The organism is Pseudomonas oryzihabitans (genome assembly GCF_007665395.1).
GTDB classification, from domain to species: domain Bacteria; phylum Pseudomonadota; class Gammaproteobacteria; order Pseudomonadales; family Pseudomonadaceae; genus Chryseomonas; species Chryseomonas psychrotolerans_C.
This window is the reverse complement of the sequence record NZ_VDND01000007.1, coordinates 166,595-279,658: the sequence shown is the minus strand read 5'-3', so window position 1 is coordinate 279,658 and position 113,064 is coordinate 166,595. Positions and strand designations below refer to the sequence as shown.

Here is a 113,064-nt window from a genome sequence, read left to right as displayed (position 1 = left end):
TAGGCGTTGCGATCGAACAGCAGGGTCACGTTGACGTTGATCCCCTCCTCGATCAGCGTGCGGATCGCCGCCGCCCCTTCCGGCGTGCCAGGCACCTTGACCATCAGGTTGGGCCGGTTCACCGCCTGCCAGAGCCGCCGTCCCTCTTCCAGGGTGGCGCGGGTATCCAGCGCCAGATAGGGCGAGACTTCCAGGCTCACATAGCCGTCGCGTCCTTCGAGCCGGTCATAGACCGGCCGCAGGAGGTCGGCGGCCTGCTGGATGTCTTCGATGGCCAGGTGCTCGTAGACGTCCACCGGCTCGGCATCGGCCTTTTCCAGGAAGGCCTCGAGGCTGGCATCGTAGTCGCTGCCGTGCCCCATGGCCTTTTCGAAGATCGACGGATTGGAAGTGACGCCGGTCAGGCCGTCACGCTCGATCAGCGTCTGCAGCTCGCCCTTGGCGAGAAACTCGCGGCTGACGAAATCGAGCCAGACCGCCTGGCCCTGTTCCGTCAACTGTTTGAGTGGATTGCTCATGAGGCGCTCCCCTGACGTTGCGCCTGTTCCTTGGCCAGCTTGACCACGTTCTCCACGGTGTAGCCGTATTTGGCCTGCAGCTTGCCGATCGGCGCGGAGGCACCGAAGGTGCTCATGGTCACCGAGGCGCCCTTGCGACCGATGTAGCGCTCCCAGCCCAGCGGGCCCGCCTGTTCGATGGCGACGCGGCCCAGCACCTCATCAGGCAGCACGGACTGCTTGTAGGCCTCGTCCTGCTCTTCGAACAGCTCCCAGCAGGGCATGGACACGACCCGCGCCTTCACCCCTTCGCCCTGGAGTTGCTCATAGGCCTGCATCGCCAGGCCCAGCTCACTGCCGGTGGCCATGAGGATCACCTGGGGCTGGCCGCCTTCGGCGTCGGCCACCACGTAGGCGCCCTGGGCGACGCCCTCGGCACTGGCGTACTTCGAGCGATCCAGGGTCGGCAGGGGCTGGCGCGACAGCACCATGCAGGAGGGTCGGTTGGTCTGCTGCAGGGCGATCTTCCAGGCCTGCACCGCCTCGTTGGCATCGCCGGGACGCAGGGTCAGTAGGCCGGGCGTCGCCCGCAGCTGCGCCAGGTGCTCGATGGGCTGGTGGGTGGGGCCATCTTCACCGACACCAATGGAGTCGTGGGTGAATACGAAGACCACCGGCAACTCCATGATCGACGCCAGGCGGATCGGCGGCTTCATGTAGTCGCTGAACACCAGGAAGGTCGCCGTGAAGCTGCGCAGGTAGCAGAGCGCCATGCCGTTGGCGATGGAGCCCATGGCGTGCTCGCGGATCCCGAAATGCATGTTGCGACCGGACGGCTCGCGCGCCGAAAAGCTGCCAGCGCCGGCGAACTTGAGATTGGTCTTGGTGGAGGGCGCGAGGTCGGCGGCGCCCCCGATCAGCCAGGGAATCTGCTCGGCGAAGGCATTGAGCGCCTTGCCACCCGATTCGCGGGAGGCCACGCCCTTGGCGTCGGTATCGAAATGGGGCAGCTTGGCGTCCCAACCGTCCGGCATCTCGCCGGCCCGCATGCGCTGCAATTCGTCGGCGCGGGTGGGGTCGTCCTGGCGCAGGCGGTCGAAGGCCCGATTCCAGTCTTCGTAGAGGCCGCTGGCGCGTTCCAGCAAGGCATCGCGCAGGTGATGGCGCGCTTCCTCGGGCACCAGGAAGTCGGCATCCTCGGGCCAGCCGTAGGCCTTCTTCGTCAGCTTGATCTCGTCCGCGCCCAGGGGCTCGCCGTGGGCCGCCGCAGTGTTCTGCTTGTTGGGCGCGCCATAGCCGATGAGACTGTCGACCACGATCAGGGTCGGCTTGCCGGTGTTGCCCTTGAAGCGATGCAGCGCCGCCGCGAGCGCCTCGGCGTCGTTGGCGTCCTTGATGTGCAGGGTGTGCCAGCCGTAGCCACGGAAGCGCTCGGCCACGTCTTCGCTGAAGGCCAGCTCGGTGTGGCCCTCGATGCTGATGGTGTTGTTGTCGTAGATCCAGCAGAGGTTGTCGAGCCCCAGGTGACCCGCCACCGAGGCCGCCTCGCCGGTGACCCCTTCCATCATGTCGCCGTCGCCGCAGAGCACATAGACGTCATAGTCGAAGAGGGTCGCGCCCGGCTGGTTGAAGCGCGCCGCCAGCCACTTCTGCGCCAGCGCCATGCCGACGCTGTTGCCACAGCCCTGCCCCAGCGGACCGGTGGTGGTCTCCACGCCGGTGGTCATGCGGTACTCCGGATGCCCCGGGGTCTTGGAATCCATCTGGCGAAATTGCTTGATGTCGTCGAGGCTGACCGCTTCCTTGCCGGTGGCGGTGCCATGCTCGTCGATCTCCTTGACCCCGGCCAGGTGCAGCAGGGAATAGAGCAGCATGGAGGCATGGCCGACGGAGAGGACGAAACGGTCGCGGTTGGGCCAGTCCGGGTGCTCGGGGTGGTAGCGGAGGAAGCGGCTCCACAGCGTGTGCCCGACCGGAGCCAGGGCCATCGGCGTACCGGGGTGCCCGGAATTGGCCTTCTGTACCGCGTCCATGGACAGGGTACGGATGGTATTGATGGTCAGCTGGTCGGCGTTGGAGCTGGAAGGTGCGGTGGAACCCATGGCAAGCGTCCTCGTGCTGGCAGGGCACTACCCACGACGAAAACGGTGAGCACCGTCCGTGAAACCGTTTTCAGCCCAGGCAGTGCCTAAGAGAAGAAAGCAAAGCGGCCGGACCAGGTCCGGGACGGCGGGGGCGAGCGTCCTCTGCGACCCCACGCCGCAGTCGCGATCTTTCTCTAGAACAGCACGCCAGACGGTTGGTTCCGCAGAAGTAGATAGCCGGCTATCTACTTTTGCACTCAGCAACCGGCAGCCAGGGACAGCTCTACCTCCAGCCCGGCGTCGCGCATCTGGGCCAGCTTGTATCTGAGGGTCCGGGCGCTGATGCCCAGGCGCTCGGCCGTCTCCTTGCGCCGACCACGCTCGGCCTTGAGGGTGTCGAGGATGACCTGGAACTCCCGATCACGCAGGTCGGCATCCAGCGGCCGTGCCGCATCGCTGCCGCTCGGCTCCGCCACAGGTGCAGCGGCGGTGGCCTGGGGAATGCCAGTCGCCAGCCAGTGCAGACCGAAATCCTCGGCCTGGACCTGCATTCCCGGTTGCAGGATTAGCGCGCGCTGCACGGCGTTGTCCAGTTCGCGCACATTACCCGGCCAGCCGTGCCCGGTCAGCGCCTGGCGCGCGGCCGCGGTGAGCACCGGTACCGCCCGCTGCATCCGCGCGGCCTGCACCGCCAGCAAGCGCTCGGCGAGGGGCACGATGTCGGCCGGCCGCTCACGCAGGGGCAACCACGCCAGGGGGAACACCGACAGTCGATAGAAGAGATCTTCCCGGAAGCGGCCGGCGGCCACCTCCTCCGCCAACTTGCGATTGCTGGTGGCCACCACCCGGATGTCCAGCGCCAGTGGCTTGCGCGCCCCGACCCGTTCCACCTCGCGTTCCTGCAACACCCGCAGCAGCTTGGCCTGCAGCCCCAGGGGCAATTCGGAAATCTCGTCGAGCAACAGGGTGCCGCCTTGAGCCAGCTCGAACTTGCCGGGCTGGGCGGCGATGGCGCCGGTAAAGGCGCCCTTCTCGTGACCGAACAGAATGGCCTCGAGCAGATGATCGGGAATGGCCGCGCAATTGACCGCCACGAAGGGTCCTTCCGCGCGGGTCGACTGGTCATGGATGAAACGCGCCAGCACCTCCTTGCCGGTACCCGATTCGCCGGTGATCAGCACCGTGGCGTCGCTCTGGGCGACCCGGCGGGCCAGGTCGAGCAAGTGGCGACTCTGGGGGTCGACCGCCACCGGCTGGCGATCCCCAGGCGTCCGGCGCCCTTGCGGGCAACAGCGGGCCAGCGTCTCCAGCAACAGCCGCGGTTCGAAGGGTTTGACCAAATAGTCGATTGCCCCGCCACGCATGGCCTCGACCGCGCGCTCGATGCTGCCGAAGGCGGTCATCAGCAACACCGGCAGCGCGGGATCGCGCAGGCGGATACTGGCCAACAACTGGTGGCCATCGATGCCCGGCATGTTGACGTCGCTCACCACCAGGCCAAAGGGTTCCTCCGCCAAGGCCAGCAGTGCCGCCTCGCCGCTGGCGACCGCGCGATAACGATAGCCGCCGAGTTCCAGGGTATCGGCCAGGGCTTCGCGCAGGGCCCGGTCGTCTTCCACCAGCAGGATGGGCAGGCTCATGCCGAGGTCTCCAGGGTCGCCAGCAACGGCAGGATGAAGGTCACCAGGGTCCCGCGGCCCAGCCGCGATCGCACCGTCAGTTGGCCGCCATGGGCCTTGGCCATCGCCAGGGCGACCGGCAGCCCGAGACCGGTGCCGGTGGTCTTGGTACTGAGGAAGGGTTCGCCCAGGCGCTGCTGCACTGCCAGCGGGATGCCCGGCCCGCGGTCGCTGATGGCCAGGCGCAACTCGGCTCCACGGCCGTAGAGGTGCACCTTGAGCCGGCCGGACAGGCCGGCACCCGCCATCGCCTGCAGGGCGTTGTGGATCAGGTTCAACGCGGCCCCGACCAGCATGTCGCGATTGCAGACCAGCAGGCCGCTGCCGGCGTCGAGCTGCCAACGCACCTGGCAACTGCCCAGGTGGGGCGCAGCCGCCTCTCGCAGGGCCGTGAACAGCGCCGCCGGTGATAGACGATCCGCCAGCGGCAATTCGCCCCGGGCGAACACCAGCATGTCGCGTACCTGGTTTTCCAGTTCGTACAGCCGCTCCTTCAGGCGGCCAGCGAAACGCTGCTGCTGGGCCTCGGCCAGGCCGCCCTCCTCCAGGTGACTGGCATAGAGCAAGGCGGCGGTGAGCGGCGTACGGATTTGATGGGCCAGCGAGGCCATGGTCCGCCCCAGCGCGGACAGCCGCTCGTGGCGCGCCAGCTCGCCCTGCAGGTGGCGGGTTTGGGTCAGGTCGTTGAGCAGTACCAGCTGTCCCGGCTCGCCGTCGAGCGAGCGGGTGGCGATGGAGACCCGGCGCCCATCGCGCAGGGATACCTCGTGGCCATCGTCATGGCGGGGAGCGAAGGCCCGGGCGATCACGCTGCGCCAGGACTCGCCCGCCAGCGGTTCACCGAGCAGGGCGGCGGCGACCGGATTGGCGTCGCGCACGCGACCGCCGCCGTCCACCACCACGATACCGGCCGGCATCACGTCCAGGAGATTCTGCAGCCGGCTGGCCAGGCGCTCCTTTTCGGCCAGCTCCTGCAGACGCTGGGCCGACACCCATTCCAGCTCCCCTTGCAGGGAATTCATCCGCGCTTCGAGCAACTGGAAGGATTCGCTCAGCTGGCGCGACATCTGCCCCAGGGCCTCGCGGGCCTGCGCCGAAGCGGAGGCCTCCACGACGGCGTCGGCGGGAACAGCGGCGGAAGAAAGGGCTTGCGCAGGCATCGGCGTCGGCTCGCGTCGGACAATTGACATTGTCCGGGCTGGAGCAAGACCCATGCCGCCCTGGCGCCAAAGTGCCGTAGTGTGGAAAACGGCGCAGCCTTTTCCACGTGCCACGCTACAAAGAAGAAGGTGGATGAGACTGCGCCGCCATCCACCCTACCTCTTGATCAGGGGAGCCCTGGTATCGCTGCGTAGGTTGGGTTGAGACGGCGTTATCGTCGAAGCCCAACAGGGCTGGCCGAGCTGGGCACCGTTGGGCTTCGCTGCGCTCAGCCCAACCTACAAAGAGTCGGCTAGATCTCTTCGTCGAACTCGTCGTCGCGGCGGCCCATGCCGTACTTGCGCATCTTCTCCACCAGGGTGGTGCGGCGGATGCGCAGGCGCTCGGCGGCGCGGGCCACCACGCCACCGGCATCGTCCAGCGCCTGCTGGATGAAGCTCTTTTCCAGGTTGGCCAGGTAGTCCTTGAGGTCCAGCCCCTCGCTCGGCAACAGCGCCGAGGACGACACCTCGACGGTGCCGATGCCGGCCATGGCTTCGCGCTCCTGCAGCTCTTCACGCAGGGACTCCACCATGGGATCGGCTTCGTCTTCCACATAGCGGAACTTGAGCGGCAACTCGGCCACGCCAATGACGCCATAGGGATGCATGATCGCCATGCGCTCCACCAGGTTGGCCAGCTCCCGCACGTTGCCCGGCCATTCGTGCCGACACAGCGACATGATGGCCGCCGAGTTGAAACGGATGGAGCCACGCTTCTCGTGTTCCATCCGCGCGATCAATTCGTTGATCAGCAGGGGGATGTCTTCGCCCCGTTCACGCAGCGGCGCCATGTCGATGGGGAAGACGTTGAGGCGGTAGTAGAGATCCTCGCGGAAGGTGCCCGCGGCGATCATCTGCTCGAGGTTCTTGTGGGTCGCGGCGATGATGCGCACGTCCACGCTCTGGGTCTTGTTACTGCCCACCCGCTCGTAGGTCCGCTCCTGCAGCACCCGCAGCAGCTTGACCTGCATGGGCAGCGGCATGTCGCCGATCTCGTCGAGGAACAGGGTACCGGTGTTGGCCAGTTCGAAGCGTCCGGCTCGGCTGGTGATGGCGCCGGTGAAAGCGCCCTTCTCGTGGCCGAACAGCTCGCTCTCCAGCAGCTCGGCCGGGATGGCACCGCAATTGACCGGTACGAAGGGCGCTTCGCGCCGCTTGGAGTGGAAGTGCAGGTTACGCGCCACCACTTCCTTGCCGGTCCCGGACTCGCCGAGGATGAGCACGGTGGCCTCGGTATCGGCCACCTGCTGCATCATCTTGCGTACGCCCTGGATGGCCCTGCTGGTGCCGACCAGGCTGCGGAACAGCTCGGGTTCGCGCTGGCGACCCCGATCTCGAGCCTGGTCGTACATCTCGCGATAGACCTGGGCCCGATGCAGGGAATCCAGCAGCTTGTTATAGGCCAGCGGGTATTCGAGGGAGACCAGCACGCGACGACGTACGTCGTCCGGCCACTCCGGCTGGGCCATTTCGCCCAGCAACAACAGGGGCACCATCTCGTCCCAGGCCACGACCTGCTTGAGCAACTCGACGGTGCTGCCACGGCTATCGACGCGCCCGACCAGCACGCAGCTCACTTGCCGACTGCTGTCGAGGGTTTCGAGGGAGGCTTGCCAGGTGGAACTGTTACAGGCGAGATGATCCTCGCCGAGAAAATCGAGAATGATGGAGACGGCCTTGCACCGCTCGGCTTCATCGTCGATCAGAAGGATCTTGGTTTCACGCCACATGTCCCTGCCCCATCCGGCTAGTCGGTTCGCTACGCGCAGGTGTCGCCTGCATCCAAGTGCCAACTGGTCGGCATCTTGCGCAAGTTAAGACAAATTGCGACGCGGGGTCAATTTTATGGCGGTGGATTGTCGAAACTTTGAACGACCGTCTGGCGGACGACGATCAACCGAACAGTTGGTAGACCTTGGCGGCCTTGTCGGCACGTTGCGCCTGGGTCAGCTCGACCGCGATGGCAGAGCGCTCGGCCGTGGTGGCGGCGATCAGGGTCTTGTAGGTCTTGAGCAGATTCTGCAAGGCGAACGTCAGTTCGGTCTCACCACCCGGCGCTTCCTGCATGGCGGCATCGACAGCCAGGCGGCAATCCAGATCGAGACGGCCGATGGCCTCCCAGTCCTGCTCGACGAGGGCCTGCTCCAGCTGACCGCGCAGCTGATTGATACGAACAACGATGGTAGCCATGGCTCTCGTCCTCCAGGTCAGGCAGCCGTTATGCCATCCCAGCCTTCTTTGATATTACGCAGCAGCTGAGCGACCTCGTCGAGAATGCCCGTATCGTTGGTCCGGTTGGCCTCGGCCAAACGGGTAGCCATATAACCGTACAGGGCATCGAGTCGATAGGCCAGTTCGCCCGCTTCGAAGTTCAGGGCGTCGCGCAGTCCGGCGATGATACCCAGTGCCTTGCCGATCAGCTGGCCTTTCAACAGGTATTTCTGATTCTGCATCGCACCCTTGGCCTGGGCGATGCGACTCAAGCCACCCTCCAGCAACATCTGGATCAGGCGATGCGGCGACGCTTCGAAGACCCCGGATTGAACACCAATATTCTGATATTGGCGCAGCGCTGCAGATTGTGCGTACATGATTTTCGCTACCTTGAATTCAACAGGTGATGCTGTGTTGGATATCCAAGCTATCGGCGCGCGCCCTGCAATCTTTAGCCGTAATCAACAGCCAGGATCAACTCGACGACGAGTTCTTGTTCAGTACGTTCAAGGTGGTCAGCACACTGCTGCTGGTGCTGTTCAACTTGGCTACCAGGCTATCCATGGCGTTGTATTTGGCGGTGAGAATATCGGTGAGCTTGGCCTGGCGCGCGGTGAGCGTCGTCTGCTGGGTCTTCAGATCGGTCAGGCTGGTCTGGATCGTCGACTTTTCCTGGGCTATCAGACCCGTACCACTCTGGGTATAGGTATTGACCAGCTTGTTCATGTTGTTCAGCAGGCCGGACTTGGCGGAGAAGAAGTTCTGCACATCGCCGGCATTGGTCGCGAGGGCCGTGGACAAGGCCGAGGTATTCAGCGTCAGGGTTCCCGAGTTGGTCATGGAAATACCAAGCTGGGTCAGGTTCTTCAGGTTGCCGCTGCCGGTGGACGTACCGAACACCGCGCTCTGCAGGCTTCTCGTCAGGGTGCGGGTCATGGCATCACTGGTCAAGGCGCCGGAGGAGGTACTGGACGATCCATCCTCGCCAGTCGTGGTACTGACCTTGGTCAGGGTGCCAATGGTGGTGACCAGGGTATTGTAGGCGTCGACGAAGGTCTGGATGTTGGTCTGCAGTCCGGTGGTATTGGCACCCACGGTGACGTTGGTCTGCCCGGTCGCGGCTAGCGAGAAGGTCACGCCGGTGACCGCGGTATCCAGGGTGTTGCTGGAGCTGGTCATGCTCAAGCCGTCGAGGGTGTACTGGGCGTCAGCCCCTTGCACCAGATAACCCCCGCCGGACGTGGAATAGGCTTTGGTGCCATCGATAGCCAGCGACGACAGGGAGCTGCTGCCGGTGGAGGAAACACTGATCGTCGAGTTGGCACCCGTGGTGGTGGAGCTCAACACCAGACGCGAGCCCGTGGAGTCGGTGACGACGTTGGCCGAGATGCCCGAGGTGGAGCTCTGCTTGTTGATGCTGTCGCGGATGTTGGACAGGCTGGCGCCATCGCTGACGCTGATGTTGTAGCTCTTGCCATTCTGGCTCAGCGTCAAGCTACCGGAGCCGAAGGTGGTGCCAGACGAAATGTACTGCGACCCGACCTTCGATGCCGTCGCCAATTGCTTGACGTCCAAGGCATAGGTCCCTGCCACCGCGTTAGAATCCACCGTCGCCGTCGCCGTCGCTGCCGTACTGGAGGTGGCGGTCAGCCCCGCGAAGGAGGTGGTGGTGTTCAGATTGGCCACGGCCAACTGGAAGTCGTTCAACGCCGAGGTCAGGGTGCCTACCGCCGTCAGGCGATTTTGCGCCGCATTCTGCAGGGTGGTGATCTGCTGCTGCTTGCCAGCGGTTTGCGCGTTGACCAGCACCTCGACGATCGAACCGATGTTGATCCCGGAACCGAGACCGGTGGACGACTTGATCGCCCCGGAGGTGGCGGAGGCGCTGGACGCCGAAGTGCTCGTCGTCGAGGTAGTCGAACTGCTCGTGGCAGTCGAACTGGTCGAACCAGTCGAAGAGGTTGACGAGATAGTGGTCATGATCTGTCCTCAAAACATTGACGGTCCAGCAGCTTTGCATCACTGAAGCAAAAGACGCACCAACTAGGCTTTTTCGCTGAGCAGGTGACGGGATTCCTTGAAGTCCGCAGCCAGCTTGACCACGACCTCCGACGGGATCTGCCTGATCAGCTCGCCATTGGCGCTGTTCACCACCTTGACCACAGTGACGCCGGAATCCTGATCCACCGAAAACTCGAGGTTGCGGTGCAAGTCCTGGGCGCTGGAACTCAAATCCTTGACGGCCTTGTCGAGTTCTTCCCGACTGGGCGATACCGGCGCGGCCTTGGCCTGGTCGGTCGACGCCGCTCCGGTATTGCTGGCGTTGGTCGTAGCGGAAGGGACGCCAGCGACAGTGCCTGATGGCGTCCCTGCCACTGGAGTCGTCATGCCACTTCCCGGGACGACCGAGTTCAAGTTGATGCTCATTTTTCCACCCTCCCAAAAAACCTAACAACGCGGAAAGGGCGCCGCAGCGCCCTCCCCTTTCCCTGATCAGAATTACTGGAGCAGTTTCAGTACGGAGGCGGGCTGCTGGTTGGCCTGGGCCAGTACCGAGGTCGCTGCCGACTGCAGGGTCTGCTGCTTGGTCATTTCGGCGGTTTCCGCCGCGAAGTCCGCATCCTGGATGGTACTGCGGGCTGCGGTGGCGTTTTCCGAGATGTTCTGCAGGTTGGAGATGGTGGAGTCCAGACGGTTCTGCACGGCACCGAGCGTGGAACGTTGGGTATCGATCTGCTTCAGGGCACCGTCGATGACCTGCATGGCGCTCTGGGCGTTGGCGGCCGTGGTGATGTCCAGCGACTGGACACTGCCGGTGGTGGTAACCGAAGCGTAGGAACCGCTGGATACGCCGGTAGCGCCACCGGTACCCGCGCCGATGTCGATGGTCTTGGCGGAGCTGAGGTTGATGGTCGAACTACCCGAGCTGGCCGCGGTGGCCGAGACACCACTGATGTTGTTGTTGATGGAGCTGACGATGTCGTTGAAGCTGGCGCCGGAGGCGTAGGTCACGGTCTGGCCGGCGATGCTCAGGGTACCGCTGGAGCTGGTGGTACCGCCCGAAGCCGAGACGCCCAGGCTGCTCAGGTCCAGGCCGCCGGTGGCTACCGACGAGGAGCCCGACAGGCTGCTGGCGCTCATGTTGCTCAGGGTGAAGCTGACGGTCTGGTTGGCGTTGGCGCCGACCTGGAAGGTCAGGGTGCCGTTGGTGCCGGCGGTACCGTCCAGCAGGTTGATGCCGCTGCTGCCGCCACCGTAGGTGGTGGTGCTGGAGATACGGGTCAGTTCCGAGGTCAGGGACTCGAATTCCTGGTTCAGCGAGGTACGGTCTTCGGTGCTGTTGCTGCCACTGGAGGACTGGACGGCGAGGACACGCATACGCTGCAGGATGTTGGTGGATTCCTGCAGGGCGCCTTCGGCGGTCTGGGCGATGGCGTTGGCATCGTTGGCGTTGGACACGGCTTGATCCAGACCCTTGACCTGGCTGGTCAGGCGGTTGGAGATCTGCAGGCCGGCGGCATCGTCCTTGGCGCTGTTGATCTTCAGGCCGGTGGACAGGCGGGTCATGGCGGTGGTCAGGTTGCCCGAAGCGTTGTTCAGGTTCTTCTGAACAGTCAAGGAAGCGATGTTGGTATTGACGGTCATCATGATGGAGAACCTCGTGGATTAGGATACTGCTTAAGCTCCCGGCCAAGGGGACCGCCCGATGTGACCTGGAGAACCTTCGATATGGTTATCGTCTTGCCTGGAGACTTCTTTAGGTTTTTTTGGAAAAACCTTGACTCTGGACGAGACAGCGAAGGCATGTGTCTTCACTCCCTCTTGTTATCGGACAGGGGACGAGAAACTTGATGGCTCCGCAAACGCGAACGGCCAGATTTCTCTGGCCGTTCGGTGCGGTAACGGTAGCTGGCTCAGTCAGGTAGCCATACCGACCCCCATCGCTCCAAGCGCGCGCCGCTCAACATCCAGTCTTGCAGCACGGCCTCGCGCAGCACCTCACCGGCTCGGTGAGTCGCGTCCCGGTCGGCCAAGTGCATACGAATGGCATCCACCCAATCGCGATAGCGGTTTTTCACCCGTGTCACCGGCAAGTTACCTCGATAGCAGACCAGGTCCGAGCAGACCACGGCGAAGCCACAGGCTCCATATTCGAGTAGCCGCAGGTTGCTCTTGCAGTCGTTGAACAGGTTTTCTTCCAGCGGTGCCAGCGCCAGATCCAGATCCAGGCTCGCCAGCTTAGCCGCGTAGCGGTTAATGGGGACGCCAGCGTGGAACTCCTTGATATAGGGCCGGAGCTCGTCGGGACACATGCCGAAGAAGACCCAGTCCACCTCGCCCGCGAGATCCTTCACCACGTCCCTGATCAGCTCCAGGTCACCATCGTGACTGACACCGCCGCCCCAACCCACGCGCGGCTTGCGGGTATCGCGGCGCTGTCCCTTGACGCCTTGCCACCAATCCAGCGGCAGCAGGTTTTCGGCGATGCGGATTTCCGGGTGCAGGTCCTTGAACGCCTCGGCCAGCGGAGCCGTCGAGACGACGAAGCGGTCGCACAGGGCGACGCCGCGCCGAAGCTGCTTGGCGACATCCTTGGGCATGTGGGCCCGGTGGCGATTCTTGATCGGCAGATCGACGATATAGTCGTCGAGCTCATAGATCCTGAATGCTTGGGAGTAGCGCTTGGCCTCACGAATCGACTCGATCTGCAGACCCATGATCTGACGCTGGAAAACGATGGTGGTCGGTGCCAGCCGCTCCTTTTCCACGGCTGTCAGGAGGCGTTCGCTCACTCCACCTTCCAGCAATCCGCCGCGCTGCATGGCTTCGAACGGCTTGCGTATCCGATAGTGTCCGCAGCCATAGGGATCGGCAGGATGGCACAGCGCATAGGGTAGTTGGCGTACTGAGAAAGGATGCCACCCGGTCTCGCTGCGGTGATCCAGGGCAAAGCCGCTGCCGTCCAGGCTCAGGTTGGGGTTGTAGGCCGGATCGCGGGCGATCCGCGGCAGCCAACGCTGATACATGATCGCCTGCTCGCCGTGGAAACGCTTGATCTTGGCTTCCATGGCCGTGGTATCGACCAGGTTCTGGCTCACGTTCGCTTCGTGCATTACTACGGCGTAGGGCGTCCAGACGTTGAGGTAGCCGGCCGCGGTCAGCTTCAGGCAGAAATCTACGTCGTTGAACGAGACCTTCAGGTCTTGTTCGTCCATCCCCCCTACCTCGAGATAGGTCGCCTTGCGCACCATCAGGCAGGCGGCCGTCACCACGCTGTAATTCTGGTCGACCTGCAGGCGGTGCATGTAGCCAGGGGCCTGGCCGGGCTCGCCGATGAAGGGATGGTCAGCCACACCACGCAGGCCCAGCACCACGCCACCGTGCTGGATGCGTCCATCGGGGTAATAGAGTTTGGCGCCTACGGCGCCCACCTCGGGTCGCTGCGCGTGATTCAGCAAGGCGCTCAGCCAGCCCCCATCGAAAATCGCGGTATCGTTGTTCAGCAGAACGACATATTCGCCTGATGCTTGGGTGATCGCGAAGTTATTGATTGCTGAGTAGTTGAACGGATGGGGATAGCGCAGGATGCGGACCTTCGAGCTAGCCATTTCTTCCATGCCAGCCAACCATTGGCGGGCATCCGCCTCCTGGCTATCGTTATCTACCACGAGGATTTCGTAATTCTGATATTGAGTACGTTCAAGCAGCGACTCCACACAACGCCGTAGCATGGGGAGTTGGTTCTTCGTCGGAATGACTATGGAAACGAGCGGTGAGGTTTCCCGCAAATAGGCTATCCGGTTGATCAACGGCATGGCACCCGCCATGAATTGGTAAGACACGCCTAGCCGATCCAGATGGGCGCCCACTACCTGACGGGATAGTTCTGGGATCCGATCGTTTGACAACCAACGGCCCAGGTGGAGACGAGCGTGCAGCAAAACCTCGGCGATATGCCCGACGCTGTCCAGACCACGTTGCTCGACCAGGCGGAACATGACGTCCACTCCTGCCAGTGCGCCGTGTGCCTCGGTAAATCCCCCTATCCCGATCAACGACTGACGCTGCATGAAGAACACGGGCCCGACGTAGGGGTAGCTACGCAGAAGGTCGAGATTGAATCCCGGCTTGAATACGGGTTCACGATAGAGATCGCCGCTGATCTCGTCCTCATCGGTGTAATAGCAGAGCGCCTGATGATGACTGTCGATCCGATCGCCCACGGCTAACAAGGCGTGGCGATCAAGATGATCACCACTACGTACCACAAAGAACCAGTCCACCTCGATTTGCGGCAACAGGCTATTGAGTTGCCCCGCCCATCCCGCACCGAGGGATTGCCAGAGCAAGTTGTCTGCCGCAGCTATACCAACAGGTTCAGCGTCCGATAGCACCAGGATCGCCGCGCAGTCATAGAGCTGCGCGGCAAGACTATCCAGCGTCTGCTGAACATAGGCCGGGTCGCCGACCTCGTCGACTATCACCGCCAGCAAGCTCGGCTGGAACGCCCAGCTCTGAATGCGCGCTGAAACACGTTCGTACTCGACGTCTGCAAGCACGCGTGTCTTCAACCAATTGCGATAGTCCTGGCCTTGACGGTCACCCCCGCTCGCACAGGCCAGGGGATAAAAAAAGCGCTCCAAGGCATGCGCCAGGGTGCCCTCTGTCTGGCCGGCCTCCGCCTCGAAATCTGTCGCCACCAGGCCTAGATCAAGCACGGGTTGTAAGACATCAAAGTGAGCAAAGAACATGGTGCCGGCGAAGAACTCGCCATTGAGGACCTGGGCGTCGGCCAATCCCGCCCGTTGGGCAAGCCGCTGGAGATTAGGTAGATTGTTACCCTTGAGGAACTGTGAAACCGGCAGAAGGCCGTTTTCCGGCCCTACCATCAGCACGCCCTGGCCATTCTCCAGCTGGGTGACAGTCTTCTCGAAGCGGGCCGGCGCCAGCAAATCGTCAAACAGGGCGTCCGCCCATTCGGAACCCAATTCCAGGTGCAACGACTTTTTGGTGTGCAGCTTTAGCACGATCGGCAGCCCATCCTTGCGTACCAATTGCAGGATGCGCAGGAAAGGCAAGACGTCGCGACCACGATTCTCGGTGCGTAGCAGGCTGTGCCGATAACCGCTCTGGGCCAACAGCAGCTGCACTGCCTCAGCCGCCTCTGGCGGACAGGTCACATAGAGATGCAAGGGCTGCTGGAGTCGGACAAGCCGGTCGAGAATGCCCGCCAATACGTCCGGATAGAACGCGTGGATCACTACCGCGACAGGGTCACGCTCGCCGTCCTTGATGGGTCTATTGAGTACCAGTACATCGTCCAGGTCGATGGATAAGCGCCCAGTCGTCGCATCGGCTGGCAAGCCGCTACCCTTTTCGATGTCCTGCGGTGCTTGCCCCTGCAATCCTGCGATAGCCTGCTGCCATTCCAGCCATCGTTGACGTTCCTCGGCAGAACCCAGAAGGGTCATGCATTGCACCAGGGTCGCATGGAAAGGCAAGGCGGCTACGGCTTTACGGATATCGCCCTGATGCTGTTCCACGGTGGCTTGAGCGAATTCGTCGCGCTGCAGGACATCTAGCAAAGGGGTCAACAATGCGTGCATTTCAGCGCGCTGCTGGAGTTGCAGCTTGCCTGCAGGCAGACCCTGCACCATGAAATCCAGGCGTGCCAGAAACGCGAAGAATTCAGGTCGGTAAAAAGGCATCTCCAGCACTTGGCGGGGCTCAAACAGCCACTGCGGCTCGTCTACGGGCGCTACCCATTGGGATCGAAACAGCCGTTCGGCGGTGAGCGAACGCTCCTGCTGCAGGCAATCAGCAAGTCGCTGGAAGGCGCCCAGCAGGACGTCGCGCGCCTGAGCTGGCGACGTATCACCACCTTCAAGTGCCACCAGCAATTGGCCGAAGAGGTCGGCGAACTGCAGCCTGCGTTGAAGGCCCGCCGGGGTACTGTCCTGCAGTGCCAGCCGGACATCGGTGTTGTGGTCCGAAACCGGGTAGTTGAGTTCGCGAATCACATAAGGCTGCGGCAGGATCCTTACTTTGCCTCGCGCCAGCAGGTAGAACGCGTGGCCGATCTCCTGGTACTCGAGTGTGGTGTCTTGCGGAACCAACCGGTACCAGTCTTGAACGACCTGAGTGCGGACCACCGAATAGAACGGTGGAATGTACTCACCGAAGCCTGTGTGCAATCGCTGTGCAATCCGCGACGCAGAGTGGTCTTCGCAAACCTTCTTATCGCGTCGCAGATAGACGGTGCAAGCCGCTTCGGCAAGATACATCAGGCAATAGCCGTGGCACGTTGAATAGTCAGGATGAGCGGTCAGAAACTCCACGCTCGCCTGCAGTGCATCACCCAGGATGAAGTCATCGTCCGGCACGAAAGCCATGAGCGGCGTCTGGATATGCGGAACGCCGGCCTTTAGCTTGTCCAGGAAGGTGAACGTATCACCTGGAAAATGCCGGTATTCAGCCTGGGAGCAACTCTCTACCAAGGCTTGCTGAGGAACGGCGGAAGAGTCCAGTACTAACAAGCGACAGGGAAATCGCGCGTAGTACCGCAAAGCACGTTCCAGAAAGGCGGGACGGTTGTGGGTCAGCAAGACCAGTGTCAGGAGATCGTTCATGGTGGACACTCTGGCAAATAGGGGAAAAACGCGTGAAACCTGACGCACAATCAGAAGCGAAAGAAATCACCAAGGATGTCGTGCTTCGGCTCACGACAGAGGAGGTCGCCAGCCTCGGCCTGGAAGACGCAGCTGTGCCCGGGTAAATCCCGGTTGATCACGCTCACCCCCTGACCTATATAACTACGCGGCCCAACGTTGCAACGACCGATCACAGCGCTGTTGGGATAGAGCACGACACCTTCTCCCAGCTCAGGATAGATGCCGTGGTTTCGGCCTACGGTGGTGTTTTGATAGAGCACGAGGAAGTTTCCATAGCGAGCCTTGGAAAGCACGACCCCGACCGAATGACCAATGAAGAATACGGGTGGCAGCTCGATCTCATAGAAGAGATCGATACCGTTGAGTGCCTTGTTGAGCAGGAACAGCTTGGTACAGACGCGCGCATCCGGGTCGACTTGCCAAAGGCTGTTGGCGAGGAAGTACAGAAACGTCGCGTATTGGCTGGAGTGCAGGTAATCAAAGCGATCCGGTTGCCAGGCTTTGACGTGAGCTATGCAATGCTGCAGCCGCTGCAGGGCCTTATCCAGGGCAATGTCCAGGCTCGGTCCCGGCGCCTGGCCGTCAGGAAAGAAGAGCTCCAGCTGGCGCGTCACGTAATCACGTAGCCCTACTCGATCCATACCTTGCAGCTGCATAGCTTTCCTTCGCACGGCGGACGTGCAAGATTCAGTGGGTCAGGAGCCTTGAGCGCCACCACGACATCGCGTCGTCCAAGCCACCTTCCAGAGAAAATGACGGTTGCCAGCCCAACGCGCGCAGACGTCGCGAGTCGGAGACCAGAAAGGCCGGATCGTTTTCCGACGCTTTTCTGGCGCCCAATCGTACGAGACCTTCCGCCTGCAGGGACCGGGCCAAATATCCAATCACGGTCTTGAGCTGTACTGGCTCCCCACTTCCGACGTTGAATACGCCAGTTGCCTGCTGCTTACTCAGATGGACGAATGCCGCGGCAACGTCTTCCACGTGTAGGAAATCACGCCACTGCTCACCCGAAGAACACAGGGCGGCTTCCCCCCTGAGCAGGGCCCGGATGACCGACGGCACCAGACGCGTCTCCGCTTCCCAAGGCCCGAACAAGTGAAAGATGCGCGCCCAGACAACGCTCAGCCCATGCATTTCACCGAACAGCACCGCCCATTCCTGAGCCAGTCTTTTACTGCGCCCATAGGGCGTAGCCGGCGTTAGCGGCGTGACATCCTCGCGACAAAAACCCTGGCGCCAGTCGTACTCGGCACACGTTCCTGCCAGTACGGCATGGTGTCCGCCATGGGCATGAAAGGCGCTCATCAGTTGTTGAGTGGCGACTATCCACTTGAGATTGTCCGGTGTCGTCCAGTAGTTGCTCGGCGCAACGCACCAGGCCAGGTGGATCAGGTGATCGGCGCCCACTCGACGGCAGAGCGACTGAATACCAGCCTCCCCTGCAAGCAGATCGATCTGATGCCAGCGCAATCCTGCTTGCGTTGTGTAAGACTCCGGCGTTCGCGTCGTGGTGGCATGGACCTGGTGTCCTTGCGCAAGGAGCTGCCTGACCAAGGGACTACCAATGAAACCACTGGCTCCTGTCAGCAGCACAACGCTCATCGGATGTTCAGCTCTGGAACAACCGTCACGAAGCGTCCGCCCCATGTCTGGATGGACGCCCATTCGGCTGAAATTTCATCGACCAGATTCCAGGGCAACACCACCACATAATCCGGACGCTCCTCAAGTAGCCGAGCGGGCGACACCACGGGAATACGACTACCTGGCAGGTAGCGCCCCTGCTTGTGCGGACTGGCATCAGCCACCCAGGCCAAGAGGTCCTGACGGACACCTGCATAGTTCAGCAGGGTATTGCCCTTGGCCGCGGCGCCGTAGCCAACGACTCGCTTGCCAGCGGCCTTGGCCTCGAGCAAAAAGCGCAGAAAGTCGTGTTTGATCCGCTCCGCAGCAGGTGCCAGGGTGGCATACCGAGCGGCGCTATCGAGCCCTGCGAGTTGCTCTTCCTGCCGCAGTCGCGCCACCGCTGCGGTCACCTGCTGGCGACCGTCGTTCCGGTGCTGGAGGTAGAGACGCAAAGAACCACCATGAGTGGCCAGCTGTTCGACGTCAAACACCTCCAGGCCTTGCGTCCAGGCCAGGCGCTCGACCACGCTCAGGGAAAGATAGGAGTAGTGCTCGTGGTACAGCGTGTCGAACTGGTGGGCCTCGAGCAGCCGGAGGAGATGCGGAAACTCGAAAGTGGTCACACCCGTAGGGGCCAGCAGCAGGGAGAACCCCGCGAGAAAGTCGTTGATGTCTGGAACGTGCGCCAAGACATTGTTGGCGATGATCAAGTCGGCACGACCCAACTCGGCGCTCAGTTCTTTGGCGCTACCAGCGCCAAAGAACACTTCGCGTATCTCCAGGCCCTTGGCGCGAGCAGCTCGGGCGGTACTCGCCGTGGGTTCCACGCCCCAGCAGGGAATACCCGCGGCGGCGAAATACTGCAGCAGATAACCATCGTTGGCGGCTATCTCGACCACCCGATGACGCTCATCCAGACCAAAGCGCGCGATGACGCGCTCCACGTAGCGTCGCGCATGAGCCAACCAGGACGACGAGTAGGAGCTGAAATAGACGTAATCCGCGTCGAAGAGCGTCTCGGCGCTGCGATAATCCACGGTCTGCACGAGCCAGCACTGCTCGCAGACCATCACTTTCAACGGTACCCAGTTCTCGACCTGGTTCAGGGCTGATTCGGTGAGGAAAGCGTTGGACGGCGGAGCCGTTCCCAAGTCGATCAGCGGTAGGCTCAGGGCTGACTGGCAGGCACGGCACTTCATACAACTATTCCTCGAAAAGCGTCCGTTAGCGGCGGATGTGCCGCATCCCGAGATGAAAGGTTGACGACTGGCAACGGCCACGAGATCCCCAGCCGCGAATCGCTGGGTGCAAGCCCGGACTCCTGATCGGGTACGTAGTCAGCGCTGTGCAGGTAGAGCAACTCGACGTCGTCGCTGAGCGCCTGAAAGCCATGCGCGAAGCCTGGTGGTAGCCACAGGCTGCGACCATCTCCCGCCTCCAGGCGCTCGGCGTGCCATTTCAGAAAGGTAGGCGAATTCTGGCGGACATCCACCGCAACATCCCAAACGCTGCCACGTAGACAGGTGATCAGCTTATCTTCGCTGAAAGGCGGGAGTTGATAATGCAACCCGCGAACGCTGCCACAACGCGACGTCTGCGACAGATTGATTTGCCGTACGGTGAAGGGAGCTGTCGCCTGATTCAGCCAGGTGAGGCAGTAGAGACGTGAGAAGCGCCCCCGCGCGTCCTCATGCGTCCGGTGCGTCAACAGCCGCAGGCCAGGGAGAGGAAGGTCGCGCAGGGTCATGTCCGTCATGGCGCACCCAGGTAGCTATCGATCTGGGCCTGGGTGGTCTGTCGCGGATCGAGTCCCGCGTGCCACGCGCGATGCCAAGCAAGGGTCTGAGAAAGGCACGTCTCCAGCGACCAACGAGGCCGCCACCCCAGATACTCACGCGCCCGACTGCTATCGAGCTTGAGCAACCCGGCTTCGTGCAATCCGGCCGGATCAACTCGCACGCCGGGCGCTTGCGGCCAGTCGCGGGCGAGCAACTGGACCAGTCGCTCGACGGTACAGGTGGCATCTTCGGCAGGGCCGAAATTCCAGGCGCCACGGGCAAGCTCAGCGCTGGTGGTCAAACGTTCGGCCAGTAGGAGATAACCCGACAGTGGTTCCAGGACATGTTGCCAGGGACGGACGGCCGACGGGTAACGCAGGATGACCGAACTCCCTTCGCTCCAGGCGGCGAGCACATCGGGGATCAGTCGATTGGCCGCGAAGTCACCGCCACCCAGTACGTTACCGGCACGCGCGGTGGCGATCGCCACACCATGTTCAGCGTAACGCTCCGGAGCGAAGAACGACGCCGCGTAGGACTCCGCCAAGAGTTCACAACAGGCCTTGCTGGCGCTATAGGGGTCATGTCCACCCAGCGCCTCGTTCTCACGGTAAGGCCACTGCCACTCGCGATTCGCATAGATCTTGTCAGTAGTCACCACCACGCAGGCACTGACACCGCCAACGGATCTGATCGCTTCCAGCACATGGAGCGTACCCATGACGTTACTGCCATAGGTAGTTACCGGGTCATGGTAGCTCTCGCGGACCAACGCCTGGGCAGCGAGATGGAGAACGATCTCCGGACGCACCTCTCCCATGACCCGGCGCACTGTGGAGAGATCACGGATATCGCCTTCATGATGATCAGCGATGGAGCGCGCGCCGGTCAGTTCGAACAGGCTGGGCGAAGTGGCTGGCAACGCCAACCCGGCCACCTTCGCGCCGAGCCGATGCAACAGCCAGAGCAACCAGGTTCCCTTGAACCCCGTATGCCCGGTGACCAGCACGCGTTTACCCTCCCAGAAGGCTGGATTCATTGCCAGACCCGCCAAGGCGCTGCACCCTCCTGCCAGAGCTGCTCGAGATAATTCTTGTCCCTCAACGTATCCATTGGATGCCAGAACCCCTGGTGTTGGAAGGCGTGGAGTTGCTGCTCGGCTGCCAGGCGAGACAAGGGAGTGTCCTCCCAAATAGTGTCGTCACCCTCGATGAAGTCGAGCACCGCTGGGGAAAGAACGAAGAAGCCGCCATTGACCCAGCCGCCGTCTCCGCGAGGCTTCTCGATAAAACCCCGCACCGTATCACCGACACAGTCCAGCGATCCGTAGCGCCCCAGAGGCTGCACGGCCGTCACGGTAGCTAGGCGACCATGACTGCGGTGGAAATCAATTAGCTGAGTGATATTCAGATCCGACACGCCATCGCCATAAGTAAGGCAAAAAGCTGAATCGTCCTGCAGATAACGGCGGACTCGCTTTAGACGACCACCGGTCATGGAGGCCTCCCCGGTATCGACCAGCGTTACCCGCCAAGGCTCGCTGTAGTTCTGATGCACCTCCATGCGGTTTTCGCGCATGTCGAAGGTAACGTCCGAAGTATGCAGAAAATAGTTGGCGAAGAAGTCCTTGATGACGTAGCCCCGGTAGCCCAGGCAGATAATGAAGTCGTTCACACCATGGAAGGCGTACTGCTTCATGATATGCCAGAGGATCGGCTTACCGCCGATCTCGATCATCGGCTTGGGCCGCAGATGGGACTCTTCACTGATTCGCGTACCAAGGCCTCCGGCCAAGATCACAGCTTTCATATGTCATCCTCCATTGCCAGCGTTACGCCGCCGGGCGATCCTAAATGCCGAAGTTGAACGCCACCGAAATCCGCGGCCTTTGCCCCTTGAATCGGCGTACCGCATGCATCAGCCAGGACGGGAACATCACGAAGGTGCCGCTGGATGGGCTGACGGTGGTCGAGTAACCAGCGGTCAGGCAGCCCTCGATGCGCATGCGCAGCTCGGGATTGTAGACCGAGGGCATCAGGCCGCGGGGATCGACGAATTCGAGTTCGCCGGCACAGTCGGCGTCCTGGGCGCCGCCATCGTCCACCCAATAGACGCCCGACCAGAAGGCCCCGGGGTGACCGTGCAGGGCGTTGCCCTGCCCCGCTTCGTTGACGTTGGCCCAGGCGTTGTAGCGCCACTCGAAGGCCGGCTCGATCAGGCCATGTTCCGCGGAGTGGACGGCGGTGAGCTGGGTCGCGAAGGCGCGGGCGAAGGCGGCGAGCTCGGCGCCCGGAGAACCTGCCCAGCTGTCGAAGTCATGGCTCGATTGCCAGCCGCCCTCGTTGCTGTGGCGGGTCCCGGCGTCCTGATCGCGGCGTGCCAGGATCACCGCGCGGAGTTCGGCATTGAGCCGCTCGGCGTCGGGATGCACCAGCTGCGCCAGGGGCGTGACGAAGAGCTTCTTGATCTCGATGTTGGCCGTATCGAATGGCTGGCTCATGACGGCTGGCTTCCCCTTCAGATCTTGTCGAACAAGCTTAGCTGGGCAACCTTGGCGAAGGCGGCCTGGGCGGCCTGCAACATGGTCTGCTGCAAGGTGAGCTTCGACGTGGCCTCGGACATGTCGGTGTCGCGGATGGACGACTGGGTGGTGTCGTTGGACAGCGACAGGCTCTGACTCTCGGTGGTGAGGGTGTCGATGGTCTGCTGCCGAGCCCCCAGCGACGAGGTGACCTTGTAGACCTGGTTCATGCCGTTGTCGAGGTTGGTGATGGCCGACGCCACGGCGTTGCGGATATTCAGTTCCGCCTGGGGATCGTTGGTCGTCGGCGTATCCAGGGCGGTCCGCAGGTTCTTGATGGTGTCGAGGATGTTCTGCGTCTGGTTGCTGCTGCCGGCCACGGTGAACTGGTCGCCGCTGGCCGCCGCCGAATTGATGCTGAACTGGGCGCCGTTGATGGTGATGCTGGCCGGATAGGTGCCGCCCAGGGTACCCGTGGACAGCGGGGTGCTGCTGGAAGTGGTCGGCAGCGCATAGACCGAATAGTCGGTCGCCGAGCTGAATTTCAGCAGGACGCCGTTGTTGGGAAAGGTGGTGCTGTAGGTGGTGGCGTTGGTGACGGTGCCACCGCTGAGCTGGGCGGTCGAGGTATTGGACGCGGTCCGGGTGATGTCGAAGGTCTCCGGCTTGACCCCGAAACTGAAGCTGTAGCCGGACACCAGGGCATCGGTGGCCGTGCTGTCGTCGCTGGACTTCAAGGAGACGTCGAGGGCCAGCTGCGCGCCGCGGAAGTTGACGGTTACCGCGTCACCCGTGGTGGTCTGGTAGGAGCCATTGCCGCTGACCTCGCTGGTCACGTCGTTGTTGTTGGCGTCGAAGATCTTGAACTGGGTGCTGCTGAGCACCTGCAGCTTGTAGGGCGCACCGCTGCGGAAACTGCTGTTGAAGCTGTTGTCGTCGGTCACGGTGCCCTGCGACAGGAACACCCGCTGGGTCCCGTCGCTATTGGGATTGTTGGTCAGGCTCGAGGTGGTGAGGTCGGCGTTCTGGGCGCTCTGGAAGGTGCTCCAGCCGTTGTCGCTGATGGCCAGGTTGAGGGTGTCGGAGACCTGGACCGACAGCGAGCTCTGGTCACCCTTGTAGCTGTAGCTGCCATCGGGATTCTTGACGAAAGGCTGCACCGTGCCATTGCTGCCGGCGAAGATGTAGTTGCCGTTGGCATCCTTGCTGTTCATCAGCGAGAACAGCTGATCCTGGATATCGCCCAGCTGGTCACTGATGGCGCTTCGGTTGGCATCGGTATAGGAGCCATTGCCCGCCTGCACGGCGAGTGCCCGCGCGTTCTGCAGCACGTTGGTGATGGTGGTCAGCACCGACTCCTCGTTGGTCAGCGCATTGTTGGCGGTGGTCATGTTGCCGCTGTACTGGGTCAGCAGCGTCTTCTGCTGATCGAGCTGCAGCAAGCGCGCCGACCCCACCGGATCGTCCGCCGGCGTCTGGATGCGGACCCCGCTGGAGATCTGCTCCAGCGTCTTGGTCATGTTGGAGTAGCCGTCGGAGTAGCCCTGGGTGCTGGACGAGAACATCTGGGGGGTGGAGATACGCATGGCCGACGTCCCTTAGAAGGCTTGAATCAATGTATTGAAGACGGTCTGCGAGATTTCGATGATCTTCGCCGAGGCACTGTAGTACTGCTGGTACTTGATCAGGTTGGCCGCCTCCTCGTCCAGGTTGACGCCCGACAGCGAGGATTGGCTCGCCTGCGCCTGCTTGAGGATAGCCGACGTCGCACTGGCATCCAGGCTGGCCTGGTTGGTCTTGGCGCCAACCGTTTCCACCAGGCTGCTGTAGGTGCTGTTCATGCTCGCGTTGCCCACGGTGGCCGACGTCTGCAGGTTCAGCAAGCCCAGGGCGTTGGTGTTGTCGGTACTGCCGGCGGCGCCGAAGGAGACGCTGAAGGTATCCCCGCTGGAGGGCTTGCCCGCCAGCGTCAGCTGGAAGGTGAAGGCACTCGGTACCGTGGAGCCGTTGGCGGCGATGTTGACGTTCACCGTGTTGCTCTGGCCGGCGACGATGGAGCCGGTGCCGAGGCTGTTACCGCTCGCGTCGTAGATCGTGTAGGCCTGGCTGCCATCGCTGGCGGCGGCCCCGAACTGGAGTTTCACCGGCATGGCATTCTGGATGCTGGTCGCCAGGCTGCTGGCCGAGGCGCTGTCGTAGATGCTGCGCTGGGTGACCAGGGTCGGCGCGCTCACGGTACCGGTGCCGATGTTGGCGGCACTGCTCGCCGCCTTCAGCGGCGAGGCGAAGGCCAGGTCCTGGGCATCGGTCATGGTGACCGCCGCCTGGCTGGCAGCCAGGCGCGTGGGCTGCACGGTGAAGGTGTCACCCGCCGTCACGCTGCCCGTCCGCAGCCCCAGCTGCAGGCCGTCGATCTCGTCCGCCGGCGAGGCGGTGAGACTGTGGCTCCCCAGGTCCTGGCCATCGGACAGGCGGGTCACGCTGTACTGGGTGGCACTGGTGAAGACCACGCGGTAGTCGCTGACGGTCAGGTCGCTGCTGTCGGCGATGGTGACGTTGAGGTTGGCGTTGACATCGCTGTTGGTGGTGCGCCCGATACTGCGCGAGGCGATGGCCGTGGCGCTGTTGATGTCGTTGAACACCTTGCTGCCGAAATTGCCCTTCAGGTCCAGCCCCTGGGCCTGCTGCTTGTTGATCGAATCCGAGGCCACCAGGGCCAGCCGGCCCAGGCTGTTCAGCGAGGGATTCACCACCTCGTCGCGATAACGCACCAGGCCGGTCATGGAGCCGCCGGATATCGACTGGGTGACATCCACCGCGATCCCGCTGGGCATGGTCAGCGTCAGGGCGTATTGCGAGGGATCCAGGGTACTGGCCTGGGCGCTGAGCGAACTCACCGAGCCGCCCACCACCAGCGGCTGGCCGGAGCCGATGTAGACGTTGTAGTTGCCATCCTGGTTGACCACGCTCACCCCGACCAGCTTGGACATGTCGTTGATGGCCTGGTCGCGCGCATCCAGCAGCGAGTTGGGGGTAGTGCCGCCGGCAGAGGCCACGGTGATGGCCTGGTTGTACTGGGCGATCTTGTTCGCCAGGGTATTGACCTGGGTCGCCGAGGCGCTCAGTTGGGTATTGATGTAGCTGCTCTGGTCGGAGAGCTGACTGGCGAGCGAATTGAATCTCTGGCTCAGCGTCGAGCTGCTGGTCAGTACCAGCGAGCGCGAGGCGCTGTCGGTGGGCGTCGCCGAGGCCGTCTGCAACGCCGAGAAGAACTTGCTCAGGGCGGTGCTGACGCCGGTGGTGCTGTCGGCCAACAGCGAGTCCACCGAGCTGGCGGCGGTGGAAAAGGTCTGGGCCTCGTTGTCCAGCGCGGTGCTGGTCTGCAGCTGGGTCGTCAGGTACTGGCTGTAGGAGCGCCGCACGTCCGCCAGGGTCGTGCCGTTGCCGATGTAGGCGACGCCGACGTTCTGCGCCGCTGCCGCATGCTGCTCCGTCGCCTGACGGGAATAGCCGGCGGTATCGACGTTGGTGATGTTGTTGCCGGTCGTGCTGAGCGCCGACTGGCTGGCCTGGATACCCGAGAGACCGATGGAAATGAGACTGGCCATGGATTGTCCTTAGGTACGCTTTACCGAGGTATCGACCGCAGCGATGTTTTCGTAGGTGCTCTTCATTTGCCGGGCGATCTGACTGACCTTGCGGGCGTACTGCGGATCGCTGGCGTAGCCGGCACGCTGCAGCTCGTGCATGAACTGGCTGGAGTCGCCGCCCTTGGCCAGCGCCTTGCCGTAGCGATCGTTGCTCTGCAGGAAACTCACGTAGTCGTCGAAACTCTGCTTGAAGGAGTCGTAGGAGCGAAAATCCGCGGCTTCCTTGCTCGCCTTGCCGTTGCGGTACTCGGTGGTCAGGGTGGTGGCGACGTCGCCGTCCCAGCTCGAATGGGCCTTGATGCCGAACAGGTTGTTGCTGGTGCTGCCATCCCGCTCGCGGATGATGGACTTGCCCCAGCCGGTTTCCAGAGCGGCTTGAGCCACCAGGTAATGGGCATCCACGCCGATCTTCTTCGCCGCTTCCTGCGCCATGGGCAGCATGGTGTCGACGAATTCCTGGCGCGTGCGGAACACCGACTTGCCCGCGGTCTGCCCCAGGGGCGCGACACTGCCGCCATTCAGTCGGGCGCTGCCGCTCACGCTGGCCACGGCGGGCGTGCCCAGCTGCTGCACGGCCTTCCAGTTAGTGGCATTGGCGGCCGTCGCGCTGTTGCCATTGGCGGTGTTGGCCGCCGCGGCCAGCACGGCCTCCTGGCTCTGCGCCGCGCTGGCCTTGCTGGGCATGGCCAGCCGACGGGAATTCAGCAGCGCGGACACGTCCTTGCGCTCGCTGGCACTGCCGCTTGCGCTGGCAACCGCCGCGGCTTGCGAGGCCTTGCCATCCCAGAGGGCGCGCCGCATGTCCATCGCCACGCTGGTTCCGGCCTGGGCGGAGCCAGCGGTCGCCGGGGCGGCGGTCTTGGTGGCCGCGACCTCGGTCGCCGGCGTCTTGCCGGCATCCTTGAGCATGCTCCGGGTCATCATGTCCGCCAGGCCAATGCCACCGCCGTTCTTGGCGAGGTTGACCGACAGCTGCTGGTCGTACATGTCCTGGAACTGCTTGGTGGTCTGGCTGTTGAACGGACTGTCCTGGGCGAGCACCTCGTTGGCCGAGCGCATCGACTTGAGCATCTGGTTCAGGAACACCGACTCGAATTCCTGGGCAACCTTGCGGACGTTGCCTTCGCTGTCGCGATCGGCCCCGTTCTTGAGGTTGTTCAAGCGGTTCAGGTCGGTATAGGCACCGGAATCCACCGAATCGAAAGTCCCGCCCAGGCGTGCAGTCATCGCCATTACTCCATCAGATTACGATCAGGTCGGCCTGCAGCGCGCCGGCCTGTTTCAACGCTTCGAGAATGGCGACCAGGTCGCTGGGCGCAGCGCCCACCTGATTCACCGCTCTCACGATCTCGTCCAGGGTGGTTCCCGGACCGAACTTGAACATCGGCTTGGCCTCCTGCTTGGCCTTGACGGTCGACTGGGGCGTCACCACCGTCTGCCCACCCGACAGGGGATTGGGCTGGCTGACCTGGGGGTCTTCGCTGATGGTCACCGTCAGGCTGCCCTGGGTCACCGCGGCCGGCGACACCTTGACGTTCTGCCCGATGACGATGGTCCCGGTGCGGGAGTTGACGATGACCTTCGCCACCTCCTGCCCCGGATCCACCTCCATGTTCTCCAGGATCGACAGGTAGTCCACGCGCTGGCCAGGATCGACCGGCGCCGTGACACGAATCGAGCCGGCATCAACAGCGGATGCAACACCCGCGCCAAGTGTCTCGTTGATCTTGTCGACCACGCGCTTGGCCGTGGTGAAGTCACTGCGCTTGAGGTCCAGCGTGATGCTGTTGCCCTGGTCGAAGCCGCTCGGCACCGGCCGCTCGACGGTGGCGCCATTGGGAATACGGCCGGCCGACGGAACGTTGACGGTAATCTTCGAGCCATCGCGGCCTTCGGCGTCAAAACCCCCGACCACCAGGTTGCCCTGGGCGATGGCATAGATCTGGCCATCGATCCCCTTGAGCGGTGACAGCAGCAGGCTGCCGCCTCTCAGGCTCTTGGAGTTGCCGATGGAGGACACGGTGATATCGATGGTCTGGCCAGGCTTGGCGAAGGCCGGCAGGTCGGCGTGGATCGACACCGCCGCGACGTTCTTCAGCTGGGCCGAGCTCGTGCCAGCCGGCACCTTGATGCCGAACTGCGCCAGCATGTTGTTGAAGGTCTGGATGGTGAAGGGGGTCTGGGTGGTCTGGTCGCCCGTCCCGGGCAGGCCCACCACCAGGCCGTAGCCGATCAGCTGGTTGGTCCGTACGCCCTGGATATTGGCGATGTCCTTGAGACGTTCGGCCTGGGCGAAGGGCACGGCCAGCAGCAGGGCGAACAGGCCGAACAGGGTCTTGCGCATGGGGGTCATCCTCAGAACGGCATCAGGGCGCTGCCGAAGAACTGGCTCAACCAGCCAGGCTGGCTCGCATCGGCGAAGGAGCCCGTGCCCGAATAGGTGATCCGCGCATCGGCCACGCGGGTGGAGAGCACGGTGTTGTCGGTGGCGATGTCGTCGGCGCGGACCATGCCCTGGATGCGCATCAGCTCGTTGCCGGTATTGAGGGTCAGCCACTTCTCGCCACGGACCACCAGGATGCCGTTGGGCAGTACCTCGGCGATGGTCACGGTCAGGGAGCCAGTCAGGCTGTTGCCCTGGGCGGCGGTGGACTTGCCGGTGTTGGAGCGGTTGCCGGAGAAACCGGCGTCCAGGCTCAGGTCGCCGTCGGCCAACGGATTGGGGATCGACGGCTTGGCGCCGAACAGGGAAGTCAGGCCGAGGGTCGACTTGCTGTTCTTGGCGATGTCGGAACTGGCGTTCTTGCTGGCCTGGGTCTTCTCCTGCAGGGTGATGGTGATGATGTCGCCGATGCGGAAGGCCTTGCGATCGGTGTAGAGATTCTGCTCGAAGCCCGACTGGAAGATGGCACCGTTGTTCTGCGCCGCGGGCACCGGGGTGCGCGGCAACACGGGGGAATAGTAGGGATCGTCCGGCTTGGCGGCCGGGGCTACGCATCCTGCGAGAACGAGCGCTCCGAACAGCGGAGCGACGGCAAAGAGACGATTCATGGAGCGCTACCTCGCAGGGGTGGCTATTACAGGTTCTGGGTGACGAAGCCGAGCATCTGGTCGGCGGTGGAGATGACCTTGGAATTCATCTCGTAGGCGCGCTGGGTGGTGATCATGTTCACCATCTCTTCCACGGTGCTCACGTTGGAGGTTTCCAGGGTGTTCTGCTGGATGGTGCCCAGGCCGTTGTTGCCCGGCGTACCGACCTGGGGCGCGCCGCTGCTGGTGGTCTCGGCGAACAGGTTGTTGCCCATCGCCTGCAGGCCGCCCGGGTTGACGAACTGGGCAGTCTGGATGGTGCCGATGGTGGTAACGGTCGAGGAGCCGGCCTGGGTCACGGAGACGGTGCCGTCCTGGCCGACGGTGAAGGTCTGGGTATCGGCCGGCACGGTGATGGCGGGCTCCACCGGAAAGCCATTGGCCGTGACGATCTGGCCGTCGGCATTGAGGTGGAAGGTACCGTCGCGGGTGTAGTTGACGGTGCCATCGGGCATCTGGACCTGGAAGAAACCATGGCCGTTGATGGCCATGTCCAGCGGCTGCTCGGTCGTTTGCAGGGTGCCCTGGGTAAAGGTTTTCTGGGTGCCGACGATACGCACACCGGTACCCAGCTGCAGACCCGAAGGCAGCTCGCTGTCCTGGGTGGACTGCGCACCGGGCTGGCGACGGATCTGATAGAGCAGGTCCTGGAATTCGGCGCGGTCGCGCTTGAAGCCGGTCGTCGAGACGTTGGCCAGGTTGTTGGAGATGGTCGTCAGGTTGGTGTCCTGAGCGGCCAGGCCAGTCTTGGCGACATAGAGGGCGGAAATCATCGTTTTTCTCCTTCGGCGCCGGGAATCAGGCGTCAACAGCGTTCAATCAGCTGAATTGCAAAACCTTTGCCATGGACGCGTCGTTGTCCTCGGCGGATTTCATCATCTTGATCTGCAGTTCGAATTGCTTCGAAAGCGAGAGGATCGAGGTCATCTCCTCCACCGCACTGACGTTGCTCGACTCGGTGAAGCCGGACACCACCTGGACACCGGCATCCGCCGCCGCGGGCTTGCCGTCCTTGGTACGGATGGTCCCGTCCAGGCCCTTCTCGATAGTCTTGGGGTCCGGATTGACCAGCTTGATGCGATCGATGACCGCCAGGGCATTGGTGTTTTCCCCGGCGCCGCGAACGGTGATGGAGCCGTCCTGGCCGATCTCGATCTGCTGATTGGGCGGCACGGCGATCGGCCCGCCATTGCCGAGGACCGGCAAATCGTTGCCGGTGCGCAGCATGCCCAGGGCGTCCACCTTGAGGCTGCCGGTCCGGACGTAGGCTTCCTTGCCGTCGGCGCCCTGCACCGCGATCCAGCCGTTGCCCTGGATGGCCACGTCGAGATCCCGACCGGTCTCCTGCAGGGTGCCCGGGGTGAAGTCGGTCCCCGGACGCTCGCTCATGGAATAGACGCGCGAGGGGTAGCTCTCACCGAAGGTCTGCATGGAGCGCGCCTGCTCGAAATCCCGGCGAAAGCCACTGGTGGAGATGTTGGCGAGGTTGTTGGAGTGCGCCTGGATGGCCATGGTGTTCTGGCTGGCGCCGGTCATGGCGAGATATAGCAATCGGTCCATAGGGTCCTCGCAGGGCGATCGTTATCGCCACGGGTCTGAAACGGTCCAGACCTCCTGAGCAAGGCACGTGCCATTCTTGGCATTCCATTGATTTAAAAGAAAAAAAGCCCTCGCAAGGAGGGCTTTTTCACAACGACCGTCAAAGAACCGTTAGCGGATCTGGATGATGGTCTGCGACAGCGTGTTTTCCGTCTCGATGGTCTTGGCGTTGGCCTGGTAGTTACGCTGGGCCACGATCAGATTGACCAGCTGGGTACTGAGATCGACGTTGGAAGCCTCCAGCGAGCCCGAGGTCAGAGTTCCCAGCGTGCCGGAAGACGGTGTTCCCACCACCGCCTGGCCGGAGGTGGAGGACTGGGCGAAGGTGTTGCTGCCCAGCGGGGTCAGGCCCTGGTTGTTGGCGAAACTGGCCAGGATCACCTGGCCGATCACCTTGGACTGGCTGTTGGTGAAGCTCGCGTAGAGCTTGCCTTCGGTATCGATGGACAGGCCCGACAGCTGGCCGGTGGTGTAGCCATCCTGGGATTTGCTGGTCACCGCGAAGGAGGTCGCGGTCTGCGTGGTGCTGCTCAGGTCGATGGCGATGCCGGTGGTGGAGGCGGACGCGCCGTTGGCCCCATAGGTCTTGGGCGTGGTGGAGGCGTTGGTCACAGTGGCCGGCACCCAGTTGTTCAGCGCGAACTTGCCGGTGCTGGTGACGGTGAGGCCGGTGCCGCCCGTGGCGCTGAGCTTGCCGGTGCTGTCGAAGGTCAGGGTGTTGCTCAACGGTGTGGTGGACGTCGGGTCGGCCGGGTTGCGCCCGTCGACCAGGCTGTACATGTTCCAGGTGTTGGTGCCGGTCTTGGCGAAGTAGTACGTCAAGGTATGGGCGTTGCCCTGGGAGTCGTAGATGCTGGTGGACGTCGAGTTGTTGAAGCTGGTGGCATCGCTGGGGTCGAAGGTGGCCGTGGTGGGAACGGTCGCCGACGAGTTGAGACTCAACACCTCGGTGTCCTTGGTCGTGGCCTTGGGCGCCTGGTTGGTGGTGTCGATCTTCAGGTTGGTGGCGATGCCGCTGATCACGTTGCCATCGCTGTCCGCCGCGTAGCCGCGCAGGTTGTAGCCGGAGTTGTTGACCACGAAGCCATTGGCGTCGGTCTTGAAGGTGCCGTCTCGCGAATAGAGGTTGGAGCCGTTGTTGTTCATGACGAAGAAGCCGCCGCCATTGATCGCCATGTCCAGGGCGTTGCCGGTGCTGGTCACGTTGCCCTGGGTAAATTGCTGGGCCACGGCCGCGGTCCGCACGCCGGCGCCGGGCTGGTTGGAACTCGACCCCAGGTACATGGAGCTGGAATAGACATCGGCGAATTCGGCGCGCGAGGACTTGAAGCCCGTGGTGCCCACGTTGGCGATGTTGTTGCCGGTCACGCTGAGATCGGTGGCGGCGGCATTGAGGCCACTGAGGCCGACGTTGAAGCTCATGGTTGTACTCCTGTCCGGCGGGGCCGGCTCACTGGCCTATGGTCTTGACGTTCGCCAAGGCGACGTTGGTGCCGTCGGCGAGGTTGAGGGTCATGTCACTGCCGCTGGTACCCAGGGTCACGCTGCTCACGGTATTCGGCAGGTAGGTCGTCAGCGCCGTGGAGGTGCCACCGATGGCGGCCGTGGCTTTGAAGGTGTAGGTGCCGGACGCCAGCGTCTGGCCGGAGCTGTCCTTGCCATCCCAGCTGAAGGAGTGGGTGCCGGCGCTGCTGGCCTCCAGGGGAATGGTGTCGACCAGGGAGCCGGCGCTGTTGTAGACGCCCACCGAGAGATCACTGCCGGACGACGGCAGCACCACGCTGCCGGTCATGCCGGAGGTGGTATCGACCACCGCCGTGCTGCCGGCGGCGATCACCGAGCGACCGACCAGCGAAGAGGCCTGCAGTGCCTGGGAAGAGTTGTAGTTGCTGACGATGGAATCCACCGAGGTATTGAGGTTCTGCAAGGACTCGACGCTGCTGAACTGGGCCAGCTGCGCGACGAACTCGGTGTTGTCCTGCGGATTCAGCGGATTCTGGTTGTTGAGCTGGGTGACCAGCAGCTTCAGGAAGTCGTTCTTCCCGAGACTGCTGGTGGTGCTGCCCGAGGTCGTCGCGCCGCTGGACGTCGCCGAGCTGCTCGATACCTTGCTGTTGGACAGCACCGACGACAGCAGCGAGCTGCTACTGGTGGTGGAAGAAGTGGTGGTCATGGCGACTCCCTAGCGATCACTGACCCAGGGTCAGTACCTTCTGCATCATCTGTTTGGCGGTATTCATCATTTCCGCGTTGGTCTGGAAGGCCCGACTGGCGGAGATCATGTCGGCCATTTCCTCCACCACGTTCACGTTCGGGTAATAGACGTAGCCGTCCTTGTCCGCCATGGGATGATGGGGTTCGTAGCGCTTCTGCACCTCGCTCTGATCCTCGACGATGCCCTTCACCTCCACCCCGACCCCGGCCTGGCCCTGGTCATCGAACAGCGAGGAACCACCCTGGGCCTCGCTGAGCTGGGCAGCGAACACCGGATGGCGGGCCTTGTAGGTCTGGTCGACGCTGGAAGCCACCGACTCGGCGTTGGCCATGTTGCTGGCCACGGTATTGAGCCGGACGTTCTGGGCGCTCATCGCGCTACCGGCGATGTTGAACAACGAACTCAAGGACATGGTTATTCTCCCTTGATGGCCGACATCAGCCCCTTGAACTTGCTATTGAGCAGCGTGAAGCTGGCCTGGAAGTTCATGGCGTTCTCGGCGTAGTTGGCCTGCTCCACCTGGGCGTCCACGGTGTTCTGGTCGACCGAGGGCTGGCTAGGGATGCGGTACTTCAGGGCTGCATCGCCCATGCCCATGTCGAAGCCCTCGGCGGCGATGTGCCGGCTGTTGGTGGTTTCCAGCTGATAGTGCCCGCTAGCCCCGGATGAGCCCTTGGCCGCCTGCTCGGCGAGCACCGCGCTGAAATCCAGGTCCCGTGCCTTGTAGCCAGGGGTATCGGCGTTGGCCAGGTTGTTGCCCAGCACCTCGGCGCGCTGCGAACGGAAGTTCAGCGCCTGCTCGTGCAGGCCGAGTGCCTTTTCGAAACTGATGCTCATGTCGAGAGACCTTTGACGTGGCTTGCAAACGATTTAGCAAGGCCCGTGCCAGTCTCCGACATTCATCAAAATCAAGAGGTTAGCGCTAGGTTGCGGCCAGAACGGCGGCAAGCGGCAAGGTTTTTCCGCCGCCCTTGCCGCCGGCGGGGGAAAGCCGCGGCAAAAGTTTGGCGCAAAAGAAAGGGCAGACCTGGGTCTGCCCTGGGTGTCCGGTGACCGGCCTACTTGGCCTTGTAGATGATGCCCGGATTGCACTGCACCATCTGATAGAGATCCGGCAGGCCGTTGAGGGCTTCGGAGGCACCGAGGAACAGGTAGCCGCCCGGCTTCAGGGTGGCGTGGATCCGCGTCAGGATGTCCTTCTTCACCTCGGCGGAGAAGTAGATCAGCACGTTGCGGCAGAACACCATGTCGAACTTGCCGAGACTGGCGTAGCTGTCGAGCAGATTCAGCGCGCGGAATTCGATGCGGCTGCGAATCGCCGGCTTGACCGCCCAGCGACCTGGCTGGAGGACGTCGAAATAGCGCTGCAGGCGTTCCTGCGACAATCCCCGGCCGATCGCCAGGGAATCGTATTCGCCGGATTTCGCCGCGGTGAGGATGGCGCCCGACAGGTCGGTGGCCACAATCTGCAGGCCGCCACGCCCCTGCCCTGCCGCGCTGCGCTCGAACTCGTCCATGGTCATGGACAGCGAGTAGGGCTCCTGGCCCGATGAGCACGCCGCCGACCAGACCCGCAGGCGCTGGCCGAAGGTGTTCTTGGTCAACTCCGGCAACAGGCGGTTCTTCAGCACCTCGAAGGGATAGGTGTCGCGAAACCAGAGGGTTTCGTTGGTAGTCATCGCGTCGATGACCTTCTCCCGCAAACCGCCACGGGGCTGCGACTGGATACGCTGCACCAACTCCGACAACGTCTTGATCCCCTCGGTCTCCATCAGCTTGTTCAGCCGACTGGAGACGAGGTACTGCTTGTTGTCACCGAGCAGGATCCCGCTGGATTTCTCAAGGAAATCACGAAAAAGCACAAAATCCGCGTTGACTGCTGACACTGCCGCTCCGCCTTCTGGATACCGGGATAGAGACGCCATCACCTAGTGACTGTCGACCGCATTGATGCGCTCGACGACCCGGGAGGCAAGATCATCGGGGCGGAACTTGGCCAGGAAGTCGTCCGCACCGACCTTCTTGACCATGGCCTGGTTGAAGACACCGGACAAGGAGGTATGCAGCAGTATATGCACTTTCTGCATCCGCGAATCATGACGGATTTCCGCCGTGAGGGTGTAGCCGTCCATTTCCGGCATCTCGATGTCGGAAATGATCATCAGCAATTCGTCTTCCGGACGCTTGCCCTCGCCCACCATCGCCTGCAGGTAGTTCAGCGCCTGGCGGCCGTCGTTGAGCGCGATGACTTCCACGCCGACGGTTTCCAGGCAGCGGCTCACCTGCTTGCGCGCCACCGAGGAGTCGTCGACGATCAGCACCCGCTTGGTCACGGCCTTGGCCTGGACCACTTCGCTGACCACACCGACCGACACGGTCTCCACCGACGGGGCCACCTCGGAAAGGATCTTCTCCACGTCGATGATCTCGACGAGCTGGTTGTCGACGCGGGTCACCGCGGTCAGGTAGTGGTCACGACCGGTACCCTTGGGCGGCGGGTTGATGCCTTCCCAGTTCATGTTGACGATCCGCTCGACCGAGCGCACCAGGAAGCCCTGCACCTTGGTGTTGTACTCGGTGATGATGACGAAGCAGTTGTTGATGTCTTCCAGGCCACGGCGCCCGGTGGCCATCGCCAGGTCGATGATGGGGAAGGTGCCGCCGCGGATACTGGCCACGCCCCGCACCACCCGGTTCGATTTCGGCATCACGGTGAGCTTGGGGCACTGCAGTACCTCCTTCACCTTGAAGACGTTGATGCCATAGAGCTGCGAGCCATCCAGGCGGAACAGCAGCAGCTCCAGACGGTTCTGGCCCACCAGTTGGGTACGTTGGTTGACTGCGTCCAATACACCAGCCATTAGATGACTCCTTTGAATGCCCACGAGCGGGTTAGCACAACTCGGCACGGGGCTTGCTTATGGGTTGATCATGAAGATCGCAGCGACGTGTTTCCGACCATGACTCTAGCTCGAAGACTGACCCTTGGCCTCCTGACCTTGCTCTGCTGTCTGCAAAGCAGGGCCTTCGCGGAAGACGCCTACACTTCACCTGATGAACTTATCGGCGCCGTCGAAAGTTTTCTTGAGGAACGGGTGCAGGAATATTTGCTGGATACCAGCCTCAATGCCCGCCATGAAACCCAGGTCAAGGCGCTCGACCCCCGCTTGCGCCTGGCAGCGTGCGACAAACCCCTGACGCTCGCCCAGCAGGGCGAACCGACCCCCATCGGTCGTCTCAGCGTCAAGGTTCGTTGCGAGGGCTCCAGTCCCTGGACCGTATTCGTGCCCGCGCAGGTCAAGCTCTACCGCCCGGTGGTGGTCGCCCTCCAGCCCCTGATGCGCGGTGCCCTGCTGGACACTAGCAACGTGGCGCTGGTGGAGCGCGACGTCGGCACCCTCAGCCAGGGCTACCTGACCAGCCTGGAGACGGTGCTCGGCGCCAAGCTCAAGCGCCAGGTGCTGAGCGACCAGCCCATGGCACCGGCCTATCTCGAACAGGCCGAACTCGTCCGCAAGGGCGAACAGGTCGTCATCAATGCCCGCACCTCGTCCTTCAGCATTCGCATGCAGGGTGAAGCCCTCGCCGGTGGTGCCAAGGACGAGGAGATCCGCATCCGTAATCTGAGCTCCAACCGGGTGATCCGGGGACGGGTGGTCGATCAGGGTCAAGTGGAGGTCGCTCTTTAGCTCGACGTGATAAAGGAGTAACTTCTTGTCGTTCGAGCGCTTTGAACGACGGGGAGAGATCCTGTCCAAAGATGTGAACCGTTGCACAGGTCTACGGCTAAAGTTTCCGCCCAGCGGGCCGATAAACCGGACATGTGAGCGATACATCCCGAGGAATTTCACGAATGGCCATAGACATCAATCGCCTGAACTCGACGTCGACGTCAGGCATCAGCACCCGTAGCACCTCGGCCCCGAAAGACGGTGTCAGCCTGGAAAGCAAGGACGTCACCGCCGCAGCAACCAGCCAGAAGGCCGGCGAATCGGTGAACCTGAGCCCCACGGCTCAGCAACTGAATTCCCTGACCGCCGGGCTGAAGGACCTGCCGGTGGTCGACAGTGACAAGGTCAGTCGCCTGAAGCAGGCCATCGCCGATGGTTCTTACCAGGTCGATAGCCAGAAGGTCGCCGACAAGCTGCTCGCCTTCGAGTCCTGAGGCAGTGGCGTCGGGCGGACCTGGTGAGAAACTTCAACCAAGAGATCCCGAGCCATGCCCGTCACGCCTCTCCTCGCCATCACCCTTACCGACGTCGAGCTTGCCGACCAGTTGCTGGCGCTCCTCGAGGAGGAATTCCAGGCCCTCGCGCAACGCGACCTCGTCGCGCTGGAAAGCCTGCTCGGTGGCAAGCAGATCCTGCTCAAGCAGCTCGACCAGCATGCCCAGCACCGCTCTACCCTGCTGCGCGCGGCCGGCTTGAGCAATGACCTCGCCGGCTTGCAGCAGTACGCCGCCGGCCAGCCCGAAGGCCAGGAGCTGCTCGCGGTGTCCGCGCGCCTGAGCGAGCTGATCGAGGCCTGCAAGCAGCGCAACGTCCGTAATGGCCAGATCATCCAGGCCAGCCAGATCGGCACGTCGCGGGTGCTCAACCTCCTGCAGGGCAGCAGCTCGGCGCCCACGCTCTACAACAGCCGCGGCAGCCAGACCCGCAGCGGTTATCAGCGACCGCTCAGCTCGGCCTGACGACCACCCTTCTCAAAAGATCGCGATAAGGCTGCAGGGATGGCGCTTAGCCATTATCCTTGCGGCCCGCCCCCTCACAGGAATGCCCAGGTGTCAGGATCCTTCGCCAGCGACAATGCGCCCCAGCCACCCAAGGTGTACCGCTCCGCCGGTGAGATCGTGGCCGCACTGCGTCCTGCGCTGCAGCAGCACATCCCCCTGCGGATCACCTTCACCCGCCAGGGCCAGCAGTTCCAGAGCTTCGTCGTGGACATCGACGAGACCAAGGGCCTGATCGCGCTGGACGAATTCATTCCCCGGGAAGCCGAGCGGTTGCTGGAGCAGGCCCAGCCCTTCCATGTGGACAGCCTGCACGAGGGTATCAGGGTCAGCTGGCAGATCGACCGTCCGGTGCAGTTCAGCGAGATCGACGGCCACCGGTGCTACTGGGTCGGCCTGCCGGCGGAACTGACCTACCACCAGCGGCGCAATGCCTTCCGCGTCAGACTGCTGTTGAATCGGCCGGCCACGGCGGAACTGGTTCAGGAGACCGGCGAGATCCAGTTGCGCGGGCAATTGATCGACCTGTCGGCCACCGGCTGCAAACTACGCTTTCCCGGCAATGTGACCCACCTGCTGCAACCGGGCCAGCTGGTGCAGAGCTTCACCGCGGAACTGCCCATGGGTGCCATCACCACGGCGGTGAACATCCGCCACGTGACCTGCCTGGATCGCCTGGAGCAGAGTGACGTCGGCGTCAGCTTCCACAATCTCAGCGGTGCCACCCAGCGCCAGGTGGAACGCTTCGTCTACCAGCTGCAGCGGGAAAGCCGTCGCCTCGACTGAACCGCCAGTGGGGCGCCGGCTGCCCCCTGCCCGCCCTCAAGGCAACTTGGTGTCGGCTGGCTCCCCAGGCGCGCTACCTTCCGGGGAAGACGGCGCCTCTTCGACGGGCGTTTCCGCCACCGGCTCGCTGTGCATCTGCTCCTGCACCACCTGGCTATCGACCCGCGGATCCAGCGCCGCCGCCAGCGGTGAACTGGTCGACCCCTCGGGCATCTGCACGTGGCTCAGCGGCGCTTCGTCGACCAGGTGCTTGCCGGTGACCGCATCCGGGCGGATCCGCCAGATCAGGATCCCGCCGCAGAGGACGACGAAGGCATAGAGCATGTTGGGTCCGACCAGGTTCATCAGGGCCCCTACCACCAGCGGGCCGATACAGGCGCCGACGCCGAAGGTCACCAGCAGCATGGCGCTCAGGGACACCCGCCGTTCACCCTCGATGTGATCGTTGGACAGCGCCACCGCCAGCGGATAGAGGACGAACTGCAGCAGGCTGGCGATGAGGCCGAGCGGCAGCAGGACCACCGGCGGCACATGGGGCAATACCGCCAGTGGCAAGGCGGCGACGGTCAGGGCGATGGCGACCACCCGGATCAGCCAGCTGCGATCGTGGCGATCCGACAGCCAGCCGATCGGCCACTGGGCGACCAGGCCGGCGAAGATGCAGCAGGCCATGAACAGACCGATGCGCTCGGTGGGCAGTCCCTGGGCGCTGGCATAGAGCGGCGCCAGGCCGTAAAAGGAGCCGATCACCAGGCCCGCGACCAGGGTGGTGGTCAGCGACTGCGGAATGCGCTTGATGAAGAAGGCCGGCTCCAGGGGGGCCGGCTTGAGCGGTGCCGGGTGGATCTTGCCGGTGACGGCCACCGGAACCAGGCAGAGCGCATAGCAGATCGCCACCAGCATCAGCTTGTCGACCCCGAGATCGGGCGACAGCACCAGCACCACCTGGCCCAGGGCGAGGCCCAGGTAGGAGGCGGTCATGTAGCCGGAGAAGACCTTGCCCCGCTCGCCCGGACCAGCCTGCTCGTTGAGCCAGCTCTCCAGCACCATGTACTGGCACATCATGCCCATGCCGATCAGCACCCGGAGCGCCAGCCACACCGGCAGCCAGGGCAACAGCCCGATTCCCAGGACCGCCGCGCCGACCACGCCGGCGCAGGTCACGTAGGCGCGGATATGGCCGACCCGGGCGATCAGCCGGTGTCCCAGCTTGCCACCTATCACCAGCCCCGCGTAATAGGCGGCGGTCAGGGCGCCGACCCAGAGTCCCTGCACCTGCTCCGCGGCCAGCCGCAGGCCCAGGTAGGTACTCAACAGCCCCGTTCCGATCAACATCAACAGCGTCGCGAAATAAAGCCCGCGAAACGCCGACAGCACACGCCCCATTGCCTACTCCATCGTCTCTTGCCACCAGGCGAGCGCGACGGGATCAGCTTCGCCGTTGCGCTGCCAGCTGGGCATCCTCGCCCAGGCGTGGATTGTAATGGCCCGCACAGGCCTTCATCAGTACCTGCAGCACCGACAGATTACCTCTGACGCTGCTGATCTTGGTGGGTACCTCGCCCTTCGGATAGCGTCTCACGGTAGGGAGTTCCACGCAGCGGTAACCCAATTTCGGCACGCGGTAGGACAGATAGGCCAGCAGCTCGTAGGTGGTGAACTCATCACGGAAGGGCGCCACCCGCGGATCCAGCAGCATGGCCCGGCTGTAGGCGCGGAAACCCTGGGTGGTGTCGGTCCAGTGGAAGCCCGAGGCCAGGCTGAGCATGGGCGCGTGGATGAAGCGGATGGCGAAGTCGCGCGACTTGGGCGTGTTCTCGGCCACGCCGCCGGCGAGGAAGCGCGACGCCTGGACGAAGTCGTAGCCCTGCTCGATGGCCGCGATGAAGCGGGGAATGGCGTCGGGATCGTCCTTGTCGTTGCCGTCGATGGTCACGATGCCGGTATAGCCCTCGTCGAGCACGAAGGCGTAGGCGCAGCGCAGCTGGGCGCTGAGCTTGCCCGGCGCGGTCTTGACCAGCAGGCCCCGGACGCCCAGCTCCTGCAGCCGTTGCGGCTCCAGCGAACCGTCGGTGCTGCCGCCGTCGACGATGATGACGTCGGCGATGTCGGCGATCTTCACCGCGGCCATGCGGCGGAGCAGGTTGAGGATGCGCTCGCCTTCGTTGATGACCGGAATCACCACGCAATGGGGACGGCTGCGGCCGTTCCAGAAGGTCGTCGAATAGCTGGGCACCTGCCAGAGGGCCCGCTCGGTGGCGGGAATTGCAGTAGTCATAGGTCCTCCAGGGTCAACCGACACGGGCCGTGATGAGAGCGACACCGGCGATGATCAGGACGATGCCTGCCGCCGTGGTCCAGGGAAAGGCTTCGCGAAAGATCGCCACCGACAGCAGGGCGACGCTGGCGATGGCCCCGGCCGTCAGCACCGGATGCGCCACGTTCAGCGGCAGCTTGGCGAGCGCGGCGGCATATAGCAGGAAGGCCAGGCCGTACATGAACAGGCCCAGCCAGAACGGCCAGTTGCTCAGGGCCGCCATGGGATCGGCAGGGCTGGGAAAACGGCGCGGCGGCAGCATCGCCATCTTGACCAGCACGCTCGCCGACGCATTGGAGGCGATGCCCAGGATCAGGATCAGCCACTTCATGCGGCGGCCTCCGGCAGATCGCCATAGGCGCGGATCGCCACCTGGACGCCGCGCTCCAGCGCCGCCAGGTTGGAGCCCTGCTTGGCCGGCAGCATCTCGATGCTGACCACCTGCTCCGGCAGCCGGCGGGTCAGGGCGAAGGCGATGCCCTCGTGGTTGGTACCGCCCTCCCCCAGGGTCACCAGGTCCGGCTCGCTGGCATGGACATGGCCGATCAGCTCGGCATGCTCCTCAAGCACCCGCGCGGCGTCTTCCGCGTTGATGGTCAGGGCACCGGTGTCGAGCTGCATGCGGATCGCCGGATGGTCCACCGCGCGCACCACGGCAGCCGTGGAGTCGCTGTCGATCATGAAGTTGGCGCCATAGCGGGGGGGATTCGGCTCCAGGCAGATCAGCACGTTGCGGGCCGCGGCGACGTCGCCCAGACGGCGAAAGAAGTCACGCGCCTGCGCCAGGGCCTCTTCGTCGCTCAATCCCGAGCGATCCCGGTTGCGCGGCGAGCCGAACACCAGGCGGGTGGCACCCAGTCCCTCGGCGACCCGACAGACCCCTTCCAGCTGCGCCAGCAGCGCGCCTTGCACGTCGTCGGTGCCGAAGACATTGAGGCCGGTGGTGCCGAACAACAGCGCCTGCATGCCGGTGATCTCGATGCCCCGCGCCTGCCACTGCTGGCGCACGGCCTGGATCTGCTCGGCGGTGGCCGTCTTCGGATCGGCGAAGTACTTGCCGGGGGCGATGTCGATAGCATCCACCCGGTATTGCTGCAGGATTTCGGCGACCATGGCGTCGTCGGTCGGGTCCCAGGCGATATTGGAGATGGCGATGCGCATCACTGACCCTCCGCCTTGATCACCGGGGGTTCCGACTGGGCATAGGCCCGCACCGCCAGCAGGGTATCGCGGGCGCTGTACTGGTAGCCGTCACGACCACCGAAGACCTCGGCATGCACGCTGCGGAAATCGTAGCGCGCCGGCGTACCCTCCAGGGTATTGGCGAAATCGCGGCCGAAGCCCTGGCGGGCGATGTCCGCCACGCTGATGGGTTCGGCGGTCAGGTGGACCAGCTCCAGGCCGGCGGCCTGGGCGGTCTGGATGTCGTAGCCGAGGTTGACCATCGGATAGAACTGGAAGACGCCGCGGCTTTCCACGGCGTGCAGGTTATTGTCGTTGAGCAGGTCGTAGATCACGTTCTTGCGCAGTCCCGGCCCGACCAGGCCCGGCAGGCGGACGATCAGGGCCTTGGCGAAATGCTCGCGGACGAACTGTTCCAGGCGATAGCGGTTGGCCCCATAGGCATGCAGGCCGTCTTCGTCCACCGCGGTGGTTTCGTCCACGCCGAGCGGTTGCTTGAAGACATCCACGGTGCTGATCAGCACGAAGGACTCGCACTGGATCCGCGACAGATGCGCGATCAGGCCGTCGATCTTCTGCCGATCCGCTTCCGGATCACGGTTGGCGATCCACTTCTGCGCGGGCGCGCCGGCACAGATCACCTGCCCATAGGGCTGGTCGCCGATCTGGTCGATGTTGGTGGAGCGAAACAGCGCGCCGAAGGCCTTCTGCTTGAGCAGTGTCGACCCCACGAAGCCGCTGTACCCTATCAATGCGTCGGTCTTCATGTTGCTCACCCCTTGGTCTTAAATCTCAGGCAATAGTCCGCTTGGCACTCCTCGACGGGATAACGCTCGTCCAGGTAGGCCTTGAGACGTGGAAACTTGTCGTGCATGGAAATGTTGTTCAGGTTGAACGACCAGAAGGTCGTGGAATACACCACCGCCGGTGGATCGGCGCGCTGCAGATCGCCGAGCAGGTCCGCCTCGTAGGGCGGCGTGGCATAGACCGGATAGATGTACTTGGTGCAGGCCGGCAGGTCGGTCACCCCGTTGATGACGCCGTTGTTGGCCAGATCGAAGACGCAGCGGGCACCACTCTCCTGCAACCGGCGCGAGGCCCATTGCACGCCCGGGGTCGCCAGGGCGGCGTCGTCCGGCATGGCCGAGAGTTCCGGCACCCAGGCCAGGCCCTGGGCCCACACCCGCTCGACCGGCGACTTGTACAGGTTGAAGCCGGCCAGCAGCACCAGCAGCGCCGCGAGGGCCGGTAGCAGCAAGGGCCGCGCGAAGGCCACCAACGCGCCCAGCAGCAGCACCGCGAAGAACGGCGAGGGATTGAGACCGACCAATCCGAGCAGCACGGCCGCGGCGATGGCGGCGAGGGCCGCGCGCGGATGCACTGAGAGATCCCAGCCGCCATTGCGCGCGAGACGCTGGCGCCGCGCCGCATAGAGCAGGCTCAGCAGCGGCACCCAGAAGCCCATCTGGATGTGCTGGAAGTCCGCTCGGTTGACGCCGATCTTGAAGAAGATCGCCAGCAGCACCGCGAGGGCACCGATCAGCGGCAGGTCCTCGCTCCAGCGCCACGGCCAGGGCAGGCAGCGGATCAGGGCGAAGCCGGCCAGCGCCGTGGGCACCGCCAGCAACAGGCTGAGGGCGAGCGGGCGGGCAGTCAGGCCGTAGTTCCACTGGGAAGAGGTTTCTAAGAGGAAGGTCAGGTTCTTGACGTAGTCGGTCAGGGCGAAGAAATCGGTACCAAACCCGAGCCAGGCGACGGTCACGGCGAAGCTCAACAGTGACAGCAGATGGCGCCGCTGCAACAGCAGGGTCAGCACCACCGCCGAGCCCAGGGCCAGCACCCCGGCGATGCCGCGGTCATAGGACCAGAACACGTTGAAGCCTGCCGCCAGGCCCAGCAGCAGCTCGCAGACCAGCCGCTGCGGGGTGGTCGCCACCTTGCGGTGCAGGCAGAACAGGAACAGCGACAGCAGCAGGAAGAGATCACGATAGCCCACCACCTGGGTCGCCAGCGCGCCCACCGCGACCAGCAGCAGCAGCCGGCCGCGCCCCTTGGGCAGGGGGCACAGCAGAAGTGCCGTCCCCCAGAGCAACAGCGCCGCCCCGGTGTTGCAGAGCCCGTAGAGGATCTGGGTGACCAGGAAGGTGTGCTGGGCGCCGAACCAGGTCTCGGCCAGCCAGACCGGGATGAAGTCCAGCCCGCCGTGGATGGTGAAGGCGTGGGCACCCGGCTCGCTGTGCAGCAGGGTCGGCAGGGTGGCGAAGTACTCGCCTTGGTGGAAGGGGTCGAGGATGACGCCCTTGCCGAACAGAAAGAAGTTGATGACGGCAAAGACCAGAACGCTGATGAAGCCGGCGATGCCGGACACCCCCCTGGGTACGGCGTCAGTGGAAGGGTTCGGCATCGAGGCGCTCCAAGGCATCGAAAATGTTGTCGATCTTGCCGCCCAGCATCGAATAGCAGCCGGGCAACTGGGGATGCTGCTCGAACAGAATGGGACGGCCGTCGTCCCCTTCGTTCTTCATCAGGGTGGTTTTCACCTCGAACAGCGAATCCCGGTATTCCACCTTGGCCGCGGCCGCCATGTAGCGCGCCACGTCCCTGATCATCCAGTCCGCCCGCGAGGCCCGATCGTAGTCGGCCAGCAGCGCATAGGGATCGGTGCCATTGGCGTCTTCCCAGTTCAGGTGCGGCGTGTAACGCACGTGCGACAGCGTGTGCAGGCCGCGCGCCGGGAACGGCATCATCGAGAAGAACGGCCCGTCCATCACCGTCACGCCGATGTCGCGCAACTCGGGCGGCATCTCGACCAGGGCCATCTCGGTGATCTCGTGGCGCAGGCGCGTGGCGGTACCGGGAAAGTCGCCCCCGTATTGATTGAGGCCACTGTAGGTACAGTTGAAGAGATAGCGGCACTGCAACTCCTCCTCCTGCCCCGCCGCGTTCACCACCTCGACGCCGAGACCGCCGTCCGCACCATGGATCCGGGTCACCCGACTGTTGAAGCGGAGTTCCACGCCGACCGCATCCAGTTCCCGACTCACTTCGGCGGCCAGTACCGCCGAGTTGAAGGCATATTCTTCGGTCAGATATACCGCCTCGATCAAACGCTCGTCGAATAAGCGGGCGAACTCGGCGGGCGCGGGTTGCAAGGAGGCTTCGATACCCTGGCAGAAACGCTCGAACTGTTTCGCCGTCACCTTGGAGTTGTTGCGCGCGATGGCATACAACTTGGTGAAGTCCCGCACTACCACATCGGGATAGTCACGCAGGAACCGCGGCAAGTTGACGCGGCTGCGAAAGGCCGTCACGAAACTTCGGGGATAGTGATAACCGTTATGGACACGTGCCTGATTGTGATAAGAGGCACGCTTGAGCAGACCTTCCTCACGCTCGATCAGGGTAACTTGGGCGAAGCCCCTGACACGCATGAGATACAGGGCCGTCATGGCCCCGTAGAAACCGCCACCTATGACGATCGCGTCTTTCATGATCGTCCTTAGGCCATGCCGGATTGAACGGTCGGCCTGGCCGCGTTGCCGCCCTGCACCACCTCGACATTGAGCTTGTCACGACGCGTCATGACGGCGCTGGTGAACTCCTGGGCGACATGATAGAGCGGTCCTTCGTTGACTCTGTGGGTCAACTGCAGGACATATTCGCCCAGCACCAGCAGGACCAGCGAGATCAGGAAGAACATGCCGGACTGCTGCAGGGAGATCGTCACCCATCCCGGCGCCACGTCGTCCTTGAACAGGCCGATGGCGATGACATAGACCGAATAGAGCAGGTTGGACAGCGCACCGACGATGGACAGGAAACTCACCATGCGCATCGGCTTGCGGGTGGACGACACCAGCAGCCGTGCGCCGCGGTCGAAACTGCCGGACAGCCGCTTGGGCTTGGTGCTCCGCGGCGGCATGCTGTATTCGAGGTTGATCCGCGAGAAACCCGCCGTGGCCGGCAGGTGGCGGTAGGTCAGCGCCGGCGCCGGATGGCGCAGGATGTAGTTGATGACCTTCTTGCTGAGCAGCCGGTACTGGGGCGCATCCTTCTCCAGGTCGACGCCATTGAATTGCTTGTAGAGTTTGTTGAAACCCTTGGCGCACAAACTATAGGTCAGTGTCTGGCGAACTTTCTGCTGGTTGTTGGCGAACACCACATCGGCGCCCTCGGCGGCATGGCGCAACATGTCGGGCAAGAAGGCGATGTCGTCCGTTTCCGGATCTATGACGATCGCGAAGTCCCCCAGTGCATTCTCCAGACCCACCCAGGCGGCGGTATCGGAGTCCACTTCCTTGGTCAGGGCATATACCTGAAGGTTGGGTAAGCCATCGAGACTGGTGAGTTGCTTCAATCGAGCTACGCTGTCATCAGCGGACGCGTTGTCGACAATGATAAGTTCGTAGTCGCTCACCAAGGGGCCGATCACGGTGGCAGCGCGCTCCAAGGCGCCTTGCAACTCGGTTGCCTGATTACGAACGACGAACACGACTGAAAGTAGGACGGGATAAAAGGCCATAACGCGAACCTCCAGAGGCGCTCCAGATTCTTGCAATGCAGACGATTAGCCATCGGAGAGTACAGATAAATTCAGCAGGTTTTGTTCTGCTGCTCTACGCTGTGATCACAGCCACAAATCGTTGCGGGAAGAGCCTGGAAGTCGGACAAGGTCGCTGTTTTTGCCCTATCCTTCGACACTGCTGTAACGTTTCGGCAAGAGCAGTTGACGTCGGACGGCGAGGAGAGGTACTGGAATGGAATCTGGTGTCCCAGAGTGGGGTCGAACCACCAACCTTCCCCTTAGGAGGGGGATGCTCTATCCAATTGAGCTACTGGGACAGGAAAGGGCGCTCATGGTAACGAGCAGCGGAAGGTTTGTCATGTTTCGGTTCAGGCAGCCAGGCAGTCACGGCAGGACCGACGGAGGCAGGAAGTTCTTCAGCGGCTTTGCAATTTACCGAGTACGTCGGTAAATTGACGTCAATAAAAACAGATACCTAGGGACAGGTCATACCGATCCCAAGGTGCCGTGAGTGCTAGCGGAACGAGACGAGGGCTAACGCCTTCACTGATTTTAGACTCCAGATGAAGTACCTCAATGACCCAGGCCATTAGATCCTACTCAAGCCGTACCGCTGACAAGTTCGTCGTGCGTCTGCCCGAGGGCATGCGAGAGCGCATCGCGGATGTGGCCCGCAACCACCACCGCAGCATGAACTCCGAAATCATCGCGCGCCTCGAGCAGAGCTTGCAGCAAGAGGGTGCCCTCGGCGACGAACCCGGGTTACGCCTGGACAGTCCGGAGATCACCGCCAACGAGCGGGAATTGCTGCAGCGCTTTCGGCAGCTGTCCGGTCGCCAGCAGAACGCCCTGATCTCGCTGATCGCCCACGATATCGACGCCGCCTCCTGAGCGCGTCCAGGCTGCCCCGCGGCCGGGTAGCCTGTTGCAGTCCGCCCTGCCCTACATCAGGAACAGGGTGGCGAGCCCCAAGAAGATGAAGAAACCACCACTGTCGGTCACGGCGGTGATGAGGACGCTCGACCCCATGGCCGGGTCGCGACCGAAGCGCTGCAGGGTCATGGGAATCAATACCCCCATGAAGGCGGCGAGCAGCAGATTCAGGGTCATGGCGCCCATCATCACCAGCCCCAGTGACCAGCTGCTGTACAGGTAGAAGGCCACCAGCCCGATCACCCCACCCCAGATCACCCCGTTGCACAGGGCGACGCCCATTTCCTTGCGCAGCAACCGGGTGGTGTTGGTGACGCTGATCTGCCCGAGTGCCATGGCGCGCACGATCATGGTGATGGCCTGGTTGCCCGAGTTGCCACCGATGCCGGCGACGATGGGCATGAGCGCGGCCAGGGCCACCAGCTTCTCGATCGAGCCTTCGAAGAGGCCGATCACCCGCGAGGCGATGAAGGCGGTGATGAGGTTGGTAGCGAGCCAGGTCCAGCGGTTGCCGACCGACTTCCACACTGAGGCGAAGACATCCTCGTCCTCGCGCAGACCGGCCATGTTGAGGACTTCGCTTTCGCTCTCCTCGCGGATCAGGTCGACCATCTCGTCGATGGTGAGACGCCCGATCAGCTTGCCGTTCTTGTCCACCACCGGCGCCGAGACCAGGTCGTAGCGCTCGAACGCCTGGGCGGCGTCATAGGCGTCCCCGTCGGGATGGAAGGCCACCGCCTCCTTGGCCATGACCTCGGCGACCAGCTTTTCCGGGTCGTTGACCAGCAGGCGCTTGATCGGCAGCACGCCCTTGAGGATGCTGTCGTTGTCGACGACGAACAGCTTGTCGGTGTGGTCGGGCAACTCCTTCAGCCGCCGCAGGTAGCGCAGCACCACCTCCAGGGCGACGTCGTCGCGGATGGTCACCATCTCGAAGTCCATCAGCGCGCCGACCTGGTCCTCTTCGTAGGACAGGGCGGAGCGCACCCGCTCGCGCTGCTGGGCGTCGAGGGCCTCCATGAGCTCGTGGACGACATCGCGTGGCAGGTCCGGCGCCAGGTCGGCGAGTTCGTCGGCATCGAGCTGGCCAGCCACCGCGAGGATTTCCTGATCGTCCATGTCGGCGATCAGCGTCTCGCGGACGGCGTCCGAGACCTCGAGCAGGATCTCGCCATCACGCTCGGTCCTGACCAGTCCCCAGACGGTCAGGCGATCCTCGCGCGGCAGGGCTTCGAGAATGAAGGCGACGTCGGCGGGGTGCAGCTCGTCCAGGCGGGCACGCAGCTCTTCGAGGCCTTCTTCGGGAATATCGGCGGGGGACACGCGGGCGCGGTCCTGGTCTTCACGCGCCTCGACGGCGAGGTCGTAGCGCTCCAGCAACTCGACGACCTGGGCGAGCCGCTCTTGCAGCGTCTCGTGGGGTTTTCTGATTTCTGCTTCGTTCACTGCGGTCATAGCGCACTCCGGCCCGCCGGCGGAGCGCACCGACGAACCCTATTTCAACAACGGGACGAGAAAGACGATTAGGTGTTGACTGGGTAAGTCCATAAGGGGGGGTGACCACTGCCCCGGCGGGGCTGACGGCGGGGATGATACACCGGACCGGCAGCGGGCGCGAAGGCAAAAGGTTGTCAAAACAGCAATTTGCAAGGGTTTTGCGCGGTCGAAAAAGCCGTGGTTCAGGCCCTCGTCGCGCATCCCCGACTTCGCTAAGCTTGACCCGACCACGTCAAGGAGGACGGCTCATGAAAAAGTTGCTCGCATTCGGCCTGCTGCTGGGCTGCACGCCCCTGGAAGCGGCGACGGTCTACCGCTGCGAGGATGCCGCCGGGCACCTCACCTTCTCCGCCAGCGGTTGCGCCTCGGACAGCAACATCCGTCTGCAACGGGCGGACAATCCCCGTCCCGGCGGCGCCAAGCCCACGCTGATGGCGAAACCCAAAGCCACGCCGCGCCGGGAGGCGCCCCGCGCGCCGACGGTGGTGGCAGCCAGGACGGATGGGTGCGGTGACCTGCTCAGCGCCCGCGAAAGGCGGCAGGCGATCATCCGGGGACAGGTCAGGCTGGGCATGAACCGCTCAGACGTGGAAAGCGCCCTGGGACAACCGCAGCGGATCTCCCAACTGGATACCCTGACCCGCTATCACTACGAGGGCCGCACGCGCAAGGAGCGCTCGCGCCTGGTCACCTTCGATGACCGGGGTTGCGTGCGTCGACGCTGACGCCCGCAACCGGCGCAGGCGCCGTCAGAGTACAGCGCGGGGGTAGGAGCCGAGGACCTTGAGCGCCACGGCGCTGGTGGACAGGCGCTCCAGAACATCGCGGATCAGCGGATCGGCCTGGTGGCCGAGGAAGTCGATGAAGAAGACATAGGTCCACTTGCCGCTGCGCGAAGGCCGCGTCTCGATTCGGCTGAGGTCGATGTTGTTGGCGTGGAAGGGCAGCAGCAGCTCGTGCAGGGCGCCGGGCTTGTTCTGCATGGAGACGATGATGGAGGTCTTGTCGTCGCCACTGGGCGGCACGTCCTGGTTGCCGATAATGAGGAAGCGGGTGGAATTGTCCGGCCGATCCTCGATCTTCTGCTGCACGGGGGTCAGCCCATAGAGCGAGGCCGCCATGTCGCCGGCGATGGCTGCACTGTTCCACTCGCCCTTCACCCGCCGCGCCGCCTCGGCATTGCTGGCCACCGCCACCCGCTCGACGCTCGGGTAGTAGGAGTCCAGCCACTTGCGGCACTGGGCCAGCGACTGGGCGTGGGAATAGATGCGGGTGATGCTGTCGGCCTTGGTGTTCTCGCCGATCAGCAGGTGGTGGTGGATACGCAGCTCCACCTCGCCACAGATCGACAGGTTGTGTTCGAGGAAGCTGTCGAGGGTGTGATTGACCGCGCCCTCGGTGGAGTTCTCCACCGGCACCACGCCGAAGTTGGAAGCGCCGGCGGCGACCTCGCGGAACACCTCGTCGATGGCCGCCATCGGCCGGGTCACCACCGCCTTGCCGAAATGCTTGAGCGCTGCGGCCTGGGAGAAGGTGCCTTCCGGGCCGAGGTAGGCCACGTGCAGCGGTTCTTCCAGGGCCAGGCAGCAGGACATGATCTCGCGGAACAGCCGCGCCATGTCCTCGTCGCGGACCGGACCGCCATTGCGCTCCATCACCCGCTTGAGGACCTGGGCCTCGCGCTCGGGTCGATAGAACACGGGCTTCTCGCCCTCCGCCAGCGTCGCCATCTTGACCCGCGCCACGTCCTGGGCGCAGCGGGCGCGTTCGCTGATCAGCTCCTGGATGCGTTCGTCCAGACTGTCGATGCGCAGGCGCAGGGCCTTGAGCTCGTGTTCCGACATGATCAGCCGTGCTCCTTCTCGAATTCGGCCAGGTAGGTCACCAGGGCCTCGACGGCCTCCAGGGTGACGGCGTTGTAGATGGAGGCGCGCATGCCTCCCACCGAGCGGTGCCCTTGCAGGTACAGCAGCCCACGCTCTTCGGCGCCCTTGAGGAAGGCCTTGTCCAGGCGCTCGTCGGCCAGGCGGAAGGGCACGTTCATCCAGGAGCGATCGTTCCTGGCGATGGGGTTGCTGTAGAAGTCGCTGCCGTCGATGAAGCCGTACAGCAGGTCCTTCTTCTGGCGATTCAGGCGTTCCATGGCGGGCAGGCCGCCCTGCTCCTTGAGCCACTTGAACACCAGCCCCGAGAGGTACCAGGAGAAGGTCGCCGGGGTGTTGTACATGGAGCCGCTGTCGGCCTCGACCTTGTAGTCGAGCAGCGTCGGGCAAGCGGCGCGGGCGCGACCCAGCAGGTCTTCGCGGACGATCACCACCACCAGGCCGCTCGGCCCGATGTTCTTCTGGGCGCCGGCGTAGATCAGGCCGAAGCGCGAGACGTCCAGCGGGCGCGAGAGGATGTCGGAAGAGGCATCCGCCACCAGGGGCACGTCGCCGACCTCCGGGATCCAGTCGAACTCCAGGCCACCGATGGTCTCGTTGGGCGTGTAGTGCACATAGGCGGCGTCCTTGGACAGCTGCCACTCGTTCTGCCCGGGAATGGCGAAGTAGTCGTACTGCTTGGCGCTGGCGGCGACGTTGACGGCGCCATAGTGCTGCGCCTGCTCGATGGCCTTGCGCGACCAGATGCCGGTGTCAATGTAGTCGGCCTTGCCGCCCTCGGGCATCAGGTTCATCGCCAGTTGGGCGAATTGCAGGCTGGCGCCGCCCTGCAGGAACAGCACCTTGTAGTTATTGGGGATGACCAGCAACTCGCGCAGGTCGGCTTCGGCCTGGCTCGAGATCGCGGTGAAGTCCTCACCGCGGTGGCTCATCTCCATCACCGACAGGCCACGGCCCTGCCAATCCAGCAGATCGGCCTGGGCCTGGCGCAGCACAGCTTCGGGCAGGGCCGCCGGGCCGGCACAGAAGTTGTAGGCACGCTTGCTCATCGCTCGTCATCCTCGTCGGGAAGGTCATCGCTCGGCACGTCGCTGGCACCGGGCAACACGTCGTCTTGATCCGGCTCGTGGCTGTCGACCGGCAGCTCCTTGTCGAGCACCTCGTCGTCCAGCTCGGCTTCGTGGTCCAGCAGCTCCTCGTCCACCGAGGGCTCCTGCACCCGCTCCAGGCCCACCAGCTTCTCGCCCTTGCCGAGCTTGATCAGGGTAACGCCCTGGGTGTTACGCCCGGTACGGGAAATGCCCTCGACCGGCGTGCGCACCAGGGTGCCCTGGTCGGAGATCAGCATGATCTCCTCGCCGTCCAGCACCTGGATGGCGCCGATCAGGGGACCGTTACGCTCGTTGATGACCATGGCGATCACGCCCTGGCCACCGCGACCGCGCTGCGGGTACTCGGCCATGGCGGTACGCTTGCCGAAGCCATTGAGGCTGGCGGTGAGGATCTCGGCGCCCGGCTCGGGGATCAGCATGGAGATCAGTCGCTGGTTCTCGGCCAGGCGCATGCCGCGCACGCCGCGGGCGGTACGGCCCATGGTGCGCACATGGCGCTCCTTGAAGCGGATGACCTTGCCGCCATCGGAGAACAGCATGACTTCGCGAGCGCCATCGGTGATGGCGGCGGCGATCAGGCTGTCGCCCTCTTCCAGCTTCAGCGCGATCAGGCCGTTGCTGCGCGGCCGGCTGAACTGCACCAGCGGGGTCTTCTTCACGGTGCCGTTGCGGGTGGCCATGAAGATGTAGGCCCCGGTGGGCTCGTCCTGGCCGGCGTCGAGGAGCTCGCCCTCTTCGCCTTCGACCTCGGCTTCGACGTCGTCTTCCACCAGCACGGCGTCTTCGATGTCCAGGTTGTCGTCCTGCTCGCCCAGGTCCTCTTCACCGATGGGCGCCTGCTGGCGCACGGCTTCCAGGTCGACCGGCAGCATGGCGGTGATGCGCTCGCCTTCGGCCAGCGGCAGCAGGTTGACCAGCGGCCGGCCACGGGCGGCGCGGGAGGCCTCGGGGATCTCGTAGGTACGCTTCCAGTAGACCTTGCCCAGGCTGGAGAACAGCAGCAGGGTGGTATGGCTGTTGGCGACCAGCAGGTGTTCGATGTAGTCCTCTTCCTTGACCGCCGAGGCCGAGCGGCCGCGACCGCCCCGGCGCTGCGCCTGGTAGGCATGCAGCGGCTGGGACTTGGCGTAGCCGCCATGGGAGATGGTGACGACGCGGTCTTCCTCGGTGATGAGGTCGGCGATGGTCAGGTCCACCTGGGAGGCGATGATCTCGGTGCGACGCTTGTCGCCGAACTCGGCCTTGACCTTCTCCAGCTCCTCGCGGATGACTTCCATCAGCCGCTCGGGGTTGGTGAGGATGCGGATCAGCTCGCCGATCTGCTGCAGGATCTCCTGGTACTCGGCGATGAGCTTCTCGTGCTCGAGGCCGGTCAGGCGGTGCAGACGCAGATCGAGGATGGCCTGGGCCTGTTCCGGCGAGAGGTGATACTTGCCTTCGTGCAGGCCGTATTGCTCGGGCAGGTCGTCCGGACGGCAGGAATCGGCGCCGGCGCGCTCGACCATCTCGCGCACCGCGCTGGATTCCCAGGGCGTGGCGATCAGGCGTTCCTTGGCCTCGGCCGGGGTCGGCGAGGTCTTGATCAGTTCGATGACCGGATCGATGTTGGACAGGGCGACCGCCTGGCCTTCGAGGATGTGACCACGCTCGCGCGCCTTGCGCAGTTCGTAGACGGTCCGCCGGGTCACCACTTCGCGACGATGGCGAATGAAGGCTTCCAGCAGTTCCTTGAGGTTCAGGGTGCGCGGCTGGCCGTCGAGCAGGGCCACCACGTTGATGCCGAACACCGTCTGCAGCTGGGTCTGGGCGTAGAGGTTGTTGAGCACCACCTCGGGGGTCTCGCCGCGACGCAGCTCGATGACCACGCGCATGCCGTCCTTGTCGGACTCGTCGCGCAGCTCGGTGATGCCTTCGATCTTCTTCTCTTTCACCAGCTCGGCGATCTTCTCGATCAGCCGCGCCTTGTTGAGCTGGTAGGGCAGCTCGGTGATGACGATCTGCTGGCGATTGGCGCTCTTGTCGATGTCCTCGACCTCGGCGCGGGCCCGCACGTAGATGCGCCCACGACCGGTACGGTAGGCCTCGATGATGCCGGCGCGACCGTTGATGATGCCCGCGGTCGGGAAGTCCGGACCGGGGATGTACTGCATCAGGTCGTCGACGGTCAGCTCGCTGTTCTCGATCAGCGCCAGGCAGCCATCGATCACCTCGCCGAGGTTGTGCGGCGGGATGTTGGTGGCCATGCCGACCGCGATGCCGCTGGAACCGTTGACCAGCAGGTTGGGGATACGCGTGGGCATCACCGCCGGGATCTGCTCGGTGCCGTCGTAGTTGGGCACCCAGTCGACGGTTTCCTTGTCCAGGTCGGCCAGCAGTTCGTGGGCGAGCTTGGACATCCGCACTTCGGTGTAACGCATGGCGGCGGCGTTGTCGCCATCCACCGACCCGAAGTTGCCCTGGCCGTCCACCAGCATGTAGCGCAGCGAGAAGGGCTGCGCCATCCGCACGATGGTGTCGTAGACGGCGGTGTCGCCGTGGGGGTGGTACTTACCGATGACGTCACCCACCACACGGGCGGATTTCTTGTACGGCTTGTTCCAGTCGTTGCCCAGTTCGCTCATGGCGTAGAGCACGCGCCGGTGCACCGGCTTGAGACCGTCGCGCACGTCCGGCAAGGCCCGGCCGACGATGACGCTCATCGCGTAGTCGAGATACGACTGTCGCAATTCGTCTTCGATATTGACCGGGAGGATTTCTTTGGCCAGTTCACCCATGAGAAGCCTGGTTCCTTCTGATCTGAAAAGCGCTAGGGCTCGCCCGCATGTCGGCCGAGCCTGGAATAGAAGCGGCGAAAGCCCGTCTGGCGGCGCCTGCCACCGGCGCTGAGACGCCGCTCAAGCCGGTTTCCTGCACGGCATCACCGCCTGCAGACGGCTTTCGAACGAAGCCTGTGCAAAGAGCGAAATTCTAACACATTCAGGGACGTATCCGCCCCTCGCGATCACCTCAATGCAGGCGCCGACGATTCATCAACTCGGCCATCTTCTTGGCATCCGGTCGCTCCACCACGCCGCGCTCGGTGACGATGGCATCGATGAGATCCGCGGGCGTCACGTCGAACACCGGGTTGAAGGCCTCTACCTCGGCGGCGATGCGCTGGCCACCGGCCTCCAGCAGCTCTTGCCCGGGGCGCTCCTCGATGGGGATGTCGTCGCCCGAGGCCAGCTGCATGTCGATGGTGGAGCTGGGCGCCACCACCATGAAGCGTACGCCATGGTGCATGGCGATGACCGCCAGGTTGTAGGTGCCGATCTTGTTGGCCACGTCGCCATTGGCGGTGATGCGGTCGGCGCCGACGATCACCCAGGCGACGTTGCGCGTCTTCATCAGGTGCGCCGCCGCGGCGTCGGCGTTGAGGCTGACCGGGATGCCCTCCCCGGCCAGCTCCCAGGCGGTGAGCCGCGAGCCCTGCAGCCAGGGGCGGGTCTCGTCGGCGTGGACGCACTCCACCAGGCCGTCCAGATGCGCCGCGCGCAGGACGCCCAGGGCGGTGCCGAAGCCCCCGGTGGCCAGGGCGCCGGTGTTGCAGTGGGTGAGGAAGGTCTGCTTGCTGGTGTCATGCTTGCGGATCAGCTCGACACCCAGTTGCGCCATGGTCAGGTTGGCCTCGCGATCGCTCAGGTGGATGGCCACGGCCTCCGCCTCCAGCGCCGCCAGGGCGCCCTCCCCGGCCGTCCGCGCCAGCCGCTCGCGCATCCGGTTGAGCGCCCAGAACAGATTGACCGCGGTGGGGCGCGAAGCGGCCAGCAGTTCGAAGTCAGCGGTGACCGTTTCCGCCCAGTTCTCACCGGCCGCCGCGCGCTGCCGGGCCCCCAGCACCACGCCGTAGGCCGCGCTGATGCCGATGGCGGGTGCCCCGCGGACCAGCATGTCGCGGATGGCCTGGGCCACCTCGGCGGCGCTGTGACAGGCGACCCAGTGTTCGCGCAGCGGCAACAGGCGCTGATCGAGCAGGTGCAGGGCACCGTCCCGCCAGTCGATCGCCTTGACCTTTTCCGCCGCCAGCAGACGCTCTCGCATGATCTCTCCTCGACCTGAATCTATAGCCCGCCAGTATACCGGCATCGGCGCGGGGATTTAGCGGTAGCGCCGCAAGGACCGCTATACTGCCGGCTCGCCCCTCACGGAACCGCCGCAGATGCCCACCCCCGCGCCCCTGGACCTCTTGTTGCTCCCCAGCTGGATCGTGCCGGTGGAGCCCGCGGGAGTGGTCCTGCGCGACTACGCCCTGGGCGTGCGCGATGGCTGCATCGCCCTGCTCGCGCCGCGCGCCGAGGCCTTGCGCCAGCCGGCCAAGGAAACCCTGGAGCTGCCGGGCAAGGTACTGATTCCCGGCCTGATCAACGCCCACGGTCACGCCGCCATGACGCTGTTCCGCGGCATGGCCGACGACCTGCCGCTGCAGACCTGGCTGCAGGATCACATCTGGCCGGCCGAGGGCCGCTGGGTCGACGAGGACTTCGTCCGCGACGGCACCACCCTGGCCATCGCCGAGCAGATCCGCGGCGGCATCACCTGCTTCTCGGACATGTACTTCTACCCGCAGGTGGCTTGCGAAGCGATCCACCGCACCGGGGTGCGCGCCCAGGTCTGCCTGCCGATCCTCGATTTCCCGATTCCCGGCGCCCGCACCGCGGACGACATGATCCGCCGCGGCCTGGAACTGTTCGACGACATGAAGCTGCACGAGCGCATCAGCGTGGCCTTCGGCCCCCATGCGCCCTATACCGTCGCCGATGCCAAGCTCGCGGAGATCCTGGTGCTGGCCGAGCAGTTGCAGGCGCCGATCCAGATGCACGTCCACGAGACCGCCTTCGAGGTGCAGCAGGCGCTGGAGCAGACCGGCGAGCGGCCGCTCACCCGGCTGCGCCGCCTGGGCCTGCTCGGGCCGCGCTTCCAGGCGGTGCACATGACCCAGGTGGACGACGAGGATCTGGAAAACCTGGTCGAGACCAACAGCCATGTCATCCACAGCCCGGAATCCAACCTCAAGCTGGCCAGCGGCTTCTGCCCGGTGGAGCGCCTCTGGCAGGCCGGCGTCAACGTCGCCATCGGCACCGACGGCGCGGCCAGCAACAACGATCTCGACCTGCTCGGCGAGACCCGCACTGCGGCGCTGCTGGCCAAGGCCGTCGCCGGATCGGCCACCGCCCTCGACGCCCACCGCGCCCTGCGCATGGCCACCCTCAACGGCGCCCGCGCCCTGGGGCTGGAGCGCTGCCTGGGTTCGCTGGAGCCGGGCAAGGCCGCCGACCTGACCGCCGTCGACCTCAGCGGCCTTGCCCAGCAGCCGCTCTACGACCCCGTGTCGCAACTCATCTACGCTACCGGCCGCGATCGCGTCAGCGACGTCTGGGTCGGTGGCGTGCCGCTGCTGCGCCAGGGCGAACTCGTGCGCCTGGACGAGGCCGAACTGATAGCCAATGCGCAGCAGTGGGCCACCCGTATCCAGCAGGGCGCCTGACGCGCCCCGCTCCCCTTGCCTCTGGAGAATCCCATGTCCAACGTCGATAACGCCGAGATCGCCAAGTTCGAGGCCCTCGCCTACCGCTGGTGGGACCGCGAGAGCGAATTCAAGCCGCTGCACGACATCAACCCGCTGCGCGTCAACTGGATCGACCAGCACGCCGGACTCGCCGGCAAGAAGGTGCTGGACGTCGGCTGCGGCGGCGGCATCCTCAGCGAAGCCATGGCCCAACGGGGTGCCCAGGTGACCGGCATCGACATGGCCGAGGCCCCGCTGGCGGTGGCCCGCCTGCACCAGCTGGAGTCCGGCGTGCCGGTGGAATACATCCAGGAGACCACCGAGGACCATGCGCGCAAGCACGCCGGCACCTACGACGTGGTGACCTGCCTGGAGATGCTCGAACACGTGCCGGATCCCTCCTCGGTGATCAAGGCCTGCCACGACCTGGTCAAGCCGGGCGGCCAGGTGTTCTTCTCCACCATCAACCGCAATCCCAAGGCCTACCTGTTCGCCATCGTCGGCGCCGAGTACGTGCTGCGCCTCCTACCGCGTGGCACCCACGATTTCCGCAAGTTCATCCGCCCCTCGGAACTGGGGGCCTGGGCCCGCGCCGCTGGCCTGAACCTGCGCGACGTCATCGGCCTCACCTACAACCCGCTGACCAAGAGATACAAGCTGGAAGGCGACGTGACGGTGAACTACATGGTGCGCACCCAGCGCGAGGACTGAGCCATGCGTCTGCAAGCGGTCCTATTCGACATGGATGGCACCCTGCTGGACACGGCGCCGGACTTCATCGCCATCGTCCAGGCCATGCGCCAGGACCAGGGTCTCCCACCTGCCGATGAAGCCCGCCTGCGCGGGGTCATCTCCGGCGGCGCCAAGGCCATGATCCTCGCCGGCTTCGACGTCGACCCGCTCGGCACCGAGCTGGAGCCGCTGCGCCTGGAATTCCTCGAGCGCTACCAGGACCACTGCGCGGTCCATACCCGGCTGTTCGATGGCATGGACGAGATCCTGCGCGACCTCGACGCCGCCCGGCTGCGCTGGGGCGTGGTGACCAACAAGCCGGTGCGCTTCGCCGAGCCGATCATGCAGCGCCTGGGCCTGGCCGAACGCTCGGCCTGCCTGGTCTGCCCGGACCACGTCGCCCGCAGCAAGCCCGATCCGGAGATGGTGCTGCTGGCCTGCCAGCAACTGGCCGTCGATCCCCAGGTCGCCCTGTTCATCGGTGACGACCTGCGCGACATCGAATCCGGCCGCGCCGCCGGCAGCAAGACGGTGGCGGCGCGCTACGGCTACATCCATCCGGACGATCGCCCGGAGCACTGGGGCGCCGACGCCATCATCGACCACCCGCTGGAATTGCGCGCCCTGCTCGACCGCGCGCTGTGCGGATGCTAGGAGACCCGATGTTCGACTACCAAGCCCCTGCCGGCCTGCTGCAGGACCGCGTCATCCTCGTCACCGGTGCCAACCGCGGCATCGGCGCCGCCCTGGCCAAGGGCTGCGCGGCCCTGGGCGCCCGGGTGATCCTCCAGGGTCGCGACGCCGCGGCGCTGGCGCAGGTGCGCGGCGAGATCCTGGCCGCTGGCGGCCAGGCGGCCGAGCCCCTGGTGCTGGATCTGGAACAGGCGGACGCCGCGGCCTATGCGGCCGCCGCCGCGCGCCTGCAGCGGGAATTCGGGCGTCTCGACGGCCTGGTGCACAACGCCGGGCTGCTCGGACCACGGGTCCCCCTGGAACAGACCCCGGCCGGGGCGCTGGCTCAGGTCATGCAAGTCAATGTGCACGCCGGCTTCGCCCTGACCCAGGCGCTGCTGCCGCTGCTGAAGGCCGCGGCCGATGCCTCGGTGGTCTTCACCTCCAGCAGTGTCGGGCGCAAGGGCCGGGCCGGCTGGGGCGCCTACTCGGTGTCCAAGTTCGCCACCGAAGGCCTGATGCAGGTCTGGGCCGAGGAGCTGGCGGAGGCCGGCATCCGGGTCAACAGCGTCAACCCCGGCGGTACCCGTACCGCCATGCGCGCGGCCGCCTATCCGGCGGAAGATCCGGCGTGCGTGCCGGCGGCGGACGCCATCCTGCCGGTCTATCTCTATCTGCTCGGCCCCGCCAGCCGGGGCACCACCGGCCAGGCACTCAACGCCCAGTAGCCCGCCCGGTCAGACGTGGAAGCGCTGGACCAGGCGCGCCAGTTCGTCGCCCAGCCCGGCCAGCTCCCGGCTGGCCGAGGCCGTCGCCGCCATGGCCTGGCTGGACTGATCGGCGCCGTCGCGGATGCGCGTCACGTTGACCGCCACCTCTTCCGCCACCGCGCTCTGTTGCACCGCTGCCGCGGCGATCTGCTGGTTCTTCTGCTGGATGCTGGCGACCGCCGTGGCGATGCCGGCGAAGGCCTGGCGGGTATCGCCGGCGCTGGCCATGGTAGTCGCCAGCAGGGCTTCGCCCTGCTGCATCCGCCCCACCGCCTCGCCGCTGCCCTTCTGCAATACGGCGATGAGCTGTTCGATCTCCACGCTCGACTGCTGGGTACGGCGCGCCAGGGCGCGCACCTCGTCGGCGACCACCGCGAAGCCGCGCCCCTGATCGCCGGCGCGCGCCGCCTCGATGGCGGCGTTCAACGCCAGCAGGTTGGTCTGCTCGGCCACCGCCTTGATCACGTCGAGCACGCCGCTGATCGCCTGGCTGTCCCGCGAGACGCCCTGCAGGCGCTCCGCCGCGGCGCGCACCTCCACGCCGAGGGTCTCGATGCCGGCCAGGCTCCGGCCGATCACCGCTTGGCCATCGTCGACCTGGCGATCGGCCTGGTCGCCGGCGCCTGCGGCGGCTTCGGCATCCACGGCGACGCCCTGGGCGGTGGCGGCCAGCTCGGCCATGGCCGCGGCGACCTGGTCGGTTTCCTCGCGCTGCCGCGCGACGCCCGACTGGGCGTCACGGGCCTGCTCGGCGAGCGCCGCGGCCGCCTGGCCGAGCCGCCCGATGCCGCTCTGCAGTTGCAGGACCATGCCGCGCAAGGCCGCCACCATGCTGGCGCTGGAACGCTGCAGCTGGCCGATCTCGTCGCCGCGATCCACCGTCACCTCGACGTCCAGCTGGCCCTGGGCGATGCGTTCGGCCGCCGCGATCACCTTGCGCAGGGGCCGCACGATGGCCAGGGTTATGACCAGCGCCGCCAGGGCACCGACCACCAGGGCCAGCAGCGCGACGGCGCCGATGGTCAGCAGGCGCTTGGTCATCATCGCCTGCAACTCGATCTCCTGCTGGGCGTAGAGGGCGTCGACCCGCTGCACGGCGGTTTCGGCGAGGCTGGTCATGCGCGCGCCAGCGGCCTGCTCCTGGGCCAGGGCCGCGGAGTAGTCGCCCAGGCGGCGGATGAATTCCTTGATGTTGGTGGAGACATCCTGGATCACCGAGGAATAGGCGGGATCGCTCAGCTGAGGCTCCACCTTGGCCAGCATGGCCAGTGCCGCGCTGGCCGAGGGCAGCGGCTGGTCATCCACGGTGGCCTTGCTGGCCCGCGCCTGGGCTTCGTCGAGGCTCTTGAGCATCAGCCGATAGAGTTCGCCGACTTGCTGCGACAGGGTCAGCAGGTCGGCGCCCTGCTGGCCGCCGGAATCCTTCAGCGCATAGGCACCGTCGTCCAGCAGTCCGGACTGGAGGATGTCCAGGCTGTTGGCGGCGCCCTCGACCAGGAAGGTCGCCGCATCCATGGCCAGGCGGCGCGAGGTGTGCAGGCGTTGGAAGTCGGTGAAGGCGGCGCCATAGGCCTTGGCCGCCTGCAGCGCGGCATCGATGTCCGCGCCGTTGGCGCCCTGGACCTCGGCCGCCAGTTGGCCCAGCCCGTCGAGCACGGCCGGCAGAGCCTTGCGCAACTGGTCGGCCTGGACGCTGTCCCCGCTCAGGCGAAAGCCCTGTTCGAGGGCGCGGACCTGCATCACCTGCCGATTGACCGCCGCCATGTCGCGCAGCGAATCGAAGCGGTGCTCCACATCCTTGAGCGCCAGCCCGCCCTGGAGCGCCACCACCAGCGTGAGCAGCAACACCAGGCCGAAGCCGACGGCTAGTTTGGTCGCGGTCCGCCAGTTGGCCAGGCGATACCTTGCAATCCCTTTCATACGGCACCCCAACGGAATGAGTTCTACCGACGCTGTCGTCCGCAGAAATCCATTCTTGAAGGGGGGCGGGCCGGAAAGCCACTATCCGTCGTGCGCGGCTACGTGCACGTCGTTTTGAATGGCGGCAACCGGCCAGTAGCGCCGCGAATCAGCGGCCGGCGCGGGACTCGCGAATGTAGAAGCGCGCCTTGTCAGCGTTCTTCACACAGCCATCATAGGCCTCGACCTGCTGCTGGGTCTTGGCGGTGGACAGCAGCGCCAGCGCCTTGGAATAGCTCACCGTACCGGAAAAGCCCTCGGCCTTGGCCAGGTCGAGTTCCTGCCAGGCGGAGCGGGTCTGGGCCGCGCAGCTGTCGCGATTGACCACCTTGCCCGAGCACCCCGCGAGCACCAGGGCCGCCAGGGTGGCCGAGGCGACGGTAACCAGTTTCGAATTCATCTTCTTCTCTCCTTGCGACCGACCGGAACGGTCGAATAACCGCAGCGTAGACCGCCAGCCCGCGCCGCCGTTCAGCGCCGCTGCCGCAGAAACTCGACCACCGCGGCCTGGTCGCCGCTGAAGATCACCCGGGAGGCCTTGCTTTCGCGCTGGTAGGCGTACATGGGGTCGTAGTATTCCGCCAGCAGGCCTTCGATCCAGCCGCGGTGGGCAGCGACCTCACCCGAACGCTGCTGCTCGGCCAGGGCCTCCTCGAGGATGGCCGACAACCGCTGGAATCTTTCACCACCGAGGCGCTTGGCGATGCCGGAAAGACTCTTGCGCAACTGCTCGGCGAACAGCGCGAAGCCCTGCTCCGGCCCGTGCAGCTCGACGAATTCCGCCGCCAGGTCGATGACATAGTCACGCAGGATGCGCTCGATGCGATTCTCCCGACTGTCTTCCAGCCACACCAGGGGGAATTGCTGCATGCCCTGGTGCAATTCCAGAGGCAGCGAGCAACGCCCGACCAGGCGCGATTCGTCTTCCAGCACGAATTGCGACTGCCCGGCATGGCGCCGCCGCAGCAGGTCGATGGCCAGGCGATTCTCGAAGTCTATCTGGCCCGGCTGCGGCGTGGCGCGCTTGCCGAAGCTGGAGCCACGGTGGTTGGCATGGCCTTCGAGATCGACGGCCTGGTCGAGCTGGGTCACCACCTCGGTCTTGCCAGTGCCGGTCATGCCGCCCACCACCACGAAACTACACTCCGCCAGCGCCTGTTGCAGCGTCTCGATGAGCAGGGTACGCATGGCCTTGTAGCCGCCCACCACGCGGGGGTAGGCGATGCCGGCTTCGCTGCGTAGCCATTCCTGGCTGATCTGGGAGCGCAGCCCGCCGCGGAAGCAATAGAGGTAGCCCTCCGGATGCGCCTGGGCGAAGTTGGCCCAGGCCTGGACGCGCGCCTCCTTCACCGGGCCGGAGACCAGCTGATGGCCGAGTTGCAGCGCCGCCTGCTGGCCCTGCTGCTTGTAGCGGGTGCCCACCCGCTGACGCTCCAGGTCATTCATCAACGGCAGGTTGGTCGCCAGCGGAAAGGCGCCCTTGGCGAATTCCACCGGTGCCCGGACATCGACCAGGGGCACGTCACTCAGGAACAGCGCCCGCAGGTCGCGGGCATCCTCACGCGAGGTCATCAGGCCACCTCGACCGCATGGGTGCGACGTTCCACCAGTTGCCCGATGGGTTGCAGGGCCAGGCCTAGCTCCGCGGCCACGGCGAGGAACTCCGCCTCGCCCGCCGGCGCCACGGCCACCAGCAGGCCGCCACTGGTCTGGGGATCGCACAGCAGCTGGCGGCGGAGCTCGTCCAGCGCTGCGATGCGGTGGCCGTAGCTATCGAAGTTGCGCTCCGTACCACCCGGTACGCAGCCCTGCTCGAGATAGAAGTCCACCCCTTCCAGGGTGGGAATGGCGGCGAACTCGAGTTCGGCGGTCAGGCCACTGCCATCGGCCATCTCGACCAGGTGACCGAGCAGCCCGAAGCCGGTGACATCGGTCATCGCCGTGACCCCCGCCAGGCGGCCGAAGCGGCTGCCGGGACGATTGAGCTGGCACATGGTGTCCCGCGCCAGGTACTGGTCCTGCGGACGCAGCAGCGCGCGTTTCTCGGCGGTGGTGAGGATGCCGATGCCCAGCGGCTTGGTCAGATAGAGGCGGCTGCCCAGGGTGGCGGTGTCGTTGCGCTTGAGGTGGCGCTTCTCGACGATCCCGGTCACCGCCAGGCCGAAGATCGGCTCCGGGGCATCGATGGAATGACCACCGGCCAGGGGAATGCCGGCCTCGTCGCAGACCCGCCGCCCGCCGGCGATGACTTCCCGCGCCACCTCGGGCGGCAGGACGTTGACCGGCCAGCCGAGGATGGCGATGGCCAGCAGCGGATCGCCGCCCATGGCGTAGATGTCGCTGATGGCATTGGTGGCGGCGATCCGCCCGAAGTCGAAGGGATCGTCGACGATGGGCATGAAGAAATCGGTGGTGGACACCACCCCGCGCTCGTCGTCCAGGCCATAGACCGCCGCATCGTCGCGCGAGGCATTGCCTACCCACAGGCGCGGATCCAGATGCTGGGCGCCGCTCCCCGCCAGGATGGTCTCCAGGGTCTTGGGTGCGATCTTGCAACCACAACCGGCGCCGTGGCTGTATTGGGTGAGGCGAATGGGATTGGTCATCGGAACTCCGGATCAGCGGCGCGGCTCGCTCGACGAGCTGCGCGGGGGGCGGTAATAGTAGCAAAAGCCTGTCCCGGCGCGGGGCCGGCAGTGCCCTAACAGATCGCCCGGCAAAGCAAAAGGGCTGTTTTTTGGCGGTAATCCACAGTTGCTGTGGATAACCTCGTGGAAAACCCCGAACGGACCTCTGACAACCGAGCGGCAGTGCGGCGATGGACGAACTGGCGATTTTTTAGCCGGTCCGCCCAACTATTTTTTCCCCGCGAAGGGTAGCGGAGACGCGCGCCGTGCGTTATGGCCAGGGTGCGCTAGCATTGGCGGTTTCTCCGGTCAGCGCGGTGCCCATGTCCTCTCTCGCCACCTCCCGCCCCACCCCCTGGCAACGCGGCCTGTTGCTCGCCAGCCTCATGCTCATCGCCCTCAACCTGCGTCCGGCGCTCTCCAGCCTGGCGCCCCTGCTGCGCCAGATCGAGGGCAGCACCGGTCTTTCCAGCAGCGCCGTCGGCCTGCTCACCACCCTGCCGGTACTCTGCCTCGGCCTGTTCGCCCCCCTGGCACCGCGCCTGGCGCGCCGTTGGGGCAGCGAACGCGCCCTGGGCGCCATCCTGGCGCTGCTGGCGGCGGGTATCGTCCTGCGCAGCCTGCTGCCACCCGCCGGGCTGTTTCTCGGCAGCCTGGTGGCCGGGGCCTGCATCGGTATCCTCGGAGTGCTGCTGCCGGCCCTGGTCAAGCGCGATTTCCCCGCCCAGGCGGGGCAACTGATGGGGCTCTACACCATGATGCTGTGCATCGGCGCCGCCCTGGCCGCCGGCGCCACCGCACCGCTCGCCGAGGCCTTCGGCGGCCACTGGCAGCCGGCCCTCGCCGCCTGGGCGCTGGTGGCCCTGGTGGCCCTGCTGGTCTGGCTGCCGCAACTGCGCCAGCCGCCGAGCAGGACGCCGCCGCGGGGCGCGGGCGGTTCCCTCTGGCGCAATCGCCTGGCCTGGCAGATCACCCTCTACATGGGCCTGCAATCCTCGCTGGCCTACATCGTGTTCGGCTGGCTGCCCACCCTGTTGATGGATCGCGGCCTGGGCACCGTGCAGGCCGGCCTGATGCTGTCCGGCTCGGTACTGACCCAGTTGCTCAGTGCCCTGACCGCCCCCTGGCTGGCGACCCGCGGGCGCGACCAGCGGCTGGCCATCGTGGTGGTGATGGCCCTCACCCTCGCCGGCCTGCTCGGCTGTCTCTATGCCCCGGTGGGCAGCCTCTGGCTGTGGGCGGTGGTGCTGGGGCTGGGCCAGGGCGGCACCTTCAGCCTGGCGCTGGCGCTGCTGGTGCTGCGCTCGCGGGATGCGGAAACCGCCGGGCGGCTATCCGGCATGGCCCAGGGGGCGGGCTACAGCCTGGCCTCCCTCGGCCCGCTGCTGGTCGGCGTGCTGCACGACGCCACCCACAGCTGGGCGCCCATGGGAGTGTTGTTCTGCCTGATCGCGGTGCTGGCCACCCTGTTCGGCCTGGGTGCGGGCCGCACCCGCTACGTCAACGACGTCTAGGAACGCCGGTAGAGCCCGGCGGGCCGGTTGCCGTCGGCCTGCAGCCGCGGTGCGCGGACGCCGGCGTCCCGCAGGGCGCCCTGCCAGGCCTCGGCCTGGGCGCCGCCCAGGGTCACGGCCACATCGCCATTGAGCGCCAGCGCCGCGGCGAGGCGTGCGATCCAGGGCGCCGCCGGTGGCTCAGCCAGTGCCGGCAGCAGTAGCTGGCCGTCGCGCTGCAATTCCTTGAGCAGGGTGGCGGCGGTGGGCAACGACTCGGGCAAGGGCTGGTTGGCCCGCAGGCGCTCGGCGTGCAGGTAGCCACGGCGATTGCCGCGGGTGATGCCGTACAGCGTCAGCAGCGTCTGGGGCTCCGCCAACTGCAGCACCATCAGGCCCTGCTGGTCGTCGGGCCCAAAGAGCATGGCCTCGCCCAGTACCGTGTTGGCGATGACGTTGCTGGCACCGCAATCACGTCCCTCACACCAGTAGAGCAGCGTCGCGCCCTGCTGCTGCAACCGCTGGCGTTCGCCGTCGAGGCGTGCCAGCGGCGGGTGGCCGCTGGCCAGTTCGAAGGTCTGGGTCAGGAGCTCGCCCTCGACCTGCAGCGAATCCTCCAGCCGCAGGCGGCCGCCGATGCGACTGGCAGGCCCCAGCGGGTAGAGGCGCTCGGCCGTTGCCGGTCCGGCCTCGCGGATGAGTTGGGCGTGATCCAGGGGCGCGAGTTCGGGCAGTACCGCCGCCTGGGCCCAGCCGCCGAGCAGCAGCAGGCCGAGCAACAGCATCGGGCGGAGGGACAGGCAGCGGGGATGAGGCGGACGGCTAGGCATGCCGCATTATTCGTCCACCCCGGTCGTGGCGGCAAAGAAGGCATTGAAACAATCTGCGACGGCCTGGGCGCCCTGGGCGTCGTCCAGGTGCAGATGGTGCCCGCCGGGCAGCTCGTGGAGGGTGAAACAGGCCTGCTCCCGGGCCAACGCCAGGGCCTCCGGATGGGGCCGCAGCAAGCCATCCGCGGCGATCACCAGGGCGGTCGGGCACGCCAGGGCCCGCACGCAGGCGCGGGCCTGCTCGGGTGTGAACCTCAGCCGACTCGGCAGCCGCAGGTGCGGATCGGAGCGCCAGGTGTAGCCCCCGGGCACGGCCATCAGGCCACGCTCGGCCAGCAGCTCGGCCGCCTCCCGACTCACCGTCAGGGCGCCGCGCAAGCGCGCCGCCACGGCCTCTGCCACGCTGGCATAGACCGGCTTGCGGCGGTTGGGCAGTTCCAGTTCAGCGAGCAGCGCCTTGCCCAGCTTCTCGGGCACCTCGTCTGCCGGCGTGGTGTAGGGCAGCAGGCCGTCGATCAGCGCCAGGCGTGCGATCCGCTCCGGCAAGGCTGCGGCGGCGATCACGCCGACGATGGCGCCCATGGAGTGGCCGAGCAGGCCGAAGCGCGCCCAGCCCAGTTGCTCGGCGGCGGCCAGCACGTCCAGCACATAGTCCTGGATGGCGTAGCCGACCCCGGGCGGCCGGTGCGCCGACAAGCCGTGCCCGGGCAGGTCTAGGGCGACGATGCGCAGGCCATGCAGCCGCGGCGCCAGCTGGGCGAAGGTCATGGCGTTGTCCAGCCAGCCATGCAGCGCCAATACCGGATAGCCGTCTTCCGGGCCGCAGGCTCGCGCGCTCAACTCCACATGGGGTAGCTCGAGCCGTAGCTCCTGGACGTGCGCCGTCATCTTCAGGAGGCGTCCCGCTGCAGCGGCACCACGGCCACGGTCAGGCGCGACACGCAGGTCAAACGCCCTTCGTCATCGCTCAGGCGGATGTCCCAGACGTGGCTGCTGCGGCCCAGGTGCAGCGAACGGGCCACCGCCGTCACCCGCCCGGACCTTACCCCGCGCAGGTGGTTGGCGTTGATTTCCTGGCCCACGCAGTAAAAGCGTGCGCGATCGACGCAGAGCATGCTGGCGATGGAGCCCACGGTTTCCGCGAGGGCCACCGAGGCGCCGCCATGCAGCAGGCCCATCGGCTGGTGGGTACGGCGATCCACCACCATGCTGGCGGTCAGGCTGGTGTCGTCCCAGGCCTCGATGCGCATGTCCAGGTGCTCGCCCAGGGTGTTCTCGAGCTGACGGGTGAGGTCCGCGGGATCCGGAAGGGTCTGCCAGATGCTCATGCTCTTTCCCTGCACAGTGGTCAGCTATCGACGCGGGTGACCAGCGTGAAACCACCGGCCAGGGGCAGCGGCGCTTCCAGGCACAGCAGCGAGGCGGTACCCATGGCGACTGGCGCCTGCCGATGCCCGTGCAGCAGCCAACCGGCCAGCTCGCCGACGAAGGGGTTGTGGGTCACCAGCAGCAGCTCGGCCAATTCCAGCCGTGCCAGTTCGTTCAAGGCCTGCTCGGGCGCGCCGTCGGGGGTCGCCCAGTCGGCCAGGCGCGGCTCATCCGGCCAGCCCAGTTGCCCTTGCACCAGGACGGCGGTCTGCCGCGCCCGTACATAGGGGCTGGTCAGGATCAGCTGCAACCCGGCGCCACTTAGCGCCTGGGCACTGCGCACGACCGCGGCGCGCCCGGCGGCGGTCAGCTCGCGCTGTTCGTCGCTGGGTGCGCGAGCCTCGGCCTCGCCATGGCGCAGCAGCCAGAGTCTCATGGCGCGGTCGCGGACCGCTCGTCGCGCCCCGCCTCGGCCGGCCAGTCGGCGAACGGCCAGGGCTTCACCTCGCTGGCGAAGGTACCGAAGCGCACGATCTGGGCGAGATAGGTCGCCAGCGCGGCACCGAAGGCGATCAGGCCCGGGTTTGCCTCGCCCTTGATCAGCCGGACCACCAGCTGCACCAGCACCACCACCGCCAGCAGGTACTGCGCACCCAGCCAGACGAACAGGAACAACAGCATCCAGATCAGGCGCAGGCCTAGCAGCTCGCGGGAATGCACGGGTTCGGACATGGAAATTCCTCTTTTTCAATCAGTGTAGCGGCTCAGCGCCTGGACGGACGCTCAGCCGAAGGGGGCGTCGGCCACGTCGACGTCAGTCTTGGGCTCGCCGCCCATCAGCGCCTCGATCACCTGACCCAGGCTGCGCCCCTCGAACAGGATGGCATAGAGGCCGTTGACCAGGGGCATGTAGACGCCCAGTTCATCCGCTTTTTCCTTCAATACCCGGAGGGTGTTGACGCCCTCGGCGGTCTCGCCGATCTGCGCCACCGCCTCGTCCAGACTGAGCCCGAGCCCCAGCGCATGCCCCACCCGGTAGTTGCGACTTTTTTCGGACGAGCAGGTGACGATCAGGTCGCCGACCCCGGCCAGGCCCAGGTAGGTGATGGGATTGGCGCCGCGCTGCACGGCGAAGCGGGTCATCTCCGCCAGGGCGCGGGTGATCAGCATGCTGCGGGTGTTCTCGCCCATCTCTAGCGCCGCGGCCATGCCGGCGATGATGGCGTAGACGTTCTTCAGCGCCCCGGCCAGCTCCACGCCGAGCCGGTCGGCGCTGGCGTAGACGCGGAAGGTGCGCCCGTGCAGCGCCGCCTGCACCTGGCGGCAGACCTCCTCGTCCTCGCTGGCCACCACGGTGGCGGTGAGTTGATGCTCGGCGATCTCCCGGGCGAGGTTGGGCCCGGAGATGATGCCGATGCGCGCCCGCGGCACGATCTCCGCCAGGATCTCGCTCATCAGCATGAAGGAGTGGGCCTCGATGCCCTTGGTGGTGCTGACCAGGAAGCGTCCTTCCAACTCACGGGCGATGGGTGCCAGGGCCTGGCGCAGGGCGCTCGACGGCAGCGCCACCAGCACCAGCTCGCAACCGGCGATGGCGGCCTGCAGGTCGCTGGTGGCCTCCACCGCGGCGTGCACCTTGATGCCCTTGAGGTAGCGCGGATTCTCGCGCTCGCGGCGGATCGTCTCGGCCTGCTGCGGATCGCGCATCCAGAGGCGCACGGGCAGCCCGTTCTCGGCGACCAGATTGGCCAGGGCGGTACCGAAACTGCCGCCGCCCAGGACGGCGATGGGGGATTGGACTGTCATCGAAACTCTCGTCTGCACCGCGATCGCGCGGCCTGGTCGCCAGTATACGGTAGCCGCTCACGCGGCCCAGCGCCCCTTCTCACCACGGCGGCCCGGCGACCGAAGGGCGTTGAAAAGGCCGGCCAGATGCCCAACTTATGCCCGTGCAGCGCCCGTCTCCCTGGCCTTGCGCCTGACCTTGCGCCCATGGGCGAGACCACCAACAGCCGCCCAGGATGGAGAATTGACTGCGGAAAGTGCACAATGGTCCGTTAACGAGCGGGGCGCTGGCCTGTGACTTTCCCGATGCCCCGGCAGTCTACTGCTACACGAAGCCATACCCAGAGCGACCTTGGAGTCGCCAGAGCCTGGATCTAGGCCAGCTACAGGAGCTTGCATGACCAAACAACACGCCTTTACCTACGAAGACTTGCTGCGCTGCAGCCGTGGCGAGCTCTTCGGGCCGGGTAATGCCCAACTGCCCGCGCCGAACATGCTGATGATCGATCGGATCGTGCATATCAGCGAGGTAGGCGGGAAATACGGCAAGGGCGAACTGGTGGCGGAACTCGACATCCGTCCCGACCTCTGGTTCTTCGGTTGTCATTTCGAAGGCGATCCGGTGATGCCGGGTTGCCTTGGCTTGGATGCCATGTGGCAACTGGTCGGTTTCTACCTTGGCTGGCAGGGCAACCCGGGTCGCGGTCGCGCGCTGGGCTCCGGCGAAGTCAAGTTCTTCGGCCAGGTACTGCCGACGGCCAAGAAGGTCACCTACAATATCCATATCAAGCGCACCATCAACAGGTCGCTCATTCTGGCCATCGCCGATGGCACCGTTAGCGTGGACGGCCGCGAGATCTACTCCGCCGAAGGTCTGCGCGTCGGCCTGTTCACTTCCACCGACAGCTTCTAAGGGCTTTTCGCATGCGTCGCGTCGTCATTACCGGTCTGGGTATCGTTTCGTGCCTGGGCAATGATAAAGACACCGTTTCCGCCAACCTGCGCGCGGGCCGTGCCGGCATCCGTCACAACGCGGAATACGCCGAGATGGGTCTGCGCAGTCAGGTTTCCGGTTCCATCGACCTGAACCTCGAAGAATTGATCGACCGCAAGGTCAAGCGCTTCGTCGGCGATGCCGCCGCCTACGCCTACCTGGCGATGGAGCAGGCGATCAAGGACTCCGGTCTCTCCGAAGAGCAGGTCTCCAACCCCCGCACCGGCCTGATCGCCGGTTCCGGTGGCGCTTCCACCTTCAACCAGATGGAAGCCCTGGACATCCTGCGCGAGAAGGGCGTCAAGCGCGTCGGTCCCTACCGCGTGACCCGGACCATGAGCAGCACGGTCTCCGCCTGCCTGGCCACCCCCTTCAAGATCAAGGGCCTGAACTACTCGGTAGCCTCGGCCTGCGCCACCAGCGCCCACTGCATCGGCCTGGCCATGGAGCAGATCCAGCTCGGCAAGCAGGACGTGGTCTTCGCTGGTGGTGGCGAGGAAGAGCACTGGAGCCAGAGCATGCTGTTCGACGCCATGGGCGCGCTCTCCAGCGACTACAACGAGACGCCGGAAAAGGCCTCCCGTGCCTACGACAGCAAGCGTGACGGCTTCGTCATCGCCGGCGGCGGCGGCATGGTGGTGGTCGAGGAACTCGAGCACGCCCTGGCGCGTGGCGCCAAGATCTATGCCGAGATCGTCGGCTATGGCGCCACCTCCGACGGCTACGACATGGTCGCCCCGAGCGGCGAAGGCGCCATCCGCTGCATGCAGCAGGCGCTGTCCACCGTCGACGGCGAGATCGACTACCTGAACACCCACGGCACCTCCACCCCGGTGGGCGACGTGGCCGAGATCAAGGGCGTACGCGCCGTGTTCGGCGACAAGGCCCCGGCCATCAGCTCCACCAAGAGCCTGTCGGGTCACTCCCTGGGCGCCGCCGGTGTGCACGAGGCCATCTACTGCATGCTGATGATGGAAGGCAACTTCATCGCCGGCTCGGCCAACATCGAAGAGCTGGATCCCGAGGTCGCCGACCTGCCGATCCTGCGCGAGACCAAGGAAAACGCCAAACTGGATCTCATCATGAGCAACAGCTTCGGCTTCGGCGGTACCAACGCCACCCTGGTCCTCAAGCGCTGGCAGGGCTGATAGGCCTCGCTCGTGTGACCCAAACGGCGCCTCTGGCGCCGTTTTTCATTTCCGCTTCGGGGCCCGCTGAACCGGTCACCCGCCCCGCGGTCGAAGGCGCCGGCACTTCGCCTGCGAACCTCCAGGAAGAATGGATTCAGCAGCGCGAATAGCTTAATCTCGCGCCGCCTCGCTGTACTTGCGCAGCCGCCTTAGACAGCGCTGTCCGGCCAGACTGGGCAGAGACAAGAAACCGTTGCACCCATGGAGCCCCAATGCACAATCAAAACCAGAGCTACCGCGGACCCTTGATCGTCCTCACCATGCTGTTCTTCATGTGGGGTCTGATCACCTCGCTGAACGACATCCTGATCCCCCACCTCAAGGCGGTCTTCACCCTCAGCTATCTGCAAGCCTCGCTGATCCAGTTCTGCTTCTTCACCGCCTACTTCATCGTCTCCTTCCCGGCCGGCCGGCTGGTGGAGAGCCTGGGCTACAAGAAAGGCATCATCGTCGGCCTGCTCACCGCCGGCGTCGGCTGCGTACTGTTCTATCCCGCGGCGGGAGCCCAGTCCTACGGCTTCTTCCTCACAGCCCTGTTCGTCCTGGCGGCCGGCATCACCGTGCTGCAGGTGGCGGCGAACCCCTACGTCACCATCCTCGGCAAGCCGGAAACCGCGGCCTCGCGCCTCAACCTGACCCAGGCCTTCAACTCCCTGGGCACCACCGTCGGCCCGCTGGTCGGCGCCGTGACCATCCTCGCCCTGGTCGGCGAAGACTCCGCGGCCCACTCGGTGCAGCTGCCCTACCTGATCCTGGCCGGCATGCTGGTCGCCCTGGCGGTGATCATCGGCCTGTTCCGCCTGCCGCAGATCAAGGACACCGAGCAGGACAACGCCACCGACGAGAACGCCCTCGCCGCCAGCAGCGTCTGGGCCTATCGCCACCTGCTGCTCGGCGTGGTCGGCATCTTCATGTACGTGGGTGCGGAAGTGTCCATCGGCAGCTACCTGGTGAGCCTGATGGAAAGCCCGGACGTGGCCGGCCTGAACGCCGCCACCGCCGCCAAGTACCTGTCCCTCTACTGGGGTGGCGCCATGGTCGGTCGCTTCATCGGCGGCGTGATCATGACCAAGGTGCGGCCGAATCTGGTACTGACCTTCAACGCCATCGCCATCGGCGTGCTGCTGGCCGTGGCCGTGCTGCAGGGCGGCAAGGTCGCCATGTGGGCGTTGCTGGCCATCGGCTTCTTCAACTCCATCATGTTCCCGACCATCTTCTCCCTGGCACTGAAGGGCCTCGGCAAGTTCACCTCCAAGGGTTCGGGCCTGCTGTGCATGGGTATCGTCGGTGGCGCCCTGGTGCCGGCCATCCAGGGCTACTTCGCCGACACCATCGGCCTGCTGCCCTCCTTCGTGATCCCGCTGATCTGCTACGTCTACATCCTGTTCTACGGCGTGATGGGCTATCGCCCCACCCTGCGTCGCTGATCCCCCTCGAAGCGCTGGCGTCCTGCCAGCGCTTCACCCCTCCTCCCGCGTTCCGCGCCTGTCTCCCCTCTGCCTTACCCTTTCCCTTCCCTCTCCCGCCTCTCCGCAACCGACCCGCCCCCGTGCCGGACAGTGCGCTGCGCTCCCCTATTCGAAGTGGCCTGGCCCTGCCGCTGCCTTGCGTGAGAAAGCCTCGGGAACGGCCGGCTGCGGCCCCCTGGGCGTACCTTCCCCGACAGGGCTGGCAAGGAGCCAGGCAGGGTATGCCCCCGCCCGCTGAGCACGGGAACCGGCAGCAGGGGCTGGAGCGGCTGGATCGCCCCACCCTGGCCGAACGCCAGGCAAAAGAAAACGCCCGTCTCTTTCGAGACGGGCGTTTCGCGGTTACCCGAGGGACGGCGCCAGGAGCGGTCCCCGCCTCAGGCTCAGGCGGTCTGACGGGCTTCCTCGACCTCGATGGCGCTCGGCCCACGGGCCAGTTCGGTGTGCAGCGCCTGCTCGTCCAGCTGGCCGCACCACTTGGCGACCACGATGGAGGCGACGCCGTTGCCGACCAGGTTGGTCAGGGCCCGGGCTTCGGACATGAAGCGGTCGATACCCAGGATCAGCGCCAGGCCGGCGACCGGTACGTGACCGACGGCGGACAGGGTGGCGGCCAGCACGATGAAGCCGCTACCGGTGACGCCCGCGGCGCCCTTGGAGGAGATCAGCAGCACCAGCAGCAGGGTGATCTGGTGGGTCATGTCCATCTGGGTGTTGGTGGCCTGGGCGATGAACACCGCGGCCATGGTCAGGTAGATGGCGGTACCGTCGAGGTTGAAGGAGTAGCCGGTGGGGATCACCAGGCCAACCACCGACTTCTCGGCGCCCAGCTTCTGCATCTTGGTCAGCATGCGCGGCAGGGCGGACTCGGAGGACGAGGTACCCAGCACGATCAGCAGTTCTTCACGGATGTAGCGGATGAACTTGAGGATGCTGAAGCCGTGGAAGCGGGCCACGGCACCCAGCACGATCAGCACGAACAGCAGGCAGGTGATGTAGAAGCAGGCCATCAGGTAGCCCAGCTGCACCAGGGTGCCGACGCCGTACTTGCCAATGGTGAAGGCCATGGCGCCGAAGGCACCGATGGGCGCCAGCTTCATGATGACGTTGATGATGTTGAAGAAGACGTGGGAGATGCGGTCGATGAAGTTGAACACCAGTTGACCGGTCTCGCCCAGGCGGTGCAGGGCATAGCCGAACAGCACGGCGAAGAACAGCACCTGCAGGATCTCACCGGTGGCGAAGGCGTTGACCACCGTCGACGGGATGATGTTCAGCAGGAAATCGATGGTGGTCTGCTTTTCCGCGGCAGCGGCATAGGCCGCGATGCCCTTGGTGTCCAGGGTGCTGACGTCGACGTTCATGCCGGCGCCCGGCTGGACGATGTTGACCACGATCAGGCCGATCAGCAGCGCGATGGTGGAGAAGATCTCGAAGTACAGCAGCGCCATGCCACCGGTCTTGCCCACGGCCTTCATGTTCTGCATGCCGGCGATACCGGTCACCACGGTGCAGAAGATGATGGGCGCGATGACCATCTTGATCAGCTTGATGAAACCGTCGCCCAGCGGCTTCATGGCAGCGCCGGTCTGGGGATAGAAGTGGCCGAGCAGGACACCCAGCACGATCGCCACGATCACCTGGAAGTACAGGCTCTTGTACAGGGGTTGCTTGACGGGTCGCTTGGGCGCGGGAGCAGTAGTAGTTGTTGTGTCGACGGTTGCTGTCATGGCTCTTTCCCTTGTGGCCACTGCCTGACGTCCTGTCTGAGTGGGCACCTGACTGAAAGTGGCTCTCTCATCCTGAGAGCTTTTTGTTGTGGACCCGGTGGCCGTGCTGACGGTGGCACCGGTATCTGGCTGTAGCTAAGCAATCGCCGTTCCACCTTTGCCCGCGCAATCAAAGGGCCAGCTTTCATGCACCTTTCAACGGCAAGTCTAGTAGAGGGCGGCGGGCGGAACCCCGCCATCCGACGGAAACGGGCGGAAATCCCCCCACACCCGAGGCGGTTTTCCGCCAGCATGAGCCGGTAGTCGGCTATCCTTTGCCCGCCTTTCGCACTGGAGCGCGCCGTGATCCCCTGCTGTCCCAAGCGCCTCGGCCAGGTGGCCGGCTGAGATGAGTCCCCTGCCCCCCGACCTGCTGCCCGGGTGTTGCAGCGCGCCCGAGCCGCTGGCACCCCTGAGCCCGGCGCTCGCCTCGCTGGCGCTCCAGCACTGCCATTTCGATCCCGCCCGGGTGGAGCTCGAGCGCGATGCCCGGCGCCTGGGTATCCAGCCACCGGACAACATCCGCCGCGCGGTGGCCAAGCGCCAGGCCGAATACCTGGCCGGCCGCCTCTGCGCCCGGGAGGCGTTGAGGCAGCTGACCGGCACGGCCGCCGTCCCCGGCCATCGCCTGGAGGACCGCGGGCCCGCCTGGCCCGCCGGGCAGGTCGGCGCCATCACCCACAGCCACGGCTGGGCCGCGGCGGTGGTCGGGCGCGCGGCGGATTACCTGGGACTTGGCCTGGACGCCGAGTCCCTGCTGGAACCGGGCAAGGCCCTGCGCCTGGCCGACCAGATCCTCACCCCGGCCGAACTGGAACGGCTGCAACCGCTGGACGAGGAAGCCCAGGCCTTCGCCATCACCCTGGCGTTCTCGGCCAAGGAGAGCCTGTTCAAGGCGCTGCATCCCCAGGTCCGGACGATGTTCTTCTTCCAGGATGCCGAGATCCTCGCCGTCGATCCGGCGGGTACCTTCGACATCCGGCTGCTGCTGGAGCTCTCCCCCCGCTGGCGGCTGGGCACGGAATTGCGCGGTCATTTCCGCCTGGACCAGGAGCAGCGCCTGCTGACCCTGCTCGCACCGCGCGCCTGAAGGCCGGTGCCAGGCTGCCTATAAAGGAAGGGTAGCTGCGTCCGCGGCAAAGACCCGCGACTCGATCGGGGCAGAACGTCGCAGGTGGCTATCTATTCTTTTCTTCTGGTGAGCCTGGCGCTCATAGCGAACCGGTATATCCGCCGACACTCCCCTGCGCGACAGCGGTTCAAGTTGTACGTTATTTGACCACTGCGCTCTGAGCCCAGCGTTCACGCGCACTGGCCTGCCGCCACCCCCAGGATACCCCCGCGTCCCGAACAGCTTATCCACGTCTTATCCACAGACCAAAACGTGACAAACGCGACATCTAGTGGCCCTTTCGTCACTACACCACCATATATAGCAGTTCGTCGGTCTGGGCTGGGACGCCGAAACACCCCCCTGTCAAGACTGTCTTCCCTTACGAGGAGGGCTTATCCTGTCGCCCGAATTATGAATTTCCAGGGTCTCGGACCCCGCCCGCCGGCTCCTTCGGGAATCGGCGTCGGCACGGCTTTTCGTTGGAATCTTCATTGGTAAAGGCGCGACAGGCAGTCGTCGCGCAGGCACTGAGCCAACACTCTTCCGGATCGTCGGTACGCCGACGGTCCTCTCTTTCCGATCAAGGGAGTTCCGCATGCACACCGACCTGACCCGCGAGCAAGCCCAGCAGGGCCGCCCGGCGCAAGAGGCCAGCCAGGACCTGGGCGCCACCGCCCCCGGTCAACTGCGCGTCATCAAGCGCAACGGTACCGTCGTCCCCTACACCGACGACAAGATCACCGTGGCCATCAGCAAGGCTTTCCTCGCCGTAGAAGGCGGTACCGCCGCGGCCTCCTCGCGCATCCACACCACCGTCAAGCAGCTCACCGACCAGGTCAGCAGCACTTTTAAGCGCCGCATGCCCTCGGGTGGCACCATCCACATCGAAGAGATCCAGGACCAGGTCGAACTGGCCCTGATGCGCGCCGGCGAGCAGAAGGTCGCCCGCAGCTACGTGATCTACCGTGAGGCCCGCAGCCAGGAGCGCAAGCAAGGCGCCGCCAGCGACATCGCCGAGCCGCACCCGAGCATCCGCGTGACCAAGGCCGACGGCACCACCCAGCCGCTGGACATGGGTCGCCTGAACACCATCATCAGCGAAGCCTGCGAAGGCCTCGAAGAGGTGAATGGCGAGCTGATCCAGAAGGAAACCCTGAAGAACCTGTACGACGGCGTGGCCGAGAAGGACGTCAACACCGCCCTGGTGATGACCGCCCGCACCCTGGTCGAGCGTGAGCCCAACTATTCCTACGTCACCGCCCGCCTGCTGATGGACAGCCTGCGCGCCGAAGGCCTGAGCTTCCTCGGCGTGGCCGAGTCCGCCACCCACCACGAGATGGCCGACCTCTACGCCAAGGCCCTGCCCGCCTACGTCGCCAAGGGCGTGGAGCTGGAGCTGCTGGACCCGAAACTGGCCAGCTTCGACCTGGCGCGCCTGGGCGCCGCCATCGATCACGAGCGCGACCAGCAGTTCACCTACCTGGGCCTGCAGACCCTGTACGACCGCTACTTCCTGCACAGCCACGGCACCCGCTTCGAGCTGCCGCAGCTGTTCTTCATGCGCGTGGCCATGGGCCTGGCGCACATGGAGAAGGATAAAGAAGCCCGCGCCATCGAGTTCTACAACCTGCTGGCCAGCTTCGACTACATGGCGTCTACCCCGACCCTGTTCAACGCCGGCACCCTGCGTCCGCAGCTGTCCAGCTGCTACCTGACCACCGTGCCCGACGACCTGTCCGGCATCTATGGCGCCATCCACGATAACGCCATGCTCTCCAAGTTCGCCGGCGGCCTGGGCAACGACTGGACCCCGGTGCGCGCCCTGGGCTCCTACATCAAGGGCACCAACGGCAAGAGCCAGGGCGTCGTGCCCTTCCTCAAGGTGGTCAACGACACCGCCGTGGCGGTCAACCAGGGCGGCAAGCGCAAGGGCGCGGTCTGCGCCTACCTGGAAACCTGGCACCTGGACATCGAGGAATTCCTCGAGCTGCGCAAGAACACCGGTGACGACCGTCGGCGTACCCACGACATGAACACCGCCAACTGGATCCCCGACCTGTTCATGAAGCGCGTCTTCGAGGACGGCAACTGGACCCTGTTCTCCCCCGCCGACGTGCCCGATCTGCACGACCTCTACGGCAAGGCCTTCGAAGAGCGCTACGAGTACTACGAAGCCCTGACCGAGTACGGCAAGCTCAAGCTGCACAAGACCATCAAGGCCAAGGACCTCTGGCGCAAGATGCTGTCCATGCTGTTCGAGACCGGCCACCCATGGCTGACCTTCAAGGACCCGTGCAACCTGCGCAGCCCGCAGCAGCACGTGGGCGTGGTGCACAGCTCCAACCTCTGCACCGAGATCACCCTGAACACCAACAAGGACGAGATCGCCGTGTGCAACCTGGGTTCGGTGAACCTGGTGAACCACATCGTCGACGGCAAGCTGGACACCGCCAAGGTCGCCCGCACCGTGAAGACTGCCGTGCGCATGCTCGACAACGTCATCGACATCAACTACTACTCGGTGCCCCAGGCGGAGAACTCCAACCTCAAGCACCGTCCGGTCGGCATGGGCATCATGGGCTTCCAGGATGCGCTGTACCTGCAGCACATCGCCTACGGTTCCGATGCCGCCGTGCAGTTCGCCGACACCTCCATGGAAGTGATCAGCTACTACGCCATCGAGGCCTCCTGTGACCTGGCCGAAGAGCGCGGCAGCTACTCCAGCTTCCAGGGCTCGCTGTGGTCCCAGGGCATTCTGCCGATCGATTCCGAGAAGCGCCTGATCGAAGAGCGCGGCGCCAAGTACATCGAGGTCGACCTGTCCGAGACCCTGGACTGGACCCCGCTGCGCGAGCGTGCCAAGCAAGGCATCCGCAACTCCAACATCATGGCCATCGCGCCGACCGCGACCATCGCCAACATCACCGGCGTGTCCCAGTCGATCGAGCCGACTTACCAGAACCTCTATGTGAAGTCGAACCTCTCGGGCGAATTCACCGTCATCAACCCCTACCTGGTACGCGACCTCAAGGCCCGCGGCCTGTGGGACTCGGTGATGGTCAACGACCTCAAGTACTACGACGGCTCCGTACAGCAGATCGAGCGCATCCCGCAGGATCTGAAGGACCTCTACGCCACCGCCTTCGAAGTGGAGACCAAGTGGATCGTCGAGGCCGCCAGCCGTCGCCAGAAGTGGATCGACCAGGCCCAGTCGCTGAATCTGTACATCGCCGGCGCCTCGGGCAAGAAGCTCGACGTGACCTACCGCATGGCCTGGTTCCGCGGTCTGAAGACCACCTACTACCTCCGTGCCCTGGCCGCCACCAGCACCGAGAAGTCGACCATCAACACCGGCAAGCTGAACGCCGTGAGCGCCGACCCCATCACCGGCGTCCAGGCCAGCGCCGCGCCCGCCCCGGCCCAGAAGGTCGAAGCGGCGCCCGCCCCGGCCCCCGCTCCGGTCCCCAAGGCCTGCAGCCTCGACGATCCCGAGTGCGAAGCCTGCCAGTAACACCCAGCCCTCTCTAGCAGAGGGCTACTGTTTTATCCCCTCTCCCCCTGGGAGAGGGTCAGGGCGAGGGCCAACCCCTACACCCAAAGCTCCAGATCCCCTCTCCCCCTGGGAGAGAGTCAGGGTGAGGGCCCACCCCCACACCCAAAGCTCCAGATCCCCTCTCCCCCTGGGAGAGGGCCAGGGTGAGGGCCAACCCCCACACCCAAAGCTACAGATCCCCTCTCCCCCCGGGAGAGGGCTAGGGTGAGGGCCACGCCGCCCCGCCCCCACCTCATAGCCACCCAGGAGACACCCCATGCTGAACTGGGAAGAATTCGACAAAGACGACGACACCACCCCCGCCAAGCCCGCCCAGGCCGCTGGCCAGCAGGCCCCTGCCCAAACCGAGCGCCTGGACTCCGAGGGCGACGCCCTCGTCCATGACGCCCGCGCCCTGTCCGCCGACGACTCCGACGCCGTGGCCCGCGCCAAGGCCGCGCTGAACGAGCTGGACATCCAGGAAGGCCTGGACGACCTGGAAGGCTCCTCCGCGCGCGTGCACGTCGGCGACAAGCAGATGATCAACGCCCGCGCCGACCTCAACCAGCTCGTGCCCTTCAAGTACGACTGGGCCTGGCAGAAGTACCTGGATGGTTGCGCCAACCACTGGATGCCCCAGGAAGTGAACATGAACGCCGACATCGCGACCTGGAAGAGCGCGGACGGCCTCACCGAGGACGAGCGCCGCATCGTCAAGCGCAACCTCGGCTTCTTCTCCACCGCCGACTCCCTGGTCGCCAACAACCTGGTGCTGGCCGTCTACCGCCTGATCACCAACCCCGAATGCCGCCAGTACATCCTGCGCCAGGCCTTCGAAGAGGCGATCCATACCCACGCCTACCAGTACTGCATCGAGTCGCTGGGCATGGATGAAGGCGAGATCTTCAACATGTACCACGAGATCCCGAGCGTCGCGAAGAAGGCCAGCTGGGGCCTGAAGTACACCCGTTCCATCTCCGACCCCGAGTTCAAGACCGGCACCCCGGAGACCGATCGCCAGTTCCTCAAGAACCTGATCGCCTACTACTGCGTGCTGGAAGGCATCTTCTTCTATTGCGGCTTCACCCAGATCCTCTCCATGGGTCGCCGCAACAAGATGACCGGCACCGCCGAGCAGTTCCAGTACATCCTGCGTGACGAGTCCATGCACCTGAACTTCGGCATCGACATGATCAACCAGATCAAGATCGAGAACCCGAGCCTTTGGGATGCCCAGATGAAGGACGAAGCCACCCAGATGATCCTCCAGGGCACCCAGCTGGAGATCGAATACGCCCGCGACACCATGCCCCGCGGCGTGCTGGGCATGAACGCGGCGATGATGGAGGACTACCTCAAGTTCATCGCCAACCGCCGCCTGACCCAGATCGGCCTCAAGGAAGAATACCCGGGCGCCACCAACCCCTTCCCCTGGATGAGCGAGATCATGGACCTCAAGAAGGAGAAGAACTTCTTCGAGACGCGCGTGATCGAGTATCAGACCGGTGGGGCGTTGAGCTGGGATTAAAACAATAAAAAGAGCGCTTAATTGCGCTCTTTTTTAAGGACTCTAAATTGATCACAGAAAAGCTTTCAGAAAAATACGTAGAAGCGGAAAAGAGCATTGAAGAAGAAACCGCCCTATTATCAATAATAGACCAACTTTCAGAAAAAAATTACAAGCTTCTGGGTCAAGCTTTCCATATCTTTGGAATGTTATCCGCCGGGGATCCACACAGAACCCACAGTGTTGCATCGAATTTATTTTCACAAGCAATGTCCGAAGTAAATTCCATTCTGAAATCAGGAAAAACTAGCCAAATATTCATAAATTCTCACAAAATAGCCGAAGCACTTTCTAAATCCGAAGAAAGTTTACTGAACAAGACAGCCAACAAATTTAGAAATTTTGTAAATTCTCTAGACAACTACCTTAGCGAGGCGAATATAAATACTTGCCAAGAATTAATAGAGTCAGCACTAGAAGTTAGAATCTCACTCGGAAAAATAAAATCTGTAAGTGAAGCACTTCGACCGCACCAAGAAAATCAAAACCTACCAACAATCACTGTATATACAGACGACCACACTAATCTTGATGAATTTTCCGCTAAGCTAAACGCATTCACAAAGATTGTGGAAACCACATGCAACATGCTTGGAATGAGCATGCTGGAAGCGAACGTTTCAATTGAAAAAATTGAATCGGGTAGTTTCTTTGCTAAAATTTCAGCAAACCCGCTAGTTATTGCAGTTGTAACAGTAATAATGACTACCGGCTCGCAGTACGTTCTAAATCAATCCAATGAAAAACTCGATGAAGTATCAATACGCGAACGATCGGAAGCATTACTAAATATACTAAAGATCAAAGAAACACTAGAAGCTAACGGACATCCCTTGCCAGAACTTGATACAGAATTAAAAAGCTCTGCTGTCATGTTGACAAAGCAGCTAAATACGCTAGTTGGAAAATCAAACTCTATCGAAATCAACAAAGCCGAATTCAAATCAAATGCAGGCATGTTGATAGCAAGCAGCCAAGAAACAATTGGAACAGCACAAAAACCTGAAAAACCCTAAAAGTACCGGAATACATACCAAGATGCCCCAACCCATACGCCACTATCTAACCTAGAGATAAACAGACTGGAAGCCGGGAACATGAACAGCACGAGCCTAAAATAGAAATAGCTTTAACAGGAAGGCAGCTTGATATTTGTTACCTGGAGAAACCTGCCAAGTTGCTTTGCTCCAAGGACGATCCTATGCCCCGCTGGACAGACCAACCCGCCACCGACACGGATGCCGTTTTCGATTTCATCCTTGAGTTCTCCGGTACCGCCCTGCGGCGTCATGCTTCGCTACTAGCCAAGGGGCTGCAGCCGACCCTGGGCTTCGGGATGTTCCTGGCCTATTTCGCCCGTAATCACTTCTATCCCAGCTTCGATCTCTTTCAATTTTCGTCTCTGTTGCTGGCGGCTGCCTGCCTGGGCTTCCTGACCATAGGCGCCTTCGTCGCTGCGCTGTTCCTGCCTGGGGCCTGGGTCTATTACCGCTTTATCAATACGGCGGCGATCAAGGAAGACATCACCTACGCCCTGCCCTATCGCGGCGAGGGGCGCTTTCGCAAGATCATGCTGTTGATGACGCTGGTGTTCTTCGTGCCCTATTTGTTGGCGGGGTTCAGCGATGCGGCCATTCTCTTCGTCGATCCTGAGTTGTTCCTCAGCGTTTCATTGCTGGCGCCCATTCCCATCACCTTGCTGGCGGGTATTGTCGTGCAATGGCTGTTCGACATGCGCCGCTTCAGTTTCCTGAAGTTCGTCTGGGAGGCTTACCTGCCGACGATGGTCGTCGGCCTTTTCATTTTCTGGATGCTGGCGCAGGCCCATCCGTTGGTGAGCGGTTGGCAGCCGTTGCTCAAGTGGGGCGCTCTGGCCATCGCCCCCTTTATCATCAGCTTCGTCGTGACGATGACCTCCATGGTGTTCATCGCCGGCTGGAAGCCTCCGCTTATGTTTTCCCTGTTCTTCGCCCTCGTTCTGGCCGGCTATAGCGGGGTGCTCACCACCCTGCCCGAAACCATGGTCAAGACGCTGGGCCTGGGTAACTACCAGGCCAAGGCCATCGTGCTCGATGCGTCCTACTGCGCCAAGGAGCAAGCCAGGGTGCTGCCCACCAACGACCAGTGCGTGCTGCAGGACGTGCAGGTGGTCTGGTCGCTGGGCGAGGCCTTCGTCCTGCGCCTGGCGGATGGCAGCACGGCGCGGTTGCCGACGGCGGCGATTCGGACGCTGGTGAAGCCTTAGTCCAGCCAGCGTGTTTCACCCTCGTGGCGGCGGGAAGCGGCGAAGAATGCGGGAGCGGAATGGCCACGGCGCCTAGGCCAGCATTGTCATCTGCCGGATCAGCTGGCTCCATCGATAGCCTTAGCCTGACGATCGCCTGAACCCGGTAAAGCTGTCCGGGAAAGCGGCCGCCAGCCTTGCGGCTCGTGGCTGGGGGACCTGGATGAGCCTGGCGCCCGGGAAGCGTGACGATCACCAGCGCAGAATCGCACGCCGAATATCCATTTGTACAAAAAATGAAATTTGTGATTTCATTCACAGATTCGAAGGGGCGTGCCTGGGGTCATCAGCATGGGACAGCCCTCCTGAAGGCGGATAGTTTTCCGCGAGGTCTTGGGTAGAGGGGTAAAGGATATGCCTGGCAACCATCACCTGCAGTTCGAAGGCAGGCCCATACGTGTGCATCAGTTCGCCGACGGTCAACCCTGGTTCTATGGCAGCGACATCGCCCTGTTGCTGGGTTATCCGGATGACCTCAGGGCTATCCATCGCCATTGCAGCCAGGGCGGGCTGCGCCTAGGGCCCGAGGCGCAGCCCTTCCGACTGATCGACCTGGCGAATGTGATGCGGTTGATCATCAACAGCCCCACCAGCCAAGCCGTGCGCTTCGAGGCCTGGCTGCGCGCGGAGGGGCTCAAGCCCTTCGTCTGTCGCCTCGCCACGCCCGAGGAGGGCCAGGTGATGTTGGGCGTCCAGCCGCTACCCCTGCTCTATTGGCGTGACCAGCATTGGCTGCGGCTCAGCGACGTGGCCCAACCCTTGGGCTTCAAGCTGTGGGTGCGTGCCGGTGAGCCAGCGGGTTGAGGTGCGAGGGGCGTAGTTTGGAAGTTTGGTTTGGGGGATTCGGGTAGGTTGGGTTGAGACGGCTTTATCGTCGAAGCCCAACGGGGTGGGCGTGGCTTGGGCGTGGCTTGGGGGTGTTGGGCTTCGCTGGGCTCAGCGCCAACCTACGGGAGTCCTGGAGGGTGGGTGCGGGTTGGGCGTGTTGGGCTTCGCTTTGCTCAGCGCCAACCTACGGGGGCCTGGAGGGGGGCTTGGCTTGGGGGTGTTGGGCTTCGCTGCGCTCAGCGCCAACCTACGGGGGCCGGAGGGGGGGCTTGGCTTGGGGGTGTTGGGCTTCGCGGGGCTCAGCCCAACCTACGGGTTTGGCGTAGGTTGGGCTGAGACGGCTTGATCGTCGAAGCCCAACAGGGCCCCGACGGCGGGGCCTAGTGCAGCAGCTCGTCGGCGAAGACTTTGTCCAGGGTGATGGGCAGGTCGCGGACGCGTTTGCCGGTGGCGTGGAAGATGGCGTTGGCGATGGCCGCCGCGACCCCGACGATACCGATCTCGCCGATGCCCTTGGCGCCCAGCGGATTGACGATCTCGTCGTGTTCCTCGACGAAGATCACCTCCAGCTGCTGGATGTCGGCCTGCACCGGGAAGTGGTACTCGGCCAGGCTGTGGTTCATCCAGCGGCCCTCGGTGGTGTCCATCATCCCTTCTTCCTGCAGGCCCATGCCGATGCCCCAGACGATGCCACCAGCCACCTGGTTCTCGCCGGTCTTGAGGTTGAGGATGCGCCCCGCGGCCACCGCGGTGACCACGCGACTGACGCGGACGGTGCCGAAGTCTTCGTCCACCTTGACCTCGACGAACACCGCCGAATGGGTACCGGTGGCGTAGTCGTCACGGCCTTCCGCCGGTTCGGCGCTGGCCAGGGTTTCCATGGACGGCGAGCCCGAGGCCTTGAGGATGGCAGTGAAATCGACGCGCTGGGCCGGATCGGTCTTGAGGCTGATGCCACCGTCGGCGAACACCACCTGGTCCAGCTCGGCCTTGGCCAGCGGCGAGTCGTCCATTTCCTTGGCGGCATCCAGCAATTGCTGGCGCAGCTGGTCGCAGGCCAGTTTCACCGCGGTACCCACGGACGACACGGTGAAGGAACCGCCTTCCAGCGGCGCCTTGGGTAGGGTGGAGTCGCCGAGCTTGAAGGTGACCTTGTCCAGCGGCAGGCCGAGGTTCTCGGCGGCGATCTGGGTCATCACCGTGTAGGTGCCGGTGCCGATGTCGGAGGTGGCGCTGGCGACCACCAGGCTGCCGTCGATGTTCATCACCGCCTTGGCGGTGGCGGGTTGCTGCATGGCTTCCCAAACACCGGTGGCCATGCCCCAGCCCACCAGCTGGTTGCCGTCGCGCATGGAGCGCGGCGCCATGCTGCGCTGCTGCCAGCCGAAGCGCTCGGCGGCCTGACGATAGCAGGCCAGCAGCTCCTTGCTGGAATAGGGCTTGCCCTTGGCCGGATCGACGTCGGTGAAGTTGCGGATGCGCAGCTCCAGCGGATCGATGTCGGCGGCGTAGGCCAGTTCGTCCAGGGCACTTTCCAGGGCATAGACGCCGAGTACGGCACCGGGGGCGCGCATGTCCAGCGGGGTGTAGACGTCCAGCGCAGCCAGCTGGTAGGCCAGCTTGACGTTGGGGCAGGCGTAGAGCGACGCCGACCAGACCAGCACCATCTCGGTGAAGTCTTCGAAGCGGGAGGTAATGCCCAGGGCGCTGTGGTCGATGGCCTGCAGCTTGCCGTCCACATCGCAGGCCAGCTTGATCCGCTGGTAGGTCTCGGGGCGATAGCCGAAGGTGAACATCTGCTGGCGGGTCAGGGTCACCCGCACCGAGCGCTTGAGTTGCAGCGCCGCCATGGTCGCCAGCACCAACTGGTACTGCGGCCGCAGACCGGAGCCGAAGGCGCCGCCGACGAAGGGCGAGATGACCTTCACGTCGCCCTCGCCCAGGCCGAAGATATTGCTGACGAACTGGGCGCTGTTCTGTACGCCCTGGGTCTTGTCGTGCACCGTCAGCTTGCCGTCCTTGTGGTAGATGACGGTGGAGGCGTGCATCTCCATGGGATTGTGGAATTCCGCCGCGGAGTGGTACTCGGCTTCGATACGCGTGGGCGCCGCGGCCCAGGCGGCCGGGGCGTCGCCGCGGTTGTCCGGCAACTCCATGGGCGCCTCATGGGCCTGGTCGCGGGCCTTGGCCAGGTCGGTGGCGTGGTCTTCCTCGCTGTAGCGGGCGCGGATCAAGGACGCCGCATGGCGCGCGGCCTCGAAGGTCTCGGCCACCACCAGGGCGATGGGCTGGCCGCTGTAGAGGATGCGGTCGTTGTACAGCGGGCGGAAGGGCTTTCCGTCCGCCGCGTCCATGTCGGTGTAGCTTTCGTCATAGCTGGCCATCTTGGGTCGATTGCGATGGCTCAGGACCTCGATCACCCCGGGCTGGGCCAGGGCCTCGCTGACGTCCAGGTCGAGCAGGCGACCCTTGGCGATGGTGGCGTTGACCACGAAGCCGAAGGCCAGGTCCGGCACGCTGAATTCGCCGGCATAGAGCGCCAGGCCGGTGACCTTGAGCGGACCGTCGACGCGGGGAACGGCTTTTTGCAGATGGACGACGGTCATTGCAGGGTACCTCCGGCGGCTTCGGTGAGCGCCCGCACGATGGCGCGGCGAGCCAGTTCGATCTTGAAGGTGTTATGGGCGAAGCCTTGGGCGCCTTGCAGCAGACGATCGGCCAGTTGGCCGAAGGTGGCCTTGTCGGCTACCTGGCCAACAACAGCCTGTTCGGCCTCGGGCAGCCGCCAGGGCTTGTGGGCCACGCCGCCGAGGGCGACGCGGACCTGCTTGATGCGCTCGCCGTCCAGTTCCAGAGCGGCCGCCACCGAGACCAGGGCGAAGGCGTAGGAGGCGCGGTCACGGATCTTCAGGTAGGCGCTATGGGCGGCCAGGCCCTCGGCCGGCAGGGTCACGGCGGTGATGAGTTCGTCGGCCGCCAGGTTGGTGTCGCGCTCGGGGGTGTCGCCGGGCAGGCGATGGAAGTCGGCGAAATCGATGACGCGCTCGCCGCTCGGACCGCTCACCTCGACCCGGGCTTCCAGCGCGGCCAGGGCCACGCACATGTCCGAGGGATGGGTGGCGATGCACTGCTCGCTGTGGCCGAGGATGGCGTGGATGCGATTCTGGCCCTCGCGGGCGCCACAGCCGGAGCCGGGCTCGCGCTTATTGCACGGCGTGCCCACGTCATAGAAGTAGTAGCAGCGGGTGCGCTGCAGCAGGTTGCCGCCGGTGGAGGCCATGTTGCGCAGTTGCGGCGAGGCGCCGGCGAGAATCGCCTTGCTCAGCAGCGGATAGCGGCGTTGCACCTCGGGGTGGTAGGCCACCTCGGCGTTCTTCACCAGGGCGCCGATACGCAGGCCGCCTTCGCTGGTCGCTTCGACCTCGCGCAGAGGCAGGCCATTGACGTCGATGAGTTGCTCGGGGCGCTCGACGTTTTCCTTCATCAGGTCCAGCAGGTTGGTGCCGCCGGCGATGAAATGGGTCTGGGGGCCGTGCTGGCGGATGGCATCCGGGACGGCATTGGGCTTGGCGTAACCGAAGCGGTTCATTCGCGGCCCTCCCCTTGCTGGCACTCCGGACGCGCCCGCTCGATGGCGGCGCGGATGTTGCGGTAGGCCCCGCAGCGGCAGAGGTTGCCGCTCATCTGCTCGGCCACCTCGGCTTCGCTGTGGGCGTGACCCTCCTTGAGCATGCCGATGGCCGAGCAGATCTGCCCGGGCGTGCAATAGCCGCACTGGAAGGCATCCTCGGCGACGAAGGCGGCCTGCATGGGGTGCAGCTGGTCACCCTGGGCCAGGCCTTCGACGGTGGTGACCTCGGCGCCGTCCTGCATCACCGCCAGGGCCAGGCAGCTGTTGATGCGGGTGCCGTTGACCAGCACGGTGCAGGCGCCGCACTGGCCGTGGTCGCAACCCTTCTTGGTACCGGTGAGATCGAGGTGGTCGCGCAGCAGGTCGAGCAGCGTGGTCCAGGGCTCGACGGCGAGTTGCAACTGCTTGCCGTTGAGGGTCAGGGCGATGGTATGGGACTCGGGTTCGGCCAGCGGCGGGAGCTGGCGCGCGGGGGTGGCGTTCATGGCGGACCTCACGGTTAAAGCCGCGGGGTGCAGATTGCCCCCGTGGTCGGAATCAGGCGGTGACAGCGAAAGGCCACCTCAGGTAAGGGACTACCCCCGACGCACGGCGGTTCAGCACCCCTGCCCAGCGGTATTCAACGTACCGTTGAGCCGCCTTCAGCGAAACGGCGAAAGCCGCGTGCCAGAGGGCTTTATCGAAGAAAGGACACAACTGGCAACGGGCCCTGGTCCGGTAGCCGGGGGAGGCCCTGAACCCCGGCCCTGGCGGGGCAGTCATCAGAACTCCCGTGATGCGCCCCTAACGATGAGAATTCGCCCATGGCTTCCGACTCCGATGCACGCTGGCGCCTGTCGCGGCGCCAGTTCCTCGGCACCTCCGCGGTACTGGTAGCGACCAGCGCCATACCCGGCTATGCCTTCGCCCAGGCCAGCGGCGGCGCGCCCCTGACGCCCAAGGCCATCGCCGCCCGGCTGCCACAATTGCTGCCGCTGACCCTGCAGATCAACGGCGAGGCGCGGCGGCTGCGGGTCGACAGCCGCACCACCCTGCTCGACGCCCTGCGCGAGAATCTGCACCTCACCGGCACCAAGAAGGGCTGCGACCACGGCCAGTGCGGCGCCTGCACGGTGATGGTGAACGGCCAGCGCATCAACAGCTGCCTGAGCCTGGCGGCCATGCACGAAGGTGATGCCATCACCACCATCGAGGGCCTGGGCAACGCCGAGCGCCTGCATCCGATGCAGGCGGCCTTCCTGGCCAAGGACGGCTTCCAGTGCGGCTATTGCACCCCCGGGCAGATCTGCTCGGCGGTGGCGCTGCTGGAGGAGGTCAAGGCCGGCATGCCAAGTCACGTCTCGGCACGCCTCGACGGGCCGATGCGCCTGAGCGAGGAAGAGATCCGCGAACGCATGAGCGGCAACCTCTGCCGCTGCAGCGCCTATCCCAACATCGTCGCGGCCATCCAGATGGCGGGGGGCCAGGCATGAGAGTCTTCGACTATCAGCGCGTGCAGACCGAAGGCGACGCCAGCCGTCAGGGCGCCCAGGCCGGCAGCCGGTTCATCGCCGGCGGCACCAACCTGCTGGACCTGATGAAGCTGGAGATCGAAACGCCCAGCCAGGTGCTGGACATCAATCGCCTGAAGCTGGATCAGATCAGCGCCACCGCGGACGGCGGCCTGCGCATCGGCACCCTGGTGCGCAACGCCACCCTAGCCGCCGACGCCCGGGTGCGCGAGCGCTATCCGGTGCTGTCGCGTGCCCTCTTGGCCGGTGCCTCGGCGCAACTGCGCAACAAAGCCACCACCGGCGGCAACCTGCTGCAGCGCACCCGCTGCTCCTACTTCTACAACACCGCCATGCCCTGCAACAAACGCCAGCCCGGCAGTGGCTGCGCGGCCCTGGGCGGCTTCAACCGGATGAACGCGGTGATAGGCGCCAGCGACCAGTGCATCGCCGTGCACCCGTCCGACATGGCGGTGGCCATGCGGGTGCTGGATGCCACGGTGGAATCCCGCGCGGCCGATGGTCGGACCCGGCGCATCCCGATCGCCGATTTCCATCGCCTGCCCGGCGACACCCCGCAGATCGAGACGGTGCTGCAACCCGGCGAACTCATCACCGCCGTGACGCTGCCGCCACCGCCACCGGGCATCCAGGTCTATCGCAAGGTGCGCGACCGCGCCTCCTATGCCTTCGCCCTGGTGTCCATGGCGGCCATCGTCGAACTGGACGGCAACCGCATCCGCAGCGGTCGCGCCGCCTTCGGCGGCCTGGCGCACAAGCCCTGGCGGGTGGCCGCCGCCGACCAGGCCTTCGCCGGCCAGGCGGTGGACGGTGAGCTGGCGGCGGTGGGCGATGCCCTGCTGGCCGGCGCCCGCGGCTATGGCCATAACGACTTCAAGCTCGAGCTGACCCGCCGCGTCCTGCGCGCCGGCGTGGCCGATGCCCGCCAACAGGCCTGAGGATAGCCCCATGGAAATGAATGAACCCGCTGGCCGCAACCTGATCGACGAGAATCGCGGCGGCCTGATCGGCAAGCCCATCGACCGCGTCGACGGCGTGCTCAAGGTCACCGGCCAGGCGCCCTACAGCTTCGAATTCCGCAACGACCGGGCCGCCTACGGCTTCATCGTCGGCGCCACCATCGCCAAGGGTCGTATCCGGCGCCTGGACACCTCCGCAGCGGAAAGCGCGCCGGGCGTGCTGACCGTGCTCTCCTATCGCAATGCCCCTCGCCAGGCCGCCCGCGAGCCGGACAACAGCGGTCGCTTCACCCGGCCCAAGCCCTACCTGGACAGCGACCAGGTGCGCTATTTCGGCGAGCCGGTGGCCTTCGTGGTCGCCGAGAGCTTCGAGGAGGCGCGCCTGGCGGCGGCCCTGGTGGAGATCGACTACGCCGCCGAACCGGGCGTCTTCGACCTGGCGGCCAATCTCGGCCAGGCGGTCAAGCCGCCGGATGCCGACCAGCCCACCGACACCGCCTCGGGCGACGTCGACGCGGCCTTCGCCCGGGCCCCGGTCAAGCTCGACGAGCGCTACACCACGCCCTACCACATCCATGCGCAGATGGAGCCCCACGCCAGCCTGGCGCAGTGGGACGGCGACCGGGTGACGATCTATTGCTCCACCCAGTTCGTCGAGCAGGCGCAGACGTGCGTGGCCAACACCCTGCAGCTGCCCAAGGACAAGGTGCGCATCGTGGCGCGCTACATCGGCGGCGGCTTCGGCGGCAAGCTGCCGATCTATGCCGACGCCCTGATCGGCGCCATGGCCGCCCGCGCCATCGGCCGGCCGGTCAAGGTCACCCTCACCCGCCAGCAGATGTTCCAGATCACCGACCATCGCTCGGCCACGGTGCAACGGATTCGCCTGGGCGCCGACCGCCAGGGGCGCATCCTGGCCATGGCCCACGAGGGCTGGTCCCACTCCGCCCGTGGCCTGACCTACTACGAACCCACCGGGCTCTCCTCGCGCACCCTCTATGCTGGCGATGACCGCCTGGTGGCGCACCGCATGGTCGAGCTGGACCTGCCCGAGTCTGGCTCCTGCCGCGCCCCCGGCGAAGCGGTGGGCATGCTCGCCAGCGAGAGCGCCATGGACGAGCTGGCGGTGATGCTCGATCTCGACCCCATCGAGCTGCGCCTGCGCAACGAACCCAGCCAGGACCCGGAAAAACACATCCCCTTCTCCACCCGCAAGCTGGTGGATTGCCTGCAGGAAGGCGCCCGCCGCTTCGGCTGGAACCAGCGCAACGCCAAGCCCGGGCAGGTCCGCGACGGTGACTGGCTGGTCGGGATGGGCATGGCCGCCGCCAGCCGCGCCAACGTGATGCGCCCCTCGCAGGCCGGGGTCCGGCTGGAGGCCGACGGCACGGCCACGGTGAAGACCTCCATGACCGACATCGGCACCGGGACCTATACCATCCTGGCGCAGATCGCCGGGGAATCCCTCGGCCTGCCGGTGGAGCGGGTCAAGGTGCTGCTGGGCGACAGCGACGACCCGGCCGGCGCGGGCTCCGGTGGTTCCTTCGGCGCCGCCAGCTCCGGCTCCTCGGTGTACCTGGCCTGCGAGAATCTACGGCTGAAAGCGGCCCAGGCGGCCGGCCTGGACCCGGCCAGCGCGCGCTTCGTGGGGGGACGCCTGATCGCCGACAACGGCAGCCGCGACCTCGCCGAACTGGCCCGCGAGCATGATCTCCAGGCCATCGGCGAGATCAAGCCGGGGCAGACGCTCAAGGATTATTCGCAGCAGGGCTATGGCGCCTTCTTCGCCGAGGTGGGGGTGCATGCCATCACCGGCGAGATCCACCTGAGACGCATGCTCGGGGTGTTCGCCGCCGGGCGCATCCTCAACGAGAAGACCGCCCACTCGCAGATGCTCGGCGGGATGATCTGGGGCGTGGGCAGCGCCCTGCACGAAGAGGGGGTGATCGATACCCGCCATGGCCACTTCGTCAACCACGACCTGGCCGACTACCACTACCCCAGCCACCTGGACATCCCCGCCATCGAGGCCTACTTCCTGCCGGAAGTGGACGACAAGGCCAATCCGCTGAAGATCAAGGGGGTGGGCGAACTGGGGATCTGCGGCGCGGGAGCGTCCCTCACCAACGCCGTCTACAACGCCTGCGGGGTACGCATCCGCGACTATCCGCTGACGGTGGACAAGGTGCTGGCGGGGCTGAAGACGACCTGACGCCGAGTGGTCAGGGCTGCGGCCCGCTGGCGACCGCGGGCAGCAGCGCCGCCAGGTCCACCGCCGCGGCGAGGGCGCGATTGCCCGCATCCCCCGGGTGCAGGTGGTCACCGGAGTCGTACTCGGCCGCGAGCCGCGTCGGTTGGCGGGGATCGCGCAGCGCGGCGTCGGCATCCACCACCGCATCGAAGGCACCGCTGGTGCGGATCCAGGCGTTGAGGCGCTGGCGCAACTCTTCCTTGGCCGGCTGGTAGTAGTCGGCCAGGGGCGTGCCGGGCAGGGCGCCGGCGAAAGGGGTCAAGGTCGCGCCCAGGACCCTGAGCCCCCGGGCGTGGGCGCGCTGGATCAGCTGTCGATAGCCGGCGATGAGGTCTTCCAGGCTCGGTCGCGAAGCCGTCCGGGCGAAGGCGGTCCCCGGCCAGGCGATGTCGTTGATGCCCAGCAGCACGATGACGCTGGCCACGCCGGGCTGTGCCAGGACATCACAGTCCAGGCGGTCCAGGGCCTTGACGCCCATGCCGTCGCTCAGCAAGCGGGCTCCCGAGATACCGGCGTTGACCACCGCTACCCCATGCGGCGCCAGGCGTTCGGCGAGGACGTCCGGCCAGCGCTGGTCGCGGTCCAGGCTGGCCGTGGCGCCATCGGTGATGGAGTCGCCGATGACCACCACGCTACGACCGGACGCGATGGTCTCCACCTGGATGCCCGCCAGCAGCGGTCGTGCGGTGGTCTCCAGCACCTGGCCGCCGGCGTCCAGGCGAGGGGCGAGGGTCTGGTCGCCCGGCACGATCCAGCCGGTCTGCCGACCGTCCCAATGGAAGGTGGTCATGGATGTGGGCCGCGGCAGATGGAAGCTGACGACGACCTGGGCCAGGGCCGCGACGGGCAGGGCGACGGGATCGCTGAGCAACTCGCCGCCCGCGGGAATGACCGAGGTGGGCCGGCCGCTGAAGGTGACCGCCTCGAGACTGTCCGCCGCGACACTGCCCGCCATCGCCGCCGGCAACGCCAGGGTCACCGGCCCGAGGGTGACGGGCTGCCGGCCATAGGCATTGGAAAACAGCACCCGCAGCCGTTCGCCGCCCAGGCTCAGGCGCGCGACCTGGCGTACCGTCTGGTCGTCCAGCTGCGGCGGTAGATGGGTGGGAAAGAGGAAATCCGCTCCCCAGACCGGCTGGGGACTGGCCTGCCAAGTCGCCACCCAGTGGGGTGGCGGCACGGCTGAACTGGCCCGGGCAGTCTCACCGGCCAGTAGACCCAGCGCCAGGGTACACAGCAGCGAACCGGCTTTCGCCAGGCTTGGGGAAACGGGAAGAACGGCCATCGGCGGGCTCCAGGGTGGGAAAGCCCTATCCTGCCGTCGACCACGAAAGACGAATAGACTGCCTCCTGGAACAACATTGATGAATGAGATTCACAGGAGCGCAGGAGATGGGCGTCAATCGTTTCGGCGAACTGGAGGTCTTCGTGCGGGTGGTGGAAGCCGGCGGCTTTTCCAGTGCCGCACGCCTGAGCGGCCTGACGCCTTCGGCCGTCAGCAAACTGGTCACCCGGCTCGAACAGCGCCTGGGCACGCGCCTGCTCAACAGGTCCACGCGCCAGCTGCAGCTCACCGCCGAAGGCTGCGCCTTCTACGAGCGCGGCGTGCGGCTGCTCGCCGACCTGGAGGACGCCGAGCGCTGCGGCAGCGCCGCCAGCACGCCGCGCGGCCGCCTGCGCATCAACGCCAACGTACCCTTCGGCCACCATGTGTTGTTGCCGCTGCTGCCCGACTTTCTCGCCCGCTATCCCGAGGTGACCCTGGAGCTGGTGCTGACCGACGAGGTGGTCGACCTGCTGGAGCAACGCACCGACGTGGCCATCCGCGCCGGACGGCTGAAGGACTCCCAGCTGGTGGCGCGCCGGCTGGGGGCGACGCCCATGCTGATCGTGGGTGCGCCCCACTATCTGGCACGGCAGGGACTGCCCCTTACGCCCGACGACCTGCTCGGGCATAACCGGCTGGGCGCCAACTATGCCCGGGCACAACCCGGTTGGCCGCTGCGCCAGGGCGCCGAGCTGCTGACCCTGCCGCTCTCGGGCACGGTCCAGGCCAGTGACGGCGAGGCCCTGCGGCACCTGGCGCTGGCCGGCGTCGGCCTGGCGCGGCTGGCGGCCTTCCAAGTCGCGGAGGATCTCGCCGCGGGTCGCCTGCGGGCGGTGCTGCAGGACTGCAACCCGGGCGACCGCGAGGAGATCCATGCCGTCTACCTGGGCCAGGGCGGCGCCATGCCCCAACGGATCCGCGTGTTCCTCGATTTCCTCGCCGAGCGCGTGGTGCTGGCGGAGCCCCGCTAGCCCGCCTTGCGCCCCGTACGGGTCGCCAGCAGCACGCCGCCGATGGCGATCACCATGGCCGCCCAGGCCAGCGGGGGCAGGGTCTCGCCCAGCAGCAGCCAGGCGCTCAGGGCCGCGCCCGGCGGGACGCAGAAGAACAAAGCGCTGACCCGCGCCGCCTCGCCGGCGCGGATCATCCACACCAGCAGGCTGATGGCCAGCAGCGAATTGGCCAGCACCAGGTAGGCCAGGGCGCCGATGAAGGCCGGCGCCCAGTGCACCGGACTGTGCTCGAACAGCAGCGCCACCGGCGCGCAGCAGACCAGGCCGACGCTGTACTGCACCAGGTTGTTGGTCACCGGATGCTGGGCCACGCCCAGGCGCTTCTCGTAGAGCACCGCGCTGGTCATGCCCAGCAACGCCCCCACCGCCAGCAGGATGCCCAGGCCGGACTCCACGGCGACGCTGGCGCGCGCCAGGATCACCCCGATGGCGCCCAGCAGGCCGAGCGCCAGCCCCAGCCATTGCAGCGGCGCCACCCGCTCGCCCACCAGCAGCGGCGCGCCCAGGGCGACCAGGATAGGTTGCAGCGAGGCGACCATGGCCACCACGTTGGCCGAGGCACCCAGCACCAGGGCGCCATAGCTCATGCCGAAGTAGACGCCCTGGATGAGGAAGCCCACCACGGCGAGATTCGCCCACTCCCGGCGCGTGCGTGGCAACGGCGGCCGGAGGATCAGGAAGGCCACCAGCAGCACGCTGAAGGCCAGCGCATAGCGCATCGTCAGGATGGTGAAGGGCGGCGCATAGGCCAGGCCCACCTTGGAGACGGCGAAGCCGGCGGACCAGAGGGCGAGGAAGACCAGCGGGATGAGGCGCAACAGCCAGGGGTGCAGGGCGGTGGACGGCATCGAGTTCTCGTACGGCCAGGCGAGTCAGCAGGGCGCCGGTCGCGAGCGGGAAGGATAGCTGACGATCAGCAGACCGCTGAGCACCAGGGCGGCGCCCGCGAGAAAACCGGGGCCCGGCGTCTCTTTCAGCAGCCAGACGCCCATCAGCACGCCGAACAGCGGCGTGAGCAGGGTCAGCACCCCCAGGGGCGCGGCGCGATAGCGGCTGAGCAGCACGAACCAGCCGAGCAGGCTCGCCCCGGCGACGATGAACACCTGGAACGCCAGGCTCGACCAGGCCAGGGAATCCAGGCCGGCCAGATCGAGGCGCTTGCCCAGCGGCAGGGCCAGGGCCAGCAGCACCACCCCGGTCACGCCGAGTTGATAGAACAGGGTGCGCAGCGGCGGCGCCTCGGCCAGGGCGCTGCGACGGATCAGCACCGTGGTGGCGCCCCAGCAGGCGCCGCCGAGCAGGCCGATGAGATCGCCGCGCCAACTGGTCGCGCCACTCGGCTGGCCGATCAGGAAGGCGCAGACCACCCCCGTGCTCGCCAGGCCGATGCCCAGCCACTGGCGCGCCGACAAGCGCTCGCCCGGCACCAGCCAATGCAGGCCGCAGGCGGCGAACAGCGGCGCGGTATAGATGAACACCACCATGTGCGCGGCGCTGGTGTACTTCAGGCCCACCGCCATGCAGAGGAATTCCAGGGCGAACAGCGAGCCGGCCAGCAGGCCGGGCACCAGGGTCTGGTCGCGGCCCAGACAGCGGATGCCGCGCCAGCGGGCCAGGGCATAGAGCAAGCCCGCCGCCAGCAGCGAGCGCCAGCCGATCTGCAGCAGCGGATCCACCTGTTCGGCGATGGCCTTGATCGCGGTCTGCTGCAGCCCCCACACCAGGCAGAGCACCAGCATCAGCAGCACTGCGGGGGCGTCCAGTTCCTTGCGCATGGGGGTGGCTCCGAGAAAAGACAGTGCGGCGATGGTGCAGGTGGCTGAATAGGTCCGACAAACGATGTTTAATGGGCGTCAGGCTCAGGAAAACTAAGGCTAACTGCCATGACCGCCCTCCCCCTCAACGCCTTGCGCGCCTTCGCCGTGGCGGCCCGCCACCAGCATTTCGCCAAGGCCGCGGACGAACTTCACGTCACCGCCGGTGCCATCAGCCGGCAGATCCGCCTGCTGGAAGAGGAGCTGGGGCAGGCCCTGTTCGAGCGCCTGCCCCAGGGCGTGCGGCTCACCGTGCAGGGGCGCGCCCTGGCCACCGAGATCGCCCCTCATCTCGACGGCCTGACCCATGCCGTGGCCCGGGCACGGCTCAAGAGCAGCGTGCTGACCGTCAGCGCACCGCCCACCTTCGGCCAGGAATGGCTGCTGCCGCGCCTGGAAGACTTCCAGCGCCAGCATCCCGATATCGAGGTCTTCCTCGACGCCTCGTCCGCCATCGTCCCCCTCGGCACCGAAGGCGGCACCCAGGCGGCGATCCGCTATGGCCGCGGTGACTGGCAGGATGGCGAGACCCGGCTGCTGCTGCGCGAGTGGATCTTCCCGGTCTGCAGTCCGGCGCTGATTCCCTCGCCGCTGGCGGCGCCCGCGGCCTTGCTGGACTATCCCCTGCTGCATGCCGAATGGCCAGGCGGCTGGCGCGCGGGTCGGCCCAGCAGCAGATTCAATGCCTGGCAGGACTGGTTCGCCAGCCAGGACGTCAGCCTGAGCGACAGCCTGCGCGGCCCGCGCTATTCCCTGAGCGGCATGGCGCTGCAACAGGCGGCGGCCGGCAAGGGCGTCGCCCTCGGTGGTTGCGTGCTGGCCCAGCGGCTGCTGGCCAGTGGCGCCCTGGTCCGCCCGCTGCCGGACCAGTTCAACCAGCTTTCGCCCCAGGGCTACTTCCTGGTGTTGCCCAAGGGCCCGGTGGCGGCGCCGGTGCAGCGTTGGATCGCCTGGTTGCTGGAGCAGGTGCGCCTCTTCCGCGACACCCATGGCCAACGGCAGGAGACCGATGGTGCCTGGTGAGAAGCCGTTCTTTACGGCAGTCTAGAAGCGCTGCCACCGGAACAGTCGTCCTTCATGAGCGCTTCCCGCCTGTCCTCCCTCCTCCTCGCCCTGCTGCTCGCGACCTCGGTGCGGGCCGCCGAGCCGCCGCCGGCCGAGTGCGATCGCCAAGGCGATGAGCGCCAACTGGCCGCCTGCGCCGCCCTGGACCTGGCGGCGGCGGAAAGCCGGCTGGGCGCCGTCTACGCCCGGTCGCTGGCCGCCAGCAGCCCGGCCCAGCGCCCCAACTTGGAACGCCTGCAACGCCTCTGGCAGGACGACCGGGCGCCCCGGTGCGCCACGGCGACCCGGGGTTTCAGCGGCGCCATGCAGCAGCTGCAGTATCTGAGCTGTCTGAAGTCCATGACCCTGCTGCGCCTGGACGACCTGCAACGCCAGGCGCCGCGGCGCGACTGACGCTTCGTCGCCGCCGCTGCCGCCCCGCGCCGGAACTCACTATCATGGCGCCCCGCTGTTGGAGTTCGCGATGTACGAGCGTTACCTGCCCCTGGTGGTCCTGGCCGGACTGCTGCTGCTCGGGGCAAGCTGGTGGTGGCACCGCCGCCGTCAGGCCGCCTTTCCCTATCGCCAGGTCGAAGCCCTCTTCACCCCCGCCGAACAAGCCTTCCTCGCCGTGCTCGACGAAGCCGTGGGCGACGACTACCGGGTGTTCGGCAAGGTGCGCATCGCCGACGTGGTGCAGACCCTGCCGCTGCGTGACCGGCGGCGCTATCTCATCGCCCAGAACCGCATCAACGCCAAGCACTTCGATTTCGCCATCTGCCGTCGCGACGACCTCGCCGTGCATGCGGTGGTGGAACTCAACGACAGGTCCCACCTGCAACGTCACCGGCAGCAGCGTGATCGCTTCGTGCGGTCGGTGTGCGAAGCGGCCCAGTTGCGCTTGGTGGAGATCCCGGCCGCGGCGCGCTATTCCGCCAGCGCCGTGCGCGACGCCGTGTTCGGCGGCCGGCGTTCGCGCCCTCGCGCGAGCGAGCCAAGCCAGGGCCTGGCCCCGGAGTGCCCCGAGTGCCAGGCGCCCATGGTGCGGCGTCGCGCCCGTAGCGGACGCCACCAGGGCCGGGAATTCTGGGCCTGCTCGACCTATCCGGACTGCCGCGCCCTGCGCGACATCGACGACTGAACCGAGGCCTGCCCATGCGCTACCCCACCACCCCGGATGGTCGCTACTTCGTGGTCAGGGGCCGGCTCTGGCGCTGCACCGATCCCGACCTGCCCAGCGACCGCCGCACGGCCCTGACCCACGAGCTGATGGACGCCCGCCGCCAGGTTGGCGTGGCCAAGCGCCAGGGGGATGAAGCAGCCTTGCGTGATGCCCGCGCCGCGGTGGACGCCGCCAAGCGCGCCCTGGGCGAGCGGGGTCCGGTCTGGTGGACGGATGGCGCGCCCGACTACAACCGCCACCTGGCGAAGAACACGCCCTACGCCGACTGGTATGGGCAACTCGATACGGACGCCCAGACTTCCTGAGCCGGGTCGCGGGGCGTAAGGTGAAAGGTCATTTTCCGTTGCGAGCACCGCCCTTGCGTATCCGCCCCGCCGTCGTCACAGACCTCGCCGCCCTCTGCACCCTGGCCGAACAACTCGCCGAACACCACCACGAGCAGGCGCCGGAGACCTTCGCGGCGCCCTCGGGCGGCTGGCGCGACCAGGACTATTGGGCGGCGCAGCTGGAGCCCGAGGATGGCGTCCTCTTCGTTGCCGAGCAGCGCGACGAGCTGGTGGGCTTCGTCACCGCTCGCCTGTCCGACACCCGCGGGATTTCCTTCCTGCAGCCACTGGTGCTCTGCCGGATCGGCACCCTGGTGGTGGCCGCCAGCCACCGAGGCCAGGGCGTGGGCGCGCGCCTGCTGGCCGAGGTGGAAGCCTGGGCCAAGGCCAACGACGTCGACGAGTTGCGCCTGGAAGTCATGGAATTCAATCACGACGCCCAGGCCTTCTATGCCCGCCAGGATTTCCATGGCCAGTCGCGGATTTTGGCCAAGGCGTTGCGCGACTGAGCCAACCGGCGAACCTTACACAACTGTAATCGCACCCCCCTCAGCGCTATGCCAGAGTTGGCCCGGTTCGCGCAGTCCGCGCGGTCGTCCTGCTCCCTCGTCATCTGGAATAGCGCGCCATGCCTCGCCACCTGTCTCGTCGTACCTTCGTCAAGGGCCTGGCTGCCACCGGTGCACTCGGTGGTCTCGGACTGTGGCGCGCACCGGCCTGGGCCACCCCTGGCCTCGCCGGCCTGACCGGCACTCACTTCGAGCTGGCCATCGACGAGTTGCCGGTCAACATCACCGGCACGCCGCGTACGGCCATGGCGATCAACGGCGGCCTGCCGGGTCCACTGCTGCGCTTCAAGGAAGGCGATACCGTCACCCTGAGGGTACGCAACCAGCTGACCGCCCCGGCCTCCATCCACTGGCACGGCATCATCCTGCCGCCCAACATGGATGGGGTGCCGGGCCTGAGCTTCGCCGGTATCGAACCCGGCGGCAGCTATGTCTACCGCTTCACCCTCAAGCAGAACGGCACCTACTGGTATCACAGCCATTCGGGCTTCCAGGAGCAGCAGGGGGTCTATGGTCCCCTGGTCATCGAGGCCAAGGAACCCGAACCCTTCCAGTACGACCGGGATCTGGTACTGATGCTCACCGACTGGACCGACGAAGAGCCCGCGGCGCTGATGCGCACCCTGAAGAAGCAGGCCGACTACTACAACTTCCACAAGCGGACCTTGGGCGATTTCGTCGCCGACGTGGCGCAGGACGGCTGGGCGGCGACCCTGGCCGAACGCAAGATGTGGGCGGAAATGAAGATGAACCCCACGGACATCGCCGACGTCAGTGGTGCCACCTACACCTATCTCCTCAATGGCCAGGCGCCCGCGCGGAACTGGACCGGGCTGTTCCGCCCCGGCGAGAAACTGCGGCTCAGATTCATCAACGGCTCGGCCATGAGCTACTTCGACATCCGCATCCCGGGGCTGAAGATGACGGTGGTCGCGGCGGACGGGCTGTATGTCGAGCCGGTCGAGGTAGAGGAATTTCGCATCGCGGTGGCGGAGACCTACGACGTCATCGTCGAGCCGGTGGCCGAGGCCTACACCGTCTTCGCCCAGGCCATGGATCGCACCGGCTATGCCCGCGGCACCCTGGCGGTGCGCGAGGGCCTGGTCTCCCCCGTTCCGCCGCTGGATCCGCGGCCGCTGCTGACCATGGCCGACATGGGCATGGCGCACGGCGGTCACGGCGGTCATGAGATGGCGGCCATGGCGTCCGGCCACGAGGGACATGAGGGCCATGGCCAGGCGGCCAGCGGCGGGATGCAGGTCCAGACCCATCCCGCCAGCGAGACCGGCAATCCCCTGGTCGACATGCAGGCGATGATGACCGCGCCCAAGCTCGACGACCCCGGCATCGGCCTGCGCGACAACGGTCGCCGGGTGCTGACCTACGCCGACCTGCGCAGCCGCTTCGAAGATCCGGATGGGCGCGAGCCGGGTCGTACCATCGAACTCCATCTCACCGGCCATATGGAGAAGTTCGCCTGGTCGTTCGACGGCATCAAATTCTCCGATGCCGAACCCCTGCGCCTCACCTATGGCGAAAGGGTGAGGATCGTACTGGTGAACGACACCATGATGACCCACCCCATCCATCTGCACGGTCTCTGGAGCGATCTGGAAGACGAGCACGGCAACTTCCAGGTGCGCAAGCACACCATCGACATGCCGCCGGGCGCGCGCCGCAGCTATCGCGTCACCGCCGACGCCCTGGGGCGCTGGGCCTATCACTGTCACCTGCTCTATCACATGGAAATGGGCATGTTCCGCGAAGTCCGGGTGGAGGAATGACGCCATGAGCAGCCACGTTCGCCTGCGCCGCCCCACCCCGCTGATCGCTACCGCCCTGCTGGTGCTGTCCGGCAGCGCCTTCGCCGTCGAAGACCAGGATGGGATGCAGGGGATGGATCACGCCCAGATGCGGGGCATGGACCATTCCAAGATGCCGGGCATGGACCACTCCCAGATGCAGGGCATGGACCACGCCAAAGCCCCGGCGACCTTGCGCAGTCGCACGCCCATCCCGGACCTGACCGACGCCGACCGGGCGGCGGTCTACCAGGGTGGCCACGGGCACGCCGTGCACGACAAGGCCGTGAACAGCCTGCTGCTAGTCGACCGGCTGGAATGGCAGGACGCTGCTAAAGGCAGCGCCCTGAATTGGGATCTCCAGGGTTGGGTCGGCGGCGATATCGATCGGCTGTGGTTGCGCTCGGAAGGCGAGCGGACCCGCGGCGTCACCGAGGCGGCGGAACTCCAGACGCTCTGGGGGCACGCCATAAGCCCCTGGTGGGACGTGGTGGGCGGTCTCCGCCAGGATTTCAAACCCGGTCCGGCGCAGACCTGGGCCGCCCTCGGCCTGCAGGGACTGGCGCTGTACAACTTCGAGGCCGAGGCCACCGCCTTCCTCGGCGAAGGCGGCCAGACCGCGCTGCGCCTGAAAGGCGAGTACGACCTCCTGCTGACCAATCGCCTGATCCTGCAGCCCTCTGTCGAGGTGGATCTCTACGGCCGGGACGATCCCCGCCGCGGCGTCGGTGCGGGGCTGGCGGAAACCGAAGCGGGGCTGCGCCTGCGCTACGAGATTCGTCGGGAATTCGCGCCCTATGTCGGCGTGACCTGGAATCGCAGCCATGGCGAGACCGCCCGACTGGCCCGGGAGGAGGGCGCGGAGCGCAGCGATACCCGGCTGGTGCTCGGCCTGCGCTTCTGGTTCTAGGATTTTCTACTGCTCGCTCGGCTCATTCCCTATAAGGAGTTTCCATGTCCAATCCCCTGCTGCGGGCGTTCGCCGTTCTCCTGCTATCGGGCCTGGGTGCCGCGGCCCTGGCCCACCCCAAGCTGCTCTCCGCCACCCCGGCCGACCGCAGCGAAGGCGCTGCCCCCGCGCGCATCGAACTGCACTTCTCCGAGAACCTGGTCAGCCAGTTCTCCGGCGCCAAGCTCAGCATGACCGCCATGCCCGGCATGGAGCACCCACCGATGCCGGTCAAGGCGACCGTCTCCGGCAGCGACGATCCGAAGATCATGCTGATCACGCCCGCGACGCCCCTGGCGGGTGGCAGCTACCGGGTCGAATGGCGCGCGGTCTCGGCGGATACCCATCCCGTGACCGGCAGCCTGACCTTCAAGATCCGCTGAGGTGACCGACCCCTGGAGTATCGCCCTTAGAGGCGGGCTGTACGCCGTGCTCATGGCGCTGCTCGGCCTGGCGCTGTTCGGCCTCTATGGCCTCGACCGCCCCGCGCGGCGCTCGGGCGTAGTCCTGCCGCTCACCCCGCTGCTGGCCACCTGCGCCGGGCTCGCCCTGCCGCTCTCGGCGCTCGCCCTGCTGCAGCTGGCCACGGTCTTGAGCGGGGCCAGCGCCTGGGCGGAGGCCTGGTCCCAGGTGCCGCTGGTGGCAACCCAGACCGCTGCGGGTGTGGCCAGCCTGGTACGGCTGGGGGCGCTGCTGGGCGTATTGCTCGCCTGCCTGGCCTACCGCCGCTCGCCGAGCGCCAGCCTGCTGGGCATCGCGGTACTGGGCGCCACCGCGCTCGCCACCCTGGCCTGGGCGGGCCATGGCGTGATGGACGACGCCCCACGGCGCCTCTGGCACCTGGGCGCCACCCTGGTCCACCTCTGGGTATCCGCCGGCTGGTTGGGCGCCCTGCTCGCCTTCGCCTGGCTGCTGTTCCTCCGCCCGCCGACGGGCGGGTCGGCAATGCAGCCCCTGCTGCGCGCACTGGCCGGCTTCGCGACGACCGGCACCTTGCTGGTGGCCCTCGCCGCGGCGACCGGCCTGGCCAAGTACCTGTTCATCGTCGGTCCGCGGCTGGCGCCGCTGCTGGAGGGTGGCTATGGCGCCCTGCTGCTCGGCAAGCTCGGCCTGTTCCTGGCCATGCTCGGTATGGCAGCGCTCAATCGCTGGCGGCTGACGCCCGCCCTCGCCGCGACGCTGGACGGCCAGGCGCCTGCCCGGGCAGTCCGTCGGCTGCGGCTGAGCATCGGTCTCGAATTGGCGGCCGCCCTTGGCATACTGGCGCTGGTCGCCTGGCTCGGCACGCTCGATCCGGATTCCCAGCCCTGATGCCGCTCCCCTGCTCATCCTCATTTTCCGTCCCTCGAGGCTTCCCATGTCCTTGCTGATCGCCGAAGACGAGCCGAAGACCGGCATCTATCTGCAACAGGGCCTGCGTGAAGCGGGTTTCACCGTGGATCGCGTGACCTCCGGCAGCGAGGCCCTGGATCTCGCCCTGAACCAGCCCTACGAGCTGGTGATCCTGGACGTGATGCTGCCCGGCCTGGACGGCTGGGAGATCATCCGGCGCCTGCGCGCGGCGGGCCGGACCTTTCCCGTGCTGTTCCTGACCGCGCGTGACGGTATCGAGGACCGGGTCAAGGGCCTCGAACTGGGCGGCGACGACTACCTGGTGAAGCCCTTCGCCTTCACCGAACTGCTGGCCCGCGTCCGGACCCTGCTGCGGCGCTCCGGAGGTGCGCCGCTCAACGTCACGCTCGGCGTCGGCGACCTGCAACTGGACCCGCTCAGCCGCCGGGCCAGCCGCGGTGGGCAGCGTATCCTCCTCACCAGCCGGGAACTCAAGCTGCTGGAGTTTTTCATGCGCCGGCGCGGCGAGGTGCTGTCCAAGTCCCTGATCGCCGCCGAGGTCTGGGACATGACCTTCGAAAGCGACACCAACGTCATCGAGGTGGCGATCCGGCGCCTGCGGGCGAAGATCGACGACGACTTCCCGGTCAAGCTGCTGCACACCTGCCGCGGCCTGGGCTATCGTCTGGAGGCAGCCGAGGAGTGTTGAAACCCGGGTCTCTCACCCTGCGCCTGAGCCTGCTGTTCATGGCCGCGGTCGCCCTGGTGCTGGTCGTCGTCGGGCTGGCCTTCGATGCCCTGAGTCGCCATCACTTCCATGCGTTGGATACCCAGACGCTGAATGACAAGCTGGCCGCCATCAACCGGATCGCCACGGAATCCGCGGCGGACCCGGAGGTCCTCCGCGCTCGCTGGCACACCCTCCTGGCCGCCCATCCGGACCTCACCGTGCTGGTATTCGATGCGGCCGGCGCGCCCTATTTCGCCGAGCCCGCCGGCGCCGCGCTGCCAGCGGTCGACCGCGAGCGCCAAGGCGACGGCAGCTGGGCCTGGGAGCAGGATCACCACCGCTACAAGGCGATCAGCACGCCGCTGACCCTGGCGGCGGGCCAGCCCCCGCTGACCGTCTGGCTGCTGCTGGACGTCACCACCCATGCGCACTTCTTCGCCGTGTTGCAGCGCTGGTTCTGGATCGTGCTCGGCGCCAGCACCCTGCTCAGTGCCGCGCTGGGTTGGCTGGTCGCCCGCAACGGCCTCGAGCCGGTCAGGGCGGTCACCCAGACCGCCGCCTCCATCTCGGCAGGCTCGCTCAAACGCCAGATCCCGCTCGAACCCGTGCCCGACGAATTGCGCGAGCTGATCATGGCGTTCAACGCCATGCTCGGCCGCCTGGACGATGCCTTCGGGCGCCTGTCCAACTTCTCGGCCGACATCGCCCACGAATTGCGGACGCCGATCAGCAACCTGCGGACCCATACCGAGGTGGTACTGGCCCTCAAGCGCGCGCCCGAGGTCTACGAAGAGAATCTGCAGTCCAACCTGGAGGAGCTGAATCGGCTGTCGACCCTCATCGACCGCCTGTTGCTGCTGGCCAAGGCGGACCATGGCCTGATCGCCCTCGACCGCCAGCCCCTGGAACTGCAGCCCCTGGTGCAGAAGCTCTTCGACTACTACGAACTGCTCGCCGAGGACCAGGGCATCGAGCTGCACCTGACGGGCGACGGCCGGGTGCTTGGCGACAGCCTCATGATCCAGCAGGTGGTCGCCAACCTGCTGTCCAATGCGCTGCGCCACACCCCGGGCGGCGGGCGGATCTTCGTCAGCCTGACGGAGCGAGCGCAGGAGGTGGAGCTGGTGGTGGAAAACCCGGGGCGGACCATAGCGCCGGAACACCTCGAGCAGCTCTTCGATCGCTTCTACCGCGCCGATCCGGCGCGCCGGGAAGGCCAGGCCAACGCCGGGCTGGGCCTGGCCATCGCCCGCTCGCTGATGGACGCCCACGGTGGCCGCATCCACTGCACCTCCGCGGCAGGCCGCACCCGCTTCTGCCTGATCTTTCCCCGCCTGGCGCGGCGTCCTGCCGCCCCCTGAGCGGTGGCGCTAGACACTCTCCCGACTCACCAACTCGAAGCCCAGGTCCACCGCGGTCGGCTGGCTGCGGCCATCGAGCAGCCCGAGCAGCAGGGTCGCCGCCTGGCGCCCCACCGCGGCCCGTGGCGTCTGGATGGAGGACAGCCGCGGCACCGTGTGCGCCGAGCCGGGCAGGTCGTTGAAGCCGATCACCGACAGCCGTTCGGGAATGGCGATGCCCAGGCGCTGGGCCTCGAACAGGGCGCCCTGGGCGAGGTCGTCGTTGCAGAAGAACAGGCCGTCGACATCGGGCCGCCGCGCCAGCAGCTCGCGGAATTGCCGGGCGCCCAGCCCCACGGACGAGGGCTGGGCATCCAGCACGTCCAGGCTCGGGTCGTAGCAGCCTGCCTCGCGCAGTACCGCGCGGAAGCCTTCGCCCCGCGCCAGCGCCCGGGGATCGAGCTGGGCGGCGACATAACCCAGCCGCGTGCGGCCCGCCGCCAGCAGATGGCGCGCCGCCGCCGCCCCGGCCGCACGCTGGGAAAAGCCCACGCTCGGCACCTTGCCGGCCGGATCCAGCTCCATCATGTGCACCCGCGGCACGCCACTGGCCGCCAGCAGCTGGCGGGCGGTGTCGGTCCGGTCGAAGCCGGTGAGCAACAGGCCCCGGGGCTGGTAGGCCAGGTAGTTGCGGATCAGCTTCTCCTCTTCCTCGGGGTCGTAGTGGTAGTTGCCGATCAGCACCTCCAGCCCACGCGGCCGCAAGACCTCGTGGATGGCCTCCAGCGGCTCGATGAACAGGTGATTGGAGAGCGACGGCACCAGCACCACCACCGAGTGCCCCTGGGCCGAGGCCAGGGCGCGCGCGGCCGGGTTGGTGACGTAGCCGAGCTGGGCGGCGGCGTCCTGGACCCGGGTGACCAGTTCGGGCGCCACGGTGGCGACCCCGCGCAGGACGCGCGAGGCGGTAATGGGGGAAACACCGGCCTGCAGCGCCACCTCGGTGAGGGTGGGCCGACCGGAACTACGAGAACCCGTTCGCTTCATTGTTATGGTTTCAGGCTTGTCAGAGACGGAGAACGCGCCTAAGGTAGCGCTGTCTCACCAGACACTACAAGCCTGATGTGCGCTCCCGGAGCCCTCAGGCATTCGGCCTAACAAGATCGACAAGAACTGAGCGTCGCCACCCTTTCGCCAAGTCGGGGTAGCGCTATCTCAGACCGGAGGTGACGATGAACACTCCCATTCCCGCGCTGGTGGTCATGGGTGTCGCAGGCTGCGGCAAGAGCAGCGTCGGCGCGGCCATCGCCCAGCGCGACGCTGGCCGCCTGATCGAAGGCGACGCCTTCCACCCCCCGGCCAACATCGCCAAGATGAGCGCCGGCATCCCCCTCGACGACACCGACCGCGCCGGCTGGCTGGTCCGCCTGGGCGAGGAACTGGCCGCCGCCGTGGCCGCCGGGGAACGCCCGGTGCTGACCTGTTCCGCCCTCAAGCGGCGCTACCGCGACCAGTTGCGCCAGGCCGTGCCCGGCCTCGGCTTCGTCTTCCTCGAACTGACCCGCGAGACCGCCGCCCAGCGCGTCGCCAATCGCCCCGGCCACTTCATGCCCGCCAGCCTGATCGACAGCCAGTTCGCCGCCCTGGAGGCGCCGCACGGTGAACCGGCTACGCTGGTAGTGGATGCCCGCGATCCGCTGGCCGCCATTGGCGAGCAGGTCTCGGCCTGGTGGACCTCCGCGGCCCGGCTGGCGCAGCCGGCCTGACGAGACAGCGCTACCCGATTCACCACACCCAACGCCCACAACAACAATAGGAGAGGCGCCATGTTCGGCATGGACCACAACAGTTTTCTCTTGCTCGACGCCCTGGTGACCATCGTCGGCCTGGTGCTCCTGATCACCAAGTTCAAGGTCCATCCCTTCATCGCCCTGACCATCGCCTCGGGCTTTCTCGGCCTGACCTCCGGCATGCCGGTGGAAAAGGTCATGAAATCCTTCCAGGACGGCTTCGGCGGCGTGCTCGGCTTCGTCGGCATCCTGCTGGGCCTGGGCACCATGCTCGGCAAGCTGATGGCCGATTCCGGCGGCGCCGACCAGATCGCCCAGACGCTGATCCGCGCCTTCGGCATCAAGCGCGTGCACTGGGCGATGATGTTCGCCGCCTTCCTGGTGGGCATCCCGCTGTTCTTCGAGATCGGCTTCGTGCTGCTGGCGCCGCTGGTGTTCATCGTCGCCCGCCGTACCGGGCTGTCGCTGGTCAAGCTGGGCATCCCGCTGCTGGCCGGTCTCTCCGCCGTGCACGGCCTGGTGCCGCCGCACCCGGGTCCGCTGCTGGCGGTCGGGGTGTTCGGCGCCGACATCGGCAAGACCATCTTCTATGGCCTGATCGTCGGCCTGCCCACCGCCATGATCGCCGGGCCGATCTTCGGTGCCTGGATCTCCCAGCGCATCCCCGGTTCGGCCAATCCCGAGCTGGTCGCCCAGATCGCCCAGGAGACCGACAACCGCAACCTGCCGGGCTTCGGCATCACCGTCTTCACCGTGCTGCTGCCGGTGATCCTGATGCTGCTCAAGGCCTTCGCCGACATCTTCTTCGCCGCCGACAACCACTTCCGCATCTGGATGGACTTCATCGGCCACCCCATCACCGCCCTGCTCGCCGCCCTGCTGCTGAGCTTCTACAGCTTCGGCACCGCCTGCGGCTTCTCCCGCGAGAAGATCGTCAAGCTGCTCGACCAGAGCCTGGCGCCGGTGGCGGCCATCGTGCTGATCGTCGGCGCCGGCGGTGGCTTCAAGCAGATGCTGGTGGCCAGTGGCGTCGGCGAGGTGATCGGCAACCTGGCGGTGCAGACGCAGATCTCGCCGATCCTGCTGACCTGGCTGGTGGCGGCGGTGATCCGCATAGCCACGGGTTCCGCCACCGTGGCGACCATCACCGGCGCCGGCATCGTCGCCCCCGTGGTGGCCTTGGTCCCCGGCGTGAACAAGGAGCTGCTGGTGCTGGCCGCCGGCGCCGGCTCGGTGATCCTCTCCCACGTCAACGACGCCGGCTTCTGGCTGGTGAAGCAGTACTTCAACATGACCGTGGCCGAGACCTTCAAGACCTGGTCGATGATGGAAACCATCCTCTCGGTGGTGGGCCTGGCCTTCATCATGCTGCTGTCGCTGTTCGTCTGATCCGCTATGCCGGGACGGCCCCCGGCCGTCCCGCCGCCACCACGAAACTCGCCCGGGTGCCGCGCTCGGCATCCGGGCGGGTGCGGTCACTGATGGTGCGCAGGTCCACCTGCAACCTGTCCCGCGTCAACTCCAGCGCCAGGTAGCCGCGCTGCCGGCTGTCGAACAGGCGTACCTGGGGATTTTCCGGCAACAGCGCCTGAAAGCTCGCGTAATCCGGTCCGTTCGAGGTGATGGAGGTGCCGACGAACTCACTCGCCACCAGTGGGCTGCGCTCGTCCTCCGGATCGCGGTGCAGATCGTTCACCCAGAACGAATGGATGTCCCCGCCCAGGGTCACCGGATTAGCCAGGCGGCTGTCGGCCATGGCCGACAGCAGCCGCTCGCGGGTAGCCGGATAGCCGTCCCAGCCATCGGTCCAGCGCGCCGGATCGCCATTGGGCAGGCGTTGCCGCAGGGGCGCCAGCAGCAGATCCTGGGCGACCAGGTTCCATCTCGTCCGGTTCTGCCGAAAGCCCTCCAGGAGCCAGCGCTCCTGCGCCTGGCCGAGCATGCTGCGGTCGACCTCACGCAAACCCGGACAATCCGGGGCGACCAGATGGCCACCGCGGGTGCGCGGCGTCGCGCAGGCCGGCTCGCTGCGGTACTGGCGGCCATCGAGCAGATGGATCTCGGCCAGGTCGCCGAAGCGCCAGCGGTCATAGAGCCGGGTCGCCGTGCCCTGGGTGCGCCAGGCCCGTAGCGGGGCATGTTCGCGAAAGGCCTGGTAGGCCGCCTGGCGGCGCCTGGCGAAGGCAGCCAGGGTCACCCCGGGATCGGCCGACCAGGCCCCGGAATAGTCGTTCTGCACCTCGTGGTCGTCCCACGTCAGCAGGCTGGTGACGTTGGCGTGCAGGTACTGCAGGTCGGGGTCGGTCCGGTACAGCGCGTGGCGCCGCCGATAACCGGCCAGGTCCCGGGCTTCCGGCAGGCCGTGGCGGCGCGCGGCGGGCAGGTGCAGGGGCACGTTGGACTCATAGAGATAGTCGCCGAGGAACAGCGCCAGGTCCGGCTGCTCCTCGGCCATGTGCCGGTAGGCGCTGAAGAAGCCCTTCTCGTAATGGGCACAGGAGGCGGCCACCAGTTTCAGGCGTTGCGGCGCGCTGCTCGGCGGCGGCAAGGTCGTCGCCCGGCCGATACGGCTCTGGTGCCCGAGGGCAGTGAAGCGGTACCAATAGGGTCGCTCGGGCGCCAGCCCGCTCAGGGTGACCGCGAGGCTGAACGCCGTAAGCGGCAGGGCCGTGGCCCTGCCACGCTGCACGACCTGGCGCAGGCCCGGGTCGAGCGCCACCTCCCATTCCACCTCGACCGGGCTGCGCAGCCCACCCAGGCCGTCCAGCGCCAGGGGGTCGGGTGCCAGGCGCGTCCAGATTACCAGGCCATCGGCGGTGGGGTCGCCACTGGCGACACCGAGGGTGAAGGGGTCCGGCTGGGGCTCGCGTGCGCTGCAGCCGGCGAACCAGGGAGCCCCCAGGCCGATGCCCAGCAGGCCCAGCGCCTGACGTCTCGAGGTGTTCATGCGGGCCTCCTCAGCAAGAGGCCCAGGCTACGGTAGGCAGATGACAGGCCGATGTCGTCCGGCTCAGGCCAGCGGCAGCTCTTCCAGGATCATGACCTGCGGCGCCTCGACCAGCAGGCCGTCGAGATCGCTCAGCAGCTGCTTGAAGTGGGCGGTCTGCTCGTGCTCGGCGAGGGCCTCGCGGCTGGCCCAGCGCTCGACGAAGACATAACGCCCTTCGTGGCTGGGATCCCGATGCGGCGTATAGAAGTGGCAGGCCGCCTCGGCCCGCGAAGGCGCGACGATGGCGCGCAGCGCCTGCTCGACGGCCGCGGCCTGGCCGGGCTGCGCCTGGAGGATGGCGACGACACGAATTTCGGTGGACATGCAGGGACTCCTGATGGGCGTTTCAGCATGACGCCCGCGACGGATGAATGCCAGGGGCCGACGATTCGGCCGCTGGCAATGGCCTTATTGCTTGGCCTTGACGATCTTGGCGATCACGCCGTTGCTGCGCTTGATCAGCACGTAGTCGGCACCGATCTTGACCCACTGGCTGTCCTCGCCCGGCTGCTCCAGCCCGTGCTTCTTCCAGTCCTTGATCACGTAGTCGTCGCGGATGTACTTGCGGGGGGCCCGACCGCCCTCTTCCAGTTCAAAGGTAGGATGATCGGGATCGTGGGTGACGGCGTCGTCGCTCTGGCTGGCGTCCTTCTTGTTGACCTTGTTCTGGTACTGGGCGCTGGTGGGCTCCGAGGCCTGCTTGTTGGCGTCGGGCTTGACCGGGGTCATGGCTTCAGGAGCGGCCTGCGCGGTCAGGGCGCCGCCCAGCACGACGGTACCCAGCACCAGGGAGAGCAGCGATTGTTTGATCATGGGGTAAATCTCCTCTGCGTTCGAGGTTTTGACCCCGGCCCCAGGGAAAAAGCTCCACAGATACATACAGCGCCTGGCTCAGGCGGGCTGGCGGTCCTCGTCGCTCTTCACCAGCGTCAGCACCAGCGGACGCTGGCGCGAGCGCCCGGTGGAGAAGGCATCCAGCGAGCAACTGAGCCGATAGGCCTGCTGGGTGAGCTGCCAGGTTTCCTGGCGCAGCGTGAGGAAGTTGAGGAAATAGCGCTGATGCTGACGCTTGGCCTGACTGCCGCGCTCGAGCAGGCGGCGCGCCTCGGCCATCGCCATGATGTGGTTATCGATCACGTCCTTCATGCAACGACTTCCTCGTACCTGTGGCAACCCTGGGACCGGTGTTTTCTCGACTGTAGCAGCCTGATCGCGTGGGCGAAGGTAATCACCTGACTTTTTTATCGACCCGCGCCGGACTGGCAGATTCCGGGGTGGCTCAGGCAGAGTAGTCCACCCCTGGCCAGGAACTCGGATTCATGGAACGCTGGAAGCTGCTCGCCGGCCTGGTGAGCTTCACCTTTTTCATGGAAAACCTGGACGCCACGGTGATCGCCACGGCCCTGCCCGAGATGGCGGCGGCCTTCGGGCGCGACCCGGTGGATCTCAATCTCGGCATCAGTGCCTATCTGCTGGCCATCGCCGTGGGCATCCCGGTGAGCGGCTGGATCGCCGAGCGCTTCGGCCCCCGCCCGGTCTTTACTCTGGCTATTGGTCTCTTCACCCTGGCTTCGCTGCTCTGTGGCCTGGCACCGTCCCTGGAGCTGTTCATCGGCGCCCGCATCCTGCAGGGCCTCGGCGGCGCCCTGATGGTACCGGTGGGTCGCCTGGTGGTCCTGCAGGTGACGGAGAAGCACGAACTGGTGCGGGCCATCGCCCTGATCACCTGGCCGGGGCTGGTGGCGCCCGTCCTCGGCCCGCCGCTGGGGGGCCTGATCACCACCTATGCCGACTGGCGCTGGATCTTCTACCTCAACCTGCCGCTGGGGCTGATCGCCCTGCTGCTGGCCTGGCGCCTGGTGCCCGCGGACCTGCCGACCCAGCGCCATCCCCTGGACTGGCGGGGCTTCCTGCTGCTGGGCGGCGCCTGCGTCGCCTTCATGTGGGGCGTCGAGCGGCTCGGCCAGAACCAGGGCAGCCTGGGCAGCAACCTGGCCTGGATGGGAATCGGCCTGCTCCTCGGCACCAAGGCGGTGCGCCATATGGCGCGCATCGACCGGCCGCTGATCGATTTTGGCACACTGCGCATCGCGACCTATCGCGCCTCCATCCTCGGCGGCGGCCTGTTCCGCGTCACCATCGCCACCGCCCCCTTCCTGCTCCCCCTGATGTTCCAGCTCTG

General features: G+C 65.5%; 104 protein-coding genes, 1 tRNA gene and 2 pseudogenes (2 of these 107 only partly in view). 39 read left to right on the top strand and 68 right to left on the bottom strand.

Going from position 1 to position 113,064, the window contains the following annotated elements; all coding sequences use genetic code 11:
* From FSV73_RS16570 to fliD, 8 genes are all read right to left on the bottom strand, one after another.
* A protein-coding gene (locus FSV73_RS16570) for a bifunctional transaldolase/phosoglucose isomerase (RefSeq protein ID WP_145008934.1) crosses the window boundary here: on the bottom strand, nt 1-518 show its beginning. The gene continues 2,302 nt to the left of window position 1, outside the view; the window shows 518 of its 2,820 coding nt (coding positions 1-518); it begins with the start codon at nt 516-518; its stop codon lies off the left edge, out of view.
* Nucleotides 515-2,599 carry a transketolase gene (gene tkt / locus FSV73_RS16565; protein ID WP_145008933.1) on the bottom strand — a complete coding sequence of 695 codons (2,085 nt, stop codon included), beginning with the start codon at nt 2,597-2,599 and terminating at the stop codon, nt 515-517. The genes FSV73_RS16570 and tkt overlap by 4 nt, the downstream gene beginning before the upstream one ends.
* 239 nt (nt 2,600-2,838) lie before the next feature.
* A complete protein-coding gene (locus FSV73_RS16560) occupies nt 2,839-4,221 on the bottom strand; it encodes a sigma-54-dependent transcriptional regulator (RefSeq protein ID WP_145008932.1) in 1,383 nt (460 codons plus the stop codon).
* The gene (locus FSV73_RS16555; protein ID WP_437179291.1) at nt 4,218-5,420 is read right to left on the bottom strand and encodes a sensor histidine kinase; all 1,203 of its coding nucleotides are present in this window, start codon (nt 5,418-5,420) and stop codon (nt 4,218-4,220) included. Before FSV73_RS16555 ends, FSV73_RS16560 begins: the two co-directional genes overlap by 4 nt.
* A 293-nt stretch (nt 5,421-5,713) precedes the next feature.
* The gene (locus FSV73_RS16550; protein WP_145008931.1) at nt 5,714-7,192 is read right to left on the bottom strand and encodes a sigma-54 dependent transcriptional regulator; all 1,479 of its coding nucleotides are present in this window, start codon (nt 7,190-7,192) and stop codon (nt 5,714-5,716) included.
* A 163-nt stretch (nt 7,193-7,355) separates the two neighbouring features.
* A complete protein-coding gene (locus tag FSV73_RS16545; protein ID WP_145008930.1) occupies nt 7,356-7,652 on the bottom strand; it encodes a flagellar protein FliT in 297 nt (98 codons plus the stop codon).
* 17 nt (nt 7,653-7,669) lie between these two features.
* Complete coding sequence (fliS, locus tag FSV73_RS16540) at nt 7,670-8,053, bottom strand: flagellar export chaperone FliS (RefSeq protein ID WP_145008929.1); 384 nt, start codon at nt 8,051-8,053, stop codon at nt 7,670-7,672.
* Nucleotides 8,054-8,150: 97 nt separating this feature from the next.
* Nucleotides 8,151-9,503: a flagellar filament capping protein FliD gene (gene fliD / locus FSV73_RS16535; RefSeq protein ID WP_260856099.1), complete on the bottom strand. Its 1,353-nt coding sequence runs from the start codon at nt 9,501-9,503 to the stop codon at nt 8,151-8,153.
* A gap of 22 nt (nt 9,504-9,525) precedes the next feature.
* Here fliD and FSV73_RS25585 point away from each other — a divergent pair, with 22 nt between their 5' ends.
* Complete coding sequence (locus FSV73_RS25585; RefSeq protein ID WP_186309252.1) at nt 9,526-9,702, top strand: hypothetical protein; 177 nt, start codon at nt 9,526-9,528, stop codon at nt 9,700-9,702.
* 17 nt (nt 9,703-9,719) lie between these two features.
* Here the strand turns inward: FSV73_RS25585 and FSV73_RS16530 are convergent, their stop codons facing one another.
* The 23 genes from FSV73_RS16530 to FSV73_RS16420 all read right to left on the bottom strand — a co-directional run bounded on the left by FSV73_RS16530 (nt 9,720) and on the right by FSV73_RS16420 (nt 35,691).
* Complete coding sequence (locus FSV73_RS16530) at nt 9,720-10,103, bottom strand: flagellar protein FlaG (RefSeq protein WP_145008927.1); 384 nt, start codon at nt 10,101-10,103, stop codon at nt 9,720-9,722.
* 72 nt (nt 10,104-10,175) lie between these two features.
* Entirely contained in the window at nt 10,176-11,327 is a 1,152-nt protein-coding gene (locus FSV73_RS16525; RefSeq protein WP_145008926.1) for a flagellin, read from the bottom strand.
* A 263-nt stretch (nt 11,328-11,590) separates the two neighbouring features.
* Nucleotides 11,591-16,306, bottom strand: a complete 4,716-nt coding sequence (locus tag FSV73_RS16520) for a TIGR00180 family glycosyltransferase (RefSeq protein WP_145008925.1) — start codon at nt 16,304-16,306, stop codon at nt 11,591-11,593.
* A gap of 50 nt (nt 16,307-16,356) precedes the next feature.
* Complete coding sequence (locus tag FSV73_RS16515) at nt 16,357-17,004, bottom strand: hypothetical protein (RefSeq protein ID WP_145008924.1); 648 nt, start codon at nt 17,002-17,004, stop codon at nt 16,357-16,359.
* A 31-nt stretch (nt 17,005-17,035) separates the two neighbouring features.
* Nucleotides 17,036-17,953 carry an NAD-dependent epimerase/dehydratase family protein gene (locus FSV73_RS16510; protein ID WP_186309251.1) on the bottom strand — a complete coding sequence of 306 codons (918 nt, stop codon included), beginning with the start codon at nt 17,951-17,953 and terminating at the stop codon, nt 17,036-17,038.
* A complete protein-coding gene (locus FSV73_RS16505; protein ID WP_145008922.1) occupies nt 17,950-19,176 on the bottom strand; it encodes a class I SAM-dependent methyltransferase in 1,227 nt (408 codons plus the stop codon). Before FSV73_RS16505 ends, FSV73_RS16510 begins: the two co-directional genes overlap by 4 nt.
* A complete protein-coding gene (locus tag FSV73_RS16500) occupies nt 19,173-19,733 on the bottom strand; it encodes a dTDP-4-dehydrorhamnose 3,5-epimerase family protein (RefSeq protein ID WP_145008921.1) in 561 nt (186 codons plus the stop codon). Before FSV73_RS16500 ends, FSV73_RS16505 begins: the two co-directional genes overlap by 4 nt.
* Nucleotides 19,730-20,809 carry a CDP-glucose 4,6-dehydratase gene (gene rfbG, locus FSV73_RS16495; protein WP_145008920.1) on the bottom strand — a complete coding sequence of 360 codons (1,080 nt, stop codon included), beginning with the start codon at nt 20,807-20,809 and terminating at the stop codon, nt 19,730-19,732. The genes FSV73_RS16500 and rfbG overlap by 4 nt, the downstream gene beginning before the upstream one ends.
* Entirely contained in the window at nt 20,791-21,564 is a 774-nt protein-coding gene (gene rfbF, locus FSV73_RS16490; protein ID WP_145008919.1) for a glucose-1-phosphate cytidylyltransferase, read from the bottom strand. The genes rfbG and rfbF overlap by 19 nt, the downstream gene beginning before the upstream one ends.
* Before the next feature lie 40 nt (nt 21,565-21,604).
* Entirely contained in the window at nt 21,605-22,255 is a 651-nt protein-coding gene (locus FSV73_RS16485) for a TIGR02466 family protein (RefSeq protein WP_145008918.1), read from the bottom strand.
* 17 nt (nt 22,256-22,272) lie between these two features.
* Nucleotides 22,273-23,862: a flagellar hook-associated protein 3 gene (locus FSV73_RS16480; protein ID WP_145008917.1), complete on the bottom strand. Its 1,590-nt coding sequence runs from the start codon at nt 23,860-23,862 to the stop codon at nt 22,273-22,275.
* Nucleotides 23,863-23,874: 12 nt separating this feature from the next.
* On the bottom strand, nt 23,875-25,884 hold the full coding sequence (gene flgK, locus FSV73_RS16475) for a flagellar hook-associated protein FlgK (RefSeq protein WP_145008916.1): 2,010 nt from the start codon (nt 25,882-25,884) through the stop codon (nt 23,875-23,877).
* Nucleotides 25,885-25,893: 9 nt separating this feature from the next.
* Complete coding sequence (flgJ, locus tag FSV73_RS16470; RefSeq protein ID WP_145008915.1) at nt 25,894-27,153, bottom strand: flagellar assembly peptidoglycan hydrolase FlgJ; 1,260 nt, start codon at nt 27,151-27,153, stop codon at nt 25,894-25,896.
* 13 nt (nt 27,154-27,166) lie between these two features.
* Complete coding sequence (locus FSV73_RS16465) at nt 27,167-28,270, bottom strand: flagellar basal body P-ring protein FlgI (RefSeq protein ID WP_145008914.1); 1,104 nt, start codon at nt 28,268-28,270, stop codon at nt 27,167-27,169.
* An 11-nt stretch (nt 28,271-28,281) separates the two neighbouring features.
* Nucleotides 28,282-28,977, bottom strand: a complete 696-nt coding sequence (gene flgH, locus FSV73_RS16460; protein ID WP_144959602.1) for a flagellar basal body L-ring protein FlgH — start codon at nt 28,975-28,977, stop codon at nt 28,282-28,284.
* Nucleotides 28,978-29,003: 26 nt separating this feature from the next.
* Entirely contained in the window at nt 29,004-29,789 is a 786-nt protein-coding gene (gene flgG, locus FSV73_RS16455) for a flagellar basal-body rod protein FlgG (protein WP_145008913.1), read from the bottom strand.
* A gap of 46 nt (nt 29,790-29,835) precedes the next feature.
* Nucleotides 29,836-30,576 (bottom strand): flagellar basal body rod protein FlgF, encoded by a 741-nt coding sequence (locus FSV73_RS16450; protein WP_145008912.1) that lies wholly within the window; start codon nt 30,574-30,576, stop codon nt 29,836-29,838.
* 150 nt (nt 30,577-30,726) lie between these two features.
* Nucleotides 30,727-32,037, bottom strand: coding sequence for a flagellar hook protein FlgE (gene flgE, locus FSV73_RS16445; RefSeq protein WP_145008911.1), 1,311 nt, complete (start codon nt 32,035-32,037; stop codon nt 30,727-30,729).
* 28 nt (nt 32,038-32,065) lie between these two features.
* Nucleotides 32,066-32,788 (bottom strand): flagellar hook assembly protein FlgD, encoded by a 723-nt coding sequence (locus FSV73_RS16440; protein WP_145008910.1) that lies wholly within the window; start codon nt 32,786-32,788, stop codon nt 32,066-32,068.
* Between the two features lie 16 nt (nt 32,789-32,804).
* Entirely contained in the window at nt 32,805-33,242 is a 438-nt protein-coding gene (gene flgC, locus FSV73_RS16435) for a flagellar basal body rod protein FlgC (protein WP_145008909.1), read from the bottom strand.
* Nucleotides 33,243-33,244: 2 nt separating this feature from the next.
* A complete protein-coding gene (gene flgB, locus FSV73_RS16430; RefSeq protein ID WP_145008908.1) occupies nt 33,245-33,667 on the bottom strand; it encodes a flagellar basal body rod protein FlgB in 423 nt (140 codons plus the stop codon).
* Nucleotides 33,668-33,888: 221 nt separating this feature from the next.
* The gene (gene cheR / locus FSV73_RS16425; RefSeq protein WP_145008907.1) at nt 33,889-34,716 is read right to left on the bottom strand and encodes a protein-glutamate O-methyltransferase CheR; all 828 of its coding nucleotides are present in this window, start codon (nt 34,714-34,716) and stop codon (nt 33,889-33,891) included.
* A gap of 42 nt (nt 34,717-34,758) precedes the next feature.
* A complete protein-coding gene (locus tag FSV73_RS16420; protein WP_145008906.1) occupies nt 34,759-35,691 on the bottom strand; it encodes a chemotaxis protein CheV in 933 nt (310 codons plus the stop codon).
* A gap of 99 nt (nt 35,692-35,790) precedes the next feature.
* Between FSV73_RS16420 and flgA the strand changes: the two genes are divergently transcribed.
* From flgA to FSV73_RS16400, 4 genes are all read left to right on the top strand, one after another.
* Nucleotides 35,791-36,519 carry a flagellar basal body P-ring formation chaperone FlgA gene (gene flgA, locus FSV73_RS16415; protein WP_145008905.1) on the top strand — a complete coding sequence of 243 codons (729 nt, stop codon included), beginning with the start codon at nt 35,791-35,793 and terminating at the stop codon, nt 36,517-36,519.
* A 164-nt stretch (nt 36,520-36,683) separates the two neighbouring features.
* Nucleotides 36,684-36,995, top strand: a complete 312-nt coding sequence (gene flgM / locus FSV73_RS16410; RefSeq protein WP_145008904.1) for a flagellar biosynthesis anti-sigma factor FlgM — start codon at nt 36,684-36,686, stop codon at nt 36,993-36,995.
* Between the two features lie 54 nt (nt 36,996-37,049).
* Nucleotides 37,050-37,520, top strand: a complete 471-nt coding sequence (locus tag FSV73_RS16405; RefSeq protein WP_145008903.1) for a flagella synthesis protein FlgN — start codon at nt 37,050-37,052, stop codon at nt 37,518-37,520.
* Nucleotides 37,521-37,610: 90 nt separating this feature from the next.
* Complete coding sequence (locus FSV73_RS16400) at nt 37,611-38,345, top strand: flagellar brake protein (protein ID WP_145008902.1); 735 nt, start codon at nt 37,611-37,613, stop codon at nt 38,343-38,345.
* Between the two features lie 36 nt (nt 38,346-38,381).
* Here the strand turns inward: FSV73_RS16400 and FSV73_RS16395 are convergent, their stop codons facing one another.
* The 9 genes from FSV73_RS16395 to FSV73_RS16355 form a co-directional block, all read right to left on the bottom strand.
* Nucleotides 38,382-39,731: an MFS transporter gene (locus FSV73_RS16395; RefSeq protein ID WP_145008901.1), complete on the bottom strand. Its 1,350-nt coding sequence runs from the start codon at nt 39,729-39,731 to the stop codon at nt 38,382-38,384.
* Between the two features lie 43 nt (nt 39,732-39,774).
* Entirely contained in the window at nt 39,775-40,623 is an 849-nt protein-coding gene (locus FSV73_RS16390) for a glycosyltransferase family 2 protein (protein WP_145008900.1), read from the bottom strand.
* Between the two features lie 13 nt (nt 40,624-40,636).
* Nucleotides 40,637-40,993, bottom strand: coding sequence for an SMR family transporter (locus FSV73_RS16385; RefSeq protein WP_145008899.1), 357 nt, complete (start codon nt 40,991-40,993; stop codon nt 40,637-40,639).
* Nucleotides 40,990-41,823 carry a sugar phosphate isomerase/epimerase family protein gene (locus FSV73_RS16380; protein ID WP_145008898.1) on the bottom strand — a complete coding sequence of 278 codons (834 nt, stop codon included), beginning with the start codon at nt 41,821-41,823 and terminating at the stop codon, nt 40,990-40,992. Before FSV73_RS16380 ends, FSV73_RS16385 begins: the two co-directional genes overlap by 4 nt.
* A complete protein-coding gene (locus FSV73_RS16375; protein WP_145008897.1) occupies nt 41,823-42,611 on the bottom strand; it encodes an NAD(P)-dependent oxidoreductase in 789 nt (262 codons plus the stop codon). Before FSV73_RS16375 ends, FSV73_RS16380 begins: the two co-directional genes overlap by 1 nt.
* A 5-nt stretch (nt 42,612-42,616) precedes the next feature.
* Entirely contained in the window at nt 42,617-44,248 is a 1,632-nt protein-coding gene (locus tag FSV73_RS16370) for a hypothetical protein (protein WP_260856094.1), read from the bottom strand.
* Nucleotides 44,229-45,293: an FAD-dependent oxidoreductase gene (locus FSV73_RS16365; RefSeq protein WP_437179293.1), complete on the bottom strand. Its 1,065-nt coding sequence runs from the start codon at nt 45,291-45,293 to the stop codon at nt 44,229-44,231. The genes FSV73_RS16370 and FSV73_RS16365 overlap by 20 nt, the downstream gene beginning before the upstream one ends.
* 50 nt (nt 45,294-45,343) lie before the next feature.
* On the bottom strand, nt 45,344-46,366 hold the full coding sequence (locus FSV73_RS16360; RefSeq protein WP_145008895.1) for a glycosyltransferase: 1,023 nt from the start codon (nt 46,364-46,366) through the stop codon (nt 45,344-45,346).
* 243 nt (nt 46,367-46,609) lie between these two features.
* Nucleotides 46,610-46,686, bottom strand: a tRNA-Arg gene (locus FSV73_RS16355).
* A gap of 259 nt (nt 46,687-46,945) precedes the next feature.
* Between FSV73_RS16355 and FSV73_RS16350 the strand changes: the two genes are divergently transcribed.
* Nucleotides 46,946-47,260, top strand: coding sequence for an Arc family DNA-binding protein (locus FSV73_RS16350; RefSeq protein WP_058761568.1), 315 nt, complete (start codon nt 46,946-46,948; stop codon nt 47,258-47,260).
* 51 nt (nt 47,261-47,311) lie between these two features.
* On the opposite strand, the gene mgtE is transcribed toward FSV73_RS16350, so the two are convergent.
* Nucleotides 47,312-48,757, bottom strand: a complete 1,446-nt coding sequence (gene mgtE, locus FSV73_RS16345) for a magnesium transporter (RefSeq protein ID WP_437179290.1) — start codon at nt 48,755-48,757, stop codon at nt 47,312-47,314.
* A gap of 290 nt (nt 48,758-49,047) precedes the next feature.
* Here mgtE and FSV73_RS16340 point away from each other — a divergent pair, with 290 nt between their 5' ends.
* Nucleotides 49,048-49,524 (top strand): DUF4124 domain-containing protein, encoded by a 477-nt coding sequence (locus FSV73_RS16340; RefSeq protein ID WP_145008894.1) that lies wholly within the window; start codon nt 49,048-49,050, stop codon nt 49,522-49,524.
* A gap of 24 nt (nt 49,525-49,548) precedes the next feature.
* On the opposite strand, the gene pheA is transcribed toward FSV73_RS16340, so the two are convergent.
* The 4 genes from pheA to mtnA form a co-directional block, all read right to left on the bottom strand.
* Nucleotides 49,549-50,643, bottom strand: coding sequence for a prephenate dehydratase (gene pheA / locus FSV73_RS16335; RefSeq protein WP_145008893.1), 1,095 nt, complete (start codon nt 50,641-50,643; stop codon nt 49,549-49,551).
* Between the two features lie 2 nt (nt 50,644-50,645).
* Entirely contained in the window at nt 50,646-51,731 is a 1,086-nt protein-coding gene (gene serC / locus FSV73_RS16330) for a 3-phosphoserine/phosphohydroxythreonine transaminase (RefSeq protein ID WP_145008892.1), read from the bottom strand.
* Nucleotides 51,728-54,568, bottom strand: a complete 2,841-nt coding sequence (gene gyrA / locus FSV73_RS16325; protein WP_145008891.1) for a DNA gyrase subunit A — start codon at nt 54,566-54,568, stop codon at nt 51,728-51,730. The genes serC and gyrA overlap by 4 nt, the downstream gene beginning before the upstream one ends.
* A gap of 232 nt (nt 54,569-54,800) precedes the next feature.
* The gene (gene mtnA / locus FSV73_RS16320; protein WP_145008890.1) at nt 54,801-55,874 is read right to left on the bottom strand and encodes an S-methyl-5-thioribose-1-phosphate isomerase; all 1,074 of its coding nucleotides are present in this window, start codon (nt 55,872-55,874) and stop codon (nt 54,801-54,803) included.
* Nucleotides 55,875-55,992: 118 nt separating this feature from the next.
* Between mtnA and FSV73_RS16315 the strand changes: the two genes are divergently transcribed.
* The 4 genes from FSV73_RS16315 to FSV73_RS16300 are packed head-to-tail and all read left to right on the top strand — an operon-like array spanning nt 55,993 to nt 59,471.
* A complete protein-coding gene (locus FSV73_RS16315) occupies nt 55,993-57,318 on the top strand; it encodes a TRZ/ATZ family hydrolase (RefSeq protein WP_145008889.1) in 1,326 nt (441 codons plus the stop codon).
* 33 nt (nt 57,319-57,351) lie between these two features.
* A complete protein-coding gene (ubiG, locus tag FSV73_RS16310) occupies nt 57,352-58,050 on the top strand; it encodes a bifunctional 2-polyprenyl-6-hydroxyphenol methylase/3-demethylubiquinol 3-O-methyltransferase UbiG (RefSeq protein WP_007160470.1) in 699 nt (232 codons plus the stop codon).
* A 3-nt stretch (nt 58,051-58,053) separates the two neighbouring features.
* Nucleotides 58,054-58,725 carry an N-acetylmuramic acid 6-phosphate phosphatase MupP gene (gene mupP, locus FSV73_RS16305; RefSeq protein WP_145008888.1) on the top strand — a complete coding sequence of 224 codons (672 nt, stop codon included), beginning with the start codon at nt 58,054-58,056 and terminating at the stop codon, nt 58,723-58,725.
* Between the two features lie 8 nt (nt 58,726-58,733).
* The gene (locus FSV73_RS16300) at nt 58,734-59,471 is read left to right on the top strand and encodes a YciK family oxidoreductase (RefSeq protein ID WP_145008887.1); all 738 of its coding nucleotides are present in this window, start codon (nt 58,734-58,736) and stop codon (nt 59,469-59,471) included.
* Nucleotides 59,472-59,480: 9 nt separating this feature from the next.
* Here the strand turns inward: FSV73_RS16300 and FSV73_RS26190 are convergent.
* The 5 genes and pseudogenes from FSV73_RS26190 to selD all read right to left on the bottom strand — a co-directional run.
* Nucleotides 59,481-60,002, bottom strand: a pseudogene (locus FSV73_RS26190) (methyl-accepting chemotaxis protein); the annotation flags it as partial.
* Between the two features lie 363 nt (nt 60,003-60,365).
* Nucleotides 60,366-60,554, bottom strand: a pseudogene (locus tag FSV73_RS26185) (HAMP domain-containing protein); the annotation flags it as partial.
* 1,027 nt (nt 60,555-61,581) lie between these two features.
* The gene (locus tag FSV73_RS16290) at nt 61,582-61,872 is read right to left on the bottom strand and encodes a hypothetical protein (protein WP_145008885.1); all 291 of its coding nucleotides are present in this window, start codon (nt 61,870-61,872) and stop codon (nt 61,582-61,584) included.
* Nucleotides 61,873-61,943: 71 nt separating this feature from the next.
* On the bottom strand, nt 61,944-63,044 hold the full coding sequence (gene mnmH, locus FSV73_RS16285) for a tRNA 2-selenouridine(34) synthase MnmH (RefSeq protein ID WP_145008884.1): 1,101 nt from the start codon (nt 63,042-63,044) through the stop codon (nt 61,944-61,946).
* A complete protein-coding gene (gene selD, locus FSV73_RS16280; protein ID WP_145008883.1) occupies nt 63,044-64,078 on the bottom strand; it encodes a selenide, water dikinase SelD in 1,035 nt (344 codons plus the stop codon). Before selD ends, mnmH begins: the two co-directional genes overlap by 1 nt.
* 344 nt (nt 64,079-64,422) lie before the next feature.
* Between selD and FSV73_RS16275 the strand changes: the two genes are divergently transcribed.
* A complete protein-coding gene (locus tag FSV73_RS16275; protein ID WP_260856093.1) occupies nt 64,423-65,613 on the top strand; it encodes a CynX/NimT family MFS transporter in 1,191 nt (396 codons plus the stop codon).
* On the opposite strand, the gene FSV73_RS16270 is transcribed toward FSV73_RS16275, so the two are convergent.
* The 6 genes from FSV73_RS16270 to FSV73_RS16245 are packed head-to-tail and all read right to left on the bottom strand — an operon-like array spanning nt 65,610 to nt 69,596.
* A complete protein-coding gene (locus tag FSV73_RS16270) occupies nt 65,610-66,422 on the bottom strand; it encodes a DUF4892 domain-containing protein (RefSeq protein ID WP_145008882.1) in 813 nt (270 codons plus the stop codon). The genes FSV73_RS16275 and FSV73_RS16270 overlap by 4 nt on opposite strands.
* 6 nt (nt 66,423-66,428) lie before the next feature.
* Complete coding sequence (locus FSV73_RS16265; RefSeq protein ID WP_145008881.1) at nt 66,429-67,310, bottom strand: alpha/beta fold hydrolase; 882 nt, start codon at nt 67,308-67,310, stop codon at nt 66,429-66,431.
* Between the two features lie 2 nt (nt 67,311-67,312).
* Nucleotides 67,313-67,750: a hotdog fold thioesterase gene (locus FSV73_RS16260; RefSeq protein ID WP_145008880.1), complete on the bottom strand. Its 438-nt coding sequence runs from the start codon at nt 67,748-67,750 to the stop codon at nt 67,313-67,315.
* A gap of 20 nt (nt 67,751-67,770) precedes the next feature.
* Complete coding sequence (sixA, locus tag FSV73_RS16255; protein WP_145008879.1) at nt 67,771-68,226, bottom strand: phosphohistidine phosphatase SixA; 456 nt, start codon at nt 68,224-68,226, stop codon at nt 67,771-67,773.
* Nucleotides 68,223-68,522 (bottom strand): DUF4389 domain-containing protein, encoded by a 300-nt coding sequence (locus FSV73_RS16250; protein WP_145008878.1) that lies wholly within the window; start codon nt 68,520-68,522, stop codon nt 68,223-68,225. The genes sixA and FSV73_RS16250 overlap by 4 nt, the downstream gene beginning before the upstream one ends.
* Before the next feature lie 51 nt (nt 68,523-68,573).
* Nucleotides 68,574-69,596 carry an NAD(P)H-dependent glycerol-3-phosphate dehydrogenase gene (locus tag FSV73_RS16245; RefSeq protein ID WP_145008877.1) on the bottom strand — a complete coding sequence of 341 codons (1,023 nt, stop codon included), beginning with the start codon at nt 69,594-69,596 and terminating at the stop codon, nt 68,574-68,576.
* Nucleotides 69,597-69,972: 376 nt separating this feature from the next.
* Here FSV73_RS16245 and fabA point away from each other — a divergent pair, with 376 nt between their 5' ends.
* The 3 genes from fabA to FSV73_RS16230 all read left to right on the top strand — a co-directional run bounded on the left by fabA (nt 69,973) and on the right by FSV73_RS16230 (nt 73,186).
* On the top strand, nt 69,973-70,488 hold the full coding sequence (gene fabA, locus FSV73_RS16240) for a 3-hydroxyacyl-[acyl-carrier-protein] dehydratase FabA (protein WP_058761548.1): 516 nt from the start codon (nt 69,973-69,975) through the stop codon (nt 70,486-70,488).
* 11 nt (nt 70,489-70,499) lie between these two features.
* Nucleotides 70,500-71,717: a beta-ketoacyl-ACP synthase I gene (fabB, locus tag FSV73_RS16235; protein WP_145008876.1), complete on the top strand. Its 1,218-nt coding sequence runs from the start codon at nt 70,500-70,502 to the stop codon at nt 71,715-71,717.
* A 254-nt stretch (nt 71,718-71,971) separates the two neighbouring features.
* Nucleotides 71,972-73,186 carry a sugar MFS transporter gene (locus FSV73_RS16230; RefSeq protein ID WP_145008875.1) on the top strand — a complete coding sequence of 405 codons (1,215 nt, stop codon included), beginning with the start codon at nt 71,972-71,974 and terminating at the stop codon, nt 73,184-73,186.
* Between the two features lie 425 nt (nt 73,187-73,611).
* Here FSV73_RS16230 and FSV73_RS16225 read toward each other — a convergent pair whose 3' ends face one another.
* A complete protein-coding gene (locus tag FSV73_RS16225) occupies nt 73,612-74,958 on the bottom strand; it encodes a dicarboxylate/amino acid:cation symporter (RefSeq protein WP_145008874.1) in 1,347 nt (448 codons plus the stop codon).
* A 388-nt stretch (nt 74,959-75,346) separates the two neighbouring features.
* On the opposite strand from FSV73_RS16225, the gene FSV73_RS16220 reads away from it, so the two are divergent.
* From FSV73_RS16220 to FSV73_RS16195, 6 genes are all read left to right on the top strand, one after another.
* On the top strand, nt 75,347-76,087 hold the full coding sequence (locus FSV73_RS16220) for a 4'-phosphopantetheinyl transferase family protein (protein WP_145008873.1): 741 nt from the start codon (nt 75,347-75,349) through the stop codon (nt 76,085-76,087).
* 619 nt (nt 76,088-76,706) lie between these two features.
* Nucleotides 76,707-79,622: a ribonucleoside-diphosphate reductase subunit alpha gene (locus FSV73_RS16215; RefSeq protein WP_145008872.1), complete on the top strand. Its 2,916-nt coding sequence runs from the start codon at nt 76,707-76,709 to the stop codon at nt 79,620-79,622.
* Nucleotides 79,623-79,920: 298 nt separating this feature from the next.
* Nucleotides 79,921-81,171 carry a ribonucleotide-diphosphate reductase subunit beta gene (locus FSV73_RS16210; RefSeq protein ID WP_093254700.1) on the top strand — a complete coding sequence of 417 codons (1,251 nt, stop codon included), beginning with the start codon at nt 79,921-79,923 and terminating at the stop codon, nt 81,169-81,171.
* A gap of 47 nt (nt 81,172-81,218) precedes the next feature.
* Nucleotides 81,219-82,226, top strand: a complete 1,008-nt coding sequence (locus FSV73_RS16205; protein ID WP_145008871.1) for a hypothetical protein — start codon at nt 81,219-81,221, stop codon at nt 82,224-82,226.
* Between the two features lie 185 nt (nt 82,227-82,411).
* Nucleotides 82,412-83,455 (top strand): hypothetical protein, encoded by a 1,044-nt coding sequence (locus FSV73_RS16200; RefSeq protein ID WP_145008870.1) that lies wholly within the window; start codon nt 82,412-82,414, stop codon nt 83,453-83,455.
* A gap of 438 nt (nt 83,456-83,893) precedes the next feature.
* Nucleotides 83,894-84,298, top strand: coding sequence for a BRO-N domain-containing protein (locus tag FSV73_RS16195; protein WP_186309250.1), 405 nt, complete (start codon nt 83,894-83,896; stop codon nt 84,296-84,298).
* 404 nt (nt 84,299-84,702) lie between these two features.
* On the opposite strand, the gene FSV73_RS16190 is transcribed toward FSV73_RS16195, so the two are convergent.
* The 3 genes from FSV73_RS16190 to FSV73_RS16180 are packed head-to-tail and all read right to left on the bottom strand — an operon-like array spanning nt 84,703 to nt 88,438.
* On the bottom strand, nt 84,703-86,928 hold the full coding sequence (locus tag FSV73_RS16190; protein ID WP_145008868.1) for a xanthine dehydrogenase family protein molybdopterin-binding subunit: 2,226 nt from the start codon (nt 86,926-86,928) through the stop codon (nt 84,703-84,705).
* Nucleotides 86,925-87,911: an FAD binding domain-containing protein gene (locus tag FSV73_RS16185; protein ID WP_145008867.1), complete on the bottom strand. Its 987-nt coding sequence runs from the start codon at nt 87,909-87,911 to the stop codon at nt 86,925-86,927. The genes FSV73_RS16190 and FSV73_RS16185 overlap by 4 nt, the downstream gene beginning before the upstream one ends.
* Nucleotides 87,908-88,438: a (2Fe-2S)-binding protein gene (locus FSV73_RS16180; RefSeq protein ID WP_058768994.1), complete on the bottom strand. Its 531-nt coding sequence runs from the start codon at nt 88,436-88,438 to the stop codon at nt 87,908-87,910. Before FSV73_RS16180 ends, FSV73_RS16185 begins: the two co-directional genes overlap by 4 nt.
* Nucleotides 88,439-88,756: 318 nt before the next feature.
* Here FSV73_RS16180 and paoA point away from each other — a divergent pair, with 318 nt between their 5' ends.
* The 3 genes from paoA to FSV73_RS16165 are packed head-to-tail and all read left to right on the top strand — an operon-like array spanning nt 88,757 to nt 92,635.
* A complete protein-coding gene (paoA, locus tag FSV73_RS16175) occupies nt 88,757-89,425 on the top strand; it encodes an aldehyde dehydrogenase iron-sulfur subunit PaoA (RefSeq protein ID WP_145008866.1) in 669 nt (222 codons plus the stop codon).
* Entirely contained in the window at nt 89,422-90,402 is a 981-nt protein-coding gene (locus FSV73_RS16170) for an FAD binding domain-containing protein (RefSeq protein WP_145008865.1), read from the top strand. The genes paoA and FSV73_RS16170 overlap by 4 nt, the downstream gene beginning before the upstream one ends.
* Before the next feature lie 10 nt (nt 90,403-90,412).
* Nucleotides 90,413-92,635 (top strand): xanthine dehydrogenase family protein molybdopterin-binding subunit, encoded by a 2,223-nt coding sequence (locus tag FSV73_RS16165; protein WP_145008864.1) that lies wholly within the window; start codon nt 90,413-90,415, stop codon nt 92,633-92,635.
* Nucleotides 92,636-92,645: 10 nt separating this feature from the next.
* Here the strand turns inward: FSV73_RS16165 and FSV73_RS16160 are convergent, their stop codons facing one another.
* Nucleotides 92,646-93,959, bottom strand: coding sequence for an SGNH/GDSL hydrolase family protein (locus tag FSV73_RS16160; protein ID WP_145008863.1), 1,314 nt, complete (start codon nt 93,957-93,959; stop codon nt 92,646-92,648).
* Between the two features lie 107 nt (nt 93,960-94,066).
* Between FSV73_RS16160 and FSV73_RS16155 the strand changes: the two genes are divergently transcribed.
* The gene (locus tag FSV73_RS16155; RefSeq protein ID WP_145008862.1) at nt 94,067-94,972 is read left to right on the top strand and encodes a LysR family transcriptional regulator; all 906 of its coding nucleotides are present in this window, start codon (nt 94,067-94,069) and stop codon (nt 94,970-94,972) included.
* On the opposite strand, the gene FSV73_RS16150 is transcribed toward FSV73_RS16155, so the two are convergent.
* Together FSV73_RS16150 and FSV73_RS16145 are read right to left on the bottom strand one after the other, a co-directional pair.
* Nucleotides 94,969-95,862: a DMT family transporter gene (locus FSV73_RS16150; RefSeq protein WP_145008861.1), complete on the bottom strand. Its 894-nt coding sequence runs from the start codon at nt 95,860-95,862 to the stop codon at nt 94,969-94,971. The two genes, FSV73_RS16155 and FSV73_RS16150, sit on opposite strands and share 4 nt — an antisense overlap.
* Nucleotides 95,863-95,886: 24 nt before the next feature.
* Entirely contained in the window at nt 95,887-96,789 is a 903-nt protein-coding gene (locus FSV73_RS16145) for a DMT family transporter (protein ID WP_145008860.1), read from the bottom strand.
* 108 nt (nt 96,790-96,897) lie between these two features.
* Here FSV73_RS16145 and FSV73_RS16140 point away from each other — a divergent pair, with 108 nt between their 5' ends.
* The 11 genes from FSV73_RS16140 to FSV73_RS16090 all read left to right on the top strand — a co-directional run bounded on the left by FSV73_RS16140 (nt 96,898) and on the right by FSV73_RS16090 (nt 106,124).
* Nucleotides 96,898-97,851, top strand: coding sequence for a LysR substrate-binding domain-containing protein (locus FSV73_RS16140; protein ID WP_145008859.1), 954 nt, complete (start codon nt 96,898-96,900; stop codon nt 97,849-97,851).
* A gap of 54 nt (nt 97,852-97,905) precedes the next feature.
* Nucleotides 97,906-98,286, top strand: a complete 381-nt coding sequence (locus FSV73_RS16135) for a lysozyme inhibitor LprI family protein (protein ID WP_145008858.1) — start codon at nt 97,906-97,908, stop codon at nt 98,284-98,286.
* A gap of 70 nt (nt 98,287-98,356) precedes the next feature.
* Entirely contained in the window at nt 98,357-99,013 is a 657-nt protein-coding gene (locus tag FSV73_RS16130; RefSeq protein WP_145008857.1) for a DUF2726 domain-containing protein, read from the top strand.
* Nucleotides 99,014-99,027: 14 nt separating this feature from the next.
* The gene (locus tag FSV73_RS16125; RefSeq protein ID WP_145008856.1) at nt 99,028-99,360 is read left to right on the top strand and encodes a hypothetical protein; all 333 of its coding nucleotides are present in this window, start codon (nt 99,028-99,030) and stop codon (nt 99,358-99,360) included.
* A gap of 53 nt (nt 99,361-99,413) precedes the next feature.
* Entirely contained in the window at nt 99,414-99,890 is a 477-nt protein-coding gene (locus FSV73_RS16120) for a GNAT family N-acetyltransferase (protein ID WP_145008855.1), read from the top strand.
* A 119-nt stretch (nt 99,891-100,009) separates the two neighbouring features.
* Entirely contained in the window at nt 100,010-101,734 is a 1,725-nt protein-coding gene (locus FSV73_RS16115; protein ID WP_145008854.1) for a copper resistance system multicopper oxidase, read from the top strand.
* 4 nt (nt 101,735-101,738) lie between these two features.
* On the top strand, nt 101,739-102,662 hold the full coding sequence (locus FSV73_RS16110; RefSeq protein WP_145008853.1) for a copper resistance protein B: 924 nt from the start codon (nt 101,739-101,741) through the stop codon (nt 102,660-102,662).
* 44 nt (nt 102,663-102,706) lie between these two features.
* Nucleotides 102,707-103,084 carry a copper homeostasis periplasmic binding protein CopC gene (gene copC, locus FSV73_RS16105; RefSeq protein WP_145008852.1) on the top strand — a complete coding sequence of 126 codons (378 nt, stop codon included), beginning with the start codon at nt 102,707-102,709 and terminating at the stop codon, nt 103,082-103,084.
* Between the two features lies 1 nt (nt 103,085).
* Nucleotides 103,086-104,012: a copper homeostasis membrane protein CopD gene (gene copD, locus FSV73_RS16100; protein ID WP_145008851.1), complete on the top strand. Its 927-nt coding sequence runs from the start codon at nt 103,086-103,088 to the stop codon at nt 104,010-104,012.
* Nucleotides 104,013-104,058: 46 nt separating this feature from the next.
* Entirely contained in the window at nt 104,059-104,742 is a 684-nt protein-coding gene (locus tag FSV73_RS16095; protein WP_145008850.1) for a heavy metal response regulator transcription factor, read from the top strand.
* A complete protein-coding gene (locus FSV73_RS16090) occupies nt 104,739-106,124 on the top strand; it encodes a heavy metal sensor histidine kinase (protein WP_145008849.1) in 1,386 nt (461 codons plus the stop codon). The genes FSV73_RS16095 and FSV73_RS16090 overlap by 4 nt, the downstream gene beginning before the upstream one ends.
* A 9-nt stretch (nt 106,125-106,133) precedes the next feature.
* Here FSV73_RS16090 and FSV73_RS16085 read toward each other — a convergent pair whose 3' ends face one another.
* Entirely contained in the window at nt 106,134-107,150 is a 1,017-nt protein-coding gene (locus tag FSV73_RS16085) for a LacI family DNA-binding transcriptional regulator (RefSeq protein ID WP_145008848.1), read from the bottom strand.
* A 185-nt stretch (nt 107,151-107,335) separates the two neighbouring features.
* On the opposite strand from FSV73_RS16085, the gene FSV73_RS16080 reads away from it, so the two are divergent.
* Nucleotides 107,336-107,869, top strand: coding sequence for a gluconokinase (locus FSV73_RS16080; RefSeq protein ID WP_145008847.1), 534 nt, complete (start codon nt 107,336-107,338; stop codon nt 107,867-107,869).
* Between the two features lie 60 nt (nt 107,870-107,929).
* A complete protein-coding gene (locus tag FSV73_RS16075) occupies nt 107,930-109,282 on the top strand; it encodes a GntP family permease (RefSeq protein ID WP_145008846.1) in 1,353 nt (450 codons plus the stop codon).
* 4 nt (nt 109,283-109,286) lie between these two features.
* Here the strand turns inward: FSV73_RS16075 and FSV73_RS16070 are convergent, their stop codons facing one another.
* From FSV73_RS16070 to FSV73_RS16055, 4 genes are all read right to left on the bottom strand, one after another.
* The gene (locus tag FSV73_RS16070) at nt 109,287-110,840 is read right to left on the bottom strand and encodes an alkaline phosphatase D family protein (protein WP_145008845.1); all 1,554 of its coding nucleotides are present in this window, start codon (nt 110,838-110,840) and stop codon (nt 109,287-109,289) included.
* Nucleotides 110,841-110,903: 63 nt separating this feature from the next.
* Nucleotides 110,904-111,206: a putative quinol monooxygenase gene (locus FSV73_RS16065; protein WP_145008844.1), complete on the bottom strand. Its 303-nt coding sequence runs from the start codon at nt 111,204-111,206 to the stop codon at nt 110,904-110,906.
* Nucleotides 111,207-111,290: 84 nt separating this feature from the next.
* A complete protein-coding gene (locus FSV73_RS16060) occupies nt 111,291-111,695 on the bottom strand; it encodes an RcnB family protein (protein ID WP_145008843.1) in 405 nt (134 codons plus the stop codon).
* Between the two features lie 78 nt (nt 111,696-111,773).
* The gene (locus tag FSV73_RS16055) at nt 111,774-112,028 is read right to left on the bottom strand and encodes a hypothetical protein (protein ID WP_145008842.1); all 255 of its coding nucleotides are present in this window, start codon (nt 112,026-112,028) and stop codon (nt 111,774-111,776) included.
* A 173-nt stretch (nt 112,029-112,201) separates the two neighbouring features.
* On the opposite strand from FSV73_RS16055, the gene FSV73_RS16050 reads away from it, so the two are divergent.
* Nucleotides 112,202-113,064 carry the 5' portion of an MFS transporter gene (locus tag FSV73_RS16050; protein ID WP_145008841.1) on the top strand. It continues 529 nt past the right edge of the window, so only the first 863 of its 1,392 coding nucleotides appear in the window; its start codon is at nt 112,202-112,204; its stop codon lies beyond the right edge, outside the window.

Excerpts from the sequence above, each read along its gene's own strand:
- FSV73_RS16155 (WP_145008862.1), top strand. The coding sequence starts at position 94,067 with ATGGGCGTCAATCGTTTCGGCGAACTGGAGGTCTTCGTGCGGGTGGTG.
- rfbF (WP_145008919.1), bottom strand. The coding sequence starts at position 21,564 with ATGAAAGCTGTGATCTTGGCCGGAGGCCTTGGTACGCGAATCAGTGAA.
- FSV73_RS16180 (WP_058768994.1), bottom strand. The coding sequence starts at position 88,438 with ATGAACGCCACCCCCGCGCGCCAGCTCCCGCCGCTGGCCGAACCCGAG.
- FSV73_RS16450 (WP_145008912.1), bottom strand. The coding sequence starts at position 30,576 with ATGGACCGATTGCTATATCTCGCCATGACCGGCGCCAGCCAGAACACC.
- FSV73_RS16550 (WP_145008931.1), bottom strand. The coding sequence starts at position 7,192 with ATGTGGCGTGAAACCAAGATCCTTCTGATCGACGATGAAGCCGAGCGG.
- ubiG (WP_007160470.1), top strand. The coding sequence starts at position 57,352 with ATGTCCAACGTCGATAACGCCGAGATCGCCAAGTTCGAGGCCCTCGCC.
- flgC (WP_145008909.1), bottom strand. The coding sequence starts at position 33,242 with ATGTCCTTGAGTTCGTTGTTCAACATCGCCGGTAGCGCGATGAGCGCC.
- FSV73_RS16080 (WP_145008847.1), top strand. The coding sequence starts at position 107,336 with ATGAACACTCCCATTCCCGCGCTGGTGGTCATGGGTGTCGCAGGCTGC.
- FSV73_RS16190 (WP_145008868.1), bottom strand. The coding sequence starts at position 86,928 with ATGACCGTCGTCCATCTGCAAAAAGCCGTTCCCCGCGTCGACGGTCCG.
- FSV73_RS16245 (WP_145008877.1), bottom strand. The coding sequence starts at position 69,596 with ATGACAGTCCAATCCCCCATCGCCGTCCTGGGCGGCGGCAGTTTCGGT.
- selD (WP_145008883.1), bottom strand. The coding sequence starts at position 64,078 with ATGACCAATCCCATTCGCCTCACCCAATACAGCCACGGCGCCGGTTGT.
- FSV73_RS16125 (WP_145008856.1), top strand. The coding sequence starts at position 99,028 with ATGCGCTACCCCACCACCCCGGATGGTCGCTACTTCGTGGTCAGGGGC.
- FSV73_RS16300 (WP_145008887.1), top strand. The coding sequence starts at position 58,734 with ATGTTCGACTACCAAGCCCCTGCCGGCCTGCTGCAGGACCGCGTCATC.
- gyrA (WP_145008891.1), bottom strand. The coding sequence starts at position 54,568 with ATGGGTGAACTGGCCAAAGAAATCCTCCCGGTCAATATCGAAGACGAA.
- FSV73_RS16055 (WP_145008842.1), bottom strand. The coding sequence starts at position 112,028 with ATGAAGGACGTGATCGATAACCACATCATGGCGATGGCCGAGGCGCGC.
- FSV73_RS16145 (WP_145008860.1), bottom strand. The coding sequence starts at position 96,789 with ATGCGCAAGGAACTGGACGCCCCCGCAGTGCTGCTGATGCTGGTGCTC.
- FSV73_RS16530 (WP_145008927.1), bottom strand. The coding sequence starts at position 10,103 with ATGAGCATCAACTTGAACTCGGTCGTCCCGGGAAGTGGCATGACGACT.
- FSV73_RS16210 (WP_093254700.1), top strand. The coding sequence starts at position 79,921 with ATGCTGAACTGGGAAGAATTCGACAAAGACGACGACACCACCCCCGCC.
- FSV73_RS16230 (WP_145008875.1), top strand. The coding sequence starts at position 71,972 with ATGCACAATCAAAACCAGAGCTACCGCGGACCCTTGATCGTCCTCACC.
- FSV73_RS16560 (WP_145008932.1), bottom strand. The coding sequence starts at position 4,221 with ATGAGCCTGCCCATCCTGCTGGTGGAAGACGACCGGGCCCTGCGCGAA.
- sixA (WP_145008879.1), bottom strand. The coding sequence starts at position 68,226 with ATGAGACTCTGGCTGCTGCGCCATGGCGAGGCCGAGGCTCGCGCACCC.
- FSV73_RS16260 (WP_145008880.1), bottom strand. The coding sequence starts at position 67,750 with ATGAGCATCTGGCAGACCCTTCCGGATCCCGCGGACCTCACCCGTCAG.
- FSV73_RS16270 (WP_145008882.1), bottom strand. The coding sequence starts at position 66,422 with ATGCCTAGCCGTCCGCCTCATCCCCGCTGCCTGTCCCTCCGCCCGATG.
- FSV73_RS16360 (WP_145008895.1), bottom strand. The coding sequence starts at position 46,366 with ATGGCCTTTTATCCCGTCCTACTTTCAGTCGTGTTCGTCGTTCGTAAT.
- FSV73_RS16465 (WP_145008914.1), bottom strand. The coding sequence starts at position 28,270 with ATGCGCAAGACCCTGTTCGGCCTGTTCGCCCTGCTGCTGGCCGTGCCC.
- FSV73_RS16215 (WP_145008872.1), top strand. The coding sequence starts at position 76,707 with ATGCACACCGACCTGACCCGCGAGCAAGCCCAGCAGGGCCGCCCGGCG.
- FSV73_RS16150 (WP_145008861.1), bottom strand. The coding sequence starts at position 95,862 with ATGCCGTCCACCGCCCTGCACCCCTGGCTGTTGCGCCTCATCCCGCTG.
- FSV73_RS16505 (WP_145008922.1), bottom strand. The coding sequence starts at position 19,176 with ATGAAGTGCCGTGCCTGCCAGTCAGCCCTGAGCCTACCGCTGATCGAC.
- FSV73_RS16350 (WP_058761568.1), top strand. The coding sequence starts at position 46,946 with ATGACCCAGGCCATTAGATCCTACTCAAGCCGTACCGCTGACAAGTTC.
- FSV73_RS16375 (WP_145008897.1), bottom strand. The coding sequence starts at position 42,611 with ATGAAGACCGACGCATTGATAGGGTACAGCGGCTTCGTGGGGTCGACA.
- FSV73_RS16060 (WP_145008843.1), bottom strand. The coding sequence starts at position 111,695 with ATGATCAAACAATCGCTGCTCTCCCTGGTGCTGGGTACCGTCGTGCTG.
- FSV73_RS16290 (WP_145008885.1), bottom strand. The coding sequence starts at position 61,872 with ATGAATTCGAAACTGGTTACCGTCGCCTCGGCCACCCTGGCGGCCCTG.
- flgM (WP_145008904.1), top strand. The coding sequence starts at position 36,684 with ATGGCCATAGACATCAATCGCCTGAACTCGACGTCGACGTCAGGCATC.
- mupP (WP_145008888.1), top strand. The coding sequence starts at position 58,054 with ATGCGTCTGCAAGCGGTCCTATTCGACATGGATGGCACCCTGCTGGAC.
- FSV73_RS16225 (WP_145008874.1), bottom strand. The coding sequence starts at position 74,958 with ATGACAGCAACCGTCGACACAACAACTACTACTGCTCCCGCGCCCAAG.
- flgJ (WP_145008915.1), bottom strand. The coding sequence starts at position 27,153 with ATGACTGCACGCCTGGGCGGGACTTTCGATTCGGTGGATTCCGGTGCC.
- tkt (WP_145008933.1), bottom strand. The coding sequence starts at position 2,599 with ATGGGTTCCACCGCACCTTCCAGCTCCAACGCCGACCAGCTGACCATC.
- FSV73_RS16200 (WP_145008870.1), top strand. The coding sequence starts at position 82,412 with ATGCCCCGCTGGACAGACCAACCCGCCACCGACACGGATGCCGTTTTC.
- FSV73_RS16545 (WP_145008930.1), bottom strand. The coding sequence starts at position 7,652 with ATGGCTACCATCGTTGTTCGTATCAATCAGCTGCGCGGTCAGCTGGAG.
- FSV73_RS16065 (WP_145008844.1), bottom strand. The coding sequence starts at position 111,206 with ATGTCCACCGAAATTCGTGTCGTCGCCATCCTCCAGGCGCAGCCCGGC.
- FSV73_RS16070 (WP_145008845.1), bottom strand. The coding sequence starts at position 110,840 with ATGAACACCTCGAGACGTCAGGCGCTGGGCCTGCTGGGCATCGGCCTG.
- FSV73_RS16275 (WP_260856093.1), top strand. The coding sequence starts at position 64,423 with ATGTCCTCTCTCGCCACCTCCCGCCCCACCCCCTGGCAACGCGGCCTG.
- FSV73_RS16085 (WP_145008848.1), bottom strand. The coding sequence starts at position 107,150 with ATGAAGCGAACGGGTTCTCGTAGTTCCGGTCGGCCCACCCTCACCGAG.
- FSV73_RS16165 (WP_145008864.1), top strand. The coding sequence starts at position 90,413 with ATGGAAATGAATGAACCCGCTGGCCGCAACCTGATCGACGAGAATCGC.
- FSV73_RS16480 (WP_145008917.1), bottom strand. The coding sequence starts at position 23,862 with ATGCGTATCTCCACCCCCCAGATGTTCTCGTCCAGCACCCAGGGCTAC.
- FSV73_RS16265 (WP_145008881.1), bottom strand. The coding sequence starts at position 67,310 with ATGACGGCGCACGTCCAGGAGCTACGGCTCGAGCTACCCCATGTGGAG.
- FSV73_RS16555 (WP_437179291.1), bottom strand. The coding sequence starts at position 5,420 with ATGCCTGCGCAAGCCCTTTCTTCCGCCGCTGTTCCCGCCGACGCCGTC.
- flgB (WP_145008908.1), bottom strand. The coding sequence starts at position 33,667 with ATGAGCATCAGTTTCGAAAAGGCACTCGGCCTGCACGAGCAGGCGCTG.
- FSV73_RS16185 (WP_145008867.1), bottom strand. The coding sequence starts at position 87,911 with ATGAACCGCTTCGGTTACGCCAAGCCCAATGCCGTCCCGGATGCCATC.
- flgH (WP_144959602.1), bottom strand. The coding sequence starts at position 28,977 with ATGAATCGTCTCTTTGCCGTCGCTCCGCTGTTCGGAGCGCTCGTTCTC.
- FSV73_RS16485 (WP_145008918.1), bottom strand. The coding sequence starts at position 22,255 with ATGAGCCAGCCATTCGATACGGCCAACATCGAGATCAAGAAGCTCTTC.
- FSV73_RS16520 (WP_145008925.1), bottom strand. The coding sequence starts at position 16,306 with ATGAACGATCTCCTGACACTGGTCTTGCTGACCCACAACCGTCCCGCC.
- FSV73_RS16220 (WP_145008873.1), top strand. The coding sequence starts at position 75,347 with ATGAGTCCCCTGCCCCCCGACCTGCTGCCCGGGTGTTGCAGCGCGCCC.
- fliS (WP_145008929.1), bottom strand. The coding sequence starts at position 8,053 with ATGTACGCACAATCTGCAGCGCTGCGCCAATATCAGAATATTGGTGTT.
- FSV73_RS16510 (WP_186309251.1), bottom strand. The coding sequence starts at position 17,953 with ATGAGCGTTGTGCTGCTGACAGGAGCCAGTGGTTTCATTGGTAGTCCC.
- fabB (WP_145008876.1), top strand. The coding sequence starts at position 70,500 with ATGCGTCGCGTCGTCATTACCGGTCTGGGTATCGTTTCGTGCCTGGGC.
- FSV73_RS16140 (WP_145008859.1), top strand. The coding sequence starts at position 96,898 with ATGACCGCCCTCCCCCTCAACGCCTTGCGCGCCTTCGCCGTGGCGGCC.
- FSV73_RS16405 (WP_145008903.1), top strand. The coding sequence starts at position 37,050 with ATGCCCGTCACGCCTCTCCTCGCCATCACCCTTACCGACGTCGAGCTT.
- FSV73_RS16115 (WP_145008854.1), top strand. The coding sequence starts at position 100,010 with ATGCCTCGCCACCTGTCTCGTCGTACCTTCGTCAAGGGCCTGGCTGCC.
- serC (WP_145008892.1), bottom strand. The coding sequence starts at position 51,731 with ATGAGCAAGCGTGCCTACAACTTCTGTGCCGGCCCGGCGGCCCTGCCC.
- FSV73_RS16380 (WP_145008898.1), bottom strand. The coding sequence starts at position 41,823 with ATGCGCATCGCCATCTCCAATATCGCCTGGGACCCGACCGACGACGCC.
- flgE (WP_145008911.1), bottom strand. The coding sequence starts at position 32,037 with ATGAGCTTCAACGTCGGCCTCAGTGGCCTCAATGCCGCCGCCACCGAT.
- flgA (WP_145008905.1), top strand. The coding sequence starts at position 35,791 with ATGACTCTAGCTCGAAGACTGACCCTTGGCCTCCTGACCTTGCTCTGC.
- mnmH (WP_145008884.1), bottom strand. The coding sequence starts at position 63,044 with ATGACCTCGCGTGAGGATGCCCGCGACCTGCGGGCGCTGTTCCTGAGT.
- FSV73_RS16130 (WP_145008857.1), top strand. The coding sequence starts at position 98,357 with ATGTACGAGCGTTACCTGCCCCTGGTGGTCCTGGCCGGACTGCTGCTG.
- FSV73_RS16515 (WP_145008924.1), bottom strand. The coding sequence starts at position 17,004 with ATGCAGCTGCAAGGTATGGATCGAGTAGGGCTACGTGATTACGTGACG.
- copC (WP_145008852.1), top strand. The coding sequence starts at position 102,707 with ATGTCCAATCCCCTGCTGCGGGCGTTCGCCGTTCTCCTGCTATCGGGC.
- FSV73_RS16390 (WP_145008900.1), bottom strand. The coding sequence starts at position 40,623 with ATGACTACTGCAATTCCCGCCACCGAGCGGGCCCTCTGGCAGGTGCCC.
- FSV73_RS16365 (WP_437179293.1), bottom strand. The coding sequence starts at position 45,293 with ATGACGGCCCTGTATCTCATGCGTGTCAGGGGCTTCGCCCAAGTTACC.
- mtnA (WP_145008890.1), bottom strand. The coding sequence starts at position 55,874 with ATGCGAGAGCGTCTGCTGGCGGCGGAAAAGGTCAAGGCGATCGACTGG.
- FSV73_RS16095 (WP_145008850.1), top strand. The coding sequence starts at position 104,059 with ATGTCCTTGCTGATCGCCGAAGACGAGCCGAAGACCGGCATCTATCTG.
- FSV73_RS16395 (WP_145008901.1), bottom strand. The coding sequence starts at position 39,731 with ATGGGGCGTGTGCTGTCGGCGTTTCGCGGGCTTTATTTCGCGACGCTG.
- FSV73_RS16440 (WP_145008910.1), bottom strand. The coding sequence starts at position 32,788 with ATGACCACCACTTCTTCCACCACCAGTAGCAGCTCGCTGCTGTCGTCG.
- FSV73_RS16500 (WP_145008921.1), bottom strand. The coding sequence starts at position 19,733 with ATGACGGACATGACCCTGCGCGACCTTCCTCTCCCTGGCCTGCGGCTG.
- FSV73_RS16315 (WP_145008889.1), top strand. The coding sequence starts at position 55,993 with ATGCCCACCCCCGCGCCCCTGGACCTCTTGTTGCTCCCCAGCTGGATC.
- paoA (WP_145008866.1), top strand. The coding sequence starts at position 88,757 with ATGGCTTCCGACTCCGATGCACGCTGGCGCCTGTCGCGGCGCCAGTTC.
- FSV73_RS16110 (WP_145008853.1), top strand. The coding sequence starts at position 101,739 with ATGAGCAGCCACGTTCGCCTGCGCCGCCCCACCCCGCTGATCGCTACC.
- FSV73_RS16250 (WP_145008878.1), bottom strand. The coding sequence starts at position 68,522 with ATGTCCGAACCCGTGCATTCCCGCGAGCTGCTAGGCCTGCGCCTGATC.
- FSV73_RS16075 (WP_145008846.1), top strand. The coding sequence starts at position 107,930 with ATGTTCGGCATGGACCACAACAGTTTTCTCTTGCTCGACGCCCTGGTG.
- mgtE (WP_437179290.1), bottom strand. The coding sequence starts at position 48,757 with ATGACCGCAGTGAACGAAGCAGAAATCAGAAAACCCCACGAGACGCTG.
- FSV73_RS16370 (WP_260856094.1), bottom strand. The coding sequence starts at position 44,248 with ATGCCGAACCCTTCCACTGACGCCGTACCCAGGGGGGTGTCCGGCATC.
- pheA (WP_145008893.1), bottom strand. The coding sequence starts at position 50,643 with ATGTCGGAACACGAGCTCAAGGCCCTGCGCCTGCGCATCGACAGTCTG.
- FSV73_RS16170 (WP_145008865.1), top strand. The coding sequence starts at position 89,422 with ATGAGAGTCTTCGACTATCAGCGCGTGCAGACCGAAGGCGACGCCAGC.
- flgG (WP_145008913.1), bottom strand. The coding sequence starts at position 29,789 with ATGATTTCCGCCCTCTATGTCGCCAAGACTGGCCTGGCCGCTCAGGAC.
- FSV73_RS16135 (WP_145008858.1), top strand. The coding sequence starts at position 97,906 with ATGAGCGCTTCCCGCCTGTCCTCCCTCCTCCTCGCCCTGCTGCTCGCG.
- FSV73_RS16420 (WP_145008906.1), bottom strand. The coding sequence starts at position 35,691 with ATGGCTGGTGTATTGGACGCAGTCAACCAACGTACCCAACTGGTGGGC.
- FSV73_RS16385 (WP_145008899.1), bottom strand. The coding sequence starts at position 40,993 with ATGAAGTGGCTGATCCTGATCCTGGGCATCGCCTCCAATGCGTCGGCG.
- FSV73_RS16340 (WP_145008894.1), top strand. The coding sequence starts at position 49,048 with ATGAAAAAGTTGCTCGCATTCGGCCTGCTGCTGGGCTGCACGCCCCTG.
- fabA (WP_058761548.1), top strand. The coding sequence starts at position 69,973 with ATGACCAAACAACACGCCTTTACCTACGAAGACTTGCTGCGCTGCAGC.
- FSV73_RS16160 (WP_145008863.1), bottom strand. The coding sequence starts at position 93,959 with ATGGCCGTTCTTCCCGTTTCCCCAAGCCTGGCGAAAGCCGGTTCGCTG.
- flgK (WP_145008916.1), bottom strand. The coding sequence starts at position 25,884 with ATGGCCAGTCTCATTTCCATCGGTCTCTCGGGTATCCAGGCCAGCCAG.